Annotated in this window: 95 protein-coding genes and 3 pseudogenes (1 of these 98 running past the window's edge); 36 read left to right on the top strand and 62 right to left on the bottom strand. The window is 42.8% G+C overall.

Going from position 1 to position 115,343, the window contains the following annotated elements; translation table 11 throughout:
* Positions 1-1,579 (top strand): beta-propeller fold lactonase family protein (locus tag PHF18_RS05580; protein ID WP_300099497.1); only part of this gene is annotated, 1,579 nt, incomplete at its 5' end.
* Between the two features lie 403 nt (positions 1,580-1,982).
* On the opposite strand, the gene PHF18_RS05585 is transcribed toward PHF18_RS05580, so the two are convergent.
* The 7 genes from PHF18_RS05585 to PHF18_RS05615 all read right to left on the bottom strand — a co-directional run bounded on the left by PHF18_RS05585 (position 1,983) and on the right by PHF18_RS05615 (position 6,435).
* Positions 1,983-2,840 carry a nicotianamine synthase family protein gene (locus PHF18_RS05585; RefSeq protein WP_300099500.1) on the bottom strand — a complete coding sequence of 286 codons (858 nt, stop codon included), beginning with the start codon at positions 2,838-2,840 and terminating at the stop codon, positions 1,983-1,985.
* A 181-nt stretch (positions 2,841-3,021) separates the two neighbouring features.
* The gene (locus PHF18_RS05590) at positions 3,022-3,315 is read right to left on the bottom strand and encodes a helix-turn-helix domain-containing protein (protein ID WP_048126634.1); all 294 of its coding nucleotides are present in this window, start codon (positions 3,313-3,315) and stop codon (positions 3,022-3,024) included.
* 70 nt (positions 3,316-3,385) lie between these two features.
* The gene (locus tag PHF18_RS05595; protein ID WP_300099784.1) at positions 3,386-3,601 is read right to left on the bottom strand and encodes a hypothetical protein; all 216 of its coding nucleotides are present in this window, start codon (positions 3,599-3,601) and stop codon (positions 3,386-3,388) included.
* A gap of 220 nt (positions 3,602-3,821) precedes the next feature.
* A complete protein-coding gene (locus PHF18_RS05600; protein ID WP_300099505.1) occupies positions 3,822-4,304 on the bottom strand; it encodes a hypothetical protein in 483 nt (160 codons plus the stop codon).
* A gap of 141 nt (positions 4,305-4,445) precedes the next feature.
* Positions 4,446-4,613, bottom strand: a complete 168-nt coding sequence (locus PHF18_RS05605) for a hypothetical protein (protein ID WP_300099508.1) — start codon at positions 4,611-4,613, stop codon at positions 4,446-4,448.
* A gap of 274 nt (positions 4,614-4,887) precedes the next feature.
* The gene (locus tag PHF18_RS05610; RefSeq protein WP_300099511.1) at positions 4,888-5,805 is read right to left on the bottom strand and encodes a S16 family serine protease; all 918 of its coding nucleotides are present in this window, start codon (positions 5,803-5,805) and stop codon (positions 4,888-4,890) included.
* A gap of 504 nt (positions 5,806-6,309) precedes the next feature.
* Complete coding sequence (locus tag PHF18_RS05615; RefSeq protein WP_300099514.1) at positions 6,310-6,435, bottom strand: hypothetical protein; 126 nt, start codon at positions 6,433-6,435, stop codon at positions 6,310-6,312.
* A gap of 189 nt (positions 6,436-6,624) precedes the next feature.
* Here PHF18_RS05615 and PHF18_RS05620 point away from each other — a divergent pair, with 189 nt between their 5' ends.
* Positions 6,625-7,476 carry a winged helix-turn-helix domain-containing protein gene (locus PHF18_RS05620; RefSeq protein ID WP_300099517.1) on the top strand — a complete coding sequence of 284 codons (852 nt, stop codon included), beginning with the start codon at positions 6,625-6,627 and terminating at the stop codon, positions 7,474-7,476.
* Between the two features lie 255 nt (positions 7,477-7,731).
* On the opposite strand, the gene cysS is transcribed toward PHF18_RS05620, so the two are convergent.
* From cysS to PHF18_RS05640, 4 genes are all read right to left on the bottom strand, one after another.
* A complete protein-coding gene (cysS, locus tag PHF18_RS05625) occupies positions 7,732-9,153 on the bottom strand; it encodes a cysteine--tRNA ligase (RefSeq protein WP_300099520.1) in 1,422 nt (473 codons plus the stop codon).
* A gap of 158 nt (positions 9,154-9,311) precedes the next feature.
* Positions 9,312-9,440: a hypothetical protein gene (locus tag PHF18_RS05630; RefSeq protein ID WP_300099523.1), complete on the bottom strand. Its 129-nt coding sequence runs from the start codon at positions 9,438-9,440 to the stop codon at positions 9,312-9,314.
* Entirely contained in the window at positions 9,421-10,014 is a 594-nt protein-coding gene (locus PHF18_RS05635) for a Maf family nucleotide pyrophosphatase (protein ID WP_300099526.1), read from the bottom strand. The genes PHF18_RS05630 and PHF18_RS05635 overlap by 20 nt, the downstream gene beginning before the upstream one ends.
* A 100-nt stretch (positions 10,015-10,114) precedes the next feature.
* Complete coding sequence (locus PHF18_RS05640) at positions 10,115-12,133, bottom strand: cation:proton antiporter (RefSeq protein WP_300099529.1); 2,019 nt, start codon at positions 12,131-12,133, stop codon at positions 10,115-10,117.
* Positions 12,134-12,652: 519 nt separating this feature from the next.
* Here PHF18_RS05640 and PHF18_RS05645 point away from each other — a divergent pair.
* Positions 12,653-12,772: pseudogene (locus PHF18_RS05645) on the top strand (IS1 family transposase); the annotation flags it as partial.
* A 147-nt stretch (positions 12,773-12,919) separates the two neighbouring features.
* On the opposite strand, the gene PHF18_RS05650 reads toward PHF18_RS05645, so the two are convergent.
* From PHF18_RS05650 to PHF18_RS05660, 3 genes are all read right to left on the bottom strand, one after another.
* The gene (locus PHF18_RS05650) at positions 12,920-13,141 is read right to left on the bottom strand and encodes a hypothetical protein (RefSeq protein ID WP_300099532.1); all 222 of its coding nucleotides are present in this window, start codon (positions 13,139-13,141) and stop codon (positions 12,920-12,922) included.
* Between the two features lie 104 nt (positions 13,142-13,245).
* Positions 13,246-13,491 (bottom strand): DUF5683 domain-containing protein, encoded by a 246-nt coding sequence (locus PHF18_RS05655; protein ID WP_300099535.1) that lies wholly within the window; start codon positions 13,489-13,491, stop codon positions 13,246-13,248.
* A gap of 108 nt (positions 13,492-13,599) precedes the next feature.
* The gene (locus tag PHF18_RS05660; RefSeq protein WP_300099538.1) at positions 13,600-13,971 is read right to left on the bottom strand and encodes a hypothetical protein; all 372 of its coding nucleotides are present in this window, start codon (positions 13,969-13,971) and stop codon (positions 13,600-13,602) included.
* 1,064 nt (positions 13,972-15,035) lie between these two features.
* Between PHF18_RS05660 and PHF18_RS05665 the strand changes: the two genes are divergently transcribed.
* Both PHF18_RS05665 and PHF18_RS05670 read left to right on the top strand, forming a co-directional pair.
* Entirely contained in the window at positions 15,036-16,802 is a 1,767-nt protein-coding gene (locus PHF18_RS05665) for a PAS domain-containing protein (protein WP_300099541.1), read from the top strand.
* 218 nt (positions 16,803-17,020) lie between these two features.
* Positions 17,021-17,470, top strand: coding sequence for a flavodoxin domain-containing protein (locus tag PHF18_RS05670; RefSeq protein ID WP_300099543.1), 450 nt, complete (start codon positions 17,021-17,023; stop codon positions 17,468-17,470).
* 95 nt (positions 17,471-17,565) lie between these two features.
* Here the strand turns inward: PHF18_RS05670 and PHF18_RS05675 are convergent, their stop codons facing one another.
* The 4 genes from PHF18_RS05675 to PHF18_RS05690 all read right to left on the bottom strand — a co-directional run bounded on the left by PHF18_RS05675 (position 17,566) and on the right by PHF18_RS05690 (position 22,287).
* Positions 17,566-17,985, bottom strand: a complete 420-nt coding sequence (locus tag PHF18_RS05675) for a hypothetical protein (RefSeq protein ID WP_300099546.1) — start codon at positions 17,983-17,985, stop codon at positions 17,566-17,568.
* A gap of 213 nt (positions 17,986-18,198) precedes the next feature.
* Positions 18,199-18,996 carry a winged helix-turn-helix domain-containing protein gene (locus PHF18_RS05680; protein WP_300099549.1) on the bottom strand — a complete coding sequence of 266 codons (798 nt, stop codon included), beginning with the start codon at positions 18,994-18,996 and terminating at the stop codon, positions 18,199-18,201.
* A gap of 842 nt (positions 18,997-19,838) precedes the next feature.
* Positions 19,839-20,246 (bottom strand): DUF1699 family protein, encoded by a 408-nt coding sequence (locus tag PHF18_RS05685; RefSeq protein WP_300099552.1) that lies wholly within the window; start codon positions 20,244-20,246, stop codon positions 19,839-19,841.
* Positions 20,247-20,841: 595 nt separating this feature from the next.
* The gene (locus PHF18_RS05690; RefSeq protein ID WP_300099555.1) at positions 20,842-22,287 is read right to left on the bottom strand and encodes a rhodanese-like domain-containing protein; all 1,446 of its coding nucleotides are present in this window, start codon (positions 22,285-22,287) and stop codon (positions 20,842-20,844) included.
* Between the two features lie 559 nt (positions 22,288-22,846).
* On the opposite strand from PHF18_RS05690, the gene PHF18_RS05695 reads away from it, so the two are divergent.
* On the top strand, positions 22,847-23,287 hold the full coding sequence (locus tag PHF18_RS05695) for a hypothetical protein (RefSeq protein ID WP_300099558.1): 441 nt from the start codon (positions 22,847-22,849) through the stop codon (positions 23,285-23,287).
* Positions 23,288-23,435: 148 nt separating this feature from the next.
* Here the strand turns inward: PHF18_RS05695 and PHF18_RS05700 are convergent.
* The 3 genes and pseudogenes from PHF18_RS05700 to PHF18_RS05710 all read right to left on the bottom strand — a co-directional run.
* Positions 23,436-23,930: pseudogene (locus PHF18_RS05700) on the bottom strand (DUF6141 family protein); the annotation flags it as partial.
* 397 nt (positions 23,931-24,327) lie between these two features.
* Complete coding sequence (locus tag PHF18_RS05705) at positions 24,328-24,882, bottom strand: DUF6141 family protein (protein WP_300099561.1); 555 nt, start codon at positions 24,880-24,882, stop codon at positions 24,328-24,330.
* 236 nt (positions 24,883-25,118) lie between these two features.
* Positions 25,119-25,478 carry a carboxymuconolactone decarboxylase family protein gene (locus PHF18_RS05710; RefSeq protein WP_300099564.1) on the bottom strand — a complete coding sequence of 120 codons (360 nt, stop codon included), beginning with the start codon at positions 25,476-25,478 and terminating at the stop codon, positions 25,119-25,121.
* A 196-nt stretch (positions 25,479-25,674) separates the two neighbouring features.
* Here PHF18_RS05710 and PHF18_RS05715 point away from each other — a divergent pair, with 196 nt between their 5' ends.
* Positions 25,675-26,811 carry an aldo/keto reductase gene (locus PHF18_RS05715; RefSeq protein ID WP_300099567.1) on the top strand — a complete coding sequence of 379 codons (1,137 nt, stop codon included), beginning with the start codon at positions 25,675-25,677 and terminating at the stop codon, positions 26,809-26,811.
* A gap of 214 nt (positions 26,812-27,025) precedes the next feature.
* Positions 27,026-27,655: a Fe-only nitrogenase accessory protein AnfO gene (gene anfO, locus PHF18_RS05720; protein WP_300099572.1), complete on the top strand. Its 630-nt coding sequence runs from the start codon at positions 27,026-27,028 to the stop codon at positions 27,653-27,655.
* An 89-nt stretch (positions 27,656-27,744) separates the two neighbouring features.
* On the opposite strand, the gene PHF18_RS05725 is transcribed toward anfO, so the two are convergent.
* Both PHF18_RS05725 and PHF18_RS05730 read right to left on the bottom strand, forming a co-directional pair.
* Positions 27,745-28,320 (bottom strand): GDYXXLXY domain-containing protein, encoded by a 576-nt coding sequence (locus PHF18_RS05725; protein ID WP_300099575.1) that lies wholly within the window; start codon positions 28,318-28,320, stop codon positions 27,745-27,747.
* 103 nt (positions 28,321-28,423) lie between these two features.
* A complete protein-coding gene (locus PHF18_RS05730) occupies positions 28,424-29,575 on the bottom strand; it encodes a DUF2157 domain-containing protein (protein WP_300099578.1) in 1,152 nt (383 codons plus the stop codon).
* Positions 29,576-29,861: 286 nt separating this feature from the next.
* On the opposite strand from PHF18_RS05730, the gene PHF18_RS05735 reads away from it, so the two are divergent.
* The 3 genes from PHF18_RS05735 (at position 29,862) to PHF18_RS05745 (ending at position 32,099) form a co-directional block, all read left to right on the top strand.
* On the top strand, positions 29,862-30,329 hold the full coding sequence (locus tag PHF18_RS05735) for a MarR family winged helix-turn-helix transcriptional regulator (protein ID WP_300099581.1): 468 nt from the start codon (positions 29,862-29,864) through the stop codon (positions 30,327-30,329).
* Positions 30,330-30,351: 22 nt separating this feature from the next.
* Entirely contained in the window at positions 30,352-31,758 is a 1,407-nt protein-coding gene (locus PHF18_RS05740) for an MATE family efflux transporter (protein WP_300099583.1), read from the top strand.
* 179 nt (positions 31,759-31,937) lie between these two features.
* Entirely contained in the window at positions 31,938-32,099 is a 162-nt protein-coding gene (locus PHF18_RS05745; protein ID WP_300099586.1) for a hypothetical protein, read from the top strand.
* Positions 32,100-32,112: 13 nt separating this feature from the next.
* Here the strand turns inward: PHF18_RS05745 and PHF18_RS05750 are convergent, their stop codons facing one another.
* From PHF18_RS05750 to PHF18_RS05765, 4 genes and pseudogenes are all read right to left on the bottom strand, one after another.
* Positions 32,113-32,493: a DUF3147 family protein gene (locus tag PHF18_RS05750; RefSeq protein WP_300099589.1), complete on the bottom strand. Its 381-nt coding sequence runs from the start codon at positions 32,491-32,493 to the stop codon at positions 32,113-32,115.
* A 175-nt stretch (positions 32,494-32,668) separates the two neighbouring features.
* Positions 32,669-33,031 carry a DUF3147 family protein gene (locus PHF18_RS05755; RefSeq protein ID WP_300099592.1) on the bottom strand — a complete coding sequence of 121 codons (363 nt, stop codon included), beginning with the start codon at positions 33,029-33,031 and terminating at the stop codon, positions 32,669-32,671.
* Positions 33,032-33,111: 80 nt separating this feature from the next.
* Positions 33,112-34,008, bottom strand: coding sequence for a D-aminoacyl-tRNA deacylase (locus PHF18_RS05760; RefSeq protein WP_300099595.1), 897 nt, complete (start codon positions 34,006-34,008; stop codon positions 33,112-33,114).
* A 727-nt stretch (positions 34,009-34,735) separates the two neighbouring features.
* Positions 34,736-35,176 (bottom strand): annotated as a pseudogene (locus tag PHF18_RS05765) (potassium channel family protein); the annotation flags it as partial.
* A 269-nt stretch (positions 35,177-35,445) separates the two neighbouring features.
* On the opposite strand from PHF18_RS05765, the gene PHF18_RS05770 reads away from it, so the two are divergent.
* Positions 35,446-35,667 (top strand): hypothetical protein, encoded by a 222-nt coding sequence (locus tag PHF18_RS05770; RefSeq protein WP_300099598.1) that lies wholly within the window; start codon positions 35,446-35,448, stop codon positions 35,665-35,667.
* 8 nt (positions 35,668-35,675) lie between these two features.
* Positions 35,676-35,999 carry a YbjQ family protein gene (locus tag PHF18_RS05775; protein WP_300099601.1) on the top strand — a complete coding sequence of 108 codons (324 nt, stop codon included), beginning with the start codon at positions 35,676-35,678 and terminating at the stop codon, positions 35,997-35,999.
* Between the two features lie 493 nt (positions 36,000-36,492).
* Here PHF18_RS05775 and PHF18_RS05780 read toward each other — a convergent pair whose 3' ends face one another.
* The gene (locus PHF18_RS05780) at positions 36,493-38,013 is read right to left on the bottom strand and encodes a glutamine synthetase family protein (RefSeq protein WP_300099604.1); all 1,521 of its coding nucleotides are present in this window, start codon (positions 38,011-38,013) and stop codon (positions 36,493-36,495) included.
* Between the two features lie 562 nt (positions 38,014-38,575).
* Between PHF18_RS05780 and PHF18_RS05785 the strand changes: the two genes are divergently transcribed.
* Positions 38,576-39,757, top strand: coding sequence for an FprA family A-type flavoprotein (locus tag PHF18_RS05785; protein WP_300099607.1), 1,182 nt, complete (start codon positions 38,576-38,578; stop codon positions 39,755-39,757).
* A gap of 134 nt (positions 39,758-39,891) precedes the next feature.
* Here the strand turns inward: PHF18_RS05785 and PHF18_RS05790 are convergent, their stop codons facing one another.
* Positions 39,892-40,767, bottom strand: coding sequence for a hypothetical protein (locus PHF18_RS05790; RefSeq protein WP_300099610.1), 876 nt, complete (start codon positions 40,765-40,767; stop codon positions 39,892-39,894).
* Between the two features lie 191 nt (positions 40,768-40,958).
* On the opposite strand from PHF18_RS05790, the gene PHF18_RS05795 reads away from it, so the two are divergent.
* Positions 40,959-42,254, top strand: coding sequence for an APC family permease (locus PHF18_RS05795; protein WP_300099613.1), 1,296 nt, complete (start codon positions 40,959-40,961; stop codon positions 42,252-42,254).
* A gap of 649 nt (positions 42,255-42,903) precedes the next feature.
* Positions 42,904-44,076 carry a type III PLP-dependent enzyme gene (locus PHF18_RS05800; protein ID WP_300099616.1) on the top strand — a complete coding sequence of 391 codons (1,173 nt, stop codon included), beginning with the start codon at positions 42,904-42,906 and terminating at the stop codon, positions 44,074-44,076.
* Positions 44,077-45,175: 1,099 nt separating this feature from the next.
* On the opposite strand, the gene PHF18_RS05805 is transcribed toward PHF18_RS05800, so the two are convergent.
* Entirely contained in the window at positions 45,176-45,955 is a 780-nt protein-coding gene (locus PHF18_RS05805) for a DUF429 domain-containing protein (protein WP_300099619.1), read from the bottom strand.
* Positions 45,956-46,036: 81 nt separating this feature from the next.
* On the opposite strand from PHF18_RS05805, the gene PHF18_RS05810 reads away from it, so the two are divergent.
* Positions 46,037-46,291: a hypothetical protein gene (locus tag PHF18_RS05810; RefSeq protein ID WP_300099622.1), complete on the top strand. Its 255-nt coding sequence runs from the start codon at positions 46,037-46,039 to the stop codon at positions 46,289-46,291.
* Positions 46,292-46,411: 120 nt separating this feature from the next.
* Entirely contained in the window at positions 46,412-47,038 is a 627-nt protein-coding gene (locus PHF18_RS05815) for a hypothetical protein (protein WP_300099625.1), read from the top strand.
* A gap of 100 nt (positions 47,039-47,138) precedes the next feature.
* Here the strand turns inward: PHF18_RS05815 and pheT are convergent, their stop codons facing one another.
* Positions 47,139-48,773 (bottom strand): phenylalanine--tRNA ligase subunit beta, encoded by a 1,635-nt coding sequence (gene pheT / locus PHF18_RS05820; RefSeq protein ID WP_300099628.1) that lies wholly within the window; start codon positions 48,771-48,773, stop codon positions 47,139-47,141.
* A gap of 327 nt (positions 48,774-49,100) precedes the next feature.
* Here pheT and PHF18_RS05825 point away from each other — a divergent pair, with 327 nt between their 5' ends.
* From PHF18_RS05825 to rnhB (PHF18_RS05840), 4 genes are all read left to right on the top strand, one after another.
* Positions 49,101-49,823: a diphthine--ammonia ligase gene (locus PHF18_RS05825; RefSeq protein ID WP_300099631.1), complete on the top strand. Its 723-nt coding sequence runs from the start codon at positions 49,101-49,103 to the stop codon at positions 49,821-49,823.
* A 149-nt stretch (positions 49,824-49,972) separates the two neighbouring features.
* The gene (rnhB, locus tag PHF18_RS05830; protein ID WP_300099634.1) at positions 49,973-50,443 is read left to right on the top strand and encodes a ribonuclease HII; all 471 of its coding nucleotides are present in this window, start codon (positions 49,973-49,975) and stop codon (positions 50,441-50,443) included.
* A 102-nt stretch (positions 50,444-50,545) separates the two neighbouring features.
* Positions 50,546-54,094 carry an FxSxx-COOH system tetratricopeptide repeat protein gene (gene fxsT / locus PHF18_RS05835; protein ID WP_300099637.1) on the top strand — a complete coding sequence of 1,183 codons (3,549 nt, stop codon included), beginning with the start codon at positions 50,546-50,548 and terminating at the stop codon, positions 54,092-54,094.
* Between the two features lie 276 nt (positions 54,095-54,370).
* Positions 54,371-55,036, top strand: a complete 666-nt coding sequence (gene rnhB / locus PHF18_RS05840) for a ribonuclease HII (protein ID WP_300099640.1) — start codon at positions 54,371-54,373, stop codon at positions 55,034-55,036.
* A 177-nt stretch (positions 55,037-55,213) separates the two neighbouring features.
* Here the strand turns inward: rnhB (PHF18_RS05840) and PHF18_RS05845 are convergent, their stop codons facing one another.
* The 3 genes from PHF18_RS05845 to purS all read right to left on the bottom strand — a co-directional run bounded on the left by PHF18_RS05845 (position 55,214) and on the right by purS (position 57,334).
* On the bottom strand, positions 55,214-56,056 hold the full coding sequence (locus PHF18_RS05845; RefSeq protein ID WP_300099644.1) for an MBL fold metallo-hydrolase: 843 nt from the start codon (positions 56,054-56,056) through the stop codon (positions 55,214-55,216).
* Between the two features lie 240 nt (positions 56,057-56,296).
* Complete coding sequence (gene purQ, locus PHF18_RS05850; protein WP_300099648.1) at positions 56,297-56,995, bottom strand: phosphoribosylformylglycinamidine synthase subunit PurQ; 699 nt, start codon at positions 56,993-56,995, stop codon at positions 56,297-56,299.
* Positions 56,996-57,082: 87 nt separating this feature from the next.
* Positions 57,083-57,334 carry a phosphoribosylformylglycinamidine synthase subunit PurS gene (gene purS, locus PHF18_RS05855; RefSeq protein WP_300099787.1) on the bottom strand — a complete coding sequence of 84 codons (252 nt, stop codon included), beginning with the start codon at positions 57,332-57,334 and terminating at the stop codon, positions 57,083-57,085.
* Between the two features lie 1,629 nt (positions 57,335-58,963).
* Here purS and PHF18_RS05860 point away from each other — a divergent pair.
* From PHF18_RS05860 to PHF18_RS05870, 3 genes are all read left to right on the top strand, one after another.
* Positions 58,964-60,445 carry an asparagine synthetase B gene (locus PHF18_RS05860; protein ID WP_300099651.1) on the top strand — a complete coding sequence of 494 codons (1,482 nt, stop codon included), beginning with the start codon at positions 58,964-58,966 and terminating at the stop codon, positions 60,443-60,445.
* A 580-nt stretch (positions 60,446-61,025) separates the two neighbouring features.
* Positions 61,026-63,086, top strand: coding sequence for a disaggregatase related repeat-containing protein (locus PHF18_RS05865; protein WP_300099655.1), 2,061 nt, complete (start codon positions 61,026-61,028; stop codon positions 63,084-63,086).
* 196 nt (positions 63,087-63,282) lie between these two features.
* Positions 63,283-64,071 (top strand): AAA family ATPase, encoded by a 789-nt coding sequence (locus tag PHF18_RS05870; protein WP_300099788.1) that lies wholly within the window; start codon positions 63,283-63,285, stop codon positions 64,069-64,071.
* 111 nt (positions 64,072-64,182) lie between these two features.
* Here PHF18_RS05870 and PHF18_RS05875 read toward each other — a convergent pair whose 3' ends face one another.
* The 3 genes from PHF18_RS05875 to PHF18_RS05885 form a co-directional block, all read right to left on the bottom strand.
* Positions 64,183-64,758 (bottom strand): tetratricopeptide repeat protein, encoded by a 576-nt coding sequence (locus PHF18_RS05875; RefSeq protein WP_300099658.1) that lies wholly within the window; start codon positions 64,756-64,758, stop codon positions 64,183-64,185.
* A gap of 193 nt (positions 64,759-64,951) precedes the next feature.
* Positions 64,952-66,136, bottom strand: a complete 1,185-nt coding sequence (locus PHF18_RS05880; RefSeq protein WP_300099661.1) for a tetratricopeptide repeat protein — start codon at positions 66,134-66,136, stop codon at positions 64,952-64,954.
* Between the two features lie 232 nt (positions 66,137-66,368).
* On the bottom strand, positions 66,369-66,893 hold the full coding sequence (locus tag PHF18_RS05885) for a PASTA domain-containing protein (RefSeq protein ID WP_300099664.1): 525 nt from the start codon (positions 66,891-66,893) through the stop codon (positions 66,369-66,371).
* A gap of 742 nt (positions 66,894-67,635) precedes the next feature.
* Between PHF18_RS05885 and PHF18_RS05890 the strand changes: the two genes are divergently transcribed.
* Positions 67,636-68,355 carry a DUF169 domain-containing protein gene (locus tag PHF18_RS05890; RefSeq protein WP_300099667.1) on the top strand — a complete coding sequence of 240 codons (720 nt, stop codon included), beginning with the start codon at positions 67,636-67,638 and terminating at the stop codon, positions 68,353-68,355.
* Positions 68,333-68,566 (top strand): hypothetical protein, encoded by a 234-nt coding sequence (locus tag PHF18_RS05895; protein WP_300099670.1) that lies wholly within the window; start codon positions 68,333-68,335, stop codon positions 68,564-68,566. Before PHF18_RS05890 ends, PHF18_RS05895 begins: the two co-directional genes overlap by 23 nt.
* Here the strand turns inward: PHF18_RS05895 and PHF18_RS05900 are convergent.
* From PHF18_RS05900 to PHF18_RS05915, 4 genes are all read right to left on the bottom strand, one after another.
* Positions 68,537-69,925, bottom strand: a complete 1,389-nt coding sequence (locus PHF18_RS05900) for a tripartite tricarboxylate transporter permease (protein ID WP_300099673.1) — start codon at positions 69,923-69,925, stop codon at positions 68,537-68,539. The genes PHF18_RS05895 and PHF18_RS05900 overlap by 30 nt on opposite strands.
* 762 nt (positions 69,926-70,687) lie before the next feature.
* Complete coding sequence (locus PHF18_RS05905; protein ID WP_300099676.1) at positions 70,688-70,900, bottom strand: hypothetical protein; 213 nt, start codon at positions 70,898-70,900, stop codon at positions 70,688-70,690.
* A gap of 165 nt (positions 70,901-71,065) precedes the next feature.
* Positions 71,066-71,257 (bottom strand): hypothetical protein, encoded by a 192-nt coding sequence (locus tag PHF18_RS05910; RefSeq protein WP_300099679.1) that lies wholly within the window; start codon positions 71,255-71,257, stop codon positions 71,066-71,068.
* 129 nt (positions 71,258-71,386) lie between these two features.
* Positions 71,387-72,109 (bottom strand): pirin-like bicupin family protein, encoded by a 723-nt coding sequence (locus PHF18_RS05915; protein ID WP_300099682.1) that lies wholly within the window; start codon positions 72,107-72,109, stop codon positions 71,387-71,389.
* Positions 72,110-72,509: 400 nt separating this feature from the next.
* On the opposite strand from PHF18_RS05915, the gene PHF18_RS05920 reads away from it, so the two are divergent.
* The gene (locus PHF18_RS05920) at positions 72,510-73,418 is read left to right on the top strand and encodes a TIGR00269 family protein (protein ID WP_300099685.1); all 909 of its coding nucleotides are present in this window, start codon (positions 72,510-72,512) and stop codon (positions 73,416-73,418) included.
* An 84-nt stretch (positions 73,419-73,502) separates the two neighbouring features.
* Here the strand turns inward: PHF18_RS05920 and PHF18_RS05925 are convergent, their stop codons facing one another.
* Positions 73,503-74,516: a hypothetical protein gene (locus PHF18_RS05925; RefSeq protein WP_300099688.1), complete on the bottom strand. Its 1,014-nt coding sequence runs from the start codon at positions 74,514-74,516 to the stop codon at positions 73,503-73,505.
* Positions 74,517-74,845: 329 nt separating this feature from the next.
* Between PHF18_RS05925 and PHF18_RS05930 the strand changes: the two genes are divergently transcribed.
* The 4 genes from PHF18_RS05930 to PHF18_RS05945 all read left to right on the top strand — a co-directional run bounded on the left by PHF18_RS05930 (position 74,846) and on the right by PHF18_RS05945 (position 77,807).
* The gene (locus PHF18_RS05930; RefSeq protein ID WP_300099691.1) at positions 74,846-75,070 is read left to right on the top strand and encodes a hypothetical protein; all 225 of its coding nucleotides are present in this window, start codon (positions 74,846-74,848) and stop codon (positions 75,068-75,070) included.
* Entirely contained in the window at positions 75,067-75,351 is a 285-nt protein-coding gene (locus PHF18_RS05935) for an N-6 DNA methylase (protein ID WP_300099790.1), read from the top strand. Before PHF18_RS05930 ends, PHF18_RS05935 begins: the two co-directional genes overlap by 4 nt.
* A gap of 43 nt (positions 75,352-75,394) precedes the next feature.
* Positions 75,395-75,682: a hypothetical protein gene (locus PHF18_RS05940; protein ID WP_300099694.1), complete on the top strand. Its 288-nt coding sequence runs from the start codon at positions 75,395-75,397 to the stop codon at positions 75,680-75,682.
* Between the two features lie 178 nt (positions 75,683-75,860).
* The gene (locus PHF18_RS05945; protein ID WP_300099697.1) at positions 75,861-77,807 is read left to right on the top strand and encodes a hypothetical protein; all 1,947 of its coding nucleotides are present in this window, start codon (positions 75,861-75,863) and stop codon (positions 77,805-77,807) included.
* A gap of 440 nt (positions 77,808-78,247) precedes the next feature.
* On the opposite strand, the gene PHF18_RS05950 is transcribed toward PHF18_RS05945, so the two are convergent.
* From PHF18_RS05950 to PHF18_RS06035, 19 genes are all read right to left on the bottom strand, one after another.
* Positions 78,248-79,771, bottom strand: a complete 1,524-nt coding sequence (locus PHF18_RS05950; protein ID WP_300099700.1) for a hypothetical protein — start codon at positions 79,769-79,771, stop codon at positions 78,248-78,250.
* Positions 79,772-79,794: 23 nt separating this feature from the next.
* Positions 79,795-81,825, bottom strand: a complete 2,031-nt coding sequence (locus PHF18_RS05955; protein ID WP_300099702.1) for a phage tail protein — start codon at positions 81,823-81,825, stop codon at positions 79,795-79,797.
* A 35-nt stretch (positions 81,826-81,860) separates the two neighbouring features.
* Positions 81,861-84,212, bottom strand: a complete 2,352-nt coding sequence (locus tag PHF18_RS05960; protein WP_300099704.1) for a putative baseplate assembly protein — start codon at positions 84,210-84,212, stop codon at positions 81,861-81,863.
* Positions 84,213-84,214: 2 nt separating this feature from the next.
* A complete protein-coding gene (locus tag PHF18_RS05965; protein WP_300099707.1) occupies positions 84,215-87,370 on the bottom strand; it encodes a putative baseplate assembly protein in 3,156 nt (1,051 codons plus the stop codon).
* Positions 87,371-87,470: 100 nt separating this feature from the next.
* Complete coding sequence (locus PHF18_RS05970; RefSeq protein ID WP_300099710.1) at positions 87,471-87,866, bottom strand: GPW/gp25 family protein; 396 nt, start codon at positions 87,864-87,866, stop codon at positions 87,471-87,473.
* Between the two features lie 6 nt (positions 87,867-87,872).
* Positions 87,873-88,271 (bottom strand): PAAR domain-containing protein, encoded by a 399-nt coding sequence (locus PHF18_RS05975; protein ID WP_300099715.1) that lies wholly within the window; start codon positions 88,269-88,271, stop codon positions 87,873-87,875.
* Positions 88,272-88,393: 122 nt separating this feature from the next.
* On the bottom strand, positions 88,394-89,074 hold the full coding sequence (locus PHF18_RS05980) for a phage baseplate assembly protein V (RefSeq protein ID WP_300099719.1): 681 nt from the start codon (positions 89,072-89,074) through the stop codon (positions 88,394-88,396).
* Positions 89,074-90,150, bottom strand: a complete 1,077-nt coding sequence (locus PHF18_RS05985) for a hypothetical protein (protein ID WP_300099722.1) — start codon at positions 90,148-90,150, stop codon at positions 89,074-89,076. The genes PHF18_RS05980 and PHF18_RS05985 overlap by 1 nt, the downstream gene beginning before the upstream one ends.
* A 5-nt stretch (positions 90,151-90,155) precedes the next feature.
* Positions 90,156-90,764: a LysM peptidoglycan-binding domain-containing protein gene (locus tag PHF18_RS05990; RefSeq protein ID WP_300099725.1), complete on the bottom strand. Its 609-nt coding sequence runs from the start codon at positions 90,762-90,764 to the stop codon at positions 90,156-90,158.
* Positions 90,765-90,781: 17 nt separating this feature from the next.
* Entirely contained in the window at positions 90,782-95,068 is a 4,287-nt protein-coding gene (locus PHF18_RS05995; RefSeq protein ID WP_300099728.1) for a hypothetical protein, read from the bottom strand.
* Between the two features lie 86 nt (positions 95,069-95,154).
* Complete coding sequence (locus PHF18_RS06000) at positions 95,155-95,589, bottom strand: phage tail protein (protein WP_300099731.1); 435 nt, start codon at positions 95,587-95,589, stop codon at positions 95,155-95,157.
* A 54-nt stretch (positions 95,590-95,643) separates the two neighbouring features.
* Positions 95,644-95,868 carry a DUF6760 family protein gene (locus PHF18_RS18060; protein WP_367279151.1) on the bottom strand — a complete coding sequence of 75 codons (225 nt, stop codon included), beginning with the start codon at positions 95,866-95,868 and terminating at the stop codon, positions 95,644-95,646.
* On the bottom strand, positions 95,823-96,188 hold the full coding sequence (locus PHF18_RS06005; protein WP_300099734.1) for a phage tail assembly protein: 366 nt from the start codon (positions 96,186-96,188) through the stop codon (positions 95,823-95,825). Before PHF18_RS06005 ends, PHF18_RS18060 begins: the two co-directional genes overlap by 46 nt.
* A 76-nt stretch (positions 96,189-96,264) precedes the next feature.
* Complete coding sequence (locus tag PHF18_RS06010) at positions 96,265-96,702, bottom strand: phage tail protein (protein ID WP_300099737.1); 438 nt, start codon at positions 96,700-96,702, stop codon at positions 96,265-96,267.
* A gap of 149 nt (positions 96,703-96,851) precedes the next feature.
* Entirely contained in the window at positions 96,852-98,408 is a 1,557-nt protein-coding gene (locus PHF18_RS06015; protein ID WP_300099739.1) for a phage tail sheath family protein, read from the bottom strand.
* A 1,162-nt stretch (positions 98,409-99,570) separates the two neighbouring features.
* The gene (locus PHF18_RS06020) at positions 99,571-100,206 is read right to left on the bottom strand and encodes a hypothetical protein (RefSeq protein WP_300099742.1); all 636 of its coding nucleotides are present in this window, start codon (positions 100,204-100,206) and stop codon (positions 99,571-99,573) included.
* Positions 100,207-100,806, bottom strand: coding sequence for a DUF4255 domain-containing protein (locus PHF18_RS06025; protein WP_300099744.1), 600 nt, complete (start codon positions 100,804-100,806; stop codon positions 100,207-100,209). It abuts the gene before it with no gap.
* A 115-nt stretch (positions 100,807-100,921) separates the two neighbouring features.
* Positions 100,922-103,291, bottom strand: coding sequence for an ATP-binding protein (locus PHF18_RS06030; protein WP_300099747.1), 2,370 nt, complete (start codon positions 103,289-103,291; stop codon positions 100,922-100,924).
* Between the two features lie 260 nt (positions 103,292-103,551).
* The gene (locus tag PHF18_RS06035; protein ID WP_300099750.1) at positions 103,552-105,870 is read right to left on the bottom strand and encodes a DUF4157 domain-containing protein; all 2,319 of its coding nucleotides are present in this window, start codon (positions 105,868-105,870) and stop codon (positions 103,552-103,554) included.
* Between the two features lie 533 nt (positions 105,871-106,403).
* On the opposite strand from PHF18_RS06035, the gene PHF18_RS06040 reads away from it, so the two are divergent.
* Positions 106,404-107,474 (top strand): IS110 family transposase, encoded by a 1,071-nt coding sequence (locus tag PHF18_RS06040; RefSeq protein ID WP_300099752.1) that lies wholly within the window; start codon positions 106,404-106,406, stop codon positions 107,472-107,474.
* Positions 107,475-107,699: 225 nt separating this feature from the next.
* On the opposite strand, the gene PHF18_RS06045 is transcribed toward PHF18_RS06040, so the two are convergent.
* On the bottom strand, positions 107,700-109,748 hold the full coding sequence (locus tag PHF18_RS06045; protein WP_300099755.1) for a DUF4157 domain-containing protein: 2,049 nt from the start codon (positions 109,746-109,748) through the stop codon (positions 107,700-107,702).
* 578 nt (positions 109,749-110,326) lie between these two features.
* Between PHF18_RS06045 and PHF18_RS06050 the strand changes: the two genes are divergently transcribed.
* The 3 genes from PHF18_RS06050 to PHF18_RS06060 all read left to right on the top strand — a co-directional run.
* Positions 110,327-112,486: a cache domain-containing protein gene (locus PHF18_RS06050; RefSeq protein ID WP_300099758.1), complete on the top strand. Its 2,160-nt coding sequence runs from the start codon at positions 110,327-110,329 to the stop codon at positions 112,484-112,486.
* A gap of 518 nt (positions 112,487-113,004) precedes the next feature.
* Positions 113,005-113,616: a hypothetical protein gene (locus tag PHF18_RS06055; protein WP_300099761.1), complete on the top strand. Its 612-nt coding sequence runs from the start codon at positions 113,005-113,007 to the stop codon at positions 113,614-113,616.
* A protein-coding gene (locus tag PHF18_RS06060) for a PKD domain-containing protein (RefSeq protein ID WP_300099763.1) crosses the window boundary here: on the top strand, positions 113,603-115,343 show its 5' portion. Its footprint extends 1,943 nt past the window's final position; only the first 1,741 of its 3,684 coding nucleotides appear in the window; the start codon lies at positions 113,603-113,605; the stop codon falls past the right edge of the window. The genes PHF18_RS06055 and PHF18_RS06060 overlap by 14 nt, the downstream gene beginning before the upstream one ends.

Raw genomic sequence — 115,343 nt, forward strand, 5'->3', positions numbered from 1 at the left:
TGTAACGGAGCCTGATACTAATGTAACGGGACCTGAAACCAATGTAATGGGACCTGAAACCAATGTAACGGAGCCTGATACTAACGTAACGGGACCTGAAACCAATGTAACGGGACCTGAAACCAATGTAACGGAGCCTGATACTAACGTAACGGGACCTGAAACCAACGTAACGGGACCTGAAACCAATGTAACGGGACCTGAAACCAATGTAACGGGACCTGAAACCAATGTAACGGGACCTGAAACCAATGTAACGGGACCTGAAACCAACGTAACGGAGCCTGATACTAACGTAACGGGACCTGAAACCAACGTAACGGAACCCGAAACTAACGTAACAGAACTCGAAGCTAACTTAACAGAACTCGAAGCTAACTTAACAGAACTCGAAGCTAACTTAACGTTACCAGAAATCAACTTTACAGAACCAGAAACTAACGAGACTATACCGGTTACCCTGGTACCGCCAACAATAGGAACCAGTAGCGAGATCGCTGTACTTAATGAATCCACAAACACTACAACCAGGGTGGATGTAGGTCCCGATGCTGGAGGATTTGCGGTAAATCCTGCGGGAACAAACGTGTATGTGACGAATGTTAACAACAACACTGTTTCTGTAATTGATGCAGCTACAAACGATGTTACAGCCACAGTTGATGTTGGGGATCACCCTTCCGGAGTTGCCGTGAACCCGGCTGGGACATACGTGTATGTGACAAATATTATCAGTAATACTGTGTCTGTAATCAACGTAGCTACAAACACCGTTGTATCCACGGTTAATGTTGGGAATCATCCTTCCGGAATTGCAGTGCACCCTGATGGGACATATGTGTATGTGACGAATATCAACAGCAATACTGTGTCTGTAATCAACGCAGCTACAAACACTGTTGCAGCCACAGTTAATGTTGGCAAGTATCCTTCAGGAATTGCACTTCACCCTGATGGGACATACGTGTATGTGACGAATATTATCAGTAATACTGTGTCTGTAATCAACGTAGCTACAAACACCGTTGTATCCACGGTTAATGTTGGGGATTATCCTGCTGGAATTGCAATGCACCCTGATGGAACATACGTGTATGTGACGAATATTATCAGTAATACTGTCACCATAATCAACGTAGCTACAAACACCGTTGTATCCACGGTTAATGTTGGCAGGTATCCTGCTGGAATTTCAGTCGTGGGAACATACGTGTATGTGACGAATATTATCAGTAATACTGTCACCATAATTGACACAACCACAAACATTGTAACATCCACGGTGCCTGTGGGAAAAACTCCTGTCCCAGTTGGGAAATGCGTTTGTCCTGTTCCAATAATTAAACCACGCCCTGTTGCAAACTTTGTCAGCAAGGTCATCTATACGGTGCAGTTCACAGACCGCTCGAAATATGCAACTAAATGGTCCTGGAACTTTGGAGACGGAACATATTCAACAAAGCAGAACCCTCTGCACATATACAAAAAAGCAGGAAACTACACTGTTAAACTAAAAGTAACCAACAAATTCGGTACAAGTTCAAAAACTTATATAGTCAGGGTATGTACCGGCAGGTGATGGAACAACACTATTTAGCAGAACCAGAAAACCAGTATAAAAGTAACGTTTAAGGGACACTAAACTTATTTTTTGTTACTGCCCCTGGAGTGTGGAGGAGCACAAATACCCTGACCTGTATGTCGGGGATTGAGTGCCCTCTCACCCTGTTGTCTTTTTTAAACCTCCAGATCATCGCTTTTTTTCAAAATGAGTCTTCTTTTTGGCATATCGAATTAAGCAGGCTATAACAGGACCTTTACTAACGCCGTCGAAAACAACTTGGAACTTTCAGGCTCTTTTGATCCTAGCAGGGAACTATACTTAAACGACCCTGCTGAAGTCCCGGAAGAAGAGTTGATGACATAATTCAATTCCTTGGGAAAAAATTCAAGCCTGTAAAGAGCACAGGTTGCTGAGACTTTTATCTTTTTTTCTCAAGAAACACGACAGTATTGTAAACAGGAGGTTCCGGCTGGATTCTCTCATGTTCCTCAAAGCCCTCCGGCAAATCAAGCAGGCAGTTCCTGTTCAACAGTTTCATTAACCCTTTTTCGTAAATCCTGCACGAGATTCTGCTCCCGACGGGCATTACCTTTAAAAGATGTTCAAGGATTTCTTTTTTGGGCTCGGCCTGAGCTGCTATCATCAGGGCTTTAATCCCTGTATCCGGATTCAGTGCAAAGCCCTCTCCATTCAGTGAAAAATGGTTTCCGTTGATTATTGTGACAGCTTCGGAAAGCCCGAGTTTTTCCAGCACTTTTTTTGACAGGTTTGCCCGGCCGGAGTCCTGTTCTATCCCCATGCTTTTCACCCCATGCTGCCTGAAAAAGACTATCAGGGTAAGGGGGAGCGGGCCACTCCCAAGGAAGGCAACCCTGTCCCCGGGAGAAAGCCCGAGCCCTCCGGATTCCGTGTGGACCAGCTTGAGATAATTTCCGTAAAAGGGAAATTTTTCCAGAGTAGCCCAGGGGGAATCACTCTCAAGGATTTCATTTGCATGCTCAGTTTCAAGCCTTACGGTGTACAGACTTCTAAACCTGCTCAAATCAGCAAAAACCGGGTCCAGTTCCTTTTTTTGCAAAAGTTTGAGGGCTGAATCCTCTTCAATGTCCATAGTGATTAAAGAATCCAGCTTCCGGAAAAGTTTCCCTGGTCGGTCCAACGGCCCGTAAAGTATTTCGTCATTGGACAGTACCCTTATATCCCGGTGCAAAGCAAGAATGTCTTCGAGAACAATCTCAGGTGAAAGCTCCACGCTTTCGTCAACTTCAATAGCCATTCCAATTCCCTGAAGAATATTATGATGTCATGGGATATATGCATATTGAAGATTCCCTCAAGCTTGAGATACCCTTGCTTTTGGCTCTGGAAACTGTAAAAGACCAAACAATTTTAAAAAAAAACCTTTGGAAAGACATGAAGATTGAAAAAAAACTGACAATTGGAAAAAGACCTGGCGGTTATTCAAAAATCTTTTTCAGGTCCTCCATAGAAAGGGAGACCTCAAACTCTTTCAACTTAAAAAATTTCTTGGCTCGCATATCGTCATCTTCGAGCCTGAGGTCACTTTCAACAAATCCTGCTTTTTCCAGGCGCTTCAAATGCAGGTTTACTACCTGCCTTGAGAGGTCCAGATCCTTGGCAAGCTCATACACATACCTCTCCCTTTCAGCCAGCAGATAAAGAAGCTTTAATCGGAGCGGGTGGGAGAGGGCCTCGCCTATATCCACAATTTGTTGAAGTGATTTTGTCATCCGGAATACCTTCGAATTTTCTGATTAAGGATCTGAAACATTCCTTAAACTTCTCTTCCCGTATTAAAGTTTAGATTTCTTCCAGCTTTGACTTTATTTCTTCCACTGTTTTTTTGATATCTTCAATGTCTTTTTCGATCTTCACAAGCTTTTCATTACTTGCAGGTGCCTGGTACCCTGACCTGTTCAGAAGCACCACTACTGCACCCACAATGAGAAGGATAATAAGAATGTTCAGGAAAAAGCCCCAGAAAGAGCCATACATGCCGTACCCCATACCGTTCAAAATGTTCACCTCGAGAAAACCAGCTTTTTTTGTTTTATCCGTTTTTTATCCGTTTTGTCATCTTTGTTTTCCTTATTCTATCTATTCTTCCTCATTATACTGATTTCAATTATAAATATAAAAAATACCCGGTAGAGGGGGTCTAATATCAAAATAAAAACCTGAATAATTAACCCGAGGAATTGAAACAAATAAAAAAAGGATGGTTTATGGTCGGAATTTAGTTGCCATATCCCATGCAGTATCCGTGTCCGTGTCCGCGAGCGTATCCGGAACCACGGGCAAACCTTCCACAGGTCTGAGCTCCTGCAGGAACATCGTATCCGGTAAACACATCACCAGTTACTGCGTCGATTCTTGCCTGCGTGTAGACTCCGTCTTTGTCCTCATAGGAGACAATCCACCAGCGGTTCATCTGATATATGTTGTCTTTGGAGATGTCGGCATCAATCTCATCCTCTGCGATTTCAAAAGCCTCATCTACTGTCTTGACTTGGAGTTCTACGGGTCCATCTGCATTGTAGTAAGGGCAAGCAGCGAAGTTGTCTGCACCAGAGTCTGTAGATCTGGCAGCCCATCTTTGCATGAACCCGGGGCCGTAGTTTGCTCTTGTATCATCTGAAGCTACTGCACTGACAACTGCTGCTCCGAATGTACCTATCAGCAGTGTGGCCAGGAGAATTGCTATTATACTTTTCTTCATTTTATTTCACCTTCAATTTTTACTTTTTGTTTATATTTGCTTTAAAGATGGTCATTTACACCATATGTAGTGGTTATACTACATATGTATCCATAAAATAATAAATAGCTTTTGGTCACTACTGCTGTTTTTTCCAGAAATTTAGCGGTACTTCTCATTTAGCCATCCTACAAGCGGTGGGATCCAGCAGAGATTTGCAGCAATTGTCTCAAGGGCGGTATAGGTCTGAGTTGTCGGGCTGAAACCCATAACTCTTACTCCGAGCAGTCCGATAGGAACAATTATGATTACAAAAAGACTTGCCAGCATGACCGGATGGTGGACATATCTGGAAAAACCGGCTTTTCACGACCCTTCAGTACGTTTGAGGAAGAGCATGCCTGAAATGTTGGCCCCTATCTGATCACTGAGGGCATAGAAGTAGGGGATGTAAAATATCCCATGAAAACCGTTAAAAGGTAAATTACAGGGAGATGAAAAAATCCCTGTTTCAAACTTTGTTAGTAATCAAAACCGTAAGACAGCCTTGATTTTATTTCTCATTCAATTTTATTTCTCATTCAATTTTATTTCTCATTCAATTTTATTTCTCATACTTCAGCACGTCATCAATAGTATTCACATACTCGATGTCGATTCCGACATTTTCTTCGAGATATTCTTCGGCATCCACGACTTCCTCTACTCTTTGGATGACGGTAAAGCCTCCATATTTTCGTTCTACGAACCTGTAAATTACAAGTTCACTGTTTTCCTCGGGAAGAAGGAAGAGGGTTTTACCTCCGGTTTTTGAGGCTCTGGCTTTTTCGAGGACACCACTGATAGGCCCAACGTTACCTTTCTGGTCAATGGTGCCTGTAAGGGTTATACTGTCATTAAGTTCGGTGCCTGAGAGAGCAGAAATCATCAGAAGGGTCATGAGGGCACCTGCACTGGGTCCGTCGACGCCGGGAATTTCATCTTTCGCAGTAATGCTGAAGATAGTGTCACTGCCCGAGAGGGGGATTCCTGTCTTGTTCTGGGCAACGAAAACCGCGGTATTTGCGGCATCCTGGAAGACTATACCCATGAGGGGAGTTGTCTGGACAAGCACACGGCCTTTTCCAGGCTGGATCTCAGCCGAGATGTTGATAAGGGTGCCTTCTTCGGAGATTGATTCCCGGACAAGGGGGCCTGTTTGCTCGGTTTCGATTTTCTGGAAGACAGCAGGGCCCTGAAGAGTGGCAAAACCTTCCCTGCCGGCGGGGCACGCCTGAAGATCAGATTCTAGTTTAAAAACTTTTTCACGATAGAACTCTATCTGAGAAGCATAAGACTGCAGGGAACCGGTATCCTGAAGAGTTTGGGCTTTAAGCTTTTCATTTTCCCTCTCAAGGGAATTTATACTGGCCTGCATTTCCTGGATCTGCTCGCTCCCGGGAGGCGTGGGCTGGAACCAGACAAAATAAGCGTTTGCAACAAGAGAAAGGACCAGGAGAAAAGTAAGGAGTTTGGATTTCATATAACGAATTATTTTGCCTCGGCTGGTACTTATTTCTTCCTTAAGACCGAAACTTATCAGGAAAGTTATCCAGAACCGGTTTTTGGCTCGTATGGCTGGTCTACCAGGAGTATAACCCTTGTTTCACATCACATTCTTCCACATATTGTTCCTTGCCTTGCTTTATATTTACCCGCTGTCTTTCCCGTCGTGCTTCCACATCAGTGTTACTTTCAGATCTGTTTCCTTTACGACCCAGATAGAGTGAGAATAAGATATATAAAATAGTAAATAATTAGATAAATAATTAATTATATAAATCAGATGTTGCTATCTTCCGTAGTTTGTCTCTTGTCCGAGATTGGAGATAAAACAATTAAAAACAGAGAAACGTTGTATTTTAGATATTCATTTTTTAAAAAAGAGAGAGCAGTAATTACCCTGTTTTTGAAGGGCATTTACTGCCGTAAATCTTTTTTTTGAGTGGTGTGTATTTATTTAAATGGTATTCTTACCATTCATTTCTCACTGTTTCTTCTTTTCCTGTTCTTCTGCAAGAGCAACCTTTTTACCGCAGAGGTCGCAGTTTCCTTCTTCAGTTATACAGGGCTGTTTAGGGGCTTCCCCTCCACAAATTCCACACTTTACCATATTTCACTCACCTCCCACTTCCAATCCTTGGCATTTATGCCATTAATAATAAGCCAGTCATTCATTTATACTTAATCTGCATCAAAATATACTAAATGCACTCCAGTGCCCTGAAAGAGTTCATATAGCCCTATGACCTTCAGAGTCTTAACAGAAACTTTTTAAATAAAGCCAGAATATATAAATAATATGAAAGATAGCGGCAGGAAAAAAGAAACCTTCCCTGAAAGCCTGAAAGCCCCGGAAGATTCTGAAATGACGGAAATAAAGGCTATCAGAGACAAGCTTAGTGATATGCATAACGATATCAAGAAAGTTATGGAATATTCGAACAGGCTGCGCTTTGAAACTGCTATGGAATGCTCAAGGCAGGAATACTCAAATGCAATTCTCAGCCACCTCTATGAAGATATCAATAGCGGACTTGAAAGAAATATGGTAAAAAAATGCCCCGAAAAAGAAAACTGCAGGTCTTCCTTTACGGCTCTTCTTCAGAAGAACGCAGGGCTTGTAAAACAGGGCAAAGTGGATGATCCACTCCTTTCGGGGAACAGGGAAAAGCTCGAAGAACTGAGATCTGGAGCCCCTTACAGCAAATGTGAGCAGTGTTTTTCCGAAGTATCCAGCCTTTTCACAAAACAGGTCAACCTCATGCGCTCAATGAGGATTTATGCCGGCAATCAGGAACAGAAGCCTGATATTTCAGCCCTTGAGACCGGCGCACTTATAAGAGATGTCCTTGAACCGGTATCCAATCCCCAGCGCCTGGAAATCCTGAGGGCTGTGGCTTTTGAGACAAAAAGCTTCTCAGCCTTTTCCGAAATCACAGGCCTTAGAGGCGGAAACCTGCTTTTCCACCTGCAGAAGCTTATGGACAGCGGACTGATCCTGCAGCAGCACGAAAGAGGGGACTATATGATTACGGAAAAAGGGTTCAAAATTCTGCAGAGCTTAAACGAATTATATTCCTCACTTCAATATTCCCCACTGCAGATCTCTGCCGAAAAAACACCCGGGGAAAAAGAAGAAATTCAGATTTGACTCTTTTCCCGGAGCCGAACAGGAAAGTAAAAAAGCAAAGTATTCAGGGATGTAGGCTATTCCCGGTTTATTCATAATACGTTCAAACCCTTTCATCCCTGTGCTTTTTCTTTCAATTCCTATGCATTTCCTTTCAATACCTATGCATTTCCTTTCAATTCCTATGCATTTCCTTTCAATTCCTATGAATTTCCTTTCAATTCCTATGCATTTTAACTCTCTTCAGCTTTCTTTACGTTCGAATCCCTATGCATTTTAACTCTCTTCGGCTTTCTTTACGTTCGGCCCTTCTTTTTTGTCCTGTATGACATAACCCAGTGCCTTTATTTTCTCCCTGAGGGCATCGGAAGTTTCCCAGTCTTTATTTTTTCGGGCAGCCTCGCGTTCCTCCACAAGTCTAACAACTTCTTCCGGGATTTCCTCTTTGCCTGCATTTGTAAAAAGGCCCAGGACATCCGAAAACTGCCTGTAGAAGGAGTAAACTTTTTTCAGAACTTCCCTGTTTTTTCCGGCTTCAAGGTATAAGTTGGATATGCGTGAAAGTTCCCTGAAAACGGTCAGGGCTTTAGGGGTGTTGAAATCGTCTTCAAGGGCTTGCCTGAACTGAGTTTCAAGTTCCGGAAGGGACTCAAGGGTCTCTAAATCACCGGGTGATGACTCATCTCCCGCATTCTTCAGAGCGAATTCGAGGTTATCGAGGGCCTCTTTAAGCCTCATATAATTGTTTTTTGCATTTTCGGCAAAGGCTCCGGAATAGTCCAGCTTTTTCCGGTAGTGCACTGAAAGAAACATGAAACGTACAACCTCACCCCCGTACTTCTCAACTACCTCGGGCAAGGTGAAAACGTTTCCCAGGGACTTGCTCATCTTCGCCCCTTCAACTATAAGGTGCTCTCCATGAACCCAGGTGCATACGAAGGGCTTTCCGGTTGCACCTTCGGACTGGGCGATCTCGTTTTCATGGTGGGGGAAGATCAGGTCCACGCCTCCGGTATGGATGTCCAGGGTCGGACCGAAACTGTTCATTGCCATTACCGAGCATTCAATATGCCAGCCAGGACGGATTTTTCCCCAGGGGCTTTCATAACAGATCCCCCTTTCGATTTCCTCAGGTGTTGAGGCTTTCAGGAGAGCAAAATCCCTTGGGTTGTCTTTATCATACTCGTCCACATCCACAGACGCACCAATCATGATATTATCAAAATCGATCTTTGAAAGCTTGCCGTAATCTGGAAATCCCGAAATCCTGTAATAGACCGAACCGTCTTTTTCATAAGCCAGCCCTTTTTCGATCAGTTTCCGTGCAAGTTCGATCATGCCGTCAACGTTTTCCGTAGCCCTTGGATATGCAAAAGCCCGCTTTATGTTCAGCATATCAAGGCCTTTGAAGAATTCTGCCGTGTATTTATCCGTAAAGTCCTTAAGAGATATACCTGCTGCTTTTGAGTCCCTTATAGTTTTGTCATCGATGTCCGTAATGTTCATTACGAGTTTTACCCTATACCCGAGGTATTCGAGGGTCCGCACGATATTGTCCGTCATCAGAAAGGTCCGATAGTTTCCTATGTGGGGCATATTGTAGACCGTAGGCCCGCAGGCATAAATCGAAACCTCACCTTCCTTTACAGGTTTGAAGATCTCTTTTTCTCTTGTCAGGGTATTGTAGACTTGCAGCATTCGGAACGCCTCTGGTTATTTAAGTGCCTCAGAGCATATGTTAAAAATACGGTTCAACACTTGGTTCAACACATTTTATTTCCTGTTAATAAGTCATATCACTCACTTCTTAGTAAATTTATTACTCACTTCTTAGTAAATTATTACTCATTTCTCAGTTAATCAGCCCTATCTGTTACTATTACTTCTAATTGCTTTATTACTTTTGCAGCTACTGGCACATCCCCCTGAATAATAGAGCCTGAATCTCCGAGCAGGAAAGAAGAGTCAGGAAAAGCCTTCTTCAAACACCGACACCCCAAGCCTTTCCAGAATTTTTCCCAGCCGAAAAAGAGGAAGCCCAACCGCATTAAAAAAATCACCTTCCACTTTTTCCACCAGCACCGCCCCTTTTCCCTGAGCTGCAAAAGCCCCTGCTTTATCCAGTGGCTCTCCTGTCCTGACATAAGCTGAAATCTGTTCTTTGCCTATTTTAGCCATCCAGACATTTGTTGATTCAGATTCACTGATTTCCTGCGCGCTGTCAAGGTCCAGGACCGTGAGTCCGGTTATAACCTGAATCTTCCTCCCGCTTAACTTTTTCAGCATTTCTTCAGCTTTTTCCGGCAGGTGCGGTTTTCCCAGAATTTCTCCATTATAGAGCACCGACGTATCAGCAGAGATTACAATCCCGGAATCGAAGTGTTTTGCCACATCCCTGGCTTTCTCGACAGAGTGCTTCAGAAGCAGCTCTTCAGGGTTCAGCCCCGGATGAGGAGGTTCTTCATAAGAACTTGGGAAAACAACAAAATTGTCTCCTATCAGCTGTTTAAGCAGTTCTTTTCTCCTTGGGGATGCAGACGCGAGAATTATCCTGCGCATGGGGAAAAGTCTGGATGGATACGATATATTTGTATGTATGGAAAAAGAAAAATTAGATGGAAATTGCAGGGGAAAAAGTAAAATAATAGGAGAGTGCCGGTTATTCCCGGACACTTTCAAAGAATTTTCTTACGTCATACAGTTCCTCTGGTTTTCCCAGGAGGATACAGGCATCATTTGCCTGAAGAAGGAAGTCCCCATTCGGAGTATAGAACATATCCGAGCTCCTGCGGACCGAGATTACGGTTACTCCATGCTTTTTCCGGAATTCCAGATCTGCAAGGGTTTTTTCATCGAAATCAGAACCTTTGCCTACTTTGAGGACCTGAATATCGATTCCCGGAAGCCCGTCCTTTATGCTGAACCCGCTGTCAATGCCAGGATCAACGACCGGTTTTCGCAGTCTCCTGTAACCGTGAGCTCGCACATCATTTACCATTTTTTCAATATCTTCCCTCGGGACAAGATACTTTTCAAGCAGGCGGACAAAGATCTCTACTGAGGTTTCGTATTCTTCAGGGATTATTTCGTCCGCCCCCAGGGCATTGAGCCGTTTCATTTCCTGCAGGTCGTGGACCTTTGCAATGACGCAGATGTTGGGGTTCAGCTCCTTTGCCTTCTCTACAATTTTCATTGTAACAGCTGCGTCAGATATGCCAATTACCAGGACTCTTGCATTCTTTATTCCCGTATGTTCCAGGACAGCCCCGAAGGTTGCGTCTCCATACTGTATTTTTTCCCCTTTTGTTTTCTCCTGTTTCACGGTTTCAGGGTTCATTTCAATAATAATATAGGGAATACCTGCGGCTTTTGCAGCCTTCGAGACTGTCTTTCCGGAAAAGCCAAACCCTACTATTATAAGGTGGTCTGTTAGCTGAGGATCGGCCTGTTCTTCAGCATCAAGGGGCTCCGAATAAATGCCCTGTACCAGTTTCATACCAAAAGCCGTGCTTGAAGCCGTTTTGACAATGAACTCAGCAGGTCTGTAAGAAGCATTGATCACAAAGGGTGTAACTCCCATAGTAATGATGGAGACTGCCAGAAACGCCTGATAGGTTTCCTTTGTCAGGAGAGAATATTCAAGTCCCAGCCTGGAAAGGACAAAAGAGAATTCTCCTACCTGAGACAGTGCAAGCCCGGTAAGTATAGTTGTGCGGAGAGGAGACCCAAGAAGGAAAGTTACACCCGCTCCGGCTATTAATTTTATGACAATGAGAGTGATCGTTGCAAGAATAAGAAGAGGAAGGTGATCAAGCAGATAACCGATATCAAGAAGCGTGCCTATAGACACGAAAAAAAAGCTCATAAACATGTCTTTCAAAGGCAGGATATTACCCATTGCTTGATGGCTGTATTGAGATCCTGAGATTACAATCCCGGCTAAAAAGGCTCCAAGAGCTAGAGACAACCCTATGCTTGAGGTAAAGATAGATGCTGATAAGCAGATAAAAACAACACTGACGAAGAAAAGTTGTTTGCTGCCTGTCTTACCTACATGGTAAAATATATAGGGGACAAGAAACTTGGCACTCAGGATAAAAACTAGAATAATCAGGGAGCCTTTGAAGAAAATATTCGGAAGTGCCCCCTCAAAACTCACAGAACTTCCTGCAAGCATAGGAGTTATCAGAATAAGAGGTACGATAGCGAGGTCTTGAAATATCAGAATTGCAAGTGAGGTTTTTCCATGTGGAGTATAGACTTCATTTCTATCCTGAAGGACTTTAAGCACTATTGCGGTACTGCTAAGCGAGATCAGGAACCCTATAAAAACAGATGTAGCAGGACTAAACCCCAGTCCTGTGCAGACAATGAGGGCAAGAGCTGTTGTAAAGAGAATCTGGAGAAATCCTCCTGCCATTACGGCCGTTTTCATCTTCCAGAGTTCTTTTAAGGAAAGGTCGACTCCGATAGTAAAAAGCAGGAAAATGATGCCAAGTTCGGCATTCAACTCCATGTTCTGCCCGCCGCTCAGAATATCAAGCCCATACGGCCCTATCAGCATTCCGGTTACAAAAAAGCCCAGTACAGAAGGGACTTCAAATTTGTAAAATATGGTAAGGATGAAGATAGCAAAGCCAAGAATGACGTCAACATTTGCCAGTACAGAGAATTCCATTTCGTTTTGTGCCCCCGGAAATAAGAACAAAGATATTTAAAACGTCCTACTTATTAAAGTTTTTAGAATTTTAAATGAGTTTGGAATCTTAAATGAGAGCAGATAGCCCAGGAATATATGAAATGCTTATCCCCTACCGCCTCAAATAGATCTCTCTAAAGGATCAAATATTTATCAAGAGATATAGTAGTTTCGGTGGAACCTGGGAGATCTAAAATAGATATGATTATCTTATTGGCAGACGAAATTAAAAAAGAAAATGTGTAGCAATCAAGTTTAAATAAAGAGAATATAAGCCAATTAATTAGAGCTGTTTGGGCACAGAAAAAATATAAAGGTCTGTGTTTGAGCTTATTATAATTTGGTCACCCTGTTGTCACTTCATGGTAAAATATCGTATCAATTCGGTTACCACTATTCAGAATCATTAATCCTTGAGGATCAACGCGATGCTATCTACAAGGTTTATATATGTTATAGATGGACTTGATTTTTATAAAGTAGCTCTTTTGAATCAATAAAGATGAAAGAGGCATTGAATGTAAAAATACACCTGCGAAAGAATGCGGGATTACAGATTCAAAGTGGACACTACGAGACCTTCTAACATTGAAGTGTTTCAAAATATCAATTGGATAACGACGAACGACCGAAAGCAAAAAAAGAAATAAGGAATTTGAAAGGAATAAGGAATTAATTTTAATTTTTTAAATCGGATACGCTTTCACAGAATAAAGGGCTTTTATCTTTTACTCCATTTCTGTCCCAGGAAATCGGTTAGTTTCCTTATTTTTCCTCCATCAGCTCTTTAAGTCTTTTTTTCTCCGCAATCTGCCGGGCAATTCTTTCGGCTTCGGCTTTATCTCTTTCTTCACGCATTTTTTTTGTGACTTTCTTTGTAGAAATAAAAATCAACAGTAGAGCAACAAATGAAATCAGCAAAAAAATGAGTATCGTGTTCATCATGGGATCATAAGCGCTGTAAGGAATCTCAGGTTCGACGGTCATTCCCGATCACCATTAATAAGTTGGTGAGAGTTCTATTTGTCAGTTTCTGAGAAATGGAAGAAAATCGTCTTCCTGAAAGTTTATTTCAGTAATATCCTCTATACTTAATAGTATCCACCATATCTCTCATTAATTTCCCTGGCAGTATTGTAGGCATCATAAAGGTTGTAGATCCAGAACAGCGGATAGAGGATGTACCCGATTAAAACTACTGTCAGGAAGCCGAAAACCGAGGCAAGAATGATAAAGCTAATCCCTTTCATGATCTGACCGTTATAGATCTGCCCGAGGCCTGGGATGAAGAATGACAATACTGCAGCAATACCTGGGTTTTTCCCTGGTTGAGGCATTTTTCACGCTCCTTTACCTGTTTTTGTTTGGTTTTTTGGCTGGGTGATATTTTGGTAGGATAATATTCTTGCCGGTTGATAGAGTCTGTGGTTAACTGTTAAACTTGACTAAACATAATAAGCTACATAGAAGCGGTAAGCAACCTTAACTTCGTCTATTTCCCCTGGTTGCAGTCCAAAATCAGGCTGGTCGGTTTTATAGACCTTTCCCCCGAAGTCTTTAAAGGTGACTTCACATTTTATATTTTCGGGAAGCTGGGCCTCAAAACTGTCGCATTTCCCGCAGATTTCGCGGATAAGAGTTTCTGTTTCTGCCGGGCTGAAAATTTTTTTGTTTTCAGGCCTGTAATTTACCTCAACCGTCAGTTCTTCTTTGCTGAGCAGATCTGCCCAGAATCCGGAAAGTTCTGTTTCTTTTATCCAGTAGTCCTGAAGTTCGAAACTCTTTGTTATCGTGTTCTTAATCTTGCCCTCTTCCATAGATTTAGTTTAGAAAGTGGATATATATAAACTATTTCTATAAACCGGTAGTTCCAAATAACCCAGGTTCCGAACTCTGAATTCAGAACATCAATAAATATTTTAAATAACCCGAAAAAAAGTTCAAATAGATCATGGAATTCATTTTTAACCTGGGGGAGTGCGGAGGCACAGTGAAAAGTCCCCTTCCTCGAAGCGAAGAGACAGGTGGGGGTAGTTCACAACCCAAAATTATATTTCGACACGGGTAAACAGACCTGAAGTAAAAAAGCCAAAGTAAAGAAATTGGAATAAGAAAAACAGAAATAAGTAAGCTAATCGGACAAAATGATTTGAAAAGCAAAGGAATCGCAGTAAGGTTTCCCTCAAAACCGTACCGCAGATCCTTTTATGGAGGTTTTATGCTTTTTGGACTATTTTGTCACTCTACCTTTTTCAGGCTTTTTGCCATTAAGTTTTGCCATTTTATGTATTCCGTATTCGTGAGTCTTGAAGGTAATGTGCCCGTTTTCCTGAAACCCGCTTTAGCTTCAGATATGGTCGGCTAGCGCCCAAATTGGGGGAGCTATTTTTCTGTTGGGGTTCGTGAAGGGTTCATGACAGAGCATGCGGGTTCACAGTGTTCTCCAGCCAATTGTTTTTGTTGGTGGTGGAGTTCATCTGGCTGGTAGGGCCGCACCACAAACACGGATTACGGAATCTTACTACCGTATATGTATTATAAATACTTTTCTATTATGCTTTAAAAATGAATACGGATAGCTTAGACAGTTTTGAGAGAAACCGGAGATTTATTGGGAAATAGTTTTCGGCTCTATAGAATGCAACTTAACTGGTACAAAAAATTCATGGATCAAAAAAACTGATATTCAATAAAAACATTATTATATAAAAGAAATCGAACCGAAAATTACAGGCAAACCTGTCGACAGCAAATATACAAACCGGAAAATTCGCACACAGACGAATTTGAGATCCGGCATATCTCCAGTTATCTCCAGTTTTCAAAACATTATCCAGGAAAAAACTATCGAAAATATTCCTGTGCAGGCGGTTAAAAGAAAATGGACAGCGAGACTTCAAAAAACGGAGAAGAACTAAACACTTATCCCCATGTAGTAGATGCTGCGGATGGCGAAAGGGGACAAGCTCTCTACGCAGCTCTGGAAAGAGAAGAAGCCCTGAAAACTATAATCAATAACAGTCAGGTAGTGGCATTTCTCTGGAAAAACGAAGAAAAATGGCCTGCAGAGTTTGTTTCCGAAAATGTGGTGAACTTTGGATATACAGTAGAAGATTTCATCTCGGGCAGGGTACTGTACGGGGACATTATACACCCTGAAGATTTTAAAACAGTTGAGGGGGAACTTGATAAAAGGATAAAGAGCGGAGCTCCGGATTTCAATATGGAATACAGGATTTATACAAAAGACGGGGACCTGCACTGGGTAAACGAAAGGACCTTCATCCAGAGAGACTCGGAAGGAGGGGTGACCCACTTTCAGGGAGTGGTTCTCGACATCACCGAGCGGAAGAGCAATGAAGAAAAACTGGAAAAAGTTCTTAAGATGCAGAAGGTGCTGACCACAGTAATCAACAACAGCCCTGCAGTAGTCTTTCTGTGGAGGGATAAAAAATACTGGCCTGCAGCTTTTGTCTCGGATAATGTTGTACAGTTTGGATATACAGTTGACGATTTTATATCACAGAAAATCCTGTACGGTAAGATAATACATCCCGATGACCTGAAAAAGGTTGAAGAAGAACTCGAGAGACGCATCCAGAAAGGGGAAGTAAGCTTCAATTCGGAATACAGGATTTTTACAAAAGCCGGAGACCTGCGCTGGGTAAACGAAAGGACCTTTATCCAGAGAGAGGAAGATGGGAACGTGAACTGCTTTCAGGGGATAGTGCTGGACATAACCTCCCGGAAAAAAGTTGAAAACGCCCTGATAAAATCTCTCGAAATGCAGAAACTACTGAAATCGATAATCAAGAAAAGCTCTGCAGTAGCTTTCCTGTGGAAAAATATGGAAAACTGGCCTGTAGAGTTCGTTTCAGAAAATGTAATGCAGTTTGGATATACTGTAGAAGACTTCACTTCAGGTAGAATCCTTTACGGAGACATAATTCATAAAGAGGACATCAATTTGGTCTCTGAAAGCCTTGCACGCTCAATTCGAGAAGGTTATGACTCTTTTGAGATGGAGTATAGAATTTTCACAGCAGATGGCAATATTCGCTGGGTTGAGGAGAGGACGTATATCCCGCGAGATAGTGACGGTATTCCGGCTTACTTTCAAGGAATAATTGTTGATGTTACCGACCGAAAAAAAGCACAGGAAATGCTCGAGATCCAGCGAGAACTCGGGATATCCCTGAGCACCACCCGGAACCTTCAGACCATGCTTTCTCATGTCCTTGATTCCTGCCTGCAAATAACAGAGATAGATGCCGGAGGTGTATACTTAAAAGACGAGCTTATGGACCAGATTAACCTGGTGGCACACAGGGGGCTTTCCTCCGAATTTGTGAAAAGTGTTTCTGCACACAGGGCAGACTCTCCGGAAGCAAAGCAGGTCTGGACTGAGAAACCCATTTACAAACTGGATTTTTATGCTGAAGAGATGGCAGATCTGCTCAGGAAAGAAAAGATCACTGCAGTTGCAGTAATCCCTATGAAGCACAGGGGAGAGATAATAGGCAGCCTGAACTTTGCTTCCCACACTGTGGACAGGATTCCCCTGGAAGTCCGCGATTTCCTCGAGAGCGTCGCCCTCCAGGTAGTTACCCATATAGCCCCAATTCGTATAGAGGCAGACCTGATATAAAATGGGCTGTCTGAAGTTCGAACTATGCCAGGACAACGAAACCCTTATTTAAAATAATTTTTATAAATAATACTGAATTGGGGAGCGAGGAAAGCCCCAGGGTTACGCCTTCAAGCTCTGAGCTTTAGATACGCAACTGCCGGTTTTTGCTCTCCTTTTTCCGGGATTTGCATTATCAAAATTTATCATAATTAATTATATCGTTAGGGGGATACAGGTTGAAAGCAATAGTAGTCTATCTCAGTACCTCAGGGAATACAAAGGATATGGCCGAAGCAATAGGGAAAGGGATTGAGTCAAAGAACGTGGATGTAAAGGTTGTCAGTTTCTATGATGTAAAGCCCGAAGAACTCAATGAAGCAGCAGCAATTGCAGTTGGCTCTTCGACTTTTTACTACAAAATGCTACTGCCCATGGAAAAGTTCATGAATGAAACTCTTGTTTCCGCAAACCCACAGGGTAAGATAGGGGCTGCTTTCGGGTCTTACGGGTGGAGCGGAGAAGCCCCCATATTGATAGCTGAAAAAATGAGGGAAGTGGGAATGAGCGTGGTGGACCCCGTACTCCGGATCCTTCACAAGCCCACGGACAAGGACTTGCAGGAATGCAAGCGGCTCGGCATAGATATTGCAGAAAAACTTAAACATAAAAGCAAAAAGGCAGAGTAACAAAAGCAGCAATAACGTAAAGGCCGCGATAAAGCAAGAACTTTTGAATTTCAAAAGTAAACCGGTCTGGACTGTTTAAAAATTAGTGGCCCGAATTATTTAAGGGCCATTTCCACTCTTTTCTTGAATTCATCAGGGTTTTCAGAAACCAGGACAACGGTCCTGAAAAAACCCTTTCCTTTCCTGATTGCTACAGCTTTTGCGTGTTTTCCCGCGAAAATTAGCTTGCGGCCCCAGGTTCTGACGCCCCACCCCATATACCACGGAAATTCGTCCATGATCTCTACCGAGCTGATGTCGGAAAAGGGAATGCTGTACCTGAATGGGGGAAAAACTGCAACCACGCTGTCGGAAGTTATCTGGAATCTCATGCCAAAAAAGCTCCACATTGCAGCAAGATAAATGAGGAGGACAAGAGGCAGAGCGTACTTTTCCTCAGGATCGGTACCAAAGCCGAAAAGCCCTGTAAGAGAAAAGATGTAAAATACCAGGATAAGCAGCAGACCTGCAAACATAAGCAATCTTATTTGTTTACCATAAGCCGCCTTCTGTTCGTAAAAACCTATTATGATACTACCTCCTGTTTGAGAAGATTTACAATTTTTCGATGCCAAGTTTTTCTGTAAAAGATATTTGTATAGTAGAAGGTATTTGTATGGTATAAGGTATTTGAATAAGTCGTTGTATAAGTAGTCCTGTACAGTGTACATTTATGGCCAGAGTTGAGCTCATTCCTGAGGTATTTCGGTAACCAGGGTTGAATCCAGCAGTAATTCGTTGAAAAATTCGGTGCCCAGTTGTCGGGCAGAGGGTTCGTAGCATATAAGGTTCTCTCTGTCAAAGTGCCTCTGATTTTTCGGGAAAAGGGATATCAGGAAAAACTTATCACTAACAGCAAGATTTGCAATCTTCAGTTCTCCAGAATACCGGAAAAATCTCACATTATCAAGAGACATCATAATTCTGAAGTCCTCCATATAGTCAGTATAGTACCGCTGAAGAACAGACTCGGGCATTATAAAGGATAATTCAACTCCCTTTTTTGCAAGCTCCTGGCAGAAAGAAATCATGGGCTGATGAAAGTAGGCTATGGCTTCAAAAACATGGGTGGAGTTAGACAGATTTTTCACAACTTCCTGGTCGAGTTCGAACATACGGTCCAGGTCAGGCTGGATCAATTTACATTTTCCAAGTTCTCCCAGATTCTTCCGAAAAGAAGGAGAGAAACCTTGAAGGTCCTTTTCCGACCAGTAATCAAAGTTATCTTCAAAAAGTTCTATAGTGCTGATAAGGGGCTGCATTTTTTCAACTAGAACGTTTCCTATAAGAGAAAGACTATAGGTTTTGTCCTCCTGAACGACCAGGGACATATCCTTTAATTTTTTAATCTGGGGAAGGATTGAAGTGGAAGTTGCCTGAAGAGCTTCCGTAATTTCACCCATATTTTTGGGCCCGCTTTTCAGAAAAAGCAATAACTGTTTTCGCTTGTCGGAAAGAAAAATCAGCTCTATAAGTTCCAGTTTCACCCTTCAGTCTCCTCTCAGTTATAATGCTAAAAAAATTACAGGAAAGAGTAAAAAGATTACAGCCGCCTAAAATATATAAGTTATTACCTTCCCTCGCCCCCTCTTACCTGAAGAAAAAGCAGAGTCTTTTAATAAGTCCGGATTAATTAGATCAAATATTAGCAACAAGTCTAAACTTGATATGTCCAATAAAATTTTAAAAGTTGAAAACGTTGATAAGTTGAATATTTGCAGAAAAAAAATGATGGAATCTCCCTGGAGTTTCCCTGACCTGCTAGTTCCCGCTACCTGCTAGTTCCCACTACCTGCTAGTTCCCGCTAGATAGAGGTTCACATGTGACAGGCAGGAAGCCCTGTTGCTTTAGCGCAGGGAGGAATGCCGTCAACTTTCTGGCATTCCTTTCCACGTTTGGATTTCTCCACTCTGCTTTGGAATCGAATTTCCGTAGCAGGTAACACGGTTTTGGAAAACCGTTTCCCCTCGCCAATGTTGGATATGCTTGTCAGGTGTAGCACACCACCCCTACCTCTCAGGACTTTTAATGCTACACGATAGAGCTACAAACTGAGGAAGCATTCGTAGGTATCATGACATTTCCAACGTAGTCAATTAAGACTCAGGCTGGTCAACCAGGGCTTTTGCAAGCCACAATGCTTTAGCATGGGGTAGTTGACTATTATCTCAGGTCAGGGTACCTTCCAGAATCCTTAAACTTAAAGTTTTAAGCTGGAGATTGTATAACAAATAAGGGTTCTTGAAAGATTGTGAATCTTTCAACATTATCTTATCTGCATTGAAAATACGACAATCCATAGGAAAATATGTCCGGCCCTATAAGATTTCAGGCAAGAGCTTCCTTGGTCAGAATGTAAGCAATCATTTCAGGGTTCAGCTTGCTTTCCCTTGCAACCTTTTCTTCGATTCTCTCAGCAGGTGTACCCTCCATCTTCAGTTCTCTGATCTTCTCAATCACTGAAGATGGAATACTATAATATTCATTAATATCTTTCCTGTGGCCCCAGACATCTCCTTCGATAAGCTGGATTCTCTGCATCTCAAGGAACATTTCTATGGACTTTGAGACCGTGCGCCTGTATGATTTTGGTAACTGAATTACCTCAATTTTCGGGCAGGTTTCCACCAGTGCAAAGATGTCCTTGTTCGAAGGCCTGAAGGCCAGATGAACAACACGCTCATTAGGGTTAAGAGTAAATATCTCTTCCCTGGAACTAACTACTCTAATTTTCATTATGTCTTCCCCCACTATAAAGTTCTTTTATGTTTTTACCTCATTATAAAGTACTTATACTTATTATAAATATTTATCTACCACACCCGTTAATGTTTAGACAGTTTTCGGCATTTTCCGCCCCCTTTTATAATTTTAAAAGTGACAGAGAATTCTCGGAAAGGGAAGAAAAACAGGACTCAAGTATTCAGAATCAAGATATCATTAGCCTTTCTAGTGAGCCTCCTGATAAGAGGAATAAAACAAGAAAAAACGCAATTGATAGAATTAAAACCACCCGGTTAAATCTTGAGTCCATAATCTACTATTTTCAGGAGCTTGCCCTTTAAATTGTGATACAGTTCAACAGATGCCCTGCCCTCAAAAATTACAGGATCCTCGGCAGGGAATTCTCTGGAAGTTTTTTATAAGCCGATCAAATGACCCGGTACAATTCTCGGAGTCTTCTGCCTGTGCAGAGTATATTCCCCTATGTTACAACTGAAGATGTGCATGGGGTCTGAAAACGTTAAAAGGGAAACTGGCTAAAACGGGCCAGCAAGCACTGTTGCCGTAAAGGAAGATGCGCTTAATAATGGAACTAATATTCATATCTTCATTTCACTTTCCGGGCGACCTCTGCCTCTTTCCTACCTGCTTTTCCAGCCCAGGAAAGAGCGCACATCGGGCACTCTGGTCCGAAACCCGCAGCATTGTATCCGGTCATTCCGCCTGAAGCGTTATTCACCCTGGAAAATCTGTGTTTTTTGAGAATACTGCACCCCATACTTGACCTGTGCCCTGTGCTGCAAATTACTGCATACTCAGCTTCAGGATCAAGTTCCCTGTACCTTTCCCTCAATTCCTGGACCGAAATATTTACTGCATGTTCTATATGGAAACTCTCATACTCGGAAGGAGCCCGAACATCTAAAATTACAGGAGGATTTTTACTTCGGGCCCATTCATAGAGTTCAGGAATCGATATCTGTGTCACATGGGCAGCCCTGAGTCCGGCAGTTACCCAGGCAAACATTTCTCCTTTCAGAAAACCTACAATACTGTCAAGCCCCACCCTGCGCAGCCAGACCGCAGATTTCCTTGCATCTTCCTCATCGTCTGAGACGAGCAGGATCTGCTTATCCGGAGGCAGGAGCCAGCCTGCGTAGGTAGCAAAGTTACCCCGAAGATCGATACACCAGGAGCCTGAGACATGTTCTCCTCCAAAACTATCATAATGGCGGTTGTCAAGAACTGCTGTATCGTCCCTTCCGGCGAATTTGAAAAAATCCTTCGGAGGGATCTCCCTTAGTGGCGGAATTTCTTTGAGTTTTGTGGGCCCTTTCCTGTTGATTTCGGTGCAGCGGCTAAAATGGTCAGGTGCCGGAGGCATATTTGTTGTGAGATCCTCTATGAACCCCTCCCGATCAGGGATCTGGAGAGCATAGTTGTATTTGCGTTCATATCCGATTGTGCTCGAACGTTTGGCTCCCATAGCCCTTCCGCAGAGGGAGCCTTCCCCGTGTGCAGGATAGACCTCGCAGGAGTCAGGAAGAGAAAGCAGTTTTTTGTGCAGGCTGTCGTAAAGCATGGAAGCCAGTTCTCTGGCTTTTCCGGGAAAAAGGTCTGGTCTGCCAACGTCCCCGACAAAAAGTGTATCCCCACAAAAAACAGCAGCCGGATCAGGACCTCTGGAGGTATCCGAAACCACATAGCAGATATGTTCAGGGGTGTGCCCTGGAGTTTCCAGGATCCTTACACTCATGTCCTCGATTTCGAACTTATCCCCTTCAACGAGCCCTACATGTTCAAACTCACAGCTAGCAGTTTGAGGGGCATAGACTGTTGCTCCCGTAAGTTCAGCAAGATCCATATGCCCGGAGACAAAATCTGCATGCAGATGAGTCTCCAGGACATGAGTAATTTTCAGGCCCCTGGATTTTGCCTCTTTGATATAGATATCTACATCCCTTTGCGGGTCAATGACCGCACAGCTTTGCTTTCCGGCAAGAATATATGAACTGTGTGCTATTCCTCTCACAAAAAATGGAGTTATTTGCATACTATTTTCCCCCGATAGACAGGTCGGCAAAGTACCGAAAGTTCCATAAAATATGATTCTCTCTAATGATTCTCTCTATATTGTGAACTGCCCCTCCCGAAAATCTTTGTCTAGCGGCTTAGATTTTTGGGAAAGGAACTTCCAGCTTCATAACACCTCAGCAGGAAACCCGTTAAATCTTTACATTTAGAGGGTAGTTGACTTTCCGGAGTAACCTCCACAAAGCCACAGGCTCTACCCCGTGTTCCACGGGTGTTCCTGGATTAAGTTTCAAGTGCAAACTTTTTGATATTGATAGCGGCTTTAATGTCTCGAGTTTTTGATTAATCTTCAGGAGATATCCGGTACACCCCCTTTTCATGAAACATATTATTGTTTTAAAATAATATAAAAAAATCCTCATATAATTTGAAGGACGTTATTTTATTGTTTTTTCGGGAAGTAAACTGCTTTTTTCCCCTCTCTGCTGTTTCCGGGAAAGCCGGAACTTTCGAGGAAAAGGATTCCCGCCTGCAAAGACAAACCTTAGATGTACTAAAGAAATATGTAGAGAGCTAAAATGCCAGTGATAGAAATGAGCAAGGAAAAGAAATTCACACAAATGTGGAGTAATCAGACAAATTTAGGAAAAAAATTTGGATTATCTGCTATTGCAGTCGGTAAGTTGCTTGTAGGAGAAGGATTGAAAGATCCAACAACTAAATTAGCAACTAAGAAAGCACTTGAAGAAGGATATGCAAAGTCAACGCCATTGAAAGACGGCACTCCGTATTTCATGTGGAGTATCAACAAAATACGTCCCTTGATAGAAAAAGACCATCAGCCTTTGAGCAAAGTTGACTATTGGGTAAAGGAAGTTATGGGTATTTTAAAAGAAGCACAAGCACTTGATGATGCGGGCAATGACAAGCCTGGACGTATTATGTGGGAATGTGCTTATGAGGATGTGCCAAAAAATATTCAGGAAGAAGTCAAAGCAAGAGTCGAAAAGAAGGAATAAAATGCAATTAGCGAAGAAAAAGGATGTAGAGTCAATGATATTTTTCAGAACTTTTGGTAAGCTGCCTTTTTTTATGTAAACGAGTTCCATTATAATTCCGCGGTCCTTTAGGCTTTGGTCAAGAAGGCTTTGGTCAAGAAGGCTTTGGTCAAAAACTGGTCACAGCAGACATAATTGCCTTATGGAGTTCTTCTGGATTCTTGGAGCTGATTACTACTCTTTTCCCTGTGATGAGTTTTAGGATTACAACAAAATTTACTCTCTTAGAAAGGGTCGTATCTTTGTGGGTTGTATCTTTGTAATCCTTTCCTGTAAAAGGGTCATATGCCTGGATACTGCACTCCTCAACCACATAAATAGGGATTTTCTTAAATGAGGGGTTCAGAGGGATTAAACGGGTATAGATCCCATCCCTTCTGACCTCTGTGATATATTTTGTACAGTAAAATAGAAGAGGGAAGAATATACCGAAGACAAACCAGAGCGCAAATAAGTAGAGTTCAGGAACATTCAGAATCCCGGCAGGTTTTCCGAAGACCAGGCTGTAGATCTCAACGTACCAGAGCAGAAGGGCAGGATAAAGGACAGAAACCAGAAAAACTTTATTGTGCATATCCTGTACTTCTCGAAAAATTAAACCTGTTTCCGGGTGTTCCGTAACAACCCCTCCCTTCCTTTATATGATGACCTGACCACACATGCCCTGATCATCATATCCCTTACATTATTGATCAGTGAATAAATTTTATACTGTAAGAATCCATTGATTCAAAATCCTTATATTTTTCTCTACTAAAACAGAGTAAATAAACCTTCCGAAAAAAATAGAAATTTTATATCCAATCTAATTTAAAAATATAGTTAATGATCAAAATTAACTCTAGTGATAAAATACTTAAAGAAAATCTGAGAAAAGATCTATAAGGAAGAAACATTATAGAAAAAATTATGTAGTAATAAACTAAAATATTCTTGGCGTTACAGGAACTTTTTAAATAAGAGGATTTCTCAAATAAAAAACACTTCTGTAAATCACCGGATTATCCTGAAGTCTGCGATATTATTGCCCTGCGGACAGCTTCGGAAAGTCTTTCCGGGATCTGAGAGCCAATCATCAACTTTTTTACATTGTGCCCTTCCGCAAATTCCAAAAGAACGCCCCTGTTACCCTTTACATTATATGCAGTCCCTTTTAACCCGTAGCGTATGCCCCAACCTCCGTAATCCCTGATTGGGTTGTAGGTTATGACTTCGTAACTCTGGATAGTCTCGAAAAGAAAGGATCTGAAAGAAAAATGAAAAGGATAAAAGCGGACGTACATACCATCTTTCCTGATTTCGGTGATCATTTTGAGGGAATAGAATAAAAGAGGGAAAAAAACCCCAAAAACCAGCAATAAGACAAGCATCATCCAGTCAGGAGCAGGATTGTTCCCGAAAGGTTTCCCGAGAAAGAGCTGCTGGTAGGCACCATACCAGAAAATAAATACCGGAATACCAACAACGAGCCTGATCCACACCTGATCCATCTTCTGGACTTCTCTAAAGAGAACTGGATTACGTATCCTGCTCATTCCTTCAGTTGTGCAGTACATTTTTTGCCGGTCTCCGAATATGTTATCAATATTTTATGGAATATATAGGAGAGTTTTATGAAATTTGATCGAAAATTTAGATAAAGTATTCTGAGAGTGAAATATTGTATAACCCCATGAGAATAAACCTGCATAAGAATTATAATAACTAAAACGACAAACTGATTTAAAAAGGATTCTAAAAAAGTAGAGAAATAAAAAAGTAGAGAAATAAAAAAGTAGAGAAAACTGGCTATTTAATAGCCCAGTCTCTCCATTTCCTTCAGTACAGCTGCACTGAAATCCGTGAAATTTTGAATCCCGCCAGTCCAGGCAGCCATCATCATAGTATCTGAAATTTCGGCTCGTGTGGCTCCGAATTTATGAAGCCTTTCCAGGATCTTGACCGCGCTTTCTGTGTTGTTGTTGGAACAGGCGATAGCAAAGACCATCAGATGCTTCTGTTTCATGGAAAGCCCGCCTTCCCTCTCAGCCCAGACAGCTTTATAAAAACCTGCAAGCCCTTCGCCAAAATCCTCATTTATCTTTTCAGCGTAAACAACAGACCTGGGTAAAAAGCCCTTTACTTCTTTGATTTCTTGGATGTTCTGCCCCATAATAATCGATATGTTATAGGCAAGGATCGGATATAACAGTATCTCTTAACCGTATCTCTTATTATTTTCCATATCCACTTACAAAACATTGAAAGATTCTATATAAAACAAAGAATAATAAATGACGAAACCTTGATTTGCTTTTTAAAGCTATTACTTCTATACTGCTGGATAGACACAATCACAGGGACTAAAAATGTTATACCGCAAATTAGGAAACACGGGCGAAAAGGTTTCGATTCTCGGATACGGCTGTATGAGGCTTCCTGTTCTCGACGGAGTGCCCGACAAAATAGACGAGGCAAAGGCAACTGCCCTCCTCCGCGATGCAATTGACCACGGGGTAAATTACGTTGACGCTGCCTATTCCTACCACGGGGGGATGGGCGAAGTTTTCCTGGGAAAAGCCCTTGCCGAAGGCTACCGGGAAAAAGTCCATCTGGCAACCAAGCTCTCCTGCAAGCGCGTAAACTGCAAAGAGGACATGGACCGTTTCTTAAACGAGCAGCTTGAAAAGCTCCAGACGGACTGCATTGACTTCTACCTCCTGCACGCCGTAAAGAAAAGCTACTGGGAAAAACTGAAGAGATTTGGGGTTACAGAATTCCTGGAAAGAGCTCGAGCAGCCGGGAAAATCAAATATACAGGTTTTTCCTTCCACGACGAGCTGGACGTTTTCAAGGAAGTTGTGGACGCCTACCCCTGGGACCTCTGCCAGATCCAGTTAAATTACCTGGACGAAGACTTTCAGGCAGGAATCGAAGGCCTGAAATACGCGGCTGAAAAGGGGCTTGCAGTCGTGGTCATGGAACCCCTGCGCGGTGGAAACCTGGCTTCAAAGGTTCCGGAAGAAGCCCGGATGGTCTGGGACCGTGCCCGAATCAAAAGAAGCCCCGCAGAATGGGCTTTCCGCTACCTCTGGGACTATCCCGAAGTCAGTGTTGTCCTTAGCGGGATGTCGGAACCAGAGCACCTGAAAGAAAACCTGAGAATTGCGGAAGAAGGGCATTCCAGTTCCCTTTCAGCCGAAGAAAAAAGCCTGATCAGAGAAGTTAAGGAGATCTACAGAGCCCGGATCAAAGTCAACTGCACGGCCTGTAAATACTGCATGCCCTGCCCCTCAGGAGTGAATATCCCGCGGAACCTCAGCTACCTTAACGACGTTTTTATGCTTGATGATGTGGCAAATGCCAGGTTCCAGTATGGAGTTCTTCTGTCCCCTGAGGAAAAGGCCGGGAACTGCGTTGAGTGCGGGGAGTGTGAGGAGGTCTGTCCGCAGAATATTAAGATACGGGAGATGTTGAAGGAAGTTAAGGAGTTTATGGAGGATTGAAGAGAATTGGAGTTTTCTGTATCCTTAATGCTTTATGCTCGTGCTGTCGCAAACGATATATTCTGTAATTGCAGAATTAAGCCCATATAGCTTGTGCAAATGAGGTAAATACTCGAAGGAAACTCCTTCCTCGACAGCCAGAGGCTTGCAGGGAGGGGGAGTTCACTCACAGCCCGAGAACATTATAAAATTTAACACTAAAGGAGGATGCGCCTTGAAAATTGCAGTTGTGGAAAACGAAAACCAGCAAACGAGTTCTATATTTGAACCGGGATTCATTGCAACATATGAGAAAAACGGTGGGGAATGGAAAGCCTTCAACCGTTTTGAAAATAAAGTTTTCAATGCGAAAGGAATGGCAGCGGTCCGAATGGCTGTGGCGGATACCATAAAGCAGCTTGGTGATGTAAAAGTAGTGGTTGCAAGTGAAATCCCGGGTATCGCATCCGGCACTTTTCAGGCAGCGGGCTTTGACATCTTCCTTGTGGAAAGCAATGTGCCGGATGTCCTTGATTCGGTCAAAAAAGACATGCTTGAGACAATTGAGAAGCGGCAGGAAGAGCCCCGTAAATTCGATATCAACGAATTTCTGGAACCCGGTGTGAATAAAGGTGATTTTTCGATTAATATAGAAAAAATCATGTTTAAAAATCCGGAGTTGACTTCAAAGAAAATTCTGATTCCCTATCTGAAAAATGGAGAATTTAACAGTCTGGATGTCGTTTGCAGTCATATTCCTAAGTGGTTTATCACAGATTTAGGCGGCTTGGGGTTTGAATACGAAACTGTAAATGAATTGCTGAATAGGAATACCTTCAGGATAGTACGTGTGCAAACCACGTAAAATTGGTGATTTTGAGGACACTTGAAATTTCTACCAGTTACTTTTTTACAGGCAGCCCATGAAGGTAAAAGGCTTTTTTTGCAAAAAGCCTAAATCTCTACCTCCTGTCCGCCAATCAATAAGCTCTTAATCACGGCATTTCCATATTTGTCAACAACAACCTTTACATCGACTCCTTCTTCGCCGGTCCACTGTTGGCTTTCTATTTCTATCCCCCTGCCTTCGGGAACAAAATAGCTCTCAATACCGTACTCGACCCTGAGTTCTTTAATGTGAGGTTCTTCTGTTATAATGCCATCTTCATCTTCGCCCCAGTCGTAGATCAGTTCTTTTACCGTACCTTTGAGATAAAGTTCATCGCCGGGAGGATTCCTGTATACTTTTTTGGGCACCCCGTACCCGTCTTCCAGTTCAATTGCCAGGTATATCCGGTCATTATGGTTAAAATAAGGATCTTCAACTGGGACCTCATCCAGGTCAAGGGTACTGATATCGTAATTGAGGATCACGTAATCTCCTCTAAAAAGATCCCTTGGGTCTACAGGTTCGGTTTTAAGTACAACTTCGGTCCCGGTTCTCAGGGTATATTCTTTGTACAGGATAAAACCTGAAAAGAGCATGAGCCAGAAGACTATCGTGAGATAAAAGATCTTCTTTTGATTCATCCCCGGAACCTCCCTTTTCCCGAAAGAGCCATTGCTTCATAACCCCTAAATCTCAAACAGCTGCTTTTCATTGTCCCTTTCATTGTTCCTTTCATTGTCCCTTTCATTGTTCCCCTCCGGAAAATTGGACCTTTAATTCCCGTCTTTTTCTTTCAAGAACAACACTTATAACCAGCAGGACAAGCCCTCCAAGCATGAAAAAGAGTGACCTTGGAAGCATTTCCCAGAAAAAGTCAAAATATCTTGCAAAAATGAGGATGACAAACCAGAACATTGTGGTATTTACTATCCCCATATCTTCGGTGCTGTACCCGGCATAGAGGAGCAGGGTTAAAAGTCCGAGGAAGATGACATTGAAAAGAATCATGTAAGTTTTTTCCGATGCCGGGCTGTATATTGTTGTGAGAGTGATCCCTGCCATTAACAATGCAACTATGGATATGCTCACATCTGCCTGAAAACTTTTAAGCCTTTCTCGGAGTGATTTTGGAAGCAGGACTGCCAGGAAAAGGACTCCTGAGATGGCGTAAATAACAGGAACGATTTTTTCAACCTGATATTTCCCAAGCTCGAAGGTGTGTACAAATAATGCAAAGAGCACAGCCTGCAGCCCCATAAACTTAAACGGGGTTTCAGCATGTTTTACTTTTTCTGCCAGCCCATGCAAAATCCCTATAAAATAGATCGAAATGCCTGAGATGAGGAAGAGGTCCCAGATATTAATCAATTTATTAAGATCAGTCCTCTCCCCGTACAGAAGACTAATCCAGAGATAAAAGAGCAGGGAGCAGAGCCCGGCGATTGGAGCAGACCGGTAGCCGTAGACCAGGGGAAAAATTCCAAGGCCCCAGATCAGGACAAGGGTACTGTTGTTGGCGTTGATATTGTAGATCTGGGCAATTAAAAAGAAACTGGCTCCAAAGAGCAGGGCTGAGAGTAAAATCAGGGCAGAACCCAGCCGGAGGTATTTTTGTTTCTCGTATTTCAAACGATAACCCGCATAATGTATGCCCACTGTACTTCCAACAAGCAGCAAAACCCTGGCAATATCCCCGATTTTCTCCCAGTTAGAAGCCACAAACAGAATGGCACCGATCCCGATTAAAATAGCCCCTATGGTCGAAAAGGCAATAATTTGTTTTTTTGACCTGCGTTCCCTTTTATATTCCGCAAGATCTCCCCTCATCTTTTCTGCCTGAGCGTGATCAATAGTGCCTTCATCCAGCCATTTCAGGATAAGGTCTTCATCGAACATATGTAAATTACATCAATATGTTCTATATACTTCTTTTCAGGCACATAAACTCCCGCTTCCTTTCCTTATTTAAAAACATGCCAAATCTGTTGTATCCTGTTTTTATCCAGATTCCTGTTTTTATCCAGATTCCTGTTCTCAGATAGTTTCATCCGAAACTATTATATGCATCAAAAACCTTGAGGGCACCATATTAGTTTCATATGAAACTATATTCCAAATAGCCTTGATCTCAAAACAAGCTTCTCAGCTTCGGAAAAAGGGAGAATAAAAGGGAGGATAAAATATGGAAGACCCAGGAGAAATCTGCGGCCCTATCGCTCACATCTACCGGAGCCACCTGGCATACATGGCAAAGGAACTTGAAGCTTACCGGATCGGAAGCGGACAATTTGATTTTTTAATGGTTTTATACAATAGAGACGGCATCTCTCAGGAAAACCTTGCAAAGGCTCTGAAAGTAAGCAAAGCAACAAGCACTCGAGCGATCCAGAGCCTGGAAAAAGAAGGGTACGTGTACAGGCTAAGGGACAAAGATGACCTCCGGGCTTACAAGGTTTACCTGACTGAAAAAGGAAAGGAAATAAGAGGGGTTGTCCTTAAAAAACTGATTTCATTTGTCGATACTCTCCTTTCGGATTTCACCCCGGAAGAAAAAGAAATTTTCAGGCAACTGGTCCAGAAGGCTGCATTTAAACTTCTTGAACCGGGATCTGAACCTCCTCGTCCTGACAGGCCGGGGTACATGAAGTAAAAACGACAGGGAAGAATAAAATATGGATGAAAAAAGTGAATTTCTGGGAACAGAGAGTATCAGAAAACTCCTGTTTAAACTTTCAACTCCTGTGATCATCGGAATGCTGGTGCAGGCTCTCTATAATGTAGTGGATACCCTTTTTGTAGGATGGGCTTATGGAGCGGAGAGTGTTCAGGCCATAGGTGGGCTTTCCATAGCCTTCCCGGTTCAGATGATAATTATGGCTTTTGGAATTATTCTTGGGACAGGGGGCTCTTCCATTATCTCGCGTGCCCTCGGGGCACGAGAAACCGAAAGAGCTGAGAAAGTCCTTGGAAATGTTTTTTCCCTGAGCCTGATCCTCAGTGTGCTTATTGCAATTCCCTGCCTTCTTTACCTTGATCCTATTCTGAAAGCCTTCGGTTCGACTCCCGGAATCCTTCCCTACGCCAGAGATTATCTTGAAATTATAATTGCAGGAGGGATTGTTTTTGTCTTTGGAATCTCGGTTCAGAATATCGTCAGAGCCGAAGGGAATGCCCGCCTTGCGATGAACGCTATGCTGATAGGAGGCGGCCTTAATATTCTCCTTGACCCGCTTTTTATCTTCGGCTTCGGGATGGGGGTGCAGGGAGCTGCAATTGCAACCGTGCTGTCCCAGTCAGTGGGTTCGGCCTGGCTCCTGCAATACTGCCTTAAAGGAAAAGGAGCTGTGCGTTTCAAAGCAGAAACATTGAAACTGTCCCCGGGCATTATTAAGGAAATCGGAGCTATTGGGCTTGGGTCTTTTGTAATGGAGGCATCAGGCAGTGTTATGATGATTTTTGTGTACAATGCCCTTGCAAGCTACGGAGGAGATGTCGCAATTGCCGTTTTTGGTATAACAATGAAGATTAATTCCTTCATCTTCCTTCCCCTCCTGGGTATGTCCTTTGGCCTGCAGCCGATTGTAGGGTTCAACTACGGAGCAAAACAGTTCGGAAGGATAGTAGAAGCTGTGAAATTGTCTCTTGCAGCGACAACGGCTTTCGGGCTCCTTGGCCTCCTTGTCATCTCCCTCTTTCCGGAGCAACTCCTCGGGCTTTTCAGTGCCGATCCGGAATATCTGACAGTTGGAAAAAGCGCTGTGGTGATTATGGTCCTCGGGCTGCCTTTGATAGGCTGCAATGTTGTCACAACAACCTTATTTCAGGCCCTGGGACAGGCAAAACCCTCTTTCCTGCTCTCTATTAGCCGGCAGCTCCTCTTCCTGATCCCTCTTGTGATCATCCTCCCCCGTTTGTATGGGCTGGCTGGAGTCTGGGCGGCTTTTCCGGCTTCGGACCTTCTGTCGTTTCTTCTTTCCGGACTGATGCTTCTCAGAGTATACAGGAGTTTTAAAAAACGTACAGGTGTTTCAAAAATCGGGATCGGGGCAGAAATGGCAATTTCAAGCAGGTTAGAATGAGGTCTGGCAAACTGAAATGAAGACAGAAGTTCGACTTCTGCTCCTCCCTCTTTTTTCCTTCGATTCAGGTTCATAAAAGATTCTCAGTTTTATATAACAATCTTCAGAATCATTGTTTCAAAAACCGTTTGAACTCAAATTACATACTTTTTCTATCAAGCGAATTGAGGTAACATGAAATGAACTGCGGCGAATTGAAGGAAGGCCAGATTCTTGTTTGTGAAGAGTGCGGGTTCGAGCTTAAAGTAGTAAACGAATGTGGAGAAGCCTGCTGCACGACTGACACTTGCTGTACCGGCAACATAACTTGTTGTGGAGAACCGATGAAATTAAAAAAATAAGCAAGAAAAATTTTTACTGTCTTTTTTCTTTTCTTTTTTCCAGCAAGCCCTGCATCAGCATAATTGCTGCATAAGAACTAACAAACCAGAATACAAGGGCGATTCCAAGAGACAGTCCCCACTTCCCAAGGTGCTGCATGCAAAAGGTAGCCGTGAGCACGCAGATGGTACAGCCCAGCATCCCTGCACTAGCTCCAAGGGCGATATCGGCAGCCTGCTCGGAGTTTCCGAAATGTCCGGCCATAATAACAGCTGCAGCCATTACCGCAGGAAAAGCAGCAAAAATCCCTGCAAAGGATTTTGAAGGCACGAGCTGGAGCACAACATAACAGGCAGCAACAGCCAGGCCCCCGAAAATGAACCTCAGGCCCAGGTCGCGGATATCGAGTTTCATTAGCTGCCTCGTGATTCAGGACTTTTTTTGATTTCCATTGGTTTAGTCCCCGATTGATTTTTGTTCTCTTGATTTGCTTTTCCCTTATTTGTTCTCTTGATTTGGTTTTCCCTTATTTGTTCCCTTGAATCGGTTTTCTCTTGAATTGGTTTTCCCTTGATTTGGTTTTCCCTTCTCAAAACCCGAACCACATAAGGTAAATCATCGGAGCAAGCACCGCCCAGAGGAGAAGGGCAAGTCCAAGGCCTGTTTTCCATCCGTACCTGAGAATAAAGTAGCTGGCAGCAAGTGCACAGCAGATATCTGCTGCCATTCCCACCAATGCCCCTTTCGAAAGCTGTTCGGTCACAGACAGCAGTTCCCCGCCTTCATATTCCAGGCTCAAGCCCATGACTGCTGCCAGGTACACTGCCGGAAAAGCAGCAAAGATTCCTCCGAGCTTGCCCCCGAAAGTCCGGGCGATCAGAGTGGAAGCTAAAACCGCACTTCCTCCGAACAGGAAGCGGAGGAATAAAGAAAAAGGATCAATGTCAAACATGATGTTTCTGCCCCGAGTGCCTGAATGACCTTTATAGGCATTGGAATAACCCTGGATACTGGGCTGCCATGCAATGAACTTTATTCTTCCTTGCCGTACTTTTCTCTGATCTCAGACTCTTTTAAGACTTTTAGCCCAAGCTTTTCCAGAATTTCGGAAATCCTTTTTTTGTCTTCACTTTTCATGGATTTCCGGTCAAAATAGGCAAATTCAGCATTTGATTTCTCGACCGCCTGCCTGATAAGAGCCTCATCCACGAATTCGAGCTGGTATTTCGGAAAGTTGTGGCCGAAAGAGATGGCGGTTTCCAGCAGCAGGCCTGTCTGGCGCATGGCATAGTGCCCGCCCCCGAAGCCAACTGCAGTGGGAACTTTTTCAAGGGATACTGCAAGGATGGCCTGAGCGACTACTTCACCGGGGACCGGTTCTTCCCACTGGCCTTCAGTGCTCCCGATTTCGGCGTAAATGGAGGGCACAGTTAGTTCGGTTGGCCCGTGGTGGGTTACTTCCAGGGTTACGTCGTAGTCCAGCCCTTTTACTTTGGCAAGCCTTTTCATCTCCAGCAGGATGGATTTCATGGCTGCCGGGGAAGAGACCGCAAGCTCTCTCGGGTGTCCTCCGAGCCTGGCTTCATCCGAGGAGTTCCCTGTGCAGTGCACAGTCAGGGACTTCACTTCCTCTTTGCTCCTGTGCTTGGAGGCAAAGATAATCAGGGAGGCTGGCAGCCCTGCAGTTTCCAGTTTCTTGTCAAGTCCATCCTGAAAAACATGGATTTCTTCAATATCTACAAGCCTGAATTTTCCATCCGTGGATTCTCTAGCTGCTGAAAATTCGGAGTCTGGCGGGAGTTTGAGGTTTTTCCATTCTCTCAGGTTCAAGAGATGAGTTTTGATGTTCTGGCTGGCAAGGTCAGGGGCAGAACAGATGATGGTGATTTTTGAATTATTCATATTCTCTGGATTACTTATATCAGTCATTGGCGGATCAGTCCGGTTTTCTTCTGAATTTATCCTGAATTTATCCTGAATCTATTCTGGACTTTCGTTCAGAAACAATTGCCTTTAGAATTCGTAAAGATAGATAAAACCAACCCCGCAATTCCGGCTTAAATCAAAAAATTGCTGTTTTGTCCTTTTTGAGTTTCAGGATAAATCCCTGCTTCCCAGTTCTGTAGAATTCTCATTTCATGCAAAAAAACCGTTTTGTCCTGAGAAGATATCGAAAGCCTCCACCAGCTTTTCTGGCGGCCCACTCCTAAAAGAAAAAGAGTGATTAAATGTGATATGAGCGTGGACTTTTTTTAAACATTAATATATTTTTTTTGTTCAGACATCCGCTTTTATGCTGTCTTTTTCATTTTTCACTGATCTTTTTTCGTTGTATTTTGGAAAAGCCGGACTTACGTCCGGGAAAAAAACGACTCAATAAAGCTAATTCCGGTTGATTCGGCTTGAGTTCGGGATTTCTTCAATTCTACGGATGGTTTCCCCTTCTTTTCAAAATTGGAATTGAGGGTCCGGTTTTCTGATACAAAAAAGGCACATTCCTACCTGGACATCATTTCTGCCTGATGATATTCTTGACTCGTCGATCCTTTCCCCTGGACTCGAAAAGCTCTTTGAGCCAGGGAAGTCTTCATTCTCTTCGCAAGAAGTATGGAACAAGATTCTGGAAACAAATGGCTCAACCGGTCAAATATGAGGCTTATAATTCTGCCCCACAACGCTCACGGAATTTAGCATCGCTGTCATGCCCCTCAAAAATGCAATTTTGACACATCTGTCCTTTAATGTTTTTGCCTGCAAAGGTGATCTCGGATGTGACAATACCTGTTGGAACCTCTATGATGCTGTAGCCTATTATCATGATAACTGATGCCAGTGCCTGTCCGAGATTAGTCTCAGGGACTAGGTCTCCGTATCCTGCGATTGTAAGGGTTATGATCGTCCAGTAGATGCTCCGGAGTATGCTGGTAAACCCGCTCTCTGCCCCTTCAATTACGTACATAAGGGAGCCCAGTATCACCACCAGAGTCAAAACAGTAAATTGGAACAGGATTATTTTTCGCCGGCTTGCACGTAAAGCTCTCATCAATAAATCAGCTTCACCAGGACGCTGGATGAGTTTGAGTACCCTGAAAACCCTGAGTAACCGTAGATTTCAGATCACCACCAATATTTCACAAATTATTAAGTATTTTCATACAGTGGTTTAATATTAGGCGTGAACTACCAGGTTTTTGACCTATTCTCATAATATTGGAATGATTCGAATAATCATTTTCGTAGAGGTTGCATTAGATACAACATATCCTTAATATAAAGAAAGTGATATAGTGTATCCTGTAATTATATCATTTCTCAAACAATCTGGTTTCTGTGATGATTTCCAATTTTGTTTGAAGAGGTGTTCTTATGAACAGCAACACAGCAGTTAGAAATCTTGGCATAGGACTGACAGTAATGGGCTTCCTCTCGCTGCTGGGATATGCCCTTTATAATTTTTTGACCATAGAGTCCAGCCTGATACTTAAAATGTCTATTGGGGCAATTGTAGCAGGTATAGGGCTGGTTTTATTGATCCTGATAAAGGAAAAAATGAGTGTTGAGGATAAGGAAACTGAAAGAAGATACTAGGTGAGAACATGATAATCGCAACCACAGATACAATAGCAGGAAAGGAAATCACACATACCCTTGGAATGGCCCGTGGTAGTACCATTCAGGCCAAGCATATTGGCAAGGACATCATTTCAGGTCTGCGCACCATCGTAGGGGGTGAACTGAAAGAATACTCAGAGATGCTTGAAGAGGCAAGGGAAAAGGCGATCAACCGCATGGTGGAAGATGCCGAAAAAATGGGGGCTGATGCCGTGGTAAATGTCAGGTTCATGACCTCCATGGTAATGGCAGGGGCGGCCGAGATACTTGCATACGGAACAGCTGTTAAGCTAAGGGACAGGGAATAATCATTGTTCCTTAAATAATAACCCAATTTAGTGAAGTAAAGGACTCCGAGACTGCTTCCGTTTTAAAATATTAATACCTATTTTCGCAGTATCATGGCAGTTTATCTGTCGCTTTTACTTTCTACTCATCTTTTTAATTTTCATTTTGGGAAAACCGGACTGCGTTTGGGACAAAAACGATTCAATAAAGCTAATTCCGTTTTATCTGGATTTAGTTCAGAAACGGTTTGAGAAGCTATTTAATGTTGTTCCGGTCTAAGCTTGGGAATTTTCAATCCAGCGGTTGTGTTCTTTTAGTCAACAAACCGTCTGATCTCTTTTTGTGTCCCGGGCAGAACCTCAAACACCATCAGCGCGTCAGAAAAATTGTAAAAACTAAGGACAAAAAATGTTATTTACAGGGCCCTGCTCCCTGGAGAGACTGAGCCCCGCTTTTTTCCGGTAGGAAAAAAGAAAAAAGAAAAAAAGGTTGTTTAAATTACTTCAATCAGGCTTAGCCAATGTGGAAGTAAGCGTCCACAAGTTTCCTGATTTCGTCGTTCTTGCCGTAGAGCCTCTCGCTGAGCTGGTCGTCATTAAGGGCTTCAAGTTCTTTTGCGGCGTCATTGATCATGCCTTCGGTGAAGACATCGTATTCCATGAAAATGTCTTTCTGTTTCTTCAGGGCCTGAGCGGACTCGTAGCAAGAAGCAGGCAGGTGTTCAAGCTGAGCAAGCCTTTCCTTATGTTCGTCCTTGAAGATGTTCACGCTGATATAGAGCTTCTTTGCAACCTCAAGGGCGTTTTCCATCTCAAACCCGTGGCGGATACCTACAGCGAAAGCTGCAAAGAGGAGGTAAAGGTCAGCTGAAGGATCTGCAGCACGGAATTCAAAGGTCGACTTGTAGCTGTGGTCTCTGAAATCCTCGTTGTAGTTCGGATTGGCGAGGGCTACCATCGAGTTGGACCCTTCGGAGAACCATCCAAGGGGCACACGGACCAGAGCAGAGCGGTTCCTGTCTCCCCAGCAGATGTTGGTAGGAGCTTCCTGGTGAGGAACAAGGCGCAGGTAGGATGTAGGAATTCTGTTCCCAAAGGCAGTGATTCCTGCAGCGATGTCAAGAATGCCTGCCATTGCACGCTTTGCAACGTCGCTAACATTCCCGTTCTCGACCATGACACTCTTTCCGTCTTTCAGGAGCTTCATATGGACGTGCAGTCCGCTTCCGGCTTTTCCGACAGTGATCTTCGGGGCAAAACTGACTCTTACACCATACTGGTCGGCGAGCATCCTGAGCATCCATTTTGCAATAAGCAGGCTGTCGGCACTGTTTTCAAGTGAGTCAGTCTCGAATTCGATTTCGTTCTGCTCGTAGTAGTACTTGTCATCAGTGAAGTTCCCTACTTCAGAGTGCCCGTACTTGATTTTTCCGCCAGCTTCGGAAATGTACAACATTGCTTCTTTCCTGAGCTGATCGAATTTGGTGAAGGGATTCGATTCGTGATATCCTCTCTGGTCAACAGCCGGGAAATTCATGTTGACTTCATCTTTGTTGGCAATGATATAGTATTCAAGTTCGCCCATTGCCTGAAGTTCATAGCCTGTCTTCTCGGTCAGGGTCTGACTAGCCTTCTTCATGACGGTTTCAGAAGCGCTTTTGAGGGGGGTCCCTTCCTTGTCGAAATAGGAACAGAGAATGTCCAGAGTGGGAATTTCTTCAAAAGGATTTAAGAAAGCAGTCCTGTATTTAGGGACTACATAGAGGTCACTTGAGTCTGCCTCAATGTATGAAAAAATACTTGATCCATCTACTCTCTCACCGGCGGAAAGTAAGTTGTCAAGGTGCTCTTCGTCTCTGATCACGAAGGCGAGGGCTTTAAGTCTCCCATCCCCGCCAACATAACGGAAAGTAAGCATCTTAATGCCGTTTTCCTTGACGAACTTTATAATGTCTTCTTTGGTGAATTCGCTAGCTGGTTTATTGAGGTACTGTACCAGTTTGTTCGGATTAAGTTCTACTGATGATGTTTTCATAATTATCCCTCTTTTTTGATTGGAATATTGGAATATTCGAGTATTCAAGTATTCAAAGCCTCATTTCAATACCGAATATTTTTCAGACTTAATGATTGCCGTATCAATCATAATTTTGTAAATTTATGTCTGAACAGGAAAGAGATAACTTACTGCTGTCTATATAAAGTTTTCTTTTTTTTATTTTTTAAAGAAAATATAAAGAGGTGAAAGATTATCATGGACATGTACCACATAATTCGATTTTTCGGACAGCACGAGCAGGTGAAAAAGAGGGTTTTGTCTAACAAATATATTTGAGGAATACAATATATACATATTTAATAAATAAAACTATAAAAATACAATATAGATATTTATATATATTTAATAAATCCCGCTGTAATAAAAACACAATAACGATATTTAATAAACACAACTCTTTTAATAATGTAATAAAGACATCTAATAAATATGGTTATAACAAATATAGTTATAAAATTGGTTGGAACAGCCAGAAATTTCGGTATATTTTCTATTGGTATATTTTCTATTATTCCATAAGGAAGAATGGGGGAAAAGTATGGAAACTTATAATATTCCAGAGATTGCAAGGAATGTTTTCAGCGTCGGGTCAAAAGACTGGAACCTCAGGATGTTCGATTCATTAATTCCTCTGCCAGAGGGCACCAGCTACAATTCTTTTCTTGTAAAAGGCGAGAAGAAAACAGCCCTTATAGATACTGTAAATCCGGGTTTTGAAGAGGAATTTGAGGTAAAAATCAATATGGTCTCAGACCTGGAAAAACTTGATTACCTGATAATGAACCATGCCGAGCCGGATCATTCCAATGCTATTAGCTTTATCCTTGAAAAAGCTCCTAATGCCTTATTTGTAACAACTGAGAAAGGAGTGAAGATGGCAAAGCTCTACCATGAGCTACCTGAAGACAGGATCAAAATCATTGCTGAAGGAGATAGCCTCGATCTGGGAGGAAAGACCCTTCGTTTCATAGAAGCTCCCTGGCTTCACTGGCCTGAAACCATGTTCACATACCTGCCTGAAGACAAAGTTCTTTTTACATGCGACTTTTTCGGAGCTCATACAGCCCAGGGTATCTATGATGAAGATATAGAGGATCTCATTCCTTTCGCAAAACGCTACTACGGCGAAATTATGATGCCTTTCGGGAAAATGGGGGCAAAGGCTCTTGAAAAAATAAAGGATCTCGACATAAAAATTATTGCCCCGAGCCACGGACCTATCTACAAAGATCCCGGGAGAATTATAGGTCCATATACGAAATGGACTGCAGGAAAAACAGAGAATAAAGCCCTTATTGTCTATGTGAGTATGTGGGGATCCACCAGGGAGATGGTCCGGACAATTGCAGAAACTCTATTACAAGAAGGCGTAGATGTTAGAATGTATGATCTTACAGTCTCGGATATAGGGGATGTTGCAAGAGAACTGGTTGATTCCCGGGCTATTGTCCTTGGATCGCCGACCGTTCTGGGAGGTATGCACCCGATTGCCCTTTACGGCGCTTCTCTGGTAAAAGCTCTAAACCCACCGGCAAAGTATGGGGTTGCACTCGGGTCCTTTGGCTGGGGTGGAGGGGCACTGAAGCAGGCAGGTGAAATCCTGGCTCCTTTGAAAATGGAGATTGTGGGAACCCACCAGGTGAAAGGCAGAGCTAAAAAAGAAGACTTAAAAAAAGTTGAGGAAATCGGCCGAGAACTGGCTCAAAAAATGAAAGCATGACTCAGTGAATCGCAGGAGGAAGAGGTTTGCAGGAGGAAGAGGTTTGCAGGAGGAATCCTCTCAGGCATACATATCAGGCTCCTCCACGTCAGGCTACACCACGTCAGCACTATACTGTTATCTGACTGATGCGGTTAATCTGATTGAGAAGACTTATGTAATCTTTTCAGTAGCATGCGTAAATATCCGTAAAGGGAAATGCCTAAAATGGCTCCCCACAAAGGCATGAGGCTTTCGGCTCCTGCCCATCCCCTTAGAGCTGTCAACAAGCCTGCACTCAGCAGAGCTGTCAGTTGAGCTGCCTGCACTCGAAGAGGATTTAAAGGAATTCCTGTCATGTCCCCTCCTGATTTTATTTTTTGGGAGCTAAGGATAATAGGAATGAAAAGTAGAGCTGCTATTAACATTAGTAAGCCTGATTGCAGATCCAGAAAAGTGGTTTCTATATCCAGAAAAGTGTTTTCTTGTCCTGCAGCCTTTAAGAAAGCAAGTACTGAAACGATAAAGGCTGCTCCTCCAAAGATACGGTTGTGACGATTGGGTACAGGAAGGAAAGAGTCCAGATAAAATGCAAGTGAAGTAAATAAGCCAAAAGTCCAGTTTGCTTGCAGCGAAATCCAGCCTGAAAGCAGAAGTACCGCAAGAGAATCGGAAGTTTTTGAAGGCATCCCGGTACTTCTGTTAACTATGCGAATAAGCAGAAGTTCCAGGAAGAGAGCAAGCAAAAAAGGAGCAGGGAAAAACAGAAAGCCTGTGCAGCCCAAAAAAGCTGCAAAAAAAGCAGAGAGTTCGTTGTCCGGGTCAAGCTCCCTTGCAAACGCCCAGGCAAAAAATACCGATGTTCCTGCTCTTAAGCCTGAGTAAAAAGCCGCAGAAATATCCATTCCAAGGAAAAGTTGAAAGCCTGAGATTCCAAAGAGGAAAAGCAGGGAAATTATCACAATTGCCCTGTTTGTGGGATAATCAAGGTCTATTGAGCGAGTAAGTGAACTTAGCCTTTCAACCTTCATTCTTACCTCTGCGAGCTGAACATGTTTAACTTTTGTGTTTATTATTCGGAATTCAGAAATAGAATATCATCTGGTATAGAATTCTTAAAGTTAAACATAATTTGAGAAATTATGATTTGAACAGGCTTAAGGTTCATTTTTAAGCTGATCTTCGAGCTTGAATTTCAAGTTCCGGATGAAGAGGTTTTCTTATGGAAGGGAAATCTGAACTAAAAAAGGAACTGAGTTTACTGGAAATTACTCTGGTAGGAATTGGCAATATTCTCGGAGCCGGGATCTATGTGCTTATGGGAAAAGCTGCAGGACTTGCAGGCAATATGGTCTGGCTTTCTTTTCTGTTTGCAGGATTTACTGCTGCACTTTCCGCCCTTAGTTATATGGAGCTTTCTTCTATGTATCCCAGGGCAGGGGCAGAGTATGAGTTTACAAGAAGAGCTTTTGGGGAACGTGTGGGTCTATTTGTAGGGCTTCTCGTAATCTATTATGTAGCAATTACCGGCTCTGCGGTTGCTCTCGGATTCGGAAGGTACTTCAGTAACCTTTTTGGGGGTGGAATTTTAATCGGGGCAGTAAGTCTGTTTATTGTCCTGAGTCTGATCATGGTTTACGGCATCAAGGAGTCCGCGCGGCTGGCTATTCTCATGACTTTTATAGAACTTTCGGGACTTCTGATTATTATTTACGTGGGAATTCCTCATCTTGGAACGGTAAATTATTTTGAAACTCCGAACCTCTCAGGAGTCTTTGAGGCTTCTGCCCTGATTATTTTTGCATTTCTTGGTTTTGAAGATATTGTGAGATTATCCCAGGAAACGATAGATGCAGAGAAAACAACTCCCAAAGCTTTGCTTATTGCCATCTTCGTCACTGTGTTCCTCTATATTTGTGTGGCAGTATCTGCTGTAAGTGTGCTTGATTTTCGGGTTCTCGGAATTTCAGAGATTCCACTTGCTGATGTTGCGGCTGTTTCTCTTGGAGATAAAGCTTTTGTCCTTCTTTCCTGGATCGCTCTTTTTTCCACAACGAACACCGTACTTGTGGTTATGCTTGGAGGGTCGAGGATTGTCTACGGCATGGCAGAAGCAGGTTCGCTTCCGAAAATCCTCGCACGTGTACACCACTTCTTCAAGACTCCCTGGACTGCAATTTTTGGAATTGCATGCTTTTCGAGTCTGTTTCTTCTCCTCGGAGACATAACAACGGTAGCAAATATTGCGAATTTTATGATTTTTATTGTCTTTTTTATAGTTAATATTTCCCTCATAAAGCTCCGATACACAGAGCCGGGTAGAAAACGCCCTTTTAGAGTGCCGTTCAGCATCGGCCGTTTGCCCCTGTTTCCGGTTCTTGGTGCTCTATCTGCTGTTTTTCTTTTTTCCCAGATCAGTAAAGAAGTCATGGTTTACGGGTTTTTTCTTGCAGGAATAAGCGTAATTATAGTGCTGCTCAAAACCAGAAAAAAGTCTGTTGAGATTCTGGCTGGCTGATTTTTTCTCATTATAGTTTTCTTACAGTTAATACCACAAATATCGGAAGATTATTTGTACAGTTGGATATAACAAATACATTTGAGATAATTAAAAAACCCATATAAAGAGAGATTTATCTGAATAATAGCTTAAAAAGAACTTAATATCCATTTATTCACTCAAAAAGTATTTTTTTTCATATTTATAGATTTAAATTCCTTATTCAGGTTAAAACTGCACCTGCATATTTCCGGAACATACAGGTGTTTATGGTATGCCCGATCTATCAAAATGGGCTTTTAATGCTTTTAATTGCTTAAAAAAGCATATAGATATTTTTAATTGCTTAAAAAAGCTTAATCAGGCTTTTTTAAAACATCTGACGATTTATAGTGAATATTTTTCGATTTTAGTTATTTTTGAGTCTGTATATTCAACAAGAATTAGTTTTATATACCTAAAATCCTATTTTACTCGTTTTATTTCAAGGATTGTCTGTATTATTAATTATAAATCTCTAAACTGAAACAAATCTGCAACATACTAAAAATTTATATACATATGCCCCCCAATATAAATGAACGGATTTTAAACAGATTCTCACTCAGACCATAATAAAGTTTCAGTTCGGCTTACAAATAATTTCAGGTTAAAAAAGGGAGTAGATATGAGAAAAGAGCCTTATGAATTCCCATTGGAGGACTTCATTCCAAGAGAAGATTTTAATAAAATTAAGAAGTTTTCCCGGGATAAAGAAACACCATTTCTGATCGTCAATCTTCAGAGAATAGAGCAAAGTTATGACGAACTTGTAGAGCACATGCCTTTTGCAAAAATTCACTATGCTGTAAAGGCCAATCCTATGGATGAGGTAGTGCTCGCTCTGAAGAACAAAGGTTCCAACTTTGATGTTGCAACAGTTTACGAACTTGATCAGTTGCTAGGACTCGGGGTAGAGCCTGAGAGGATAAGTTATGGAAACACGATCAAAAAAGAAAAGGACATAGGTTACGCCTATGAAAAAGGAGTAAGGCTCTTTGTTACGGATTCTGATAGTGATTTGAAAAAGTTATCCAGAAAAGCTCCCGGCTCAAAGGTTTTTTTCAGGATCCTTACAGAAAGTGATGGTGCGGACTGGCCACTTTCTAGAAAATTCGGCTCCCATCCTGACCTGATATACAAACTGATTATGAAAGCCGAAAAGCTTGGGCTTGAACCTTACGGACTTTCTTTCCATGTTGGTTCCCAGCAAAGAGATATCGGGCAGTGGGACAATGCAATATCCAAGTGTAAATACCTCTTTGAAGCAGTGGCCGAAAAGGGAATTCAGCTGAAAATGATCAACCTCGGTGGAGGCTTCCCCGCAAAATACCAGGCTCAGGCCCACGACCTTGAGACTTATGCCAATGAAATCCGCCGCTTTTTGCATGAAGACTTCGGAGAAGAGCTTCCCGAAATAATTATAGAGCCTGGGCGTTCTCTGGTTGCCGATGCCGGTATAATCGTAAGTGAAGTCATAATGATCGCTCAGAAGGCCAGGTTTAACCAGTACAAGTGGGTTTATCTTGATATAGGAAAATTCGGCGGCCTTATTGAGACCCTTGACGAATGCATAAAATACCCCATTTTCTGTGATAAAAAAGGATGTGCAGAAGAGGTCATCCTCGCAGGTCCCACCTGTGACAGCATGGACATCCTCTATGAGAACCATAAGTATTCATTCCCTCATACTATGAGAGAAGGCAACCGTGTATATATCTTCACAACCGGAGCCTACACCCAGAGTTACAGTTCCGTGAATTTTAACGGCTTTCCACCTCTCAAAGCCTACATTCTCTAAAGGGCAGATGCCCTTACTATTTTTCTTTTTTTATTGGCAGTGTAATCTGGCTATCAGATGGTGTGAACTACCATTAGCTAAAGCATCGTAGCTTCCTGCTTCATGCCTCGAACTACCGTTCATAAGCCCACAGGCTCTACCCTCTCAGGCTCTACCCTCTGTTCCAGAGATGAAGAAATATCAAATGAGTTCTGGTTTCCCTGGCCTGGTTATCGCTTAGGAATTCAGCACACAGTATGGGTCTGAATAATATTTGGAGGTTAGCAGATAGTGAAAATGAAAGGAGTTGACGGATTCATTCCACGACTAAAGATCATAAGCTTTCTCCTTTGTTTCTCATAAGTGCTGTAAATCATATTTGCAAAAATACCTTTTTATTATATTTATAATAAAATGAAATTTTTACCATATGTTAGTACTATTGAAATATTAGTTATCATAATAATTTACAATGGTACTAAAAAAAGATATCATAACTGAGTTTTTGGATCGATTATGATATATATATCCACACTATTCTAAAATAAATGTAGATTGAGGGTTAAAGGGTTTTCTCTCAATCCAGGATTGGATCGCAGGTAGGGATTCCGAGAATAGGGACTCGGTCCCTACTAACTCTTTTTGAACTAATAATAATCTTTAACCGATAACCATTCCATATAATATGATCACTCTACAAGTATATTTTTAAAATGTTATCTTTTTTTATGATGTGTTTCTTTTGAATAAGTTTTATAATTGTTCCTATTTTTATTTAATTAGTAGGTGGGGACTTACTGGACAGTAATAATACTGGCTAACCTGCTCATTAGTCTATTGATGCTTTCTAGTTAACATGGTCGATATATACCGATTCCCCTCGTAGTAGATTGGAAAAATTACCCCATAATCTGCAACTATTATTTTAACTGAATCATTTTAACTGAATCTTCGAAAAATAAGAATTAGAATCTTTGAATGAAAGTACAAGGTCGAAAAGTGTGGGAAATATTAAAACTAGGTTATCAAACCAGCTTTCTAACCAGCTTTCTAACCAGCTTTCAAACCAGCTTTCAAACCAGCTTTCAAACCAAATTTTTTACTCTGACCCTCTCAAAGTTCATTCTGCATTTTTATTAACTTTAAACTCCTTACATTCGTAGTAAACCATCTGAATTTTCAGCCCTTTGCCATCAGTTTCAGGTTCATTGGGCACATACTTAAACCCATACATGCCCCCCATTTTTGCAGTGAGTGCAGCTGCAAGGGAATCCAGAATGTCGTCTTTTGCAAGGTCCTTTCGCCTGTACTTTGAAAGGGCATATTCGATGACTTCATTTGCAAATGGGCAGACATTACCCAGAGCTTCCTTTCTTTCAAGAAAACCTTCAACTTTCTTTTTGGGAGATTTCATAGGAAAGCCTGTAAAAGCCTGGAAACAGATTTCCGGCCCGACCTCCCTGACTTTTTCCCTGAGGTTTTTGTTTTCAACCAGGAAACTGTCCACGTCCCGGATTTTAGGGACTATGTTCCAGGCCTGTTTTGAGATGCGTTTTCCCGTGAGCCTTTCATTGACCTCACAGGCTTCTTTATAGGTTTCCGCATAAACCGCTTCCCTGCAGGGCACAGGAAATATACTCGATTTTCGTGTTTTCAGGAGGCTTCGGGCTCCAAGATCTGAAAGCCGCTCTCCACCCCCTGTTTTCAAGCCGATTGGAATGTCAATAAGAATAAGGGGGTCTGCCTGTCCATAATTGTTTTTCAAAAAATCAACAAGGAATGAGAACTCCGGAAAAATCTCAACTTTCCAGGTACAGTCACTCTTATTTTCTCCTTCAAGGAACACTGCAAACCAACCTGCTCTGCAGCCATCGACCCCGACAAAGACCTTTTTGCCCATACCTGTACCTGGGGGGCAAACTTAAAAGAGTTTTTCTTGCGGAGACCCGGGATTGCGGGAAACAGTTAATTAACAAAAAAGATGTACGGATCTGTAGAAGCTCAAAGGTCGGAACAGGTTATCAGGATTAGCTTAAAAGTAAATAAAATAACTTTAAAGGTTGCCTTGATAGATTTAAAGGTTGCCTTGATAAATTTAAAGGTTAATCAAATAGATTTAAAGGTTAATCAAATAGATTTAAAGGTTAATCAAATAGATTTAAAGGTTAATCAAATAGATCTAAAAGTTAATCAAATAGATTTTTCTGGCTGGAAAAAATGTTCATACAATAAGTAAAAATGTTCATGCAATAAGTAAAAATGTTCATGAAATAAGTAAAAATGTTCATGCAATAAGTAAAAATATTCATGCAATAAGTAAAAATTATCAGATTAACAATGAAATTGGAGACAGGTCATGAAACTCTGGTTGCTCAAAGCCGCAGGCACTTTGGAAGACGAAGAGATAATTCAGGAGGACAGCGTGGTTACCATCGGGTGGTCCGAGTTATCCGATTTATCGAATATTAAAAATGAAGAGCAGGTACAGAAACTCATACTTGAAAAATATCCCGGCATGCGAGGAGATCGTTCCGGAACCTGGGCAGAGGACATCTGCTCTTTCATTACAAAAATAAAAAAAGGAGACCTTGTAGCAGTCCCCCTCAAGACCAGAAATGAGGTCCTGATCGGAAAGATTTCCGGGGATTACGAATACAGGAAGCTCAGCGACTTTATCAGCCATATCAGGAGAGTCAGGTGGCTCAAAACCCTTCCAAAAGGGGCATTTGAAGAAGAATATAATGTGGAATTTAACTCCCCCGAAGCTCTCCTCCTGATAAAAGCAGACCCTGAAAAACTGGCAGATTTCATAGAAACAAAAAGCCTGGGAGCTCTCATCGAAGAACTGGGCTTTGCCCTTGAAGACCTGGAATTCCTGAGGGAGCAGATGCTTGACATGGTCTACAGGCTGGCTGAAACCGATGAAATACCTGAAGTTAGGAGAATTGCAGCTGAAATGGAAAAGATGCTGAGAGAAAAGTAAAAAAAGAGGAGAGGAAAGTTACCTCTTAATCCTCTTAACTGAAATTTAATTTTTATATTTATATTTATATTTATATTTATTTTTAGTTTTATTTTTAAATTTAATTTTTACCTATAAGGTCATTCAGGTCAAGCTCAAACCCTACAACAGCGTATCCGAGTGCGAAGTTGTTTATTACTTCGGGATGGAGTTCTCCAAAGACTCCGAGTTTTTTGCCGTTGACATAAACATCTGCCCGCCTGCCTTCAAGAAAAGCAGGGTCTTCGGACTCTTTTACCTCGTAGGGAAGCATCATTTCCCTCATGAGGGCGTCCACAACCTCATAGATCTCGGTGAAATTTGCCTGCGGATGGATCGAGACTGCAGCTACGTGCTGACCGGTTGTTTCGTTGCTGACGACTTCTCCGAATTCGAATATCTTCTGCGGGAGTTCCCTGTGCTGGTTTAAGGCAAGAATTTCAAGAAGGTTGGGGAGCACGGTTGTCCTGAGCATTGTCTGGTCTTCGCTGATCGGGTGAAGCACGTAGGTAACGTCATCAGTCTTTTGCCTGCGCATGTTTTCAAAGTTGACCTTTTCGCTGGTAAGCGTAAAAGGCATAACCTCATAATAGCCAAGCCCGACCATTATTTCATTTACTGGAGCCCGCATCAGGGAAATCGGGTGGGACTTGCCTGCGGTATAGGTCTCAGGGATTCTCACTTTGATATTCTCATAGCCGTACCCTTTGGCAATGTCCTCTACAAGGTCATAGTTGTGCAGGATATCTGCCCTGTAGGCCGGCACCTTTACTTCAACGGTTTCTTTATCGAGGGCAGATGCTCCAAAGCGCATCCTCTCAAGCTGTTTTACGATCTCTTCAACTGAGAGTTCCATGCCTATAAGGGATTTTACCTCGCCTGTGGCAAGCAGCCTTTCTTTGGGCTCAAGGTCAGGCAGGACAAGTTCTTCGCCCCCTGGACGTATTAGCCTTACAAACTCGATCTGCCCTCCCCTTTCTGCAAGGGCTGTAACAACAATATTCAAAGCCGTGTAGACAGCTTCCCCGAGGCCTGTAACATCAATGAACAGGTCGGTTGTGCTTTCGGTTACAGACGTAAGTGTACCGTTAATGATGGGCGGGAAGGACAGCACATTGTCATTTGCGTCCAGGATGATCGGGTATTTGTCAAAACCCCTTACGAGATGGGCAAACCTTGTGCCTTTCGGGTGCTTATCCAGGATTTCCGTCATGCTCATCTTTTCAGTATAATCAAGAGGCACAAACTCGAATTCGGGATCTACTGCCATATAGCGAAAAGGAGCCTTCACATTTTTAAGATCATGGACCCCTATGGACACTTTTTTCCTGTTTCTCCCGAGGCCCCAGTGCAGGTCTTCCTGCAGGTCCATGAGGGATTTGATGGAAGAGGATGTAAACTTTACTCCCCTTACAACCGCACACCCGAGGAAGGGCCTGATCTTCAGGATATCCTCACTGACGGATATGGATACCTCGTAAGGCTTTATCGCATATTCGGAAAGCCCGGTCTCAAGGTCCAGAAAACCCCGCATTGCCCTGGCTGCCCCTTCAACACTGTAGAGGTCAGGCCTGTCAGGGAAGAACTCGATATCGACGTACTCATCTTCAATCCTTTCGATATCGGCCCCTATCATGGGCACCCGTTTTATGATGGTTTCCTTATCTATTCCTGTGAGTTTCTCAAGGTCTTCATAATGCAAGGTGATTACTGGCATGGGGAATTCATCTCATATGTTGCTAGCTAACTTAACCCAAAAATAAGCAACTTTAGATTTAATGCTTTTGTTTCGGGGAGTGTTAGAAAAGTTTCAGAGTAAACAGTATCTCATAATGATATATGGTTTTGCATGCAGCAAGCTAATGTTTATGACAAAAGTATATTATTCCCATATTTTGCGGGGTCACTATCAATGGCTCCCTGTTGATCACGCTGATGTACGGGAAGAAACAGACCAGGCCTCAGGAGATTTTAAGGAATATTCGGGCAGAGAGTCGGTGAAAAAACAAAAGCTTTTTTTTCAAATTGTGCATGTATGTAGAAGATGAGCACCAATCCCATTTCAACTAAGAACGATAAAAGCAAAAACGACAAAGGCAAGAGTGATAAAGGCAGAGTGGTTGTTTCCTGGACCGGAGGAAAGGACGGTTGCCTTGCATGTTACGGGGCAATCTCGGAAGGTTTTGAGGTCTCCCACCTCCTGAACTTCAGAGAAATCCAGAGGCGCGGTTCCCATGACATCAATCCTGACCTGCTTTATGCACAGGCTGAAGCTCTTGGAATTCCCCTTCTCCATAAGGACTATATTTCATATGAACAGGAATTCAAAAAAGTGGTCCGTGATTTAAGGGATAGCGGGGATAAAATAGACGGGGCGGTTTTCGGGCATATCGAGACGCACAAGAACCTTGTAGACAGGATATGTGGGGAACTGGGCCTCGAGTTAATAATGCCGCTCTGGCAGAGGAATTCCGAGCAGATCATAAATAGTCTCATAGATTCGGAGTTTGGGGTGATCCTGCTCAGCGTCAAAGCCGATTTGTTAGGAAAAGAGTGGCTGGGCCGAAAGATCGATGAAAATTTCATATGCGACCTGAAAAAGCACAATCCTTCAATCGACCCCTGCGGTGAAAACGGGGAGTTCCATACCTTTGTTATCGACTGCCCGCTGTTCAAAAACAGAATAAAGGTCATGGAGAGTGAAATGGTCTTGCGGGGAGACTACTGGTTCCTGGAGGTATCAAAGTTCGAGGCCGAGAAAAAATAAGCCTGCATTTTCGGCTTTCCTCTTTTATCATACCTATTTTACTCCGGACCCTACCTTTTTTGCTCGTGTTATGTTGCCCTCAAACCGCAAATTTCCAGCGGTTTTAGACGGTTGTAGATCATTTATTTCAATCCACACACCCGAGTGGGGTGCGACAATCGCAGATCGACGAACTCCGGAAGATCGTGACAATGAACGAGATCATGGTGGTCTGTTTTGCAAAAGTGGTTGAACAGCTGAAGCCGGATATCGTGTATGTCGATGCTGCTGACGTAAAAGCCGAGCATTTTGGCGAAAATCTCCGCAGGCAGTATGCAAAAACCAGTCCTGCCCACGCAAAGAAAATAGAGATAATTTCCATGCACCAGGCAGATTCCATCTATCCTGTAGTCTCGGCAGCTTCTATCATTGCAAAAGTGCGCAGGGACGAGCTTATAGAGGAGCTCAAGAAAGAATGGAACGCGGATTTCGGAAGCGGCTATCCCGCGGACCCGAAGACAAAAGAGTTCCTGTTTAAATGGGGAAAAGAACACGGCGGGAAGTTCCCGGAAATCGTCAGGCAGTCCTGGCAAACCGTAGAAAACATAAGAGAAAAACTGGAAAAAGCCGGAAAAAAGTGAAAAGCCGGAAGAAAAGTAAATCAAAAAGTTTAAGTCAGTTTAATTATACAACTGTGTAGATCTCTTTTTAGTAGGCTACAATAGTTGGGATAACTGATCTTCATGAGTGAAACGATTACATGGTTACATATTTCAGACACTCATTTTTGCAATAAGAAAAATGGGTGGGATTCTGAAGAAATTATTGACAGTTTTTTTGACGACTTAAAAAGAATGAAGAGTGAGTACAATTTATATCCTGATTTAATATTTTTCACCGGTGACGTAGCCTTAGGTCATTTTAATGATTCGTGTGGTCTGTCGCTAAGAGATCAGTATGAAGAAGCTAATGAATTTCTGGAAAGAATCCGAGAGATATTTCCAAAAATACCCATCTCAAACATTTTTATTGTACCTGGCAACCATGATGTGAACCGCACTCTAGTAGGAGAAGGTCAAACTAAATGGCTCAAAAGCCTCCTAATAAATAGTCCGGAAATTGGAAGAAGACGCATCAATGAATTAATAACGGAAAATAATGTGGACTGGAAAAGGTGCATGGAACGTCTAAATGACTATAGAGACTTTTTGAAAAATAGTGGTTATCAGCACCTTCTTCAAGATCCTGATCGTTTGACATATTCAATAATATGTGATATCAATGGTTTTAATGTGGGAATTGCTGGGTTGAATTCTGCTTGGTCTTCATATGGTGGCGATGAAGATAAAGCAAACTTATTGCTCGGAACTTATCAAATATCGGAAGCTCGCAATAAGCTAAAAGAAACTATGCTTTCAATAGCTATTGTTCATCACCCTCCCAACTGGTTTACAAATTTTGAAGACCCAAAAATAAATCGAGAAATTGAAAGAAACTTTAATTTCCATCTTCATGGGCATGAACACCAAGACTGGGTAATGCCTATCGAAAAACATATCCGCATAGCAGCTGGAGCTCTTTACAATAGCTCCGAACAAAAAAACGGATATAATTTTATAAGGTTATATCCTTCAGAAAACAGAGGAGAAGTATTCCTACGAACATATAATAACGGCGTATGGGTACCAAATATTATTGGGAATAAGACAAACAATGACGGCATATGGAATCTAGAGAGTCTCAACATAAATATTAAGAAAAAAGAAAATATAATCAATAGTAAATCGGATGTTGGAGTGCATGAACCTGCTGAGAAGTCCACTCCTGAAATAACTGCTATTTTGGATGAAAATATACAGAAAAATGACTCTTCTTCGAAAACTCTCGCTATTACTAAAGATTTTGATTCCACGCCTGTACAAATTTTGCCTCCTCAGCCTGCTCCGGAATCAAAAGCCACAATATCAAACGTTCCTTACTCAAGGAACACTCGTTTCACAGGGCGTGAAGATAAGTTAAAACAAATTCATGAAGCTCTTCTTTCAGATAATACAGTTGCTGTATCTCAACCCATTGCAGTGTGCGGACTCGGAGGTATTGGGAAAACACAAACTGCGGTTGAATATACCTATCGTTATTGTGCTGAATATGAATTTATATTCTGGGTCAAAGCCGATTCTGAAGATTCGATAATTTCCGGTTATGTCGATATTGCAAAATTATTGAATTTACCGGTTAAAAACGACTCAGACCAGAACAATATTGTTTCAGCTGTATTAAACTGGTTTAGAACTCATGAGAAATGGTTACTTGTTCTCGACAATGCGGATGACACTTCTTTTGTAAAGAATTATCTTCCTCCAGAACCCAAAGGGCATATCCTCCTGACTTCAAGAGCACAAGTTTTTGATGCACTTGAGATTACAGGGTTGGTTGAAATGGAGGAGATGTCTCCTGACGAAGCTAAGAGTTTCCTTCTGAAGCGTACAGTGCGTTCTGATCTACATCAATCTGAATTTGAAGCTCTTGAAAAGCTTGTACATGAACTTGGTTATCTTCCATTGGCTTTAGAACAAGCAGGAGCCTATATTTACGCAAACAACTCCAGCTTTAAAGATTATCTGGTTAGCTATAATAAACGCGGCCTGAAGTTATTAGAAAAATCTCCGATTGATAAGAGCAAGTATCCAGAATCGATATCTACCACCTGGTTAATGAACTTCGAGGAGGTAAATAAAAAATCGGAAGTTTCAGCAGATGTTTTATTTGCAAGTGCTTATCTCAATCCCCACGAGATCCCTGCCGAAATTTTTTATAAAGGCGCGGACGAGTTAGGACCATCAATTTCTGCCGAATTTGATGAGATTGATACAGATCCCCTCGTTTTTGATGAAGTTCTCAACCCACTCTGGCAGTACTCTTTGATCAATCGTGAAACTGGTTGCCGTAATTACGATATTCACCGCCTTGTACAGGCTGTTCTTAGAGACGGAATGGAAAAAAGTGAACAGAAACTCTGGGCTGAACGTGTTGTTAAAGCTGTCAACCGTGCATTTCCTGAAGTTGAGTATAAAAATTGGGAGCTTTGTGACAAGCTTCTTCCACATGCGCAGACCTGTGCAGAATATATTGGATTGTGGGACATCGAGAATGAAGAGTCTGCAAAATTGCTAAACTCAACTGGCAGTTATCTGCATAAACGTGCACGTTTCAAGGAAAGCGAGTCGCTCTTGAAAAGTTCGTTGGAAATTCGAGAGAAAGTTCTGGAACCCGAACATTTTGATATCTCTGAGAGCCTCAACAATTTAGGTGAGCTTTGTAAAGATTTAGGCAGGTACTCGGAAGCAGAACCATTATACTTGCGTTCATTAGAGATTCGAGAAAATACTTTTAATTCAGATGATCCAGCTATAGCAGAGAGTCTTAACAATTTAGCGGAATTTTATAGAATTTTAGGCAGGTATTCTGAAGCTGAACCTTTACAAGTACGTGCATTAGAAATCCGAGAAACTGTCTTAAAGTCAGACCATCCGGCTATAGCAGAGAGTCTAAACAACCTAGGCGGAGTTTATAGCGATTTGGGCAGATATTCTGAAGCCGAACCTCTTTATACTCGTGCCCTGAAAATTACAGAAAGAGCACTTAGCCCTGAACATCCAGATGTAGCGGTCTACCTTAATAATCTAGCCTTAATTTATAGAGATTTAGGCAGATATTCTGAATCCGAACCTCTTTGTATTCGTGCCTTAAAAATTACAGAAAAAGCACTGGGCCCTGAACATCCAGATGTAGGTCGTCGCCTTAACAGTCTAGCGACAGTTTATAGAGATTTGGGGAGGTATTCTGAAGCCGAACTTCTGTATACTCGTGCTTTGGAAATTACAGAAAGAGCACTGGGCCCTGAACACCCAGATGTAGGTAATCGCCTTAATAATCTAGCGACAGTTTATAGTGATTTGGGGAGGTATTCTGAAGCTGAACCTCTGTATACCCATGCCCTGGAAATTACAGAAAGAGCACTGGGCCCTGAGCATCCAGATGTAACCGCCTGTCTTAATAACTTAGCAGTGTTTTTTTATAATCAGGGGAAATATCTCAAAGCCAAGTCCCATTTTGAGCGAGCAACTGATGTTGTGGAAAAAACCAAAGGAGAAAATAGTCTTAAGCTTGCTAGCCTCTTAGAAGAGTATGCTTCTTTGTTAGAAAAGATGGGAAGGAATAGAGAAGCTACAACAAAACGTAATCGAGCTAAAAGGATACGTTCAAAAATTGAAAAAGGAAACAAAAAGTGAGCTCTATTTATCATAGTCTCTGTGTGCGGCTTGCCTGACTGGAAATGGCTTCAAAGATTATTTTATCTCAATAAACTTGCTAACTGAAGCTTAAATATAAATATGTATATCAAAATAGAGCCTCGTTTAATACTTTGCCAATAGAGTTAAACAAAGATGTTAAAAGTAGGTATTGTTTAGAATCATTACGAATTTTTTAGTGAGAATAAAATATACCTTTACCTATTTTTATAAAGTAAAAAGCTCTCTTATCTCAAATCAGGAGGCAACCACAAAATGATGATCGCAGGAATTGATGAAGCCGGAAAAGGCCCTGTAATCGGGCCCATGTGCATAGGGGGCGTAAAGATAGATGAGTCTAAAGCCCATATCCTCAAGGTGCTGGGGGTTGCGGATTCCAAGAAGCTGACTCCAAAAAAAAGGGAGCAGCTTGCAGCCCAGATCAAAAAACACGCAGACGGTTTTTTCGTCCTTGAGATCAGCCCCTCTCAGATCGACGAACTCCGTAAGATCATGACTATGAATGAGATCATGGTGGTCTGTTTTGCAAAAGTGGTTGAACAGCTAAAGCCTGATCTGGTATATGTTGATGCTGCGGACGTGAAAGCCGAGCGTTTTGGCGAAAATATCCGCAGGCAGTATGCAAAAACCAGTCCTGATCATGCAAAGAAAATAGAGATAATTTCCATGCACCAGGCAGATGCCACCTATCCTGTAGTCTCGGCAGCCTCGATCATTGCAAAAGTACGCAGGGACGAGCTTATAGAAGAGCTCAAGAAAGAATGGAACGCGGATTTTGGAAGCGGCTATCCTTCGGACCCGAAGACAAAAGAGTTCCTGTTGAAATGGGGAAAAGAACACCACGGAGAATTTCCCGCTATCGTCAGGCAGTCCTGGAAGACTGTGGAAAACATAAGGGAAGAACTGAAAAAAGCTGAATGAAAGCCTTCCAAAAAGATTTCCAAAAAGATTTCCAGAACCGCCGGCATCTTCTTATAAATCGGACCCAGCGTACTCACCGGTTGCGTATGCTACCGGCTTTTTCCTGGAGAAAATGAACGAAAGAGAAAAGGAAGAGAAAAGGAAGAGAAAAAGAAGAGAAAATAAAATGAAGAATAATTAAAAATATTCGATCTGCAGTCCAACTCCCACTTCCTTAATCCTGCAGACCTTTGAAAGCTCTATTTTTGAATTTAAATCCGTACAGTGGCAGGCGTGAACGCAGGCAGGGTCAAGTTTTTTGAGGAATTCGAGGGTCCCGTGGATCCTTTCTTCTGAGGGTTCCAGGAGATGAAAGCCGCCTATTATATCAAGGACCCTGCTGTCTCCGCAGACTTCTTTTGCATATTCGGTGATATTGCAGATCCCGGAATGGGAACAGCCCGTGATGATTACGAGCCCTTCTTCTGCCCTGTACACCAGGGCCGTGTCGTCCGGAAGAAGGTCGGGAATTTTGTTTCCCTTGCTGTCCTGCACGTATCCGACAGCTGCCTCTGCCTCAAAGGCGAAGTTCCGGGGGATTTCCCCAAGGAAAACGAGCCTCTCGCTCAGCCAGAGGGGAATGCTTGAGAGCTGCAACCTGAAGTGTTCTGAAAGCTTTTTAGGGGTGAGCAGGCTTCCGATTTCCCCTATCCCTTCACATTTTTTGCTTTCGAAGGCGAGGGGATGGGCAACGAGAATTGGAGACCTGCAGGGCAGTCTTTCTATCCCTGCTTCCGTGAAGAGACGGATCAGGGGTTCAAGCCCCCAGCTGTGGTCCAGGTGCCCGTGGGAGAGGACCAGGTAATCGAGGTCCGAAAGTGAAAGTCCCATTTTCCAGGCGTTTTTGAGGAAGATATCCGAATACCCGGTATCAAAAAGGACTCTGGTGCCCGAATCCTCCAGAAGGAAGGACAAACCAGGCTCGGCAAGGAAATACCTGTCAATAAGGGTGTTATTGTCAACAAGGACCGTGAGTTTCATGAGGAGTTTATTTTGCCTGCAGCCTATAATAATATTATCAAATACCTGTGAACTACCCCTGAGCTAAAGAGGCTGTCCGACAATTCAATTTCAAGGCAAAAACATGTAATAAATAAGGTATCTAGAACCTTTAAATTGAAAAAAAAAGGAATTTAATTAAAACTTAATTATTACTGGCAGTAATTATCGGACAGCCTGTAAAAACCCAGGGGTTTTACGCTGTTTCATATAAAAAGCGGATTAGAAATTTTCAGTAATATAATCCGCCATGGACTCAAAAACCTTTCTTCCGTCAGCAGAGCCGAGGATTGATTCGGAAGCTCTTTCCGGATGGGGCATGAGGCCGAGAATGTTTCTTGAAGTGTTTACTATTCCTGCGATGTTTTCCAAAGAGCCGTTGGGGTTGGCTTCATCCGTTGCTCTTCCTTTTTCGTCTACGTAACGGAAAACAACCTGTTCGTTTTCATCAAGTTCAGCCAGGGTCGGTTCCTCAGCAAAGAACTTACCTTCCATATGGGCGATGGGCATCCTTATGACCTCGCCTTTCCTGAACTTCGAGGTAAAGGGAGTATCAGTGGTCTCAACCCTGATGTTTGTCCAGTGGCACCTGAATTTGGGGTACTCGTTTGTGGTAAGAGCCCCTTCGAGAACCCGGGCTTCAGTAAGCACCTGGAAACCGTTGCAGATCCCAAGCACAGGTTTTCCTTCGGCTGCTATTTTTTTTACGGAATCCATAATCGGAGTTCGGGCTGCAATCGCCCCTGCTCTGAGGTAATCTCCGTAGGAAAAGCCGCCCGGAACAACGACTCCGTCAAAACCGGCCAGGTTTTCATCTTTGTACCAGACAGTTTCGGCATCCACACCAACCACGTCTTTAAGGACATGTTGGACATCCATGTCGCAGTTTGTGCCCCCGAACTGAATAATGGCAATCTTCATCTTTTTCCCTCAACCTTACTTTAGTAGTTTCAAAAAATTTAGTTTCTTGATTTTATTCTTCAATCCCGTTATTCCTGCAGGGAGCCCTCAGTTAAGTTCCCTGAGCTGTATAGTGTAGTTGTGGATGAGTGGGTTTGCAATAAGCTTCTGGCACATCTCATCAACTTTCTGCTCCGCAACTTCGGCAGATTCGGCTTCGAGCACTATTTCGTACAGTTTTGCGGTCTTTACGCTTTCAACTGCATATCCAAGGTGTCCGAGAGCCCTTTTTGCTGTGGTGCCTTCAGGGTCAAGCATGCCTGCTTTCTGTTCAATAGTTACTGTTGCCTGGTACTGCATCTTTGTAAGCCTCAATTTTGAATTTTTAAATTATCGGACTTTCACCTGCTTTTCGATAGCCTGAATGCAACATCAGGTGAAAGATAAGGTGAAAGATAAAGTGAGCTTAAAGGTAAACAATTTCCGGTCTGCACCATAATAATTATAAGATGCTTAAAAACGTTGCGTATATTGGAGAGCACAGATAAAAAACTTCCTTCATAGCATGCAAAGTCCTTCAAAATCAAAGCATCCGTTATTGTCTGCAGCCCCACTAAGATTTATAAAATTGCTAATTATAAAATTACAGGACAGAATAGTAAAGTTTTAAATGTATATAAGACGTAATTATATATTGGGTGAGATGTTGGATTTCAATGAACCGGATAACTGGGAATGTAAACCGGATAGTATGGAATAGGACCTGCACCTGACAAGACAGCTCGTCCTCTGCAAATATGGAATCCTGAGGGGCAGCAATTGCTGCAAAGCTTACATGCCGAAAAATAACCTGTACGCTACATGCTGCTGCTGCCTTCACTGTGCGAACTCCATCTGGATAGGGGACGATAAAAGCGCAAGAAATCCCTTTGCTGCCCTGCAGGGGGACCCTGTGTTCGCTGTAAAATTGCTTAGGGAATAATAGCCCGAGTTGCGCCTCCCGAGTTTCGCTTCGGGAGCACGAGGTCCTTTTCGCTGCGCTCAAGAGGACTACTTGATGGGTTTTAGCAGTGAGCTTTGCTTCAGATGACTAAATTACGATTTCTCTGAATCGCACAACCTTATTCGCGTTACCGGGTCGTTCTTGCCACGCTCGACGCAGGAGAGCGGCTTTCAGACAAAAAGAAAAGAAGAGAACAGAAAAGAGAGAAAAAGTCAACAGTAAAAAAGACTGATGCCGCCGATAAAATACTTACAGGTAGAAATTCCCGGGGAAACAGATGAGAGAACAACAAAGACGAACAAATAATAGCGACAGAAAAATCAGAATGAGCGCAACGAAAGCTGAATTAAATTCTATCTGAAGAATGATCTTTTTTGAGTCTTTTTTCTATTTTTTATTTGAGGTCTTTCTGTTGTTTTATGCGGTTTTATGCGGTTTTATGCGGTTTTATGCGGTTTTATGCGGTTTTATGCGGTTTTATGCGGTTTTATGCGGTTTTATGCGGTTTTATGCGGTTTTATGCGGTTTTATGCGGTTTTATGCGGTTTTTGACGGGCCGCCAGACGACTGGCGGAGGCGCTTATATTGACTATGAATTGAATGGCTGTTTTCAGGGTAAGGGGAAGTATTTTTAGCCCGGGGTATTTTCAGAGTGTCAACTTCTCTTAATAGCAGTATTGGTTTGCAGGTTATTTTTTTCTAACCTGGCGGGCCGGTCCAGGTCTCGCGCGGCGCAGGAAGAGAAAACTGAAAGATTTGCTCCCGGATCCCGTAATAGATCAACCAGTTAATCAGGACCCATCACATTTTTTGATCAGCGTTTTTTAATCTGCATTGGAAGCACATTTTTCCAGATCGGTCTGCTTTCCGGGCAGTGCCCCGTATTCAGGCTGGTTGGAGGTGCCCTGCCGAAAGATAGCAAAATAATAAATACAGGGTGGAGTTCGTGTATACCGGACAGAAAAAACAGAATAAAAGGTGTAACTATGTGCGGAATAGCAGGTGTGGTCGGAACCCCCGATAGTAATATAGAAGTAAAGAAAATGCTTGCAGCCCTGGGACACAGAGGACCTGATGCCTGCGGGGTCTATACGGCAGGAAACCTGAGCATAGGAAATACCCTGCTTAAAATAACAGGAGATATGCCCCAGCCTCTCACAGGGATAGGAGCTCTCGTACTCAATGGGGAGATATTCAATTTTCGCGAGCTTGCAGCTGAGGTAGGGATAAAAACCGATTCTGATACCGAACTGCTTTTTTCACTTATAGAAACCGGGGTAAAGGGGGGAAGCACGCCAGTAAACTCTGTCTGCTCCGCACTTTCTAAAGTAAACGGGGACTATGCCCTTGCATATGCCTGCGGAGGAGAACTTGTACTTGCCAGGGACCCTTCAGGAGTAAAACCTCTTTTTTACTGCTCTGGGGAAGGAGCGAAAAAGCCAGAGATAGCCTTTGCCTCCGAAAAAAAAGCCCTTGCTTTTACCGGGAGAAAAGCAAAGCCTTTACCTCAGGGAGGGATTCTGGGTTTCAATGCCGAAAATGGGAAAATAACAGAAAAAACTCCGGAAGGATCCCGGAAGACAAAATCCCCTGAAAAGAGAATATACGCCGAAAAAGAGGCTTTATTTCACCTGAAGGCAGCCCTTAAAAAGGCTGTGGAACTCAGGCTTACCCCAACTGCGGGAATTGCATTTTCAGGAGGAATTGACAGCACCTTTTTAGCAGCCCTGGCAAAGCGGACTGATCCTGACATCTTCCTCTATGCAGTTGGGCTTCCGGATTCCCATGACGTTGCCCAGGCAGAGAGTGCAGCTGAGGCTATCGGTATGAAGAGAAACCTGAAAGTCCATTTCCTTTCGCCCGAAGAAATAGAAGCTGCAGTCCCTGAAGTAATTTATGCAACAGAATCTACGGACCCGATGACGGTTGCAATAGGGCTTCCTCTTTACATAGTTGCAAAAATCGCACGAGAAGATGGAAAGCGGGTCCTTCTGACCGGGCAGGGTGCAGATGAGCTCTTTGGAGGGTACAGGAGGCATGAAGGGTTTTTCGAGCAGGGCCCTGATGTGCTTGACAGGGAGATTTACTCTGACCTTGAAAGCATCTCAACAATTAACCTTGAAAGAGATGATATGGTTACAATGGCAAATTCTGTGGAACTCAGGGTCCCCTTCCTGGATAAAGAAGTAATAAAAACCGGGCTGGCAATAATTCCGGAGCTTAAGGTCCTGAAAAAAGATGGCTTTTATACACGAAAATATATTCTCAGGAAAGCGGCAGAAGACCTGGTCCCTCCGAAAATTCTCTGGAAAGAGAAAAAAGCAATGCAGTACGGGACAGGAGTACAGAAGGTGCTCGACTTGCTTGCCAGGGATTCGGGTTTTTCTAAAAAGCAGGGGAATCATATAGAAAAATACCTAATGCAAATTGCTTCGGAAAAGAGATTCAAATTCATAAATAAGAACTGAAACAAAGGCAGTAATGGACGATCAATCCATTAGATAATAATTTTTGAAGCAATAAGGACATGACCTGAAATTTAATTTAAAGTCTCAAGAGTTGATTTGAAAACTTTTTTATATGATGGTTATCTAAACTGCAGTGTTAACTATAGAAACATAATTGCCAATTAAAAGCAAATTTATTTTTACTCCTGTATGAGAAAAAAATCAAGTAAGCAGGAGTTACATAGTTGCACACGAAAAGATTGGGTCTAAACTCTGCTCGTATTTAGCTAGATTTAGTGATGTCTGGCAGGGAAAATCCGCCTGGACTTGTTCTATAATCGTGAATAGCATAAGAGTGGATACTGTGCAAAATTGTCTCATTTGTGTCCGGAAGAAGCTAAAAACCTCGTTAGAGTCTATCTCATGAAGCAGAGATTTTCTGGAAAAAATTGACACATACAGACTAAATTTTTGCTCAGCAAATATAGATAAAAATTTATAATATTTGATCCAGGTGAAAGAAATGTTAAAGGGAAAATCAGGAATTATTTTCTTGGCAGGTTGTCTCTTTATACTCACAAACACTCCTACTGTTTTATGCATGACTTCATCATCAGGTATTTATGTTGCAGGAGATGGTAGTGGAGATTATAATTGTGACGGCACAGATGACCACATCCAAATTCAACAGGCTCTCGATTATGCAGCATCGAACCCCGGAACGACGGTGTATTTGAAAGGCCCGTTCACTTATAACGTTGATCCTAACAAGATGTATGTAGGATCACATACAACGATAACCGGAGACTCTACAGCAGTTGTAAAAATAAAAAAACAAGACCCAAATTTTCCCACACCATCCTTAACCAGAGCGATATTTCAAGCTAATGGTGGTTCGGCCCAAGATATAACATTTCATGGTTTTGAAATTGACGGAAATATTCTTAATAGCTGGTCAGTTTCTGGTAATGACCACGTAAATATGATACAGCTGTATGGAAGTACAGACGTTACCGTTTATAATATGTCCTTCAAGAATGGGCTAGGGGATGCCATAAAAATCAACCATGATAGCAATGACAATTATGTCCACGAAAACACCAATATCCAAATATATAATAATAAGATTGATAAAACCGGGCATGAGGGTATATATCTATTGCGTGTTTCTAACATCTCCATCCATGATAATTTTGTTTCGTGCAGGAATGATGCTGGAATCCGGTTATTTAATTGCAAGGACGCTTCAATTTTTAACAACGAAATTACTTCTGAGAATCACGGCGGCGCAGGAATTGAGATCCAGAAGAATAGTGCTGTAAAAATTAATAATATTGAAATTTACGAAAACAATATTCATGACATCCGCACAATGGGGATATGGATTTATGGATACGGGACATATGACAAAACAGCCGCAACAGGTGTCCACATTCATCATAACATAATTAGAGGAAATGGGCTGTATACTGATGAAGTAGGTGGCATTGTTCTTCAGGGGTTTGATGGAACTCTCATTGAAAACAATATTATTGACGGGAATTACAGATCCGGCGTAGCAATGAGGAATTCATATGATTATGTTTCCCCGGGTTCTGGATATGTTACAACACTCCGAAATAATATAATTACAAATACGGTTCCCGATACCAGAGCCGGAGGTACAGCCTACGGAGTTTCAAATGATCTGTCCTCAACTCATTCTTTTGTAATGGAGTACAACTGTGTATATAATCCCGGCCAATCTAATTATAATAAAATTTCATCTCATCCAACGGATATTAATGTAGATCCTCTTTTTGTTGACAATAAAGCTTACGATTACCACCTCAAATCAAAAGCAGGCCACTGGAGCGATAGTAGCTGGGTACCTGATACCGTAAGTTCCCCCTGTATTGATGCAGGGTCTCCATCCTCAGATTATTCAAACGAGCCAGAAGATAACGGGAACAGGATTAACATAGGAGCATTCGGAAACACGAAGTATGCATCCCTTTCAGGAATCGCTCCTGTAACAAGATCCCAGGCTTCTGTTGCAGAATCCCAGGCTCCTGTAACAGAATCCCAGGTTCCTGTATCCCAGAACCCCCTAATATCCAAAATGTATGATAATCGAATTCGTGAAGCCTATCCTGAAAACGTCTACTTGGACAAGCCTTACCTAGATGTGGGAAACATTCCCGGAGCAGGGATCTATAGAGATATAATGTGGTTTGACCTGAGCGAATACACCGATTCCGAAGAAATCAGCAGCGCAACTTTCTCTCTTTACTGGTACTATCCAGATGTTTCAAGACCTGAAGATACAGTGATCGAGATTTACAGGCCTGCAGCTTCATGGAATCCTGAATATGTGAGCTGGAATAAAAAAGACAACGGTGTTGCATGGAATAATGCCGGAGGAGACTGGCTGGATAAAACCGGGGTATCTCAGGGCAGCACTCCGTATGCCACAATAACCATTAAAGGCAGTGCCCTTCCTGACAACAGGTACTATGAGCTGGACGTAACAGACCTCGTAAAAGAGTATGTAAGCGGAGAATACGAAAACACAGGTTTCCTGATCAAAACTCGCTATGAAAGTTCCGACTATGTAGCTTTCCACAGTCTCGAATGTGGAAAGGAAGACCTGGAACCAAAGCTGGATATAGTGAACAGCTAAAGCTGGCATACAGCTAAAAAAGCTTGCCTTCAGAATAGATTCCGGAGCACCGAAAAATAAATAATGAAAAAAATGAATGTCTGTGCTCCGGAGGTTTCAAAAAAGCCGGCACAAATGAGTAAGTATAAAACAGTTTGATGGTTATATTCGAGTAGAAAATTATTACATTTGATTTATAACCAGAATTTCAGGGGGAATTCAAATAAAAATAGCAATTACCGGAAAAGGCGGCGTTGGAAAAACTACTCTCTCAGGCACTTTGGCAAGACTGTTTGCAAGAGACGGATACGAAGTCCTGGCAATAGATGCAGACCCGGATATGAACCTGGCATCTTCCCTGGGGATCGAAAATCCCCCAACGCCCCTTGTTGATTTTAAAGACCTTATTCAGGAAAGGGCAGGCACCGAAGGCGGGGCTTTTATCTATAACCCGAAAGTGGACGACATCGTAGACAAATACGGAGTAATAGGGCCTGACGGAGTCAGGATGCTTGTAATGGGTACTGTGGATAAGGGAGGAAGCGGATGCATGTGTCCGGCATCAGCCTTCCTCAGGGCTCTTCTCAGGCACCTGATGCTTAATGAAAAGAGTGCAGTTATCTTGGACATGGAAGCCGGAATCGAGCATCTGGGAAGAGGCACCACGCGCGGAATGGACCTTATGATTGTGGTGGTGGAGCCGGGAGCCCGGTCCCTTGAAACAGCCGAAAGGATAAAAAAACTCTCTTCCGAGATCGGGATAAAACATATTGCTGCCGTAATTAACAAAGGAGGCGCTGGAAAAGTCAACGCAAGGCTCGAAGAGCTGGGCATTCCGGTACTTGGAGAAATTCCTTTTGACCAGCAGTTAATGCAGGCTGACCTGGAAAAAAGGGCACCTATTGATATCGGCGGCGAAGCTGTTAATGCCATAGTGAAAATCAAAGAAAAACTCATGGAAACCGTTGAAGAAATCAGGAAAGAAAACGAGGCGAGTAAAAAGTAAAGGCTGAAACACAGCCTCTAAAATTTTTTTCTCCAATTTTTTTCTCCAATTTTTTCCTACTATTTTTTTCCTGCAAATTTATTCCTGCAGTTTTTTTTGTATTTTCCAGGCTCAGTTAAAGCTACTGTCCGGGGAATCTGTTAGGGTTTCTTTTTTAAAAATAATCCCCAGAAGCTTCATCCTTTTCTCCCTGATAAGGACATCAGTCGGGTCTATTTCCAGAGCCCTGTCGTAAGCTTCCATAGCCTCCCCGTATCTTTCAAGATTTTCCAGGACCAAGCCTTTCTGGTACCAGGAGAAGACATCATCGGAGTTGACCTTAAGGACTTCATCATAACACTCTATGGCTTTTTCAAAATCCTTTAAGTTATTATAGGCAAAACCCTTGAGGCACTTTATTCCCAGATGATCGGGATCAATTTCAAGAGCCTTATTGTAACAGGCAAGAGCTTCTTCAGATCTGCCAATTCTATCCAGGACAAAACCTTTCTGGAGCCAGGCATCAAGATACATAGGATCCAGATTTAAGGCTTTATCATATAGCCTGAGTTTGTCCTCATAATTCTCAGCCTCGCCTGCTTTGATAAGGAGCTGGCTAGGGCCCTCGGTTTCTTCGGGTTTTACTGCCGCTTCCAGCTCATTTTGCTTCACCTTATCGCTTTCTGTGTTAGTTTTTTCCTCTGCCATTTCGGAATCCTCCGTTTTCAGATAAAGATTTATTCGGACCCCTTTCGGAATCATGTCCCAGCCTTATTTTTCCATCTTATGTATGGAATCAGGATTAAACCGGTATTCAGCATTTGGATTTCAATGAGATTACCTTTTATGCTTCTAATTTTACTGAATAAAATGCGATACACAGTTTTAGTCTGAAAAAAGGTTATAGAGAGTCTGGAGAGTCCCTGGTTTTTTGCCGGCTGATTCTCGAAAGGATTTCGGCCTTGATTTCAAGAGCAGAAACAAAGCCCGGTTCCAATTCAAGAGCTCTGTTGCAGCTTTGAAGAGCTTCTTCCTGTCTGTTCAGTTCTAAAAGGAAAAGTCCCCTGCCTGCCCAGAGGCTGGGATCTTCCGGGATAGACTGAAGAGCCGTATCGTATGCTGCCAGCGCCTCCTCAAACCTGCCCATCCTGGAGAACAGGCCGCCGATACACTTCAGGGCTTCCAGGTAATCAGGCCTGATTTTGAGGGCTGAATTGTAGGCTTCAAGAGCTTCTTCTTGCCGGTCAAGTGCAGAAAGAATTGCGCCTTTTCCTGCCCAGGCTTCGGCATATTTAGGGTTTCTCCGGAGCACTTTTTCGTAGCTTTCAAGTGCTTCTTCAAGCCTGCCAAGCCTGGCAAGAACAACTCCTTTATTGTCCCATGCAATTTCAAAAGCCGGTTCAAGCTCAATTACCCTGTCATAAGCATCTATTGCTTCTTCAAGCCGGCCCATTTCCGAAAGGATTACCCCTCTGTTGTACCAGACCCTGAAGTCATCAGGGACTATTGCAAGCACCTGCTCTATAAGCTTCAGGGCAGTTTCAAACCTTCCTGCCTTATAGATCAGTATGGCTTTCTGAAAAAGCGCGGTGGCGTTCTGAGGATCCTTTTCAAGCATCTCGGTACAGGCCTGGAGTTCGTCGAAGAAAGGAAGGGATGAATAAAGGTCCCTTACAGCCAAAAAAAGGGGCAGGATTTCATACTTTTTTCCATCAGCTGTCAGGGTTTTTGTTCCGGGATCGTATGAAAAAACCGCTGGTTCTTGCAGGGCACTTTTCATTCCTTTATCTTCAAGAGTTTTTTCAATTCTTCCAGGCACTGTCTCCAGTTCGGATAAAGATCTGGGGGAAAAGGGGGAATTATCAGCTATGGAAAGGATTGACCTTAGATGCTTTCGGTGTTTTTTGTTATTTTTACTCCAGAGAATGGTTGAAATCCGGCTGCATGCAGTGAAAAATTCATTAAGAGAGACGTACAGGTCCCTGTCCCCGGAACTATTTAAATTGCCGAAACTCCTGAGTGCAATATTACAATGCTCCCGGAGTTCCGGAATAAGTATATCATATTTAGAATCAAGTCCTTTCATTAATACCAAGTCCTCTCATTAATACCAAATCCTCTCATTAATACCAAGTCCTCTCATTAATACCAAATCCTCTCATTAATACCAAATCCTCTCATCAGTACCAGGTCTTCTCATCAATACCAAATCCTCTCATCAGTACCAGGTCTTCTCATCAATACCCTTTCCTTCTGTTCATAAAAGTTCTCTATAGATTGTGTTCAGGAACCTGCAAGCTTGAGGGCAGGTTCTCCACTCAGTGCCTTGAATATGGGCATAAAAGTGCGTTCTGGCTCAGATCAGGCTTAAAATTCCCTTTTTTTCCCACGATCAGATCTACGGATGACCCTCTTTCAACGAGCATTCCACCCTTTGGTTCCTGCTGAATGACATCTCCGAAACGTACACCTGCTACAAAAAGACTCTTCTCTCCAATATTACCGGCACGCAGCCCCGCTTCTTCCAGCTTTTTAACAGCCTGTTCCAGAGGGAATCTTATAACAAGGGGCACTTCTACTTCTTTTTTCTCAGATTCAGAACCCGGTGTTTCTGTTTCAGGTACTTCTGGCCCGAGTACTTTTGGAGTGCTGCTTTTACTCTCTTCTCCCAGAACCTCTTCAAGAAGCTCAACAGCTCCGCTGATCCTGAGGAGTGTTTCATTCAGGTTTTTCTTCCTGTTTTCAAGTTCTACAAGCTTTATCTCGATATCTTTAAGGATTTTCTGGCCTGACTCGTATTCAGCCCTGAGTTCTACCAAACGCTGTTCAAGTTGTGCTTTCATAGTCCTGTAAACCCCTTTTCATAAACTTCAGCAGAAAACCCGTTAAATCTTTAGATTTAGCGGGTAGTTGACTCCAGTTTTCTTTCTATCCAGCTTCTTTTAAATTAAGTAGTTTTATTTTTGATTTAATTCCTTTATTTAATTCCATCTATAATTTCAATCCAATACATTTTAAGTTTTATATTTTCACTCATTAGTAAAGGGTTCTATGAATGTTATAAAATGAGTGTTATACAGTTTACTATATGTCCAGAAAAGTTTACAGATAAAAGAAACTGGAAGAATCATTGCTTCTGAGTTCTATTTAAGCCTTAAACCTTACACTATCTTTGAAACATGGATATATCAGGACCTGTAAGGTAGTCAACTGCCCCATGCTAAGCATTGTGGCTTGCAAAAGCCCTGGTTGACCAGTCTAAGTCTTAATTGACTACGTTGGAAATGTCATGATACCTACGAATGCTTCCTCAGTTTGTAGCTCTATCGTGTAGCATTAAAAGTCCTGAGAGGTAGGGGCGGTGTGCTATACCTGACAAGCATATCCAACATTGGCGAGGGGAGGCGGTTTTCCAAAACCGTGTTATCTGCTACGGAAATTTGATTCCAAAGCAGAGTGGAGAAATCCAAACGTGGAAAGGAATGCCAGAAAGTTGACGGCATTCCTCCCTGCGCTAAAGCAACAGGGCTTCCTGCCTGTCACATGTGAGTAATAAGGAATCATTTGTATGAAGGAGTGATTTGTATGGAAACCGCAAATTCCGAGCAAATTAAGGAAATAAATGAGTACGGAAAGGAAATAATCGAATTGCTTCAACTGGAAACTTCACCAGTAGCAGTAGCTCTGGTTCCGAAAGGAGCCGAAATTCCGAAAGGGATACAGCAGATCAAAGAGAGAATGAAGCACTGCCAGATGGTGGACCATGTGCGCAAAACAAAAGAGGAGTTTTATGCCGTTCTTGAAGACCAGGCCTGCAAAGGAGGAGCTGCAGCAATGGGGCTTGGGCACATGCCTCCCAAACTGGCAAGCGGGGAATTTTATTACGATAAACTGAAGCATTTTAAGACCCTGGAAGCTTCTAAAAAGACTCTTGAAAGAGTCCCCATGATTGAGGCAGAATCCATGATTGCAGCCCTTTACGCACCTCTTGAAAGTGCAAGCTTCGTGCCCAATGTTGTTGTGATAATCTGCTCTCCTAAACAGATGATGCTCCTGACCCAGGCAGCTCTCTACAAGGAGGGAGGGAGAGTTGAAGCCGAATTTGCAGGCAAGCAGAGCCTCTGTTCCGATGCCGTTGCCGAGCCCTACCTGACAGGCAAAATGGGAATAACAGTCGGCTGTACGGGCAGCAGGACATATACGGGCATTCAGGAGTCAGAACTGACGGTTGGCATTCCCGCAAAAATACTGACGGATCTGGTAGAAGGGCTAAGGGCGATTGTTGGAAAAGCTCCTGCGCATTGATAAACAGAAGAAGAAAGAGAAGGAAGAAAAAGAAGAGCATACTTTAAAAGGTCAACTTTCAAGAAGATCAGCCTTCAGGGAGATATATTTCGGAAAGGTATGTTTTCAAGAAAGTTTTCAAGAAAGTTTTCAAGAAAGGGATCCTCAAATCTCTGTTCCCGTTTCCAAAATGGTGTTTTTCTTAAAAGAAGTAAAGGATTACAGGCAGTAAAATAACGCCCATTGCATGGGATTTCCTGACTTTCATAAAAGATGGGAGCATGCCTATCGGGGTAGAAATTATAAAGAGGAAGAGCCCGAAAAACCCTGTAAAAAGAAAGACAGTTATTGCAAGCCCTGCAAGGACCCCGGTGCAGAGTTTTGTGTAGTCAAGTTTTTGGAGCATATGGTGGGCGTTATTCCCTATCCAGACTGTAGAAAAGTATGAAAAAAGGGATGTTAGGAGGATAGCGGCAAAAAAGAGCAGTATTACCTGAAAACCAAGTGACCCGATCCCCAGGATTTCATTCACGGCAGCCATTGCCCCACTGCGAGTCTTTCCTATAACCAGAAGGGCTACCAGCCCGAAAATAGCATTTGAAGTATTTACTCCGGAAACCGAGACAATGAACTCCTTTGAGCTTTCAAGAGTCTGGCGGTCCGCATAGGGATCCGAAAAAAGAACGGATTTTTGCCCTCCAGGCACAGGTTCGGAGTTTTCTTTATTTATGGACCTTCTGTCAAAGTCAGACCTTACAAAGAGCCCTGCCAGAAGGGCAGCAATAGCAGACGAAACTCCGGGCAACCAGGCTACAAGGGAACCTGCAGTGCTGCCCGTTAACACTCCCCTCAGGATCCTTTTTCGGGAAAGTTCAAATTTTGAGACGGATTCTTCGGGGATTTCGGAGCTTGTGAGAAGGCTTATAATGAGCTGGGATGCCCCGAAAAGTCCGCTGAGAAGAGGGAGGAGCACAGATGCCTGCCCGAGAATTATGACCGGGACCAGTAGATTTTCTCTGGAAAAAGCAAAGAGCCCCAGAGCTCCTGTGATCAAAAACAGGAAGAGGGCAAAAGCTTTGGATCTGTATTTTGCAAGTGACCCCTGTCCCTCTACTTCCTCGCCTTTCTCGCTCGCAAGCATGATAAATACAATCGCTAGCAGAACCCATGCCATATACTCTTGCAGATAAGGGTAAATAGCCCCGAAGAAAAGTGAAAAAGGCAATACAAAAAGCATGGATGCAACTACCGAGCCTGCACTTCCAAGAGCAGAGAGACGTACTGCCTCTGCACCTGCACCTTCAAGTAAAAGCCTGTGCCCTGGAAGGACCGCAAGTGCTGTGTCTCCGTCAGGCGCCCCTAAAAACACAGACGGAATAATGTCATGGAACGTATGTGAGACCGCATTTGAGAGGATTATAAGGGCTATGTAAAAAGGGGCAATTCCCTTCTCAGCCAGAAAAGGTGCAAGAGCTACAAGCGCAAGTGCAAAATTGTTTGTATGTATGCCAGGCAAAAGCCCTGAAAATATACCAAGCAGGTAGCCTGCAAGAACAGAAAAAAAGAGCAAGAATAAAGAAACTTCTTCCACTCAGCCGGCACCCCAGAAACTAATTACTTTAAAATTAGAGTTACTTGATATAATAGTTTACACACTTACTATTAATAATTTATTTTCCTACTGAATACAGTTTATTTTTAATATAGTGTATTTGAAGTCTGAAACAGTTCAATCGAAACTGATAAAAATATAAATTCCAGGAAGAAATCAGGACGAAAGAGAATAAATCAGAATAAATAAATAAATAAATAAATAAATAAATAAATAAATAAATAAATAAATAAATAAATAAATAAATAAATAAATAAACATGATGATAACAGAAATAACAAATAAAAAGAGATTGAAAAGAGAGCAGGAAACATAGAACAGAAGAAAAAGATGAAAAAGATGAAAAAGATGAAAAAGATGAAAAAGATAAAAAAGGAAAAGATAAAACAACTTAAGTAAATTTGATCAGAATTTCAATTTAAGATCAAAAATTTTGGACCTTATATTATAAATAAATTTCCTTTGAAATAATATCCCTTTACCGGACAGAGGGGGTTCTACCAGAAGCTATAAATAGAAGAATTTGCCAGCGCAAACAATTTTAGTTTACCGGTATGATAAACCACTTGAAAATTTTGAATGCGCTGTATTACATCAAGGAAAATGAAAAATCATTTCCACTTATGTTTTATATATAACAGTTATACTATTATGTGTAGTTCTAAATGCTAATATTGAATGGGGTTCATGAGAGCATTTAGCAAAAAACAGCAGATAAGGACAAATGAGGTTCGCCATTCCTCAATCCTGCTCTGCGCAACCCGGAACCCCGCCCGGATAGGTGACCACATAGGTTTTTTGCCATTCCTCGGTCCCCGGCTCCGGGAGAGGTTTCGAAGTCGGAAGCCGGAAATGAGGTTCGCCATTCCTCAACCGGCCCCCGTAGATATCAGAAACAACGGAGAAGTGAGAGGCAAATCCCTCTCTAAAACTATTTTTACCTCTCACTTCCATCCTGTTTTCTAACTATCTCATTCTGTTTTCTAACGAATCCTAACTGTGAAATCAATTCTCTTCATTTCCAGATGTGCGACATTGCTCCGTAACCATATCCCATAATTTTTGCATCAGGGCATTTCCTCAATCTTCAACCTCTTTCTTTCAATCTTTACGCCCCTTCTATAAGTCTTCTTTTTGCTTCCTTTTATCCCCCTCTCTGATTACTTCTGCCTCTTCAGACTCTCCCCTGCCTGGCTGTTCCTCTTTCAGATCACTTCCTCTCGCAGGCTGTATCTCTTTTTTGTCACTTCCCCTTCCCAGCTGGTTATGCCTTTTCTCATCCCCTTTTCGGTCTTTTTGTTTTTTCCCCATGATTTTTCCGATCTCTTTTTGTTCTATGAGATTATCTCTTACTCAAAAGAACTTATCCGGCTTCGATTCTTGCCGCTGTTCCGGATAGAGCTCCTATTTACCTGAAATAACCTCTTTTTTCAGTTGCTTTTACCTTTTTACCTGTTTTTCGGCTCCCTTCCCGGGAACATCAATAAGGACAAATTCCGCAGGTGTGCCGGAAGAAGCAGCCTCCATATGGACAGCCTGTTCCTGTTCAATGCGAGCCTGGTATCCCTGTCCTATCCTCTGGCCATTGACACAGAGTTCACCTGCAGAAATATAAATGAAGATGCAGCGTTTCTCCGGTGAATTAAAGTGAATAATGTGCTCCTTTTCTAAACTGGCCTGGTAAATTGTTGCATCGGCGTTTATCTTCAGAGCGTGCTCAAACCCCTGGCCCGAAGCAAGGGGAAGTAACTGGTTCTTCCACCCTGATGCCTCGAATTTTTTCTGCGAGTACGCAGGCTCAAGGCGGCTTACGGAGGGTAAAATCCAGATCTGGTAAAAATGCAGTGGTCCATTTCCTGTGTTCAACTCAGAATGCTGTATTCCGGTACCTGCGGTAATGCACTGTACCTCTCCTTTTCCAAGGATTCCTTTATTCCCCATATTGTCTTCATGTGTAATCTCCCCTTCAAACACAACTGATATAATTTCCATTTCAGAATGAGGGTGAGTTGAAAAACCCCTGCCCTGCTGCACAGTATCGTCGTTAAAGGCACGCAGGCTTCCGAACTGGACGTTATCCGGATCATGATAATTTGAAAAAGAAAAAAGCATGTAACTCTTCAGCCATCCGGAATCTTCAAGATGTCTGGATTCGGCTGGCATGATTCTTATTACAAAGAAGCCCCCTTTTCCATTTCCCCTGTAATTATTAGAATAATTGAATAATAAGTAAGGTTTGATTACTGAAAAGGATAAACCTTTGGAAACATAGTTTCGGAACAAAGTTGAGGAAGCGTTTTGAAGCCGATTAAAAAATACTCCTGCTTCTCCAAAAGGCACGTAAAAAACCATATATACGAGGGGTCCCTTTCCTAAAGCAGCCTGTCACAATTAAAATCTGTCACAATTAAAATCTGTCACAATTAAAATTATTCATATCAAAGAAAAATTATTTAAAATACTCCCAATGCGCACGGCCACTTATAAATATGCCCACACGCATTTCCCGTTTTTTCCAGATTATTCATGCAAAGTAGAAAAAAGGATTAAAAAAGGATTTCAAATGACAATTAAATGTAAAAAATGTAATCATGAAGCTGTTATTTTTCAAAAATACTCCGGTATGCATCTCTGCAAAAAACATTTTATAGAGGACGTTGAAAGGAAAATCAAGCTGACAATCCGGAAAGAGTACAACATCAAGAAAAATGATGTAATAGCCGTTGCTCTGAGCGGAGGAAAGGACAGCTCAGTTGCTCTCTATATAATACATAAGGTCCTGGGAGAAAGGCCTGATATTCAGATCGTGGCAATTTCAGTCGATGAGGGCATACATGGATATCGTCCCCACTCCCTTGAACTTGCAAAACAGCTTACAGAAACGCTCGGAATCCGGCACATCATAAAATCTTTTAAAGACGAACATGGGGTTACAATGGACGATCTGGCTGTAATGGACCGGGAAAAAGGCACATGCAGCTACTGCGGAGTTCTCAGGAAAAGCGTCCTTAACAGGGCAGCGCTTGAAATAGGGGCAACGAAACTGGTAACCGGGCACAACCTGGACGATGAAGCTCAGACCATTCTCCTCAACCATTTCAGGGGAGATATGGAACGAATGGTCAGGCTTTCTCCTTCTGCAGCAATCGAAGGGCTTGTAATGAGGGCAAAGCCCCTGCGGAATATTCCTGAAAAGGAAGTGGCACTCTATGCCCTGATAAACTCCCTGCCTGTGGACTTCAGCGAGTGCCCGTATGCAGGAGAAGCCCTTCGAGGGGAAATAAGGGAATTGTTAAACAGCTTTGAGGTTAACCACCCGGGCACCAAGTATTCCCTTCTCCGTGGCTTTGACAAGCTCGTAGGAGCCCTTAAAAAGGAGCTACCTCCTGCAAAAACCGAGAAGTGCAGGATCTGCGGGGATACCTGTACTGAAGATCTCTGCCAGGCGTGTAAAATGCTCGGCAGGACCTGAATCAAAGCAGAAAAGAAAAATAGAAAGCAGAAAAAAATAGAAAGCAGAAAAGAAAAATAAAATTTTGTGGTGGATGTCCACCACTTATATTGCTGTGAGATTTTTGGGTTCGTCTGCAAGGTCGCATAAATAGATATCATTACCAGCCGCACCATCAACATAGTTCTTGTCTATTCCCCATACAACAGTGTTATTGTATACTTCTGGTGTCGTATAAACTTCTTCAAGATAGTTATATACTGGTGTGCTTAGTCCTGTAGATATGTTATATACATATACTCCAGGCTTGCCTTCATAATCATCAACACATTTATTGTATACAATTTTATCATTTTGTATGGCAATGTGCGTCCCTGTACTGGCGCCGTATTCATTTCCATATGGATCGGTGTCAAGTTGATGTGTGATGTCTATGGTTTTCTTTGTTGATGTATTATACATCGCAATATATCCCTGATGATTATATACGTCAGACCAGATGACTTTAGTATCCCATATACGCGGTATGTTTGGATCTCCATATGAATTGACAGTTATTCTTTCCTTCGTATTGAGGTCATACATTCTGATAGTTATATCCACTTCCGGATCTTCTGAATATGAGTAATACACCACTTTTGTGTCATATATGTCGGGATTACTACCATTTCCGATTTGAGTCTGTGTAGATGTAGATATGTCTCTCAGATACACACTATCATTTGCACTCCAGACGATTCTGTTGCCGTAAATAGCAGGTTTGCTATATTGGTCTACATTCTGCGTGATGTAACTTTTTGTGGTTGTTGGTATATCGTACACAGCAAGCCTTGGTGTTCCACTGCTTTCATCATGCCACACTAACTTGCTGTCGTAAATCTCCGGACTGGAGGCCCCGGAAGAGCTAACCGTAGTGTCTGTTCTGTTGGTCAGGTCGTATAGATGAATTACAACCCCATTTGTCCATACTACATTGTTACCATAAACAGCAGGCTCGTATCCGGTGCCAATTTTCGTAACTTGAGCCGCTGAAACTACGACTGAAATTAAAATCAAAAAAACAAAAACCAGAAATGTTGAAGCTAAAGCTATTGAACATAGCTTCCCCTTATTTTTCATTTATTTTCCCCCATGTAGCTTTATTTTTCAAGGTTAATGTACAGTTTATATGATTCGGATATTTTTCAGGTTCTGTAATAATATCTGAATAATCTATTATTAAAGTCACATTAATCCAAACCAGGACTATTTGCCCAACCAATTATGTGATAAATTAGTAAAGAGACTAAGTAATTATATAATTTTACGAATAAAATATTTTTCTAACCTTTGTTACATATCGATTTTTGTTATGAACTAAAACTACAAACCTCAATTCGATATCAAAAATTGCTTTAAGACCTGAGGTAAATGGAAAATTAAAAAACAGCAATATCTCAGGAACCTCATTGTCAGGATGCACAACATCGGGGAAAATAGATGGGGAGCCCATGATGTCCAATTCCAATGCTCTAATAGCTGATCCAGGCTACCGTCACGATTACATCCTTACAAACCCGCCTTTTGGAAAAAAGAGCAGCATGACCTTCACCAACGAAGAAGGCGAGCAGGAAAAGAAGACCTCACTTACAACCGGCAGGATTTCTGGACAACCACAAGCAACAAGCAGCTGAACTTTGTGCAGCATATCCATACAATTCTCAAAACAGGTGGGCAGGCAGCAGTGGTATTGCCGGACAATATACTGTTTGAAGGCGGAGCCGGAGAGACCATCCCCAAAAAACTTCTTGAGACCACCGGCCTGCACACAATCCTGCGCCTGCTGACAGGCATTTTCTATGCAAATGGCGTAAAGCAAACGTGCTTTTCTTTGAGGCAAAACCCGCAGCTAAAGAGCCCTGAACAAAAGAAGTGTGGATCTACGATTACCGCACCAATGTGCATCACACATTGAAGAAGAACCCGATGAAGTTTTCAGATATGGAAGACTTTATCAAATGCTACAACCCGGAAAATCCGTCCACAGTCGTAAAGAGACCTGGAGTGAAGAAGCTCCCGAAGTCAGGTTTAGGAAATTCAGCTATGAAGAAATTGCAGCAAGGGATAAAACGAATCTGGATATCTTCTGGCTCAAAGACAAAAGTCTCGCTGATCTGGACAACCTTCAGGATCCCGATATTCTTGCAAATGAAATAATCGAGAATATGAGGCCTCACTTGCAAGTTTCAAGGAGATTATGGCCACGATCAATGGAAACGGGGAATGTTAATGGAAACGGGGAATGACAATTGAAAAGTAAATTTCACATATGTGCTAAAAATCAGTGAAGAAGAAAATTACCATTTACATGTCACAAACATCTTTAAAACATTTTAAATCTAAAATTTAGATACAAGAGAATTGCAAAATTGGATGGAGCAAGATGGGACATATAGCTGCTTTTTAAGGAATTAAAAAGTAGATATGCCATTTTATACCCTGGAAACAAAAAGAAACTTTGATATAGTACCTTTATTAAATTTGTTAAAAGATGGTATGAAAGATAATCTACGTTCGGCTTGCTTTCTTTTCCTTTTTTCGTTCTTTTTTATCGCAGTATTTGTGGGTCTGGGAAGCGCAAGAGTAGAGCCTTATGATTATTTAAAGTTTAATTTATCTTCAGACTTGAAACTAGAATCCCCGTTAACTGAATATCCAATATGGGGATATGTAGATGAAGAGTATAATTTTTCCGCAAATTACTCTGTTTCGGAAGAAAATAGTTCAAAAACAACCATGGTATTTTACTGGGATAAGAATAAACGATCTGATTGTTGTCCTTTTACGTTAAATAATGAAAGTCATTTAGATAAAAATCATTTGAAATCTACAGATGATTCAACATTGTGGAAATGTAATCATACATGGGATAAGCCCGGTGAATATTTTATTTCTGTAGGAATATTTAAAGTTGATGAGTCTGGAGAAAATATTGAACCTGACATGTTTTCTTACTGGATTCCTGTTGAAATCAGAAACTATACAAAAATTGAAGTTCAGAAATTTTCCATGCTGGACGAGAAAAAAGGGTTTGATGGTAATAACAGTGCCCAGCTTTACAATAATAGTAGTTACTGTGGTTATGTAAATAACGATTATTCTTTCTCTACCCATCTCAATGCAACTAGCCTATCAAATGAGGATAATCGGACTATATCGGAAGTCACTACTGTAGTTTTTTGGGAGAACAATATTTCTGATAATAGCATCTTAAGAAGTATTAATAAAACCAAAACACCGGATAAAAACTTATTTGTTGAAAATGGATCTGATACTAGTAGCTATTATATAACCTGGAATGAAAACTTTACTCATGAATGGGACCATCTAGGCGAAAAAAATATTCGTGTCGAAACTTTTCATTGGGATCCCCTCAATGGGGATGAAAGGCACACATCCTATCCCACCACGAGTATATTGATAATTAGAGACCCGAAGAATTTCATTTCCTATCCCATAATAGAAGCTTTTTCAAATTTACATAACTTAGGAATTTTTTTATTCGCTACCAGCTTGATGATTCTCTTCTTTACTTATACGAAAAACAAAGTCCCTATAGAGATATCCCTGTTCGGGTTAAAGCCTCTCCGTCTGAAATCGGTAGATACTTTCGCAGGAATCTTTGCTTTAGTGGACGGAATGTACCTGTACTTCGTATTCGGGAGGTGCCCATGGGACATTCCGATTGTGGCCAGTATAGACTGGCTTTCAAATTTATACTTTGGAATGCTGTATTTTGAATACAACAAATTTTCAGACGTTCCCTTCCTGTCGATTCTTCTCGGGCTGGTAATTGTGTTTGCCTTATCCCTGTTTATTTACATGGTTTGGGGCCCCCGGTTTAAAGGAGAATTGAAGCCCAGAAAACTCACGGGAGAAAAGGATTCTTCCGCTCCGGCTCAGCCCGAACCGGACCCCCATCCTGTTGAAAAGAGAATGGATCTGGAAGAATTAACAGCCCTGATAGAAAAGGAAAAAGACCCCGTAATTCTACAGCAGTTGTATTTTGTAAGGTTCAGGTACCTGGGTGACTCTGTGGAAAAAGCTGCTTCAACGCTGGGAATCAGTGTGGGAAAAGCGCTTAACTTGCAGGAGCTCTGGAATGAAAGCGGTTATGAAGGTTTCCAGAGTGAGCGGAAGGGAGAAAACATCAGTTTACAGGAATTAACGACCCTGATAGAAAATGAAAAGGATACCGGAGTTCTCAGGGCGCTGTACTTCATCAGGCTCAGGTATCTGAGGAACTCCGTGGAAACGGCTGCCTCAAGGCTTGGCATAAGCAAAGAAACCGGGCAGAGGCTGGAGAAAACCTGGAAAGAGAGAGGGTACGAAGGGCTCCGGGAACTGGAGCCTGGTGAGAGAAGAGGTTAATTTTCTTTTCTCTTCCAGTGTTTTCCTTTTCCCCCACTTTTTTTCACGGCAAGTATTTGATATTTTTATATGGTCCTTCAAAATCAGTGTGTAAATTAAGGTCCCAAAATGCTTATTTCAGGCTATATGCATATAATTAGAGTCCCCCAACTAAAAATACACCCCAAAAATCAAAATTTTAAGATAATGGATAAAATTAAGCTTTTAAATCAATAACTGAGTGCCATAAAAGCTTTATTTTCTGACAAACTATATTTATTTGGAATTACGACATCCGATTACATTTTTCTTTTATACTAAGTTCAACATTAAAAAAGGAGTAATAAGTATTTAAAAATTAAATTGAGAATACTACTCTCTTTAAATGCAAAATAGATTATTTTACATCAGTATTTTTCTCTGGGGAACAATTGAACAATATCTAATCTAGAAAATAAGGTTCATTGATCCTTAAAAAGCGGACCAATTTTTAAGGACCCTATATTTTTAGATATTGCCCAGGTGTATTTCAAAACGATCTTTGCTTCTTTTCCGATAAGGCTCTTGACCCTCGGGATGTAGATGTCATCGATGTAGGTCACAAATAACGGAACTCCCTTTTCCCCTCCAATGTCTTCGCAGTAGGTTATAAGGTCTCCTTTAGAGACTTTGAACTTTTTAAGTTCTTCTTTTTTAAAATGAAGTTTAATTTCGGCTGTATGCGGTGTTACCGTGCTGTAAAAGTTCTCCACGGTAAGGCGCCAGCCCCCGCCTATTTCCCATTCGCTGAACATATTTTTTGGTTCTTCGTCCTGCTCTTTGACAAGTTCAGCCAGTATTTCCGGGTTTCCGTTCAGAGCAACGTCATTTTCTATCCTTGCATAGTGGTCTCCCCCGAGGATTTTACCGTCTTCCATGCAGTTCTTGGCTCCAGACTCACACAGACCGTTTTCCACGAACTTTGCCTGCACTTCGGGGTCCGATGCGAACCTGTACTTCGTGAGAACAACATTGGATTTAACCTCCTCTGTCCCGTAGCGCATGTCAGCCCTGGAGGCCCACCAGCGGACCCGGATCGGATTCCTCTCCCTTTCATCTTCGAAAACCACCTTCACGCAGAACTTGCCCGAGGAAGGGTCAAGAATTGTTCCGAGCTGGACGTTCAGATAACCGTTTTTCTTGCTGGCTCCGGCATAGCCTGTTATTATTTGGTTATCTTCCGTTTCCAGGCCCACTTGAATGGAAATGGGGCCTGGACCCAGTTTGGGGTCGATAAAAGAGGAGATTATGGAATTTACGGTAGGCTGTTTGAAGTGAACGACCCCGGTCACAGTGCCCCTTATTACGGTTTCCTCCTGCCGAGTCTGAAGATAATGTCTGCGGAGGCTTTCTTTTTCATTGATCGAGAGGTCCTCATTGACGGCAACAAAAAAGACTTTTTCATCGGCTTCCTCACATGCCGTGCATGACACTGACCCGCTTTCATTCTCTTTTTCCACCGGGTAATCAAAGGACGCAATTACCTCAAAGTCCTCCATGACCCTGTTCGGACAGGTGATTTCATCACAGCTCAGGGGGTTTGAGGCCGCTCTTACAGGTTCGGAATCTGCAGGGCTGTACCTGAGGTAAAGATAGGTGGGACTTCGGAATTCAGGTCGCTTGAAAGGGACCCCGTCTTTTGTCAGTACCTTTTTCTTCATATCCACTGGCACAATAATTTCCCTGCCCATAGAGTCCAGGGCTACGCCCCCGTCCCCGAACCAGACACTGACTTCATCGGAACTTCCTGCAAACAGCTTAAGGTTGGAAAAACCACAAAGAAGGGTTTTTCCGTGAGTCAGCCTGTTAAGCAAATAACGCTTTCCGTTAAAATACTCCTGTTCGAGTTCGAAGTCCCTGACTGTCATCAGTTTTCCATAAAAGTACCTGTTCCTCTGGAACTGCTGAAGCGTGAATTTCTCTTTTTTCTCTTCATTTTCTAACATGTCCAAATCTCCTTTTAAAATAATCAAGACTCTTGCCTGGAATAACCTGGTCCGGTTGAATGAGAATGATTCGCAGACAGATCCTCTTCGGCAACAAAAGGTCTGTTTTCTACTCCAAGGGCAGTATCCCTACCGAGAACAGAGCATTTTCCAAGCAGGAATTCAGGGCGTTTCAGTATGGTGTTTTCACCCAGGTATGTATGGCCGTCCAGGTAAAACCAGGGTTCAAGCACCTTTATTTTGCAGGTCATATGGGCTGGCTTTTCTTCCTCTATGATATTTCGGATAAGCTCCAGGTCTGTTTCTTCCGGTTTTTCCTTAAATAAGACGACAAAGCTGAATTTATCTCCTCCAAAGAGGATTTCATGCAGGGAAGCTTCCCTCCCGCCAGCCCCTTTTCTCCCTGGAAGTTTCAATGTTGCGGCTTCCGGAGGAAAGAAGAGAAACTTTTTTCTTTCGGGATTTTCAGTTTCCTTTCGGGATTCATTCCCGTTATTTTCTTTTGGACAGACAGTAGGGAGGTTTTCAACTATGACCGGCTTTTTCTCCGTATAGAAGAAGATGAGGTTTTCAAGCCCTTCCCTGGTTCCTCTTTCCCTATACATTGAAACCGCCTGGGAAATGAACTCCCTCTTTTTTGCTTCCAGAACTTTCTTTCGGTCTGTGTTTTCTCCTCTTCCCTGATAGGCACCTACCCAGCTCCCGAGCCATTCCAGAAATTCCGGAGGAGTGCCTGCAGCATCAAACCACCTGCTAAGATGATCGATTGTAAAATCTGTTTCAAAGAAGAGGCTCTCGAAAATAGCGAGGAAACGGTCAAGAAAATCCCTGTTTGCAGAGTCTTCCCTGTAAACCGAAGGCAGGTATTCCAGGTAGGAGACCTTCGGGAAAAAGACCATGACCGAAGAGACTGCAGGAGAGAGTGTTTCGGTCCCCGTAAGGGTGATTTTGAACCAGAGGTAGCGTCCCTTAAGCTCGGTCCGAAAAAGAGCGTCTCTTTTTTTCTCTCCCTGGACAGCCGAACTCCCAGGAAGACCCTCTTCCCATTCACTCTCAGGAAGCTCCTTTAATTTGTTTTTACCCAGAGGTTCGTCCGATATATAGTAGCGGAATTCGACCTTTGTTCCACTGGGAAAACTGCCTTCCAGCATGAAGCGGTACCATTGGGTTTTAGGGACCTGGCTGTCAACGGATTTTGAAAGGTAAGTCCCTTTGAAAATTCCTTCCGGATCAGGGTTGTTCTCCTCGATGTATTCGAGGAATCTCAGTCTTTTTCCGGTCTCACTGATCAGGTACATGTTATTTTTTGAGTCATGAGCCCTTCTTCTGCTGATTATTCCCTGTATGGAGGAAGTAACTTCCCTTTTTTCAGCATTCCCGGCAGTTCCAAATACTAAATACCCGCTCTTTCCGTCAAGAACGTGTAGCAGTCCTTCCGGATCAACATAAATATTTTCAGGTTCCTGTAATTTGCCCCTTCCTATTTCGAAAAAAGTCCATTCTCTGCAAGAAAGGGAGATTTTAAGGACTCTATTCCTGCCTTTTTCCAGAACATACAGGTTTCCTGCAGAATCCATATCAAGGTCTGCAAGATCTTTGAAAGGAAGCCCGTCCGGCCCTTTCAGAATGGTCCAGAGGACTTTAAGGTCTTTTTTCCCAAGGGCAACAAGCCCTTCTTTTCCTTTCCCTTCCGGGGTCCTGAGTGTCCCGATAACATATACCAAATTTTCATCTACAGTTATTCCTTCAGGTTTTTCAATCACAGAGGCTAAGGCTCCGGGCTTATAAGCCGGAAACCGGAGCTTTTTAAAGTCTCTGTGGCAGGTGAGTATAGAAAGGGATTTCCTGTCAATAACATAAAGGGTACCGCACTCATCTGTATCGACGTCCTTCAGGTCCAGGTCAGGGTCGTTAAGAATGTCTTTCCTTGGCTTATAGAGCCACCTGCTGCTCAGGCGCAGCTCCTTTCCTGTTATTTCCAGGTTTTCAAGTCCACTTTTGAATTCTTCAAAAAGGGACTTGGTATTGATACTTTTATACTTGCTCTCCTGCATGTTTTGTTCTTCCTTCCTCTTCTTTTGCCTGTCCTTTACCTGCTCTTTCCGGAGATTTCGACGGAATGTTCTCCGGAATAGACTGTAGCTATCCTTGAAGCCAGTATAAGGTCTCCGTTTTCATCCTGTTCGGCACCTTGTTGGGCAGAAATATTAATTTTCTCCACCAGGTCCACACCTTCGGTGTCCATTATCAGCCGATAAATTTCCGAGCGGTAAACCGGTTTTCCCACAGGCCACCCGTTCCCATTTACGCCTCCTTTTACCGGGTGGAGGAAAAGTTTGAGTTTGCCAAGGACAACCTTCCTGACCTTCTCCTCGAAAAAGCCTTTAGGAATGCCCAGGGTAACCTTTACCACAACCCCCACGTATTCCGGGGAAACCACATAAACACGGGTCCCGAGCAGACGGTGCTTTTCCAGGTGACTGGCAACCGCCGCTCTGAAACCTCTGGAGGGCTTGGGCAGGGTACTGAAAGTATCAAGCGGGCTGAATGGGATGATAACTACAGTTACGGAGCCTTCCCTGTCAGCCTGGCTGTAAGGATCAAAATTCGGGATCGCTTTTGCCTGGGCTATTCTCAGGCCAGGAGTCTCCCGGGCAATATATTCAAAATCCTCGGATGTAACTGTCCTGTAAGGCACTTTCAAATCCTTCTTAAAGCGTTCGAATGCCTCAGCTATGCTCTCTTCTCCCCTTCCGCCTGCTGCGGGCTTAAGGTTGCTTATTTTCAGCCCCTCAAGTTTTTCCCCCTTTACTACCCACCTGGAACCCGCAGGCAGGTTTCCCTGCTCCCCTCTTCCGGTCTCGTATTCAAGAACCCGGATTTCGCTGTCCTCCGGGGGCACTTTCCCCTGGAGCCCGTCACCGAACCTGATCTCACCTTTGAGGCTTTCCAGGGTAAAATGAGGGCTTTCAGGCCCCGAACCATCAAAATCCTCAACTTCATTCCATTCTCCCACAAGTTCCAGTTTGGAGGTTTCTCTGAGCTCTAGGGTTTCAGGCAGATTGAATACCTGTTTGGGGAAACCATTGCTCGTTCCAAGCAGCTCCTTGTACTTTACTTTCCACCTGGAATCGGCTGGCAGGTTTCCCTGCTCCTCTTTTCCGGTCTCCCATTCAAGAATCCATATTTTGGTACCTTTCGGGGGTATTTTCCCATGGTGTCCATCCCCGAACCTGATCTCACCTTTCAGGCTTTCCAGGGTAAAATGAGGGCTTTCAGGCCCCGAACCGTCAAAATCCTCAACTTCATTCCATTTTTCCCCTTTAATTACCAGTTTAAGGCTCCCTCGGAGCACCGGGGTTTCAGGTAGTTTGAAAACCTGCCCTGGAAGCCCACTGCTCTTTCCAGGCACCCTATCCATCACTCTCTTTTTCTGGACAACTCCTGCCGTGTTCAGGCCGATCTTTTCGATCCTGGGCGGGTATTCGTATTCGGACTCCAGGAGGGTGCAGCGCAACCAGAAATATTTTTTTTCTATTTCCCGGGAGGACTGTTCTTCGTTTTCCCGGGAAGACCAGGCCTCTATCGAAGAGCAGGCCCAGCCTTCAAGATCGGTAAAAAGGAGGCTGTCGCTTTTCATGAAGTTTCGCGTCCCGTCTCTGGGGAAAACTTCCTTCCAGTGTTCTTTTTCAGGACTGTTCGGGTCCCGCTGTACGAAGATTTCCCATTTCAGTTTTGCATTTTTGAATTCGTATTCTGCTTCTTCTCCGTGTTTTCCGGGTTCGAGAAGGTCTTTTTCATAGAGATAGCACATGAAATTAAGCGAGTTATAGGGATATTCAGAGTCTTCTCCTACGTTTTTCCGGGCTTTGAGACTGAAGCCCAGATACAGTTCACTGTTTTTCCTGGTATCCAGGCCAAAAGGTGCGAAAAAAAGGTCTTCTTTGGTGTTTGCAACGGATCTGTCAAAGATCCCTTTAGAGAGCTTAGGGAGCTGCGAAAATTTCGAGGCTGAGGCAGGAGATAAAATTACTGACATTTCATTTACAATTATTTTTTCGAGCTTAAGGGGAATTACAGTAATGTCTTCAAAGAGTTCAAAATCAATCCATTCCCCGGCTTTTTCGGCAATAAAACCCATGCCTTTCTTAAGAGATATGAGTTCTTCCGCCTCAAAACTGAGGTCGGTGACGGCCGGAAGAGAGCCTATGGGCCTGAGCCCCAGAAGCTTCAGATACTTCAGACAATGCTCTTCGGTCACAAGGTTAATCCTGTAACTGAGGATTTCAGCCAGCCAGGCAAAGAGTTCAATAAGGGTTATCCCAGGGTCTGCAGGGTTATGGTTTGTCCATTGAGGAGCATAGTTAGAGACGGACTTCCTAGCTTCTTGAAGGAGCTGTTCAAAGGTTCTGTTATCGAGGTTCGGAATCGGCAGTGACATCTCTATTCCTTCCTTTCTGCTTTCCAGAACACGTTGATCTCATGCTTTCCGCTACAGGGCAGGGTCGATTCGGGGAGTCCGGAAGCTTCGGGTGTTTTTTCAAGAATTCCGTTTTCGGCTTTGTAAGCCACATCAATCTCTTTTACATAACTGACTCCGTTTAGATCAGACAGCAGAGAGTAAAAGTCCGATGCCGAAGGAAGTTGCCCAAAATCCCAACCTTTTCCTTTTTTCCCTCCTTTCAGGGGGTGCAAAAATTCCTCAAGCCCTGATTTCACTCTGTTTTCAACTTCGTTCACAGCTTCAAGGTCTGTTGTAACAAGGGAAACTTTGATGTTTACCGGGCAGTAAAATGGACCTGTTACCTTCAGTTTCCCCACATTCGGAGCTCTTTCTTTCAGATAGGCCTCCACAATTTGCACGAGTTCCCCTGCAGGAACAGGCTCTGGATCCGGAAAATCGGGCACTATTATAACAGTCATAAGCCCTGGCACACTGCTTCCTTCTTCGTCCAGACCGGAAAGCACCTTCACCTTCGCTACTTTTTTGAAGGCTTCCCGGGTAAGATATAAGACATCCTCTTCGCTTACCGCCCTCCATCTATGCTTGAATGTGGCCGGAACCCTTACTATCAGTTCCTCCAGGCTTTCTGTCCGAGCTCCTCCTTCGGAAGCGACCGGATTATACACCGCATCAACATATTTTAGAGCGCTGTACAATTTCGTAATCGAAAAAGCTTCAAGGTTTCCGGCTTCTCCGCCTCCTATTCTATAGCTGGCTTTTATATTGTTCATTCCCAGAGGTGGTGCCATCCCTCGGGCACCATCTCCGAAACGGATTTTTCCTGAAGTCTTGTAAAGTAAATAATGCCGGCTCTTTCCGTCCGAACTGCTGAAGTCTTCTACGTTCTCCCACCTGACCCATAACTCCGAAAATCTGCCGTTACTGTCTTTTTTCGTCTCCACGGCCCGACCCTCGTTTTTATTAAGTAGCTCCTGTTTTTCTCCTTCAGAAAGCCAGGCTAGCTCGTTTACCCAGACCTCAGCATCCACTACAGGCCTGTTCCTGAGCTCAAGCTCCTGCCCTACTTCTCCAAGCCCGGAACCGAGAATTTCATCCTGAATAGTCTTTGCCTGGAGTGCCCATACGCAGTTGGGGTAGAATCCGGAAATATGTGGAGTTCTTTTTTTTTCTGTGAACAGGAGCCGGATCCAGTATAACGGGCTTTTTGAACCGTAGCACTGCAAAATCTTCATCTCCCCGGGGACAAAAAATTCCAGGATTCCGCTTTTTGCAAGTCCTCCGGTTTCGTCAAGGACCTGAAGTTCTTTCCATTCTCCTGTACTTTCCTTTCCTGAAGCTACAAGGTACTGCCACTCGTATTTCACGGGGACTTCCTGATCTACAAAGGTTTCCTCGAGTTTGACGAACAGGCTCATAGGCCCTTTCACAAGTTTAGACGTAAAGCCAAGATATACTGCTGGCAGAGGCTCGGAAACCGTTTCAAAAGGCTTGAAACATCCCACCCGTTTCAGCTCTTCCCCCTTGTTTTCAAAGGCCAAGTTGTTTTCGGAAACCAGGTAATCGGGTTCTCTTCCATTCTTATCGGAGTAGCTGAGAATTAGTTTACTTATTTCGGGAGGGTAGAATTTCTCGGGTAGAATTTCATACGTTGTAGGTTTGAAGGGATTTATGTGGTCCTTTTTCAAAATCACGCACTCTTTCCCGAAAATCCCTTCAATAAGCCTGACACGGATCCAGTAATTTTCCTCTCCATTGATGCTTCCCGGCTCCATTGGGGGCATTTCCAGGATTTTGAAGATTAAATGAACAGATAAAGGATTTTCTTCCTCCTCTTTTCTATCCTTTTTTTCTTTTGAATGGAAGATTCTACCAATTACATTAGGTTTTTTTTCATCTTCCGTTTCTATTATATCCCTTACCACAAAATTCTCCCGTTCAAGCCCAAGAAGTTCTCCTTCAGATCCGCTTTTTTCTTCCTCGCTTTCCTCGATATCTGGTCTGAAATCCATATATTCTTTGAGGCTTCGCCAGCTCTCTCCACTCCAGTATTCCCATGAGAGCACGGGTTTTTTAGAGCTCAGGTCTGTCTTTCCGGGTTTAAGATGAAAATCCATTTTAACCTCGGACCCCTGCTTTGAAAAGGCCTCCGAGCAGGCTATGTAGAAGGTATCATGCAGGATCGGTTTGCTTCCAAAGGGCTGTATCCCGGCTTCGCCCTCTTCGAGAGGGATATCGTTATAAAACAGAAAGTCAGGTTTGATGCCCTCAGCAGATACATCTATTTTTATCGGTCCGAGGAAAAACTGCTCGAGCTCCCTAATTCTTTCCCCTTTCAAACGGCAGCGAATCCATCGGCTTTCGAGCCCGTGTATTTTCCCTTTTCCGATTACCTCCTCTCCCTTCAGAATCTCAAATTTTCTACCTGAATATCTTGGTGCTGAAAATGGAAGCCATTCAGTAATCTCAGTTTTTTCCTTCTCTTTCCCGCTTGTCGGAGCTGCATATTCCCAGATGAACAGATTTTCTTCAGCCATCACCCTTGCCGGGACAGCCTCTGCGGTTGTGATATTAAAGCTTATTTTTCCTTTTCCGCTCCTGAAGGATTCTTCATCCCCTATGTAAAAGGCATGTTTCTGCATGTTCGTGCCGGAAAGCAGGACTGAAGCTTCAGTTCCCTCTACTGTAGAACTGTGATCAAAGATTTCGTCTATTTCCCGGTCCAAGCTGAAGATAAAGCAAAGTTTGGAAGGGGTTATTGCAGTTGTTTTTTCGGTCTCAAAAAAGATGGTTTCCCCGTCAGAGCTTTTGGCTGTGACACGGGTTTTGGCAGGGATAATTACATTTTCTGGGGACTTTGAACCCGGAACAAAACAGAGTACCGTGCGTGCGGGTTTGGCGGGACTGAGGGAAAAGTCCAGCTTATCAAGGAAAGAAAGGAGATGTTTCCGTGGAGCCTCATTCAGGTTATTGACAAGGTTTTCAACCATGTCCGCAAAGATCCGGGAGAGAGCGTTACCGAAGTCGTCTTCGGCTCCAGGTGTCCATTCCGGGACATAAAAGGGAGCCTTTTTTTGGATTCTCTCCAGCACCGTATCTGCCGTCGTTTCCCTTATCTTCGGAGTTTTTCTTTCCATTGGACTACTCCAGATTCCTCTTTTTGTACATCGCTACTTACGGACAGGACTTGCGAACAGGCTTTCGGACTTTTCTACAGAACTTGACTAAATTAGTTCTTCAGATTCCTTCTTTCAGGTAAAACGGATAGACAAGGTTTACTTGGGTATTGCTCCTCCGTACCTTGTAATCTATACTTATCAGAAGTTTCCCTTCTAGGGCTTTTTCCGTGAGGGCTTTGATCTCATTAACCTCAATACGAGGCTCCCATGCCACAAGGGCTTCGTATACAGAGTTTTCAATCATACGCCGAGTAAGTGTGTCCATTGTACTGTAGGCATAATCATGTATGGAACAGCCGAATTCCGGGCGCATCAAGCGTTCGCCTTTGGCAGTTCCCAGTATGAGCAGGATAGATTCCCTGATGTTTTCCTCGTAGCTGGATCTTGAAATACTCCCGTCAGCTTCCACACCTACCGGATACTTCCAGCCAATTCCGAGAAATTCCTTTTCCATCAGTCTTCACCCGATATTTACAGTACCTGTTGCGATTACCTGTCCTGCAGGCAGGTCCGAGGGGTCGTTACAGGTCATTGCCATATCCCCGCTCCTTGCTGCCATTTTTCCATTTATTTTAACTGTTGGGCTCCCCATCTTAATCGTGGCCTTATTGGAAGATGGTTTCTGGAAAGACCCACCCTGCGGAACATGAGAAGGTGTGTTCGTTGCTGTGGAATCCACAGTTGCTGCCGGCTTTCCCATGATCTTTACGTCCTGGCTGAGACCTCCATCTATGCTTCCATTGAATGGATGTGGAAGTGGGGTCGGAGTTGTTTGCCCTAATGGTGGAGTGGGTATCAGGACTATATGGATATCAATTCCAACAATTTTGTCTCCCTGCTTGGCTGCTGGCATTCCCATATTTTAGACTCCTTCCTTTTTGATTAATTTCAGATTTATCGTGGCTTCCTTCGGGTTCATATTTATTGTAGTTTCTTTGCGGTTTTTTTGACCTCTTTTTGGTTCTGGACTCTTCCTGACATTCAGTTTATATTCACAGTTGAACCTTTGATGTTCATGACGGCTGAGGTTTTCAGGTCCATCTGGCCGGAAGCTTCGATTTTTGCCGCACCTGAAGGTTTTATTTCGAGGTCTTGGGTTTTGATTTTAATTGAGGATTTTATTTCAATTTCCGTGGCATCGATGATAATTTTCCCATCGGATGCAAGAAGCTCAATGTCTCCTGCAGATACTATGGAAATTTTGTTATTAGCTGAATCGATGATGATTTTATTTTCCTCGGTCTTGTCTATGATCTCAATCTTTTCGCTTCCGTCCGTGTCATCGAGTTTTATCACGTGTCCACTTCGGGTTTTAATCAATTTGATATTATTTTCTCCTTCACTGTTTGCTTCCGGAGGCATGTCCTGGCTGTTCCAGAGGGCTCCAATTATGTAGGGGGAGTCTATATCTCCGTGCTCGAATGCAACAAGTACCTCATCGTCCACATCCGGGTAAAAGAAAGTTCCCCTCTCGCTTCCGGCCATTAATGTTGCAAGTCTTGCCCAGTGAAGTTCTTCGTCCTCTTCTTTTCCTCTCCATGGAAAAGTTATCTGCACTCTTCCGAGACTATCAGGATCCTTTGTGCTCTTTACAAGAGCAAGTACAACTCCAGGAATCTGATTTTTCGTTTTCTGAGTGTTAAAAAACCCATCGAAATCCATTATCCACATCTCCTTAGCTTGAGTGTTGTAATATACCCTTTTTGATTTATGGAATGTTTTGTTTTTTCCACATAGTAAGTTCCGCTAAAGCGGTCACCTACCTTCTCTATTTTTACGGTCATTCCGGGTCTAATGGACGGATTTCCGATACTTACCAGATCACCTGTTATAAGGTTCTTGTTTCTTCTTTTCAGCTCTGCAACTGCACGGGCGGTTGCTTCCTCTGCGCTGGATACGTTTACATTTTCCAGAAATATTTTCTTTCCTTGCTGGCTTGTTAAATCGAGACCAAAGGAATTTCCCACCTCTTCCTGTTTAGCAGTTTGCGGACTTTTTTCCTTCTGGTTACTGCTCCAGAAATTGATCTGCACTTCACTAACATAGGCTGAGGTATTCGTTTCCACAGAGAAACTTACAATATTTATGCCATTTGTAAAGGTAATATTTGCATTTTCACTGTCCTTTGGTTTACGGAAGTAAAGGGACTCTTCTCTTACAAAAAATTCATAATAAAGTTCATTTGCAAGTCTTTTTACAAACTGATAATCATCTTCACTGGAGTCACTGGAGACAGATTCATAAACCGGTGTGGAGGATTCTATCTGATCCTGCTTCAGTCCGTATTTTTGAGCTATATCTCCAACGATTTCGGAATAACTTTTACTCTCATAAATCCCCTGTCCTTTGCGGCTTCTCATAAGGTTACAGGACAGATCATACCCTCTTATTTTCAGCTTTGCACTGCCTCCAGGCTCAAAATTAGGAGTAATGGCCTGGAGGCTGCCTATGAACAATAATGTATTTCCTCCCGAACTCGCCGAGTTCCCTGAGCCCTGAGCATAACTGAAAGAAATCTCAATACGAGTTCCGATCTTTATGCGGGCATCATCAAGCCATCGGAATTTCTGTTTTTTCATATCCAGCATATCGTTGAACGAAATTACACACATTCCTGAGTTTTCAATCTGCTCATCAACCTCTAAATCGGTTATGTCATCGGTTGGAATCTCCTTGCCTCCCAGCTTGACTGTAAAGGTGGGAGCATAGATCGCAATGCCTGATGATGGGAACGTCATAAAGCTCACTCCAATGGGGGAATTAATAGCTCAATACCTGGTTCAATAAACCTAGGGTTTTTTATTTTGTTTTTATCCGCAATCGGCCTCCACATAGAAGAGTCCCCGTACTTTTCGCTGGCAATTAACCACAAACTGTCCCCTCTTTTTGTGAGATATGTCTTTGTTTTATCAGGAGATTGTTTGCTTATTTCTCGCGTATTGAGGGCTGTTTTAAATTCTTTAAGTGTAATTTTAAGTCTAGCTCTAACGGGTATCCCAGTCGATAAAAACATCGTATACGTCGTACTGACTTTTTCAATGACACATGTAAAAGGTTCTGTCGCTGGCATTCCCCAGATAAAACTTAAAGGTGGGGGGGCATGGAGTTCCTCATCTATATTCAAAAGATCGGATATTTTTTTAGTGTGTACTCGGACGTCACTTTGCTCCTCGAAAGTATCGTAAAATAGATCCAGAGAAATACTACCTGAGTTCCCTTTTGAATATTGGATATATGGAGTCTCAAGCCCAGGAACATCTATTTTCGAATATTCGTTGCTTTTTTCCATACTGTACTCGGTAGGATAGTAAAGGACCTCTATCACTGTGTTTTTCTTACTCCCTTCCAACACCTTGAGAAGTCCTTTTGTCAGAAAATTCCCCTCCTTTCAGCTTCGATTTTCAGTCTGTGGTTTATCACCTGCATGACTTTCTCAGCCATGTCTTCAATATCCATAACCTGTTCAGGCGTTCCGGTTACCTGCGGCACATGGGATTCCAAATGGTCTGCTACTATTTCCCTGGTTTCAAAAATAATCCTCTTGATTTTTTTCACTTCCTCAAACAAAGGTTCTGAAGTCTCGTAGACAAGATCCTCTCTTCCTGTGTTTTGATTACTTCCCACTGCATGCGTTAGTTCAGACTTTCCTTTTACAGAAAGCCCAAAAGCCGTAAATTCAGGGGGTTTGCCTGCTCCACCTATCCTAGAGAATACAAAATCAGTGCTTTCTTGCCCTAAATGCGTACGAGATCTTGATGTTTTTTCGAATGCCTTGGAGATTTTAGATCTGAATGAGAATCCATCGAAAATATCTTGCGTTTTTTCGGGATTTTTCCCTGGTTTATAGGTAGTAAAAATGATTTTCTTTCGCTTCATTTCCTTTGTGAAATCAGGTTTGGTTGAATGGACAAAATCCAAGAAAAGGTGCAGTCCCATCTGCGCTTGTGCTGGAATGTCAATTTTTTTGTTTACCCGGAGGTTGTTATTTTTCCTTTCCAAGGAATCCAACTGCTTCTTCTGCAGGAAAGTTTCTGTATTTGAGGATCTTCTTTTTTCGCCCCCAAGACTCAGACTAATCCTCGCTGTTTTCCAGTGAGAAACCTTTTGACCACTGGGTTTTTGTGTATTGGAAAACTGCGATACGGAAGCAGGTTTAGATCTCAAAGCCAATTTATATTTTAAAGCAGGTTTATACATCAGACTTTCGACATTCGAACCTTCTGTTTCGGTATTCGATAAAACCTCTAATTTTTTAGCAAATACAGGCTTCTGGAAAATAGTAGAGCAAGCAGATTTCAAAGAGGGAGCAAATTTTAAAGAGGAAGTAGATTTTAACAGGTTGTATACTTGAACGGTTTTGCCAGAAGCTATGCCAATAGTTTTTGATAACGAAAGAATTGAAGCACTTGTAGAGGGCATACCTGAGAGGAATATATTTGATAAAAGGCTATTTGCAAGGATCGGATTCGGTATCTTACTTAAAATTGAACGTTGTTCAGTAGTAGCAGATGTATTCATTCCTGAAGTGGAATATATAATCCTGGAATATCCCAGAATCTCTTTTTTGGAGGGAACTGAGAAATATTTAAAAAATACAGGGTAACTTTGATTACTGGTTGTTGGGGAATTTGATGCCCACGTAACAGGATATGGGTCTATGTGAACCGATGTATTCTGAATTATGTGGTTTTGCCTGAGGTTTAGATCTACTTTCCTCAAACCAAAGATCAGGGTTTTAGTGCCACCTGATGCTAGATTCTGCGTCCTGAGAGATGGCAAAATTTCTGGCTTTCTGAATCTGTAGGCTTTTTTGATTCTGTAGACAATTGTGTCCAGAGTCTTGAGGAACACAGGCAGGATAAACTTGTTCTGCAGTTTGTCTATCTGAATAGTCGGACCAGAATATTCTTGTTCTCTTTTTTTCTCTCTTTTATGTTCCATTGTTTGATTATTGATTAAGTAGTGAGCAATTTTATTAGAGTCAAACAGGAGATAACCGTTTTTCAGGTAATTGGTTGTGCGAGGGGAATTGGTTGTGGAAATTCCTTTACTTGAGGCTTTCTGATCCTCAGGATGCCTGTTTATCTCGGAAAATGTACGAGTTCCTTCGTAACCAAGTGCATGGAAGGCCTGCTGAAGATTCGAATAAACATCTTTAATGCCGGTTGTATGAACAGTTGATGAACTGAAAAGAGGTTTCTGTGTTAAGTTTGATTTCGAAACCACATAATTCTTGAATATCCGAACTCTAGTGAGATTGAGTGACTGGATTAATGGCTGTTCGGGTGTGTAAGTTTCTCTATTCTCTTTTTCTCGAGACAAAGGTATTTTTTTCGGATAAGCTGGATTTTCACCTTTAATGGTTGTTATACGGGAAGGAAGCAGGACTTTGGGAAATTCAAACGTTTTCAGAATCAAGGCATATCGGGAATGGAATCTTATTTCCTGTACAATATTTGCTGGCGAGCCAGTCATATTTATTCCATATATTCCAAAAGTTCCAGTTGTGTGAGCTGGCTTATTTATGGTTAACAGGGTTCTGTGAACATTGAATCCAGAAAATAATTGACTACCGGCTGCCTTTGTTTCCAGATGAGAATTTTGGGTGAAAAACGAATTTTTCGGTTTCGAGGTCTTCTGCCAACGGAATGGAAAAGCTGCTCTGCTTCCTAAAGTCATCTTTAACAGATCAGGTTGAAATTTTTGTTCACTTTGCTTGAAACCCAGAGATTGATTGTTTGTCAGATTGTGCGTCAGGGTCGTCAGGCAGTTGAAAATACGAGTAACCGTGTTCTCCAAAATCTTTGATCCTTTGTTCTGAGATGAACTCAATTTAAAAACGGATTGCAAGTTTTTGTTTGTTTCCACAATTGAAGAGGCAAATGTTTTTCCAAAAATTCCGGTCCTTGCCTCATAAATGTTCTCAGGATATTTCTGGAAAATATTGCTGAGCCCTGTAAAAAAGCTTCTTTCGGAGCTTCTATGGCGAATGGACATTTCATGGCTCATTGACATATTACTTAGATAGTCTTCTGATGTGCTGGCAGCTCCGTAACTAGAAACGTCAGCCCTGAGGATTTCGTTATTGCTAGATAAAAATAGATTTCTGACTAGCAACCCTTTTTTCAAAAGTCTTAGCCGAAAATCTTTTGAGAAAAGGCTTGACTGAAAACCAGGATATAATAATCGGTTTCTGATTAGGGTAATCGTTTTGGCAGTAAGCTGTTGTATGTAAAGGGCTGGAAGGCCCGAAGTATCTTCCTTTAAATGCATTTTATGGAAAATTAACATATTTTTGCCGAACTTTCCTGGAATGTTTTTTCCAGTAACTGTTCTTTTTGCTGAAAAACTTCTACCTGTTGAGAGTGTTTTTTTGATCTTCTTATTAGAGTACGGGAATGCAACTTTCCTTTGCTGATACATGATATTCTGGCTCATTCCAGAATTTTCAGGTCCAGTTAAGTATTCGTAATCAAGGAGAAAGGCAGTTTTCTCCAGAAAATTCTGGATTAGAAATTGAACCGAAGGGGGGAGGTTTATGTTCTGGATCTTTCTGAAAGCAGGTAGTTCTGCACGTCTTTGTTCTACTTTTCGTTCAATTATATCCCGTTTTTCCCAAATTTCCTTGTTTAACTGTTCCACACCCGAATACTGCCTTTTCCGGCTGGTTTTGACCTTCTTTATTCCAGTTTCTGGTTTTTGTTCCAGGCTTTCAGGATTAAAAAGTCTACCTAAAGATACCAATAAAATTTCAGAACTTCTGGAGCTTTTAATCCCTGTGGAATCTTTAATCCCTTTACTGGATCTTATTGTTAGAACAGCTCTGCCTAAGATATTCCTGCCTGAATGTTTCAGCTCTTCACTTTTTCTTAGAGTTTCATTGTAGACTTTCCGGAAAAAGTTGCTTGCTGTAGGGAGAGAGAGGAGGGGGTAGGCCGCAGAGCCTGTAAAAAATCCTGATCGTTGGAAACCAGTTTCTTGAACCACCGGCAGTCTGGACTGTATAAATAAACGACTGATTCCTCTCAAAAAAGAGCGGTCACCATTTTGCAGAGTTTGAATTCTACGTCCCATTTTGGACCTGAGGACACTGCTGCTATTTTGAAAAAAATTGAGCTTGAGACTCTTGAGATTTGGTAAGGTGGAATTGGCAGATAAATAGTTGAAATATCCAGATTCGGAGGTATATGGATTTAAGAATCTCAGGTTAGATGGCTGAAGATTGCACGCAATTAATTCCCGGTTAATTAATCTGATAGGTGCAAAATTAAAGAATCTTAATCCAGAAGTCGTTGGTTCTGGATACCTTAAATTGCGAAACGATAATCCAGGACTTGTGAACCTATAGAGGTTTTGAGGTTCAGTTTTTCCAGATATGAAGTTCAAGAATATATTTGTCTCATTTGCAGGTTTAAACGGCTTTAAACCGAATACTTTGAGTTTTAGCGGAAAGACTTTTAGCGGAAATTTTGAGCTTTCATGAGCTTTTTCTTTCTGGTAAGATAAAGGAAAATTTTTAGAGAATCTGTTATTGTGAAAAGCATATTTGATATGGACAGATACATGGATCTTTCTTTGACCCGCCGATCTAAAATTCTGCTTGAAAAACAGGTTTGGAAAATATGATTTCCTGATTATTCTGCCATATTTTTTCATGATTTTGGCATGAAAGTTTGGTTTATGAAAGGAAATCAAATTGCTTCACCTGTTTTCTATAATTTTTCAGAGTTTTCATCGAATTTTTATTGTGAGTCGAGAATCCCCTGGTGAACCAGTTCGATGCTCTCGAAGGCTATGGTACTGCTGTTAGCTTTTAGTTCAGGCCCTGTCCATTTTATCGGATAAGCTCCCTGGAAGGTCCAGCGCCATTTTTCATCTTTAGTTGATTCGTCCATCAAAACGACTGTCACGCCCTTCCTTGTAATCTTCCCTGTCCTCACGTCTTTGTACCAGCTCCACATGTCATTGAGGTCAGTAATCCCTCTTTTTAGGATAAGAGGTTGGTATTTAACCCCTTTTGGAAAATTATGCACAAAATTGTTTACCCCACCTTCTCGATAAGTCTCGGTTTCAATTTCTATCTGAAGCCCGCTAACTTCAGAAACATTGGCAACGATGGTGTTATCAACTTCGACCCGAAACCTGAACGAAAGATAGGGGGATTTATTTCTTGGCATCGTTATCCCGTTCACAATTTAACTGTGACAATATTCGCCTTCTATCTGTGACAGTCACACTTCCAGAATGCTTCTCTGCTTTTCTCCGCTCAGGCCCCTGTTTATTCGGGAAATTTCCTCACACCAGCGCTGCCTCTCCCTGTGCTCCAGATTCATGATCTCTTCGTGGGTCCAGTGGAAATAATACGCTATGAAGGCTACCTCCTCGTAAATTCTGTTGAGGGGGTAGCCCCTTATTCCCCCGGAGAATATTCTTCCACCTCGAAATCGTTCCCGCACTTCGGGCAGATTGCCCTGATGCTTGCGCTGCTGCTGTCGTTAATCCTGCCGTAAAAATCCTGCAGGTAGGCAAGGTCCGAAGCAAAGAGATCCTCGATCACTTTTGTGCTGATAATCTGCAGACCTCCAAGCTTCGTGATAACTCTTGAAAGCAGGATCACTGTCAGGTATGCAGGATTTCCCTGCACCCGGGGGTCTTTCAGGGGCAGGATCTCATCTGCGGCCGTTGCAAGCCGCATGATTCCTTTTTTTTGCAGGTTCCCTTCGCCGTCCACATAGCCTTTGGGCAGGGTAAATTCAAATTCCGTTTGAAATGTCATGGCATCATCTCCGAATAAGAAGCCTGTTTTTTAAAAAAATTAATATGAAGGAGAAGCTTCTAAGAAGTATCTACTTTCAGGAAGCTCGGGTAAAGCCTTCATGGGCGATTTCGAGCGTTTCTATTCCAACTTCATTGTTTTTGGCATTGAAGTCCGTAGGGTCATATTTTATCGGCCATGCCTGTACAATATCCCAGCGGGCTTTATCACTTCCTGCTTCGTCAATCAGAATGATGGACATGTTCTTTCTTGCACCCTCTGCTCCTGTATCTATGATCGCCTTTCTCCAGGTGTAGAGGTCCATTGAATCCGTGATACCCCATTTCAGGGTAATATTCCCGTATTTGGTAAGGCCAGAAAGTTTTCTGAACGTGGGAGGCTCGTTTCCTTCCCTGTATTCAACGGCCTCAGTCGATGTATCCGCAAACGTACATTCGCTGAACCCTGCCTGTCCAATACCGTCAATCTCAACCCTGAACCTGAAGTTCCTGTAGGGATCTACTCTGTCGGCCATATTTTATTCTCCTCTTTTCAAAGTCCTGTCCTAATCATTCCTGAAATCTCGTGGGTTTACAATCCTGTGCTGAAAGATTATTGAATGGGTTTACTATCCTGTGCTGAAAGATTACTGTTCAGTAATTTGTTCAGTAATTTGTCCAGCAATTATTCCGTAGCTGCAGAGCCACCCTGCCACTGGGCTATCCTGAAAATCACAAATTCCGCAGGTTTCACGGGTGCGATGCCTATAATGCAGATCAACCTTCCATTATCGATATCGTCCTGGGTCATTGTGCCCCGGTCGCATTTTATGAAAAACGCTTCTTCCGGGGTCGTCCCCATAAGGGCTCCGCTCCTCCAGACACCTGTCAGAAACTGGTTTATTGTCGCCCTTACCCTTGCCCAGAGGCGGTCGTCGTTTGGCTCGAACACGACCCACTGGGTCCCTTTTTCTATGGACGCTTCTATATAGATGAAAAGACGGCGGACATTGATGTACTTCCAGAGGGTGTTGGAAGAAAGGGTGCGGGCTCCCCATATACGGATTCCCCTCCCCGGGAAAGCCCGGATGACGTTTACTCCTCTAGGGTTCAAAATGTCCTGTTCCCCTTTCATGATCTGGAACTCAAGGTCCGAGGCTCCCTTTACGACCTCGTTGGCAGGAGCTTTGTGCACCCCCCTTTCCGTGTCACTGCGGGCGTAAATGCCTGCAGCATACCCGCCGGGAGGCATAAGCTGCAGCATTCCGGTTTCCGGGTTGATGACCTTGATCCAGGGGTAATAGAAAGCTGCATAGTCTGTGGGATTGTCGCTTCTCGGGTCCAGTTTGGAAACGTCTTGATCCGCCTGTTTAGCATCGAGGATTGCAAAGCGGTACCTGAGGTTTTCACAGTGCGAGATAAGGGAGCTCACCAGGCCGGGGATCGAATAAGCGTTGGGGGCATAAATGATTGAGATGTCCTCAATTCCTTTGAATGCTGTCAGGCCTTTTCTCTTCCCGGGTTTGTCATCTGCAGGAGCGCTTCGTTCATAGTCAGAAAGGACGAAATCTCCTTCCCCGTTACTGCCATCTGCAAGGTATTCAAGTTCCGATGGAGCTTCCAGGGCACCCAGCAGCTCTGCGGAATCCCCTTCCTTGATCGAGATTTTTATCAAATTCGAAATCCCGTTAACGGTTTTTTCAAAATGGTCCGGGGACGTTTCATTTATCGATACATTGTCAAAAAACTCGACAATGGCCGGACGCGGCTGGGTTTTCGTCTCTTTGTAAGGGTTGTACAGAGAGGCGGGTATTACTTTCCAGTAAAATACGTCCAGTTTGAATCCGCTGAAGGTCCCTTTGGAAAGCTGCACTGCAACCCTGGCTCCCCAGGCTCCTTCCCCGACGGCTTCTACTGTCAGGGCATTTTCTCCATTCACTTTCAGCTTTAAGCTGGCTGTTGTGGCCGGGTTTTCTCCGGCTTTGACAATCCGGCCTATATAGCACCGCTGTCCTCCGTTTTTGAAAAATCCGTCTACCGAGCCCGGGAGGTATTTGTCGTTTCCGAAGTAACCGCCAAAGACCCGCTGATACTGCAGCCAACCGGTGATAAAGCAGGGGGTTGTTGGGCCCCGTTCGGTTTCTCCCAGGAACCCTGCGGTGCTGGTTGAAACTCCTTCCATTGGCTTTGCGCCAATTTCGAATTCCTCTATATATACGCCCGGGGAAAGATATTCTGGCATACTAAGCTCTCCATTAAGATCGTTTAATTTCTCAAAACCCGGAATCTGCCGGATCTTATGAACATTTAGAATTTGTTTTTGATAATTTCCTTATTTTTTATATAGTATATGAATATTTAGATTTGCCTTAACATATATATTATATATATTAAGAATTAGTTTTAGCTGTTGAAATTTAAGATTTATTGATACTGAATTTTTCTAAATAGCTATTAAAAATCACCCCTAAAAACAAAAAAATTTAAGGAAATACTCCCTGGTTTTTAATGGATGAGTTTGAAATACCTAAAATATCCTCATGAATAATTGTAAACCTGGCGATTTCCTGCCCATATTCAGGAAATATTTGCCATATAGAAGAATAATTTGAACAAGTATTTATAGTATGCAATATTTCCGATGAACTGTATGCAATAATTTTGATTAGTTGTAGTCCTGAATAATTACTCTCGTAGTCTTCAATTTTTTCCTTTTAGTTAGGCGAAAAAGCATTTGACTCATCCTGCTATTACTCATGCCTTCTAAAATGTGGATTTTAGCGTTGAGTTTCGCTCAAGAAGGCTAATTTATGGGTTTTAGCATTGATCTGCACTCAGGCGGACTAAATTGTGGATATTTCTTATCCGTACAACCATATTCGCTCTCCTGAGTCGTTCCTGCCACGCTCGACGCAGGAGAGCGGTCTTTCCCAGAAAAAAGAGAAAGGAAAGAAGAAAAAAGGCAAAAATAAAAGCTAGAAATTGAAAGCTGCTGGAGACGCTTGTAAGTGAGAACGAGAACCAAAAAGACAAAAGAGGAAGAAATTCAGGTCTTTATTTCTCTTTCAAATCTTTATTTATTTTTTTGCAGGGCCGCCAGACAAGCTGGCGGAAGCGCTTATATTTACCTGTGAATTTAAATGAGGTTCCCGAGATCAAGGAAAGTATTCTTCGGACAGGGAAGACAATTCTGAATTCAGTTTCTCTTAGTGACCGTATGAATTCGTCGGTTACTTTTTTCTTGCATGGCAGACGAGACGATTGCAGCCCTGCAATGAGTTGAACAGAAAAACAAAAGATTCCAGCTTCGGATATTCTGAACAATATCAACCGATTAATCCGGAACCGCCAAAAAATGAGAAATGAGGAGCAAAAAATGAGGGGTATAAATTTTCAGGTGATTTTCAGGAAATTGAAATGACTCCAGTATACGTGCTTTTGCCTTCTTCTACAGATGCCGGAACTATTATCTCAATTCCCTCGCCCTTGATTTCAAGGACAACATCAGCTTTTCCCTTAATAGCTTCCCTGAAATAGAGAACAAATTCTCCTTTTTCGTCAGGAATTCCCTGAATAACTTCCTGGATTTTCCACTCTGCCGATTTTGATGTTGCCTTTACTGTTATGCCTTCTGGGAGCCCGATATCTGCGGTAAACAGGCCTCTTATAAGAGTTGCTCGGTTAGGAAAAGGGTACAGAGGCCTCGGTTTTAGGATAATTTTCACAACAGGTTCCTTTGAACCTGCAAAAGAGCGAGTATCAACTACCCTTTCCTCGGAAAAATAAAGTGCAGACTCCACACTTAAAGTATACTCACCTTCGGGCAGGCCTGAAAAAGTATAGTAGCTGCTCAGGTTTTTCACAGCTTTTATGCTTTCTTCTTTCAAACTTACCCTTACCTCTCCGAGAGGCTCTTTTTGCGTGTAGTCATCAACAAGCCATACCGCGAAGGACAGGCTGAAAGAGGATGGGCAGGAAAAAACGTACTCATGCCGTTCCTTAAGGCCCTTGCTGGCTGAATCCATTTCGGGAGGAGCCATTTACTTTTCCCTCCTTTCAGGGGTTTGCTGTTGAGGGCCGCTCGTAACCCTGCTGATTTTCTTTTCGCGTGAGGACTCGATTTTCACTGGCGTTACCTGGTAACAGACTGAGGGCCGGAAGCTTTTTTCCTTGAAGGTGCTCCAGATCTTGCTCATGTCGTCCAGGCTCAGGGAAGTGACTGCCACGTGCAGTTCGATATCATGTGCAGAAAGGCTCCCTTTCAGAACCGAGCCGGCGAGGACGGAGTTATCGTGCATGACCTGCATGGCTCTTCCCAGGATGCTGTGCTCTTCTTCGGTCCTTTCGGTCCTGTCCTGGATTCCCGGAGATGGATATGATGTCAACATGTAGTCAAGGTCAAGGGCAAGAGGTGGGGCTTTGAGCCTTGAAGGTCCCATGTTTTCCATTTCCATGTTTCTCAGGTTGATGTTTTCGTTAACCTGGTAGAGAAAGAGTGAGAGGCGGATGTTATCCTTGCCCTCAATTTCCCCTGGGGACACAAGAGCTATCGAATCCGCAGGTATCAGGCCCTGCATGTTTCCCCTCAGAAGTTCTACAAGGGTTTCCCCGACATCAGCTATCGCCGTATAATCAGACATTTATGCCTCTTGCTAATTGAATTTAAATAGCAGATTCTTTACCCACTTCTTCCTAATTTATCTTCCTAATTTATCTTCCTAATTTATCTTCCTAATCTATCTTCCTAATTTATATTCATTTCACCAGCTCGTAATAAGCCCCGAAATCCGCAGGGGTGCAGATTTTGCCCATTTTCTGAAACTCCCGCTTCAGAGCCCTCAGGATTTCTTTCATCCCTATGACCCCGGACCTATCCGCAGCCAGGACTGCGGAAAGCAGGGCAATATTTTTGATGTTCCCTCCAGTGAGCTTGAATTTTGAGAGGAAATTAAAGTCCACATCTTCCCCGAGCCGGGCTTTTTCAGGGAACATACCAGTCCAGATCTCTTTTCTTGCGGCTTCGTCGGGAATGGGAAATTCCACGGCAAACTGAAGCCGCCTGAGGAAGGCATCGTCCAGGTTCTTCTTGTAATTGCTTGCAAGGATGATTGTCCCTTCATGTTCTTCCATCTGCTGGAGCAGGTAGCTTACCTCGATGTTTGCATAGCGGTCGTGGGAGTCACTGACTTCGGAACGTTTCCCGAAAAGGGCATCGGCTTCGTCAAAGAAAAGGATTGCATTGCAGGTCTCAGCTTCCCCGAAGATCTTCTTCAAATTCTTCTCTGTCTCCCCGATGTACTTGCTCACGATGCCTGACAGGTCAATTTTGTAGAGGTCAAGCCCCACCTCCCCTGCAATGATCTCAGCAGCCAGAGTCTTTCCAGTGCCTGAAGGGCCTGCAAAAAGGATATTCAGCCCCTTCCCGAGCGAAAGCTTCTTTTCAAACCCCCATTCGGAGTAGACGGTCTCCTTATGCCTGACAAAGGCGCAGATCTCCTCAAGCTGCTCTTTTACCGCCTCAGCAAGGACAATATCCCGCCATTTCCGCCGGGGATTGATTTTTCGGGCAAGGGAGTTGAGTTTTAAGCTGGAACGGTTCCTGCAGGCCCTGTAGAGGTCTTCCGTGGAAAGGACTACCTTTTCCCGCCCCCTTGAGGCGGCAAAGCCCTGCGCAGTTGAGACCACATCCCTTATCTGGCCGCCGCTGAGCTTGAACCTGGCAGCAAGGTCTTCTATGTCTGCCTCGCCGGAACTGTTTTCGAAGTTTTCCAGGCACAGTTCCCAGAGCTGTTTTCGATCCGCAAAAGAAGGCAGGGGAAAAGCACAGCTGATAAAAATATTGTTTTTCAGGGCACTCCCGGGTTCCCATAACTGCCCCGCTGATAAAAATACAGGCCCTGGAAAAGAGTCAAGTGCCCTAACAAGGCCAGAAAGGCCTGAACCGGAAAAGCCAGAGCTTGAGAGGTCCGAACCTGTTAAACCGGAGCCCGAAGTGCCGTAACCTGGGTCAAAACTTGAAAGACCTGAATCCAAATCCTGCCCATGTGGACTGCGCCCCCATAAGGCGTCAAAGTTTTCAATGAAAACCGCCCCCTTCTGGAGAAGAGCTTCCCGTAAAATCAAGCTAAGAGCTTCACCTTCACTACTTTTCGGAAAAGCCCCGGCATCTGCCAGAAGCAAATTTACCTCGAGTTCCCTGCAACACGCCTCAGCCGCAAGCTTTTTTCCTGTCCCCGACGGTCCGTAAAAGAAAAACATAAGCCTGGAATCTTCCTCAATCCTTCGCTTTACCGCTTCAAGCAGGCAGTTTTTATGCTCGGCCGGGACAATCAGGTCGCCAAAAGACCTGACAGGCTTTACAAGCGTTGAAAACCGGGCAATTTTCGGGTCAGTTTTATCCGAATTCAGCAAAAAAGCCGCTATCCTCTCATCCAGTTTAACGGTCCTTGACAGCAGGGGAGGATTTTCATCCGCCCCGTCCCCCACAAGAGAAATAAGCCTGTTTCTCAGCAGAGGGGCAGAAGGGGAAAAGTACCCCCTTGCCTCAAGTTTCTCCTCAAGGCCGGCGCAGAGCAGCTCAAGCAGCATTCCCACCGCTGGCTGCTTTTTTGCCAGGTCATTTTGCAGGTAGGCGTAGAGCTTTGCAAAGCGCCCTTCAAGTTCCGGGGCAAGCCCGATCAAAAGGACATCCCTCTCAAAAGGCGTCAGGGAAAAGAGTTCAGATAAGCTGTGCAGCCTCAACTCAATCCCCCTCTTCAGGCTCTCGGCTTTTTTCCTGCTAATCGTCCTCTCCCACGCCTCAATTTCCTCTGATTTCAACCCCTGCGCCCCACAGGTTGCAGAACCGCAGCACACAGCCTGTAAAATGGAGTTTGCCTCAGCTTCCGAAATGAACAGCCCCCCAAAGTCCTGGCTTTCCTCCCCAGCCTCAGTTCCGGTTTTTTCAAGGAAAAGCCGGATAAGCGCCCCTATACGTGCCAGTTCTTCCTGTAGGTGCTCAGGGCTGTTCTTGTAGAATTCTCTTGCTTGAATGGGAACCTGCCTGTTTTCTTTCAATTCAGCATCCTGTTTATGGCCCTGACTTTTTGTAAATTCAGCTGAATACTCGCATTCTATGTAACTCATTTTCAGTATCCTGAAGGGAGTGGTTGCTAATTATGCAGTAGGTCACTAAGTGGGAGATGCAGTGGTAGTAGGTTAGAGGACGATGAGGAGGGGCTTCGAGTCGGGATTTGCACTGGCGGTTGGAGTCCGATTCTAATATCAGTGGTTTGCAATAGAAATCGCTAGTTCATTTTGCTATCAGTCACTTTGTTTTAAGAGGGAACATTGTTCCCGCCCCTGCGCTTCTATTCCTTTACCTCGCGAAAACAACCCGGCACGCATCAGGTACGCCATCCTGGAGTGCCATTGTCGGGAAAATGTTGTGGTACCTGCCAGAGGGATACGTTTGAGTTGAAAACAAACTGTGTACTTGGAGGATTCACAGTCGTGGAAGTGTTCCGAATTTGACCCATCGACTGTAGTTGGTCGGCTCGGAAAATTGGTTCAGATACTCCGTTGAGTGGAAAAGCCGGATTTACCACGGTTGCTTTAGGGTTGCCCACTTCCGCTTCCTGCACCCGTAAACCTCTCCCAACCTGTTCTGCATTGGACAACACGATCTTGTAGCGATCAAAGAAATGCAGCAATCCGTCGATATTATCGGCCTCATTGTGATTCAAATTCTTTATTCCGGTGTAAATTGTTCTATCGATCGTAACTGGCAGCAATGTGGTACTAGTAGCATTAGGATTGTTCAGACTGTTATCCTCGACAAATCTCATTATGGCCCTGGCGTCGATGATAATTCTTCTTTTTTGTTCGCCTAATTGTGCGCCGGCAAGCCCATTTAAGTTCCGGATATCTTGCTTTAGCGTTCCTACCAATGGCTGGAATCTGTTGGCAGTAGTGTGGTAGGCGGCCTGAATATTTAAAATCGCAGCCTTTAGGGAGATAAGAAATGCATCATGTGAGACGAAGCCCGTGGCAAATCCCATCGCACCGGCTGGAGCGAATTGCCCCTCTACAAAGCCCGTGGTCAGTCGATCACGCAGCTTTGAAAGGCCCATTTGTGGTCCGTGCCGGGCGAGAGCGTGTCCGTTACGGTTTTTTTCGCTTTGCTGCGCCAATGCCACCACGACCTGACCGGAAGCCACCGGATTAGGCAACTGTCCAAGTTCCGGCTGGAAAAAGTCCAAAAATGGGGTCACCTTCCTAACAAGAGCGATCAATTCATCCCGTGTATTGAAGGTGACTAATGGGGCGTCTGCATTGTTGATAATTTTGTAGGCATTAATCTCTGTAGGGGAAAATCGAAATCTGGCAAGAGGTTCGATGTTCTTCTCGTACAACTCGTCCGCGACTTGAATGCGTCTTTGCATAGTCAAGGATGCCACTCTCATTTTTGCTTTGCGGGGTTTTCGTTGATTACAGTCTTGTTGCTCACCAGTGCGGCTTTGGATCCCGAAAGATCGGCTTTGTGATGGATAAACTATCGCTAGGTCAGGTCCCGCATGCTGCACTGGTACAAACTCACTCTGCAACGGTTCCTGCTCCTCCGACACACCTTGAAGTTGTGCTCTTTGTGCCAATGCCTTTACCCCCATAACATCCGCCTCCCGTTCCAAACCAGCATCATCGTTTACCGCCAATTCCTTCAACTGTACCGTCGGTCTTACCCTCCCCTGCTCCTGCTGGACGACATGCCATGCTTCATGCGGTAAATGCTTTTCCTGTCCTGGCGCGACGTGAACATCTGTCCCTTGAGTATATGCCAACGCCCCTACATAAGCAGGTTTTGACGAATTATAATGCACCCTCACATCACTCATATCAAGTCCAGACAGGCTCTCCACGTCAGCCTTGAGGTTATCAGGCATCCCTGTATTATTTTCCCTCTTTGTTTGAAGAGGTTCTTCTTCAGGGATTTCTTGACGTTGGATGGTTCCTGTCATTTTTCCTTGAAGTGGTTCCTCTCCCTCTGGGATTTCCTGCTTTTGAATTAAAGAAACAGCGGAGCAAGAAGGGCATATTACTTGTCCTGAATTTTGAAACTTACCTTGTAGAGGTTCTTTTTCCTCTGGAATCTCCTGCCGTTGGATAGTTTCTGCCATCTTGCACTGCAATGGCTCTTCTTCCTCAGGGATTTCTTGGCGTTGGACAGTCTCTGCCATCTTGCCCTGCAATGGCTCTTCTTCCTCAGGGATTTCTTGACGTTGGATTGTCTCAATCATCTTACCTTGAAGAGGTTCTTCTTCCTCTGGAATTTCCTGCCTCTGCATACATGAAGGACATGTTCCTTCTTCCTCCGGGATTTCCTGTCTCTGAACAGTTGCCTGTTGAGCTGTGGGAGGACTTCCGATACCTGAAAGCAACCTGCCAACTGCCCTGTTTCCAATAGTACGCTGGAGCTGCATTACATCAGCGTGCGTAAGGGATTTCGGATTGATTCTGGCACGCTGGATGATAGAATAAGGATTTGATGAATGAGTCTGGATTGCGAGAGTTGCTTGCTTTTGAAAAGTGGAATCCGGTATTTTGGATTGCTGCATTTGCTTATGTTCGGGCATGGAAATATCCCTGTGGAGATTGACCGGTTGACTATAGAATACCTGAATAAAATTGATTAAATATGACTCCTTTACAGTATAAGAACATTTCATATTAAGAAAATTTTAAAAATGATGAACTTCAGAACCGCAGCATATAGCCGGTGTAATCGGACTCCTTCAGCTTCCGAAAGAACATTTCTACAAAATACCAGCTATTCGCCCCATCATCAGTTTCCTTTTTTATTGAATTCTGGATAAGCGCTTTCTATCTGCTACAGATCATCCAGAAGATGTTCATCACTATTTTTGTATAGTTCCCCTGCTTGAATGATAACCTGCGTTTTTTCTTTCAACTCAGAATCCGGCTTGTGGTCTTGGCTTTTTGGGAGTTTGTTAAGAAAAACGCACATGAAATTCTTCGAATAACATGCCCAAATAAATGAAAGTCCTTTTCACTTACCTTTTTTGTATATTAACTCCATCATTCTCTTAGGGCAGGAAGGTTGTCTTTTATTTGGCTCTTCGAAGCCGTAGAAAAACTAACCATTGAATTGCCATCGAAGGCTCAAATGTGACTTTGATCACGGATGCCAAATTGCCTTTTAGGTAATTCTACTGTCCTAGAAATGATGGAGTAATGTAAATTGGCAGGAGAAATAAACAAATCTTGCGGTTTAGATATCCACAAACGTTTTTTGATTGCTACTATCCTCAGCAGATCCGGTGAAAAACAACAACAACGTTTCGACAGAGACGAAGATGGAATTTTAAGCCTTAGAAATTGGGTTACATCAGAAAAATGTGACGTTGTTGCATGTGAATCAACAAGTGACTTTTGGGTTCCGATTCATGATTCATTAATAAAACATCTGCCTTTTATAGTTGGAAATGCTCGCGACATGAAAGCATTTACACATAAAAAGACTGATAAGATAGATTCCGAAGTCATTGCAAAACTTGCACTGAATGACATGGTTCAACCCTCAAGAGTTTTCCCAAAAAAACACAGAGAATATCGTTCATACGTTCGGCTTCGCCACAAACTTGTACAAAAAAGCGCTAAGATCCGAGAACTCCTGGACAGAGAAATCTCCCAGAGTGCTGCAATCAGGCTTCAGATATGTTTGAAGCTGATAAAGAATTTTGACGATTCAATCGAACTTTTGGGAAAAGAAATTTTCAATTATGCTTATGGAAATCATAAGCGAGAAATGGAAATTTTAATGTCTGTTCCAGGTATAGGAGAACTTGGTGCGGCAACTCTAATTGCTGAAATAGACAATTTTAAGGATTTTGCTTCAGGGGACAAGCTTGCTTCATGGCTTGGACTGGTTCCTAATGTGTACCAATCTGCAGATAAATACCACAATGGAAGGATCACTAAGAGAGGATCAAAGGTAGCAAGGTGGATTCTAACACAGATTGCTCAGGCAGCAGCAAGAACAAAAAATAGCAAGTTAAAAGAGTTTTTTAACAGAAAAAAGAAGTCAATTGGACATGCAAAGGCAATTATTGCCCTCGCAAGGAAAATTGCAATAATAATATGGCACCTTATCACAAATGATGAGATGTACGAAGATGAAACGGGATATGTCAAGGGAGAAGTTAAAAGGAGGAAAATTGTTGAGACCGAGATATTTTCAGTTGATGAACGTATCTCAATAATTAGTGAAATATTTGCAATTGTTGAAATAAAGAAACCTGACATTAAGTGAAGGCGAAGTATCCTCACGTCCACATTCCGGACCCTGGCTTCGATTTAACAGGACAAAAATGCTATATTTGCTTCCAACATAATCAGAAATTCTGAATGAGGGTCCGGAGTGTGAAATCAGAGGTACTTTCATGCCAAATATATACCACAAATTTCGGCCATTTGCTCGGAGAACAAAGTCACATCCACAGGTGTTTAGGTCAGGCTACTAATCTATGAGGGTTTATTATAAACGTGCTTCGTCTGACCAATAATTAACGTCCTGAGAACTAGCTAGAAACGCACGTGCATCCTCTTCTCTTTTGTTTCGACCAACAATATCCGACACATTTGTCAAAAATGCTCTTATTTTGTCTTTCCTGTGTTCTGGAATTGGGTCATAGTGTACTGCTTGATTAAATTCATCTCTTGATTTGTATATATCTATCGGTTGTGATTGATCTTTATCCACATGTACATGATCACAGTACATATGGTCCTTACGATTAAATTCCTTTAGATGACCTTTAACAAAACCTTCATTTTGTGGTCCATTCGCTTCGTTCATCGCATATCTTTGATCATTAGGATCGTTGCATCCAACTGCACTCAAATTTTCCGTGGTGATTCTTACTCGACCACTATCATAGTGATAAGTGTGCCCGTGTTCTTCTGACGTTTGCGAAACTCTTGGCGCTCGAACTCGTGACAAATATTTTTCCCTAATATTCGGGTGGTTGTATAGTGCTAATGAGTGCTCTCTGACCCATCTTTCAGCCGATGTGATGCCAAATACCGTAGTTCTTAAACTTTGTGAAAGTTCGTTCATATTTTCTGCTATTAGGTCAGCAAACATTCTATCTCGCCATCCACTCGATACGCCAAGATTAATTACTAGACGTTGCTGAACTTCACCGGTTATTCCGCTGCTTCCAATTTCTTCCCGGATTTGGCCCATCATATAACGTTTGTTTTTGAGGAAATCTACTGGGTTCTCGAATGCTTCTCTGTCGAATACTTGTTCTGCAAGCTGCGTCACTCTCATACCATTTAATGAACTCGTCTCTTTTCTACCTAATGTACTTACCTTCTTCCTATCAGTTTCTGCTATATTCCCAATCATTCCCCCCATCACATCGGCTTCCTGCTCCAATCCCACATCATCGTTTATTGATATATCCTTCATTTGTAATGTAGGTCTGACCCTCCCTTGTGCCTGCTGCACCACATGCCAGGCCTCATGTGGCAAATGCTTCTCCTGTCCCGGAGCTACATGAATATTAGTCCCTTGAGTATACGCCAACGCCCCTACTTCAGCAGGTTTATCTGAGTTATAATGCACCCTTACATCGCTCATATCAATTCCAGATAAATTTTCCACGCCAGCCTTGAGGTTATCAGGCATTCCGGTGTTATTTCCCCTCTTTGTCTGAAGTGATTCTTCTTCCTCTGGAATTTCTTTGCGTTGTATAGTCTCTTTTATCTTACCCTGCAATGGCTCTTCGTCCTCAGGGATTTCTTGACGTTGAATAGTCCCGATCGTTTTTCCTTGAAGAGGTTCCTCTTCTTCGGGCATTTCCTGCTTTTGAATTAAAGAAACAGCGGAGCAAGAGGGGCATGTTACTTGTCCTGAATTTTGAAATTTACCTTGGAGCGTTTCTTCTTTCTCTGGAATTTCCTGCCTCTGGACAGTTTCAATCATTTTACCCTGCAATGACTCTTCTTCCTCTGGAATCTCTTGGCGCTGGATGGTTCCTATCATTTTTCCTTGAAGAAGTTCCTCTTCTTCTGGTATCTCCTGCCTCTGCAATACAGGGGCTGCGAAACACGAAGAGCAGGCCATTTCAGGCTTGTTTTCAAACTTGCCTTGAAGAGGTTCTTCTTCCTCTGGAATTTCCTGCCTCTGCATGCATGAAGGACATGTTTCTCCCTCAGGTTCCTTTCCAAACACGCCCTGCAATGACTCTTCTTCCTCAGGTATTTCTTGCCGTTGGATGGTTTCAATCATCTTGCCTTGAAGCGGTTCTTCTTCCTCCGGGATTTCCTGTCTCTGAACTGGTGCCTGTTGAACTGTGGAAGTATTCCCGATACCTGTAAGCAGCATGCCAACTGCCCTGTTTCCAATGGTACGCTGGAGTTGCATTACGTCAGCATGGGTAAGGGATTTTGGATTGATTTTTGCACGCTGGATGATAGAAAAAGGATTTGATACAGGCGTCTGGCTTGCGGGGGTTGATTGCTTTTGAAAAGTAGGGTCCGGTTTTTTGGATTGCTGGATTTGCTGGTGCTCGGGCATGGGGAACATCCCTGTGAAGATTGAACGGCTGGCTATAGAATACTTCAAAAATTAGTGATATATGACTCCTTAACAGTATAATAAGATTTCATATTGGGTAAAATTATTTTGATTTAAAGAAAGAGTCCAGAGATCCCACAACAAGAATGTGAAGTTTTGGTTAACGTCACAGGTCGTTTTTCCGAGATTGTGCTTGTTTTTCCTGATATATAAATAAAAAGTTATAAAATTTGGACTGTTACTTAGTATTTTATATACGGACATACATACTATAACTTGAATTCAATCACTTGAAATATGCCGCTCGAAATCGCCTGATTACATAAATTCCCCAGAAAATTTGTGAGAGAGTTGATAAGCTTCTCCAAAAATTTTGGTACTTAATATTTCAGTACTTAGGAATGATTCAAATATAATATAGAGGGGTTTTGTTGCCAAGAATGGTTATTGGGGGAAATGGAACTATAGATCAATTCCCAAACTGAAATTTAGAAGTTATATTTTTATCATTCCTTAGCTATAGTTTCCTGTGTTTCAGCAGAAATTCACAACAAGTGGTCGATATTTGAGAGATGAATATGACTGCATCGGATAGTTGGGGAAAACCGATAGTTCGTATTGCATTACTACTCTGTGTACTCAGTTTTTTGCTGATGGTATATGCAGGATATGAGTACAGCAATAATACGGACGACAAAATTCTGGAATGTGCAGGGGAAGAGGCAAACAAAACAGCCTGTAATGCGTCGAAGAATATCTCCAGTGAACTTAATTCTACGCGCTTGTTTACCACAGGGGTTGCACAGAATCTGAGTTCGGGAAAACTTAACGATTCTACGCTCGATAAATATTTCCGGGCTGAAATTGAGAAAAATCCAAATATTTTCAGCATTGCCGTTGCATATTCCCCTGACGTCCATAACGGGAATCGGACTGTGATTCATTGCAAAAGAAACGGTTCGGAACTCGATGTATCTTCTACGCTTCCATACGATTACGCGAATAGCAGTGAAGAAACAGCGGCATGGTACCGCAATCCTATGAAAAGTGGGTGTGCGGGATGGAATTCGCCTTATTTCGGAATCGCAGACGGCGCATATCAGATCGATTATTCGGCCCCTTTTTATCTTCCGAAATTCAAGAACGGGAGTGAAGCTGCAGGAGTTGTGTGTGCAAGTTATTTCCTTGAAGGGGTAAGAAAACAGGTAGGGAAACTTAAACTGGGAAAAACGGGTTACGGTTTCGTTCTCTCTCAGGAAGGAGTGATCATTTCTTATCCTATCCAGGAGTATCTGTTCGGAAACATTCACGAACTGGCAAAAGAAAATGGAGAAAAAAACAGAGACGAAGACAAAAATAATCTTCGCCTTATATACGAGAAAATAAGCAAGAACAAAACATACGACTTAACATACGACTTAACAGACGACTCTATAAGAAGTAACAAGACAGGGAAATCTTCCTGGGTATTTTACGAAAACATCTCTTCTATAAACTGGACTACAAACTGGACCGTGGGGGTTGTCCTTCCCAAGGAAGAAGTTCTGCTGGATAAAAAGATAGAGCAGGATTGCTCCGTTATCCGTTTCATCCTCGCAACTTTTGCTTTTTTGTTCTTCCTGTCCGTGCTTTTTGTATCCCTTTACAGGTATGATGATAGAATTCTCTGGATGTTAGCACTTATTTTTTCATTCCTCTGCATCCTGGGAATGGGCACCGTCTGGCACCTTACTTTAAGTGAATCCTTGCTTGAAGATAGGAATGAGGATATTGTTGTCTTCGACATGGCCGACGTTGAAACGGTACTGCTGCACTACGATACGGACCCGAAAGCCCCCAGGGTTCCCACCGGGATTTTTATCCAGTCCCTTGAGTTTTCGACTGCTAATGACGTCACCATGACCGGGTACGTCTGGCAAAATATTTCAGAGCTGGATGCTAAGATGATTTCTCCAAGCTTTAGTTTCCCCGAATCAAAAGAAACAATAATTGAAAAAGCCTATGTGAATGAGGACAAAGGTATTATCGGCTGGCGTTTCAAGACTACTCTGCGCCAGCAATTTGATTATTCCAGATACCCGTTTGATGAGGAAGATGTCTGGATCGAATTCTGGAACAACGCGTCTGAAAAAAGCGTCTTGGTCCCGGACTTCGGTTCCTATTACAATCTGACTCCGGAAAGCTGTCCAGGCCTGAAAGACTCTCTCGTGCTTGAAGGCTGGAAACCACAAAAAACCTTTTTCAGTTACAGAGAAAATTCCTATAACACCAATTTCGGGGTAAAAGATTTTAAACACGATAACGTATCCGAACTTTACTTCAACGTTGATGTCAAAAGGGACCTCAAGTCTCCATTTGTTTCCGACCTGCTGCCCATAATGGTGGTAGCCATCCTTCTGTTTGTGGTGCTTTCGATAACGACCAGGGAAGATAAGAAAAAACAGTTCGGGTTCAGTTCTTCCGGAGTCCTGGCCTACTGTGCCTCCCTCTTTTTTGTCCTTATCATTTCCCACTCCTCCCTCAGAGCTAAAATTCCAACGGACAGTGTCATCTATCTTGAATATTTCTACCTTATATTATATCTAGCAATCCTTGCCGTTTCCCTTAATTCTATATTGTTTGCGTCCCACGTGGATATCCCCTTTATTGATGCAAAAGACAACCTGTACGTGAAGGTGCTGTACTGGCCTATCATCACGGGGGTCCTGTTGTTGATCACGCTCATGAATTTCTATTAACGGGACAATTTTTTTGGAGGTTAATTCTGTTACCTGGTCCTCGAAGTAATGAGGATTTAATTCTATTTTTATGAATAAGAGTCCTGCAGGCTCGATGGTCCCAGAATAGTGGATGCCTGATTGAAAAAAGATGGAAATGGAACGCGAATATAAAAGTAAAGTCAAGCGGCATGTTTCGCAGTCTTGCTTTTACTCTTTATTTACTCTTTATTTACTCTTTAGAATCACGGGTATGGAAACACGAAGCTGACAACCAAGCCATTAATCGGTTCAAATGAAGACCTGCAAGAAAATCCGGCAATTCACTCAGCCTTATTATTTTTAACAATACTATATATTTTATTTTTATAAGTATACCGGTACTTTATACTATGACGATATTCAATTTTATTAGATTTACGATATTGAGCGCTGACGTCATGGCATCAACCGCATAAGTCCTGTATTAAAATGAAATCCATCACCAGGATCAACGTACTTCACGTAATAAATTATAGTATTCTAATGTGGGATCATAATTGACGGGAATAGAAGATTCTTTAAATGGTTATTGCAGCAGCTACGAAAAGATTGCTAACGACATTTGTGAAAGCATAGATGAGGGTTTCAACGAAGGGCTTCGAGAAGGTATTAAACAGGGCTTTATAGAAGGGGTCAAGGAATGCAGGAATACGGGCTTCGATAATATCGAAGTGAAAAAAATGGAAGAGATCCTCAAATGTGCCTTCAGGACTGCTTCAGACGAAACATGCTCCACGGCTAAGCAGGCGATCAGTAACAGCTACCTGGCAAAAATAGCCCCGTCTTTTAAGCAGAAAATGGGACAGGCATGTAATAAGGCAGTCGAGGAAATAAAGGATGCTGATTTTGAGCTGGATAAAAAATCTGCCTTTTGCACAAAAAGCTGCGTAGACGCTTCGGTTAAAAAGATCACGGTGTGCATTGGGAATGTATGCGGAGATATGAGAAAAAAATTCTCGACAGACGTGACATTCGGGAGCTTTTTCGACCGCCTGCAGGATGTGTTCAACAGTGAACTGGAAAAGAATCTGAAAGCGTGTGAGGAAAGGATCTGCAAAGAGATTGATAGTAAAGTCAACAACAAGCGGTTAGATCATGAGCGACATTAAGCAGGATGTAAAGGCTATTGTAAAGGTTTTCATCCAGATGTTTGTCAGCATCGTAGTCAAGGAATCGACTAAAAAGCTGATCAAAAGCCTTACACAAATACAAAAAAAGCTACTCGAAGCCAAGATTAAAAATATGTCGGATGATCAGCTTGAACAATATTTTGATAACAATCCCTACTTCAAGAATTCACTGGAAAATACTATAAAATCGGTAAAAGGTAGTCCGTCAGCAAAGGGATCAGGATCTTTTCGGGAAAAATTACAGTCGATTTATGAGACCACATTTACTGAGAACTTGTTAAAGATCTTAATCTGGCCGACTCCTAAAAAGATCCTTACATGCATGATATGTATAGCATTATTGGCCATAATTGCTATTTCCATGCCAGGCAATGAAAAACCTGTTGCAAACTTCAGCAGCAACGCTACTGGGCTTTCTGTGCAGTTTACAGACCTCTCACAAAATGCAAAAGGATGGTACTGGGATTTTGGAGACGGAAAATATTCAACCGATCGAAATCTTACGCATAATTACTCTGCAGCAGGAAACTATACCGTTTCCCTGACTGTAAACAATATAATCCGTAAAAATTCAACATTTGCCATAATAACATTTCCAGAACCACCAGATGAGCCTTCAGTAACGGCATCTCATGTTTATGCATATATTACGAACACTGGCAGCAATACTGTCTCTGTAATTGACACAACTACAAACAATGTTACAGCCACGGTACCTGTAGGAAACAGCCCTTATGGAGTTGCAGTCAACCCTGATGGAACAAAAGTATACGTTACTAACTCAGGCAACGAGTCCGATAACTCCAGCAATGTTTATGTCATTAACACCACAAACAACTTTCCTATAGACACCGCAAACAACTCTTCTATAGGCATGATAAATGTAGGAATTTGGCCTGTTGGAGTTTCAGTGAATAATAATGTTTCTGTTAATGTTTCTGTAATTGACACAACCACAAACAACGCTACTAACACGGTAGATGTAGGTAAAGGTCCCTGGGGAGTTGCAGTTAACCCGGCCGAAAAAAAGGTATATGTGGCAAACTCAGGCAGTAATAATGTCGCTGTAATTGACACAGCCACAAACAATGTCACAGCCACTACGCCTGTAGGGAAAAGTCCTTATGGAGTTGCAGTTACCCCGGATGGAACAAAGGTATATGTTACAAACTCAGGCAGTAATAACGTCTCTGTAATTGATACGGCAGCAAACAATGTTACAGCAACGGTGAATGTAGGTAAAGGTCCCTGGGGAGTTGCAGTCAACCCGGATGGAACAAAGGTATATGTGGCGAATTACAACAGCAATAATGTCTCGGTAATTGACACTGTAAATAACTCTCTTATAGACGCAGTGAACGTAGGAAGTAGTCCTTACGGAATTGCAGCTACCCCTGATGGAACAAAGGTATATGTGACAAACTACAACAGCAACAATGTCTCTGTAATTGACACAGCCACAAACAATGTTACAGTAACGATGAATGTAGGAGAAAATCCGAAGGGAGTTGAAGTAACTCCGGATGGGACAAAGGTATATGTGGTAAACTCAGGCAGCAATAATGTTTCTGTAATTGACACAGCCACTAACAATGTTACAGCCACAGTGAATGTAGGAAAACTCCCTGCTGCCTTTGGTAAGTTCATAGGTTCATTCCCGGCACAACCAGTACTTCCTGTTGCAAACTTTAGCACTGTTACCTCAG

The organism is Methanosarcina sp., assembly GCF_028693135.1.
GTDB lineage: Archaea > Halobacteriota > Methanosarcinia > Methanosarcinales > Methanosarcinaceae > Methanosarcina.

Coding starts and splice junctions, on each gene's coding strand:
- PHF18_RS05665 (WP_300099541.1), top strand. CDS start 15,036: ATGGACAGCGAGACTTCAAAAAACGGAGAAGAACTAAACACTTATCCC.
- PHF18_RS05590 (WP_048126634.1), bottom strand. CDS start 3,315: ATGACAAAATCACTTCAACAAATTGTGGATATAGGCGAGGCCCTCTCC.
- PHF18_RS05885 (WP_300099664.1), bottom strand. CDS start 66,893: ATGAAAGCACAACTTGAACAGCGTTTGGTAGAACTCAGGGCTGAATAC.
- PHF18_RS06035 (WP_300099750.1), bottom strand. CDS start 105,870: ATGAAATGTTCTTATACTGTAAAGGAGTCATATTTAATCAATTTTATT.
- PHF18_RS05985 (WP_300099722.1), bottom strand. CDS start 90,150: ATGACGTTCCCATCATCAGGCATTGCGATCTATGCTCCCACCTTTACA.
- PHF18_RS05965 (WP_300099707.1), bottom strand. CDS start 87,370: ATGGAAAGAAAAACTCCGAAGATAAGGGAAACGACGGCAGATACGGTG.
- rnhB (WP_300099640.1), top strand. CDS start 54,371: ATGATGATCGCAGGAATTGATGAAGCCGGAAAAGGCCCTGTAATCGGG.
- PHF18_RS05845 (WP_300099644.1), bottom strand. CDS start 56,056: ATGAAACTCACGGTCCTTGTTGACAATAACACCCTTATTGACAGGTAT.
- PHF18_RS05805 (WP_300099619.1), bottom strand. CDS start 45,955: ATGGGCAAAAAGGTCTTTGTCGGGGTCGATGGCTGCAGAGCAGGTTGG.
- PHF18_RS05725 (WP_300099575.1), bottom strand. CDS start 28,320: ATGAATCAAAAGAAGATCTTTTATCTCACGATAGTCTTCTGGCTCATG.
- PHF18_RS05615 (WP_300099514.1), bottom strand. CDS start 6,435: ATGGTAAAGTGTGGAATTTGTGGAGGGGAAGCCCCTAAACAGCCCTGT.
- PHF18_RS05940 (WP_300099694.1), top strand. CDS start 75,395: ATGCTACAACCCGGAAAATCCGTCCACAGTCGTAAAGAGACCTGGAGT.
- PHF18_RS05675 (WP_300099546.1), bottom strand. CDS start 17,985: ATGTTTGCAGGTCTGCTGCTTATCCTGGTATTTTACATCTTTTCTCTT.
- purQ (WP_300099648.1), bottom strand. CDS start 56,995: ATGAAGATTGCCATTATTCAGTTCGGGGGCACAAACTGCGACATGGAT.
- PHF18_RS05890 (WP_300099667.1), top strand. CDS start 67,636: ATGGAAACCGCAAATTCCGAGCAAATTAAGGAAATAAATGAGTACGGA.
- PHF18_RS05660 (WP_300099538.1), bottom strand. CDS start 13,971: ATGGAAGAGGGCAAGATTAAGAACACGATAACAAAGAGTTTCGAACTT.
- PHF18_RS05635 (WP_300099526.1), bottom strand. CDS start 10,014: ATGCGCAGGATAATTCTCGCGTCTGCATCCCCAAGGAGAAAAGAACTG.
- PHF18_RS06020 (WP_300099742.1), bottom strand. CDS start 100,206: ATGGCTCCTCCCGAAATGGATTCAGCCAGCAAGGGCCTTAAGGAACGG.
- PHF18_RS05760 (WP_300099595.1), bottom strand. CDS start 34,008: ATGACTGATATAAGTAATCCAGAGAATATGAATAATTCAAAAATCACC.
- PHF18_RS05920 (WP_300099685.1), top strand. CDS start 72,510: ATGACAATTAAATGTAAAAAATGTAATCATGAAGCTGTTATTTTTCAA.
- PHF18_RS05685 (WP_300099552.1), bottom strand. CDS start 20,246: ATGAAAATTAGAGTAGTTAGTTCCAGGGAAGAGATATTTACTCTTAAC.
- PHF18_RS05795 (WP_300099613.1), top strand. CDS start 40,959: ATGGAAGGGAAATCTGAACTAAAAAAGGAACTGAGTTTACTGGAAATT.
- PHF18_RS06005 (WP_300099734.1), bottom strand. CDS start 96,188: ATGACATTTCAAACGGAATTTGAATTTACCCTGCCCAAAGGCTATGTG.
- PHF18_RS05695 (WP_300099558.1), top strand. CDS start 22,847: ATGCCAGTGATAGAAATGAGCAAGGAAAAGAAATTCACACAAATGTGG.
- PHF18_RS05715 (WP_300099567.1), top strand. CDS start 25,675: ATGTTATACCGCAAATTAGGAAACACGGGCGAAAAGGTTTCGATTCTC.
- PHF18_RS05860 (WP_300099651.1), top strand. CDS start 58,964: ATGTGCGGAATAGCAGGTGTGGTCGGAACCCCCGATAGTAATATAGAA.
- PHF18_RS05975 (WP_300099715.1), bottom strand. CDS start 88,271: ATGGGAATGCCAGCAGCCAAGCAGGGAGACAAAATTGTTGGAATTGAT.
- PHF18_RS05655 (WP_300099535.1), bottom strand. CDS start 13,491: ATGCCTCAACCAGGGAAAAACCCAGGTATTGCTGCAGTATTGTCATTC.
- PHF18_RS05815 (WP_300099625.1), top strand. CDS start 46,412: ATGAAACTCTGGTTGCTCAAAGCCGCAGGCACTTTGGAAGACGAAGAG.
- PHF18_RS05735 (WP_300099581.1), top strand. CDS start 29,862: ATGGAAGACCCAGGAGAAATCTGCGGCCCTATCGCTCACATCTACCGG.
- PHF18_RS05750 (WP_300099589.1), bottom strand. CDS start 32,493: ATGAAACTCGATATCCGCGACCTGGGCCTGAGGTTCATTTTCGGGGGC.
- PHF18_RS05780 (WP_300099604.1), bottom strand. CDS start 38,013: ATGAAAACATCATCAGTAGAACTTAATCCGAACAAACTGGTACAGTAC.
- PHF18_RS06045 (WP_300099755.1), bottom strand. CDS start 109,748: ATGCCCGAGCACCAGCAAATCCAGCAATCCAAAAAACCGGACCCTACT.
- PHF18_RS05945 (WP_300099697.1), top strand. CDS start 75,861: ATGCCATTTTATACCCTGGAAACAAAAAGAAACTTTGATATAGTACCT.
- PHF18_RS05610 (WP_300099511.1), bottom strand. CDS start 5,805: ATGAAATCCAAACTCCTTACTTTTCTCCTGGTCCTTTCTCTTGTTGCA.
- purS (WP_300099787.1), bottom strand. CDS start 57,334: ATGCAGTACCAGGCAACAGTAACTATTGAACAGAAAGCAGGCATGCTT.
- PHF18_RS05905 (WP_300099676.1), bottom strand. CDS start 70,900: ATGGAAGTGAGAGGTAAAAATAGTTTTAGAGAGGGATTTGCCTCTCAC.
- PHF18_RS06025 (WP_300099744.1), bottom strand. CDS start 100,806: ATGTCTGATTATACGGCGATAGCTGATGTCGGGGAAACCCTTGTAGAA.
- PHF18_RS06015 (WP_300099739.1), bottom strand. CDS start 98,408: ATGCCAGAATATCTTTCCCCGGGCGTATATATAGAGGAATTCGAAATT.
- PHF18_RS05810 (WP_300099622.1), top strand. CDS start 46,037: ATGTACGGATCTGTAGAAGCTCAAAGGTCGGAACAGGTTATCAGGATT.
- PHF18_RS05865 (WP_300099655.1), top strand. CDS start 61,026: ATGACTTCATCATCAGGTATTTATGTTGCAGGAGATGGTAGTGGAGAT.
- PHF18_RS05950 (WP_300099700.1), bottom strand. CDS start 79,771: ATGTTAGAAAATGAAGAGAAAAAAGAGAAATTCACGCTTCAGCAGTTC.
- cysS (WP_300099520.1), bottom strand. CDS start 9,153: ATGCTGCAAGTCTACAATACCCTGACAAGAGAAAAAGAGATCTTCAAA.
- PHF18_RS05800 (WP_300099616.1), top strand. CDS start 42,904: ATGAGAAAAGAGCCTTATGAATTCCCATTGGAGGACTTCATTCCAAGA.
- PHF18_RS05790 (WP_300099610.1), bottom strand. CDS start 40,767: ATGAAGGTTGAAAGGCTAAGTTCACTTACTCGCTCAATAGACCTTGAT.
- PHF18_RS06010 (WP_300099737.1), bottom strand. CDS start 96,702: ATGGCCGACAGAGTAGATCCCTACAGGAACTTCAGGTTCAGGGTTGAG.
- PHF18_RS05960 (WP_300099704.1), bottom strand. CDS start 84,212: ATGTCACTGCCGATTCCGAACCTCGATAACAGAACCTTTGAACAGCTC.
- PHF18_RS05980 (WP_300099719.1), bottom strand. CDS start 89,074: ATGGATTTCGATGGGTTTTTTAACACTCAGAAAACGAAAAATCAGATT.
- PHF18_RS05970 (WP_300099710.1), bottom strand. CDS start 87,866: ATGGAAAAGGAATTTCTCGGAATTGGCTGGAAGTATCCGGTAGGTGTG.
- PHF18_RS05705 (WP_300099561.1), bottom strand. CDS start 24,882: ATGTACTGCACAACTGAAGGAATGAGCAGGATACGTAATCCAGTTCTC.
- PHF18_RS05775 (WP_300099601.1), top strand. CDS start 35,676: ATGATAATCGCAACCACAGATACAATAGCAGGAAAGGAAATCACACAT.
- PHF18_RS05915 (WP_300099682.1), bottom strand. CDS start 72,109: ATGCCAGCCGAATCCAGACATCTTGAAGATTCCGGATGGCTGAAGAGT.
- PHF18_RS05740 (WP_300099583.1), top strand. CDS start 30,352: ATGGATGAAAAAAGTGAATTTCTGGGAACAGAGAGTATCAGAAAACTC.
- PHF18_RS05690 (WP_300099555.1), bottom strand. CDS start 22,287: ATGCAAATAACTCCATTTTTTGTGAGAGGAATAGCACACAGTTCATAT.
- PHF18_RS05825 (WP_300099631.1), top strand. CDS start 49,101: ATGAGCACCAATCCCATTTCAACTAAGAACGATAAAAGCAAAAACGAC.
- PHF18_RS05730 (WP_300099578.1), bottom strand. CDS start 29,575: ATGTTCGATGAAGACCTTATCCTGAAATGGCTGGATGAAGGCACTATT.
- PHF18_RS05785 (WP_300099607.1), top strand. CDS start 38,576: ATGGAAACTTATAATATTCCAGAGATTGCAAGGAATGTTTTCAGCGTC.
- PHF18_RS05770 (WP_300099598.1), top strand. CDS start 35,446: ATGAACAGCAACACAGCAGTTAGAAATCTTGGCATAGGACTGACAGTA.
- PHF18_RS05875 (WP_300099658.1), bottom strand. CDS start 64,758: ATGGCAGAGGAAAAAACTAACACAGAAAGCGATAAGGTGAAGCAAAAT.
- PHF18_RS05880 (WP_300099661.1), bottom strand. CDS start 66,136: ATGAAAGGACTTGATTCTAAATATGATATACTTATTCCGGAACTCCGG.
- PHF18_RS05955 (WP_300099702.1), bottom strand. CDS start 81,825: ATGCAGGAGAGCAAGTATAAAAGTATCAATACCAAGTCCCTTTTTGAA.
- pheT (WP_300099628.1), bottom strand. CDS start 48,773: ATGCCAGTAATCACCTTGCATTATGAAGACCTTGAGAAACTCACAGGA.
- PHF18_RS06030 (WP_300099747.1), bottom strand. CDS start 103,291: ATGAGTTACATAGAATGCGAGTATTCAGCTGAATTTACAAAAAGTCAG.
- PHF18_RS05640 (WP_300099529.1), bottom strand. CDS start 12,133: ATGGAATTCTCTGTACTGGCAAATGTTGACGTCATTCTTGGCTTTGCT.
- PHF18_RS05910 (WP_300099679.1), bottom strand. CDS start 71,257: ATGGGGAAAAAACAAAAAGACCGAAAAGGGGATGAGAAAAGGCATAAC.
- PHF18_RS05620 (WP_300099517.1), top strand. CDS start 6,625: ATGAAAGATAGCGGCAGGAAAAAAGAAACCTTCCCTGAAAGCCTGAAA.
- PHF18_RS05745 (WP_300099586.1), top strand. CDS start 31,938: ATGAACTGCGGCGAATTGAAGGAAGGCCAGATTCTTGTTTGTGAAGAG.
- PHF18_RS05710 (WP_300099564.1), bottom strand. CDS start 25,478: ATGGGGCAGAACATCCAAGAAATCAAAGAAGTAAAGGGCTTTTTACCC.
- PHF18_RS05600 (WP_300099505.1), bottom strand. CDS start 4,304: ATGAAGAAAAGTATAATAGCAATTCTCCTGGCCACACTGCTGATAGGT.
- PHF18_RS05925 (WP_300099688.1), bottom strand. CDS start 74,516: ATGAAAAATAAGGGGAAGCTATGTTCAATAGCTTTAGCTTCAACATTT.
- PHF18_RS05585 (WP_300099500.1), bottom strand. CDS start 2,840: ATGGCTATTGAAGTTGACGAAAGCGTGGAGCTTTCACCTGAGATTGTT.
- fxsT (WP_300099637.1), top strand. CDS start 50,546: ATGAGTGAAACGATTACATGGTTACATATTTCAGACACTCATTTTTGC.
- PHF18_RS05755 (WP_300099592.1), bottom strand. CDS start 33,031: ATGTTTGACATTGATCCTTTTTCTTTATTCCTCCGCTTCCTGTTCGGA.
- PHF18_RS05995 (WP_300099728.1), bottom strand. CDS start 95,068: ATGAAAAAATATGGCAGAATAATCAGGAAATCATATTTTCCAAACCTG.
- PHF18_RS05605 (WP_300099508.1), bottom strand. CDS start 4,613: ATGCTGGCAAGTCTTTTTGTAATCATAATTGTTCCTATCGGACTGCTC.
- PHF18_RS06000 (WP_300099731.1), bottom strand. CDS start 95,589: ATGCCAAGAAATAAATCCCCCTATCTTTCGTTCAGGTTTCGGGTCGAA.
- PHF18_RS06050 (WP_300099758.1), top strand. CDS start 110,327: ATGACTGCATCGGATAGTTGGGGAAAACCGATAGTTCGTATTGCATTA.
- PHF18_RS05650 (WP_300099532.1), bottom strand. CDS start 13,141: ATGACCGTCGAACCTGAGATTCCTTACAGCGCTTATGATCCCATGATG.